105 protein-coding genes and 1 tRNA gene (1 of these 106 cut by a window edge) are annotated in these 110,163 nt (G+C 67.7%); 53 read left to right on the plus strand and 53 right to left on the minus strand.

Annotated features, from left to right (window positions below):
• Nucleotides 1–93: 93 nt before the first annotated feature.
• The 3 genes from AAN986_RS01480 to AAN986_RS01490 are packed head-to-tail and all read right to left on the minus strand — an operon-like array spanning nucleotide 94 to nucleotide 3,234.
• Nucleotides 94–1,476, minus strand: coding sequence for a tripartite tricarboxylate transporter permease (locus AAN986_RS01480; RefSeq protein WP_013800161.1), 1,383 nt, complete (start codon nucleotides 1,474–1,476; stop codon nucleotides 94–96).
• A 1-nt stretch (nucleotide 1,477) separates the two neighbouring features.
• Nucleotides 1,478–1,903: a hypothetical protein gene (locus AAN986_RS01485; protein ID WP_047219376.1), complete on the minus strand. Its 426-nt coding sequence runs from the start codon at nucleotides 1,901–1,903 to the stop codon at nucleotides 1,478–1,480.
• 41 nt (nucleotides 1,904–1,944) lie between these two features.
• The gene (locus tag AAN986_RS01490; protein WP_047219375.1) at nucleotides 1,945–3,234 is read right to left on the minus strand and encodes a hydroxymethylglutaryl-CoA reductase, degradative; all 1,290 of its coding nucleotides are present in this window, start codon (nucleotides 3,232–3,234) and stop codon (nucleotides 1,945–1,947) included.
• Nucleotides 3,235–3,352: 118 nt separating this feature from the next.
• On the opposite strand from AAN986_RS01490, the gene AAN986_RS01495 reads away from it, so the two are divergent.
• Complete coding sequence (locus tag AAN986_RS01495) at nucleotides 3,353–4,759, plus strand: PLP-dependent aminotransferase family protein (RefSeq protein WP_047219374.1); 1,407 nt, start codon at nucleotides 3,353–3,355, stop codon at nucleotides 4,757–4,759.
• Here AAN986_RS01495 and AAN986_RS01500 read toward each other — a convergent pair.
• Complete coding sequence (locus tag AAN986_RS01500) at nucleotides 4,747–5,766, minus strand: LysR family transcriptional regulator (RefSeq protein ID WP_047219373.1); 1,020 nt, start codon at nucleotides 5,764–5,766, stop codon at nucleotides 4,747–4,749. The two genes, AAN986_RS01495 and AAN986_RS01500, sit on opposite strands and share 13 nt — an antisense overlap.
• A 204-nt stretch (nucleotides 5,767–5,970) precedes the next feature.
• On the opposite strand from AAN986_RS01500, the gene AAN986_RS01505 reads away from it, so the two are divergent.
• Genes AAN986_RS01505 through aldA form a run of 4 tightly spaced genes read left to right on the plus strand, consistent with a single transcriptional unit; the run spans nucleotide 5,971 to nucleotide 10,754 of the window.
• Entirely contained in the window at nucleotides 5,971–7,266 is a 1,296-nt protein-coding gene (locus AAN986_RS01505; RefSeq protein ID WP_034368750.1) for an MFS transporter, read from the plus strand.
• Nucleotides 7,267–7,295: 29 nt separating this feature from the next.
• The gene (gene rhmD / locus AAN986_RS01510; RefSeq protein WP_047219372.1) at nucleotides 7,296–8,483 is read left to right on the plus strand and encodes an L-rhamnonate dehydratase; all 1,188 of its coding nucleotides are present in this window, start codon (nucleotides 7,296–7,298) and stop codon (nucleotides 8,481–8,483) included.
• Between the two features lie 11 nt (nucleotides 8,484–8,494).
• Entirely contained in the window at nucleotides 8,495–9,304 is an 810-nt protein-coding gene (locus AAN986_RS01515) for an HpcH/HpaI aldolase/citrate lyase family protein (RefSeq protein ID WP_047219371.1), read from the plus strand.
• Between the two features lie 16 nt (nucleotides 9,305–9,320).
• Entirely contained in the window at nucleotides 9,321–10,754 is a 1,434-nt protein-coding gene (gene aldA, locus AAN986_RS01520) for an aldehyde dehydrogenase (RefSeq protein WP_047219370.1), read from the plus strand.
• Between the two features lie 13 nt (nucleotides 10,755–10,767).
• On the opposite strand, the gene AAN986_RS01525 is transcribed toward aldA, so the two are convergent.
• Together AAN986_RS01525 and AAN986_RS01530 are read right to left on the minus strand one after the other, a co-directional pair.
• On the minus strand, nucleotides 10,768–11,751 hold the full coding sequence (locus tag AAN986_RS01525; RefSeq protein ID WP_034397791.1) for an alpha/beta fold hydrolase: 984 nt from the start codon (nucleotides 11,749–11,751) through the stop codon (nucleotides 10,768–10,770).
• A 58-nt stretch (nucleotides 11,752–11,809) separates the two neighbouring features.
• On the minus strand, nucleotides 11,810–12,325 hold the full coding sequence (locus AAN986_RS01530) for a MarR family transcriptional regulator (RefSeq protein WP_016448606.1): 516 nt from the start codon (nucleotides 12,323–12,325) through the stop codon (nucleotides 11,810–11,812).
• Between the two features lie 102 nt (nucleotides 12,326–12,427).
• Between AAN986_RS01530 and AAN986_RS01535 the strand changes: the two genes are divergently transcribed.
• Together AAN986_RS01535 and AAN986_RS01540 are read left to right on the plus strand one after the other, a co-directional pair.
• Nucleotides 12,428–13,405 (plus strand): tripartite tricarboxylate transporter substrate binding protein, encoded by a 978-nt coding sequence (locus tag AAN986_RS01535; RefSeq protein WP_047219369.1) that lies wholly within the window; start codon nucleotides 12,428–12,430, stop codon nucleotides 13,403–13,405.
• An 85-nt stretch (nucleotides 13,406–13,490) separates the two neighbouring features.
• Nucleotides 13,491–14,819 carry a sulfatase-like hydrolase/transferase gene (locus AAN986_RS01540; RefSeq protein WP_047219368.1) on the plus strand — a complete coding sequence of 443 codons (1,329 nt, stop codon included), beginning with the start codon at nucleotides 13,491–13,493 and terminating at the stop codon, nucleotides 14,817–14,819.
• 68 nt (nucleotides 14,820–14,887) lie between these two features.
• On the opposite strand, the gene AAN986_RS01545 is transcribed toward AAN986_RS01540, so the two are convergent.
• From AAN986_RS01545 to tssI, 5 genes are all read right to left on the minus strand, one after another.
• Entirely contained in the window at nucleotides 14,888–15,751 is an 864-nt protein-coding gene (locus tag AAN986_RS01545; protein WP_047219367.1) for a DUF4034 domain-containing protein, read from the minus strand.
• Nucleotides 15,752–16,425: 674 nt separating this feature from the next.
• Nucleotides 16,426–17,094: an RHS repeat-associated core domain-containing protein gene (locus tag AAN986_RS01550; protein WP_277422872.1), complete on the minus strand. Its 669-nt coding sequence runs from the start codon at nucleotides 17,092–17,094 to the stop codon at nucleotides 16,426–16,428.
• A 133-nt stretch (nucleotides 17,095–17,227) separates the two neighbouring features.
• Complete coding sequence (locus AAN986_RS01555) at nucleotides 17,228–17,581, minus strand: hypothetical protein (protein ID WP_156180013.1); 354 nt, start codon at nucleotides 17,579–17,581, stop codon at nucleotides 17,228–17,230.
• 9 nt (nucleotides 17,582–17,590) lie between these two features.
• Nucleotides 17,591–22,126 (minus strand): RHS repeat-associated core domain-containing protein, encoded by a 4,536-nt coding sequence (locus tag AAN986_RS01560; protein WP_349335553.1) that lies wholly within the window; start codon nucleotides 22,124–22,126, stop codon nucleotides 17,591–17,593.
• An 87-nt stretch (nucleotides 22,127–22,213) separates the two neighbouring features.
• Nucleotides 22,214–24,580: a type VI secretion system tip protein TssI/VgrG gene (gene tssI, locus AAN986_RS01565; protein ID WP_349335554.1), complete on the minus strand. Its 2,367-nt coding sequence runs from the start codon at nucleotides 24,578–24,580 to the stop codon at nucleotides 22,214–22,216.
• Between the two features lie 463 nt (nucleotides 24,581–25,043).
• Here tssI and AAN986_RS01570 point away from each other — a divergent pair, with 463 nt between their 5' ends.
• The 8 genes from AAN986_RS01570 (at nucleotide 25,044) to AAN986_RS01605 (ending at nucleotide 32,781) form a co-directional block, all read left to right on the plus strand.
• Complete coding sequence (locus tag AAN986_RS01570; RefSeq protein ID WP_016448601.1) at nucleotides 25,044–25,775, plus strand: TorF family putative porin; 732 nt, start codon at nucleotides 25,044–25,046, stop codon at nucleotides 25,773–25,775.
• A gap of 23 nt (nucleotides 25,776–25,798) precedes the next feature.
• Nucleotides 25,799–26,137, plus strand: a complete 339-nt coding sequence (locus tag AAN986_RS01575; RefSeq protein ID WP_012202241.1) for a P-II family nitrogen regulator — start codon at nucleotides 25,799–25,801, stop codon at nucleotides 26,135–26,137.
• Nucleotides 26,138–26,168: 31 nt separating this feature from the next.
• On the plus strand, nucleotides 26,169–27,548 hold the full coding sequence (gene amt / locus AAN986_RS01580) for an ammonium transporter (protein WP_189354241.1): 1,380 nt from the start codon (nucleotides 26,169–26,171) through the stop codon (nucleotides 27,546–27,548).
• A gap of 192 nt (nucleotides 27,549–27,740) precedes the next feature.
• A complete protein-coding gene (gene glcE / locus AAN986_RS01585) occupies nucleotides 27,741–28,880 on the plus strand; it encodes a glycolate oxidase subunit GlcE (RefSeq protein WP_047218855.1) in 1,140 nt (379 codons plus the stop codon).
• 25 nt (nucleotides 28,881–28,905) lie between these two features.
• A complete protein-coding gene (locus AAN986_RS01590; RefSeq protein WP_012202244.1) occupies nucleotides 28,906–29,688 on the plus strand; it encodes a YoaK family protein in 783 nt (260 codons plus the stop codon).
• A 61-nt stretch (nucleotides 29,689–29,749) separates the two neighbouring features.
• Nucleotides 29,750–31,000: a glycolate oxidase subunit GlcF gene (gene glcF, locus AAN986_RS01595; RefSeq protein ID WP_047218854.1), complete on the plus strand. Its 1,251-nt coding sequence runs from the start codon at nucleotides 29,750–29,752 to the stop codon at nucleotides 30,998–31,000.
• A gap of 84 nt (nucleotides 31,001–31,084) precedes the next feature.
• Entirely contained in the window at nucleotides 31,085–31,951 is an 867-nt protein-coding gene (locus AAN986_RS01600) for a ProQ/FinO family protein (protein WP_047218853.1), read from the plus strand.
• 311 nt (nucleotides 31,952–32,262) lie between these two features.
• Nucleotides 32,263–32,781 (plus strand): AmiS/UreI family transporter, encoded by a 519-nt coding sequence (locus AAN986_RS01605; protein WP_016448593.1) that lies wholly within the window; start codon nucleotides 32,263–32,265, stop codon nucleotides 32,779–32,781.
• Nucleotides 32,782–32,808: 27 nt separating this feature from the next.
• Here the strand turns inward: AAN986_RS01605 and AAN986_RS01610 are convergent, their stop codons facing one another.
• Together AAN986_RS01610 and lplT are read right to left on the minus strand one after the other, a co-directional pair.
• Nucleotides 32,809–33,708, minus strand: a complete 900-nt coding sequence (locus AAN986_RS01610; protein WP_043792853.1) for a DMT family transporter — start codon at nucleotides 33,706–33,708, stop codon at nucleotides 32,809–32,811.
• A 63-nt stretch (nucleotides 33,709–33,771) separates the two neighbouring features.
• Entirely contained in the window at nucleotides 33,772–35,073 is a 1,302-nt protein-coding gene (lplT, locus tag AAN986_RS01615) for a lysophospholipid transporter LplT (RefSeq protein ID WP_016448591.1), read from the minus strand.
• 134 nt (nucleotides 35,074–35,207) lie between these two features.
• On the opposite strand from lplT, the gene alr reads away from it, so the two are divergent.
• Nucleotides 35,208–36,311 (plus strand): alanine racemase, encoded by a 1,104-nt coding sequence (gene alr / locus AAN986_RS01620; RefSeq protein WP_047218852.1) that lies wholly within the window; start codon nucleotides 35,208–35,210, stop codon nucleotides 36,309–36,311.
• Here alr and AAN986_RS01625 read toward each other — a convergent pair whose 3' ends face one another.
• Entirely contained in the window at nucleotides 36,312–36,752 is a 441-nt protein-coding gene (locus AAN986_RS01625) for a MarR family transcriptional regulator (RefSeq protein WP_016448589.1), read from the minus strand. It abuts the gene before it with no gap.
• Between the two features lie 96 nt (nucleotides 36,753–36,848).
• On the opposite strand from AAN986_RS01625, the gene AAN986_RS01630 reads away from it, so the two are divergent.
• On the plus strand, nucleotides 36,849–37,664 hold the full coding sequence (locus AAN986_RS01630) for a siderophore-interacting protein (RefSeq protein ID WP_047218851.1): 816 nt from the start codon (nucleotides 36,849–36,851) through the stop codon (nucleotides 37,662–37,664).
• A 68-nt stretch (nucleotides 37,665–37,732) separates the two neighbouring features.
• Here AAN986_RS01630 and AAN986_RS01635 read toward each other — a convergent pair.
• A tRNA-Met gene (locus AAN986_RS01635) sits at nucleotides 37,733–37,809 on the minus strand.
• 142 nt (nucleotides 37,810–37,951) lie between these two features.
• On the opposite strand from AAN986_RS01635, the gene radA reads away from it, so the two are divergent.
• From radA to AAN986_RS01655, 4 genes are all read left to right on the plus strand, one after another.
• Complete coding sequence (gene radA / locus AAN986_RS01640) at nucleotides 37,952–39,337, plus strand: DNA repair protein RadA (RefSeq protein WP_016448587.1); 1,386 nt, start codon at nucleotides 37,952–37,954, stop codon at nucleotides 39,335–39,337.
• A gap of 83 nt (nucleotides 39,338–39,420) precedes the next feature.
• Complete coding sequence (locus AAN986_RS01645; protein ID WP_046239701.1) at nucleotides 39,421–39,867, plus strand: hypothetical protein; 447 nt, start codon at nucleotides 39,421–39,423, stop codon at nucleotides 39,865–39,867.
• A 44-nt stretch (nucleotides 39,868–39,911) separates the two neighbouring features.
• A complete protein-coding gene (locus AAN986_RS01650; protein ID WP_016453623.1) occupies nucleotides 39,912–40,850 on the plus strand; it encodes a branched-chain amino acid transaminase in 939 nt (312 codons plus the stop codon).
• A gap of 121 nt (nucleotides 40,851–40,971) precedes the next feature.
• Nucleotides 40,972–41,181: a zinc-finger domain-containing protein gene (locus AAN986_RS01655; RefSeq protein WP_012202256.1), complete on the plus strand. Its 210-nt coding sequence runs from the start codon at nucleotides 40,972–40,974 to the stop codon at nucleotides 41,179–41,181.
• Between the two features lie 31 nt (nucleotides 41,182–41,212).
• Here the strand turns inward: AAN986_RS01655 and AAN986_RS01660 are convergent, their stop codons facing one another.
• Complete coding sequence (locus tag AAN986_RS01660; RefSeq protein WP_047218849.1) at nucleotides 41,213–42,073, minus strand: capsular polysaccharide synthesis protein; 861 nt, start codon at nucleotides 42,071–42,073, stop codon at nucleotides 41,213–41,215.
• Between the two features lie 130 nt (nucleotides 42,074–42,203).
• Here AAN986_RS01660 and AAN986_RS01665 point away from each other — a divergent pair, with 130 nt between their 5' ends.
• From AAN986_RS01665 to AAN986_RS01680, 4 genes are read left to right on the plus strand one after another with little or no spacing between them, the layout of a single operon-like run.
• Entirely contained in the window at nucleotides 42,204–43,472 is a 1,269-nt protein-coding gene (locus AAN986_RS01665; RefSeq protein ID WP_047218848.1) for an O-antigen ligase family protein, read from the plus strand.
• Nucleotides 43,469–44,590, plus strand: a complete 1,122-nt coding sequence (locus AAN986_RS01670) for a glycosyltransferase (protein ID WP_047218847.1) — start codon at nucleotides 43,469–43,471, stop codon at nucleotides 44,588–44,590. The genes AAN986_RS01665 and AAN986_RS01670 overlap by 4 nt, the downstream gene beginning before the upstream one ends.
• Entirely contained in the window at nucleotides 44,587–45,615 is a 1,029-nt protein-coding gene (locus AAN986_RS01675) for a glycosyltransferase family 2 protein (protein ID WP_047218846.1), read from the plus strand. The genes AAN986_RS01670 and AAN986_RS01675 overlap by 4 nt, the downstream gene beginning before the upstream one ends.
• Nucleotides 45,612–46,565 carry a capsular polysaccharide synthesis protein gene (locus AAN986_RS01680; RefSeq protein WP_047218845.1) on the plus strand — a complete coding sequence of 318 codons (954 nt, stop codon included), beginning with the start codon at nucleotides 45,612–45,614 and terminating at the stop codon, nucleotides 46,563–46,565. Before AAN986_RS01675 ends, AAN986_RS01680 begins: the two co-directional genes overlap by 4 nt.
• A 22-nt stretch (nucleotides 46,566–46,587) precedes the next feature.
• On the opposite strand, the gene AAN986_RS01685 is transcribed toward AAN986_RS01680, so the two are convergent.
• Together AAN986_RS01685 and AAN986_RS01690 are read right to left on the minus strand one after the other, a co-directional pair.
• Nucleotides 46,588–47,007 (minus strand): hypothetical protein, encoded by a 420-nt coding sequence (locus AAN986_RS01685; protein ID WP_016448579.1) that lies wholly within the window; start codon nucleotides 47,005–47,007, stop codon nucleotides 46,588–46,590.
• On the minus strand, nucleotides 46,979–48,367 hold the full coding sequence (locus AAN986_RS01690; protein ID WP_047218844.1) for an MFS transporter: 1,389 nt from the start codon (nucleotides 48,365–48,367) through the stop codon (nucleotides 46,979–46,981). Before AAN986_RS01690 ends, AAN986_RS01685 begins: the two co-directional genes overlap by 29 nt.
• A gap of 89 nt (nucleotides 48,368–48,456) precedes the next feature.
• Here AAN986_RS01690 and AAN986_RS01695 point away from each other — a divergent pair, with 89 nt between their 5' ends.
• Both AAN986_RS01695 and AAN986_RS01700 read left to right on the plus strand, forming a co-directional pair.
• The gene (locus AAN986_RS01695) at nucleotides 48,457–49,368 is read left to right on the plus strand and encodes a LysR family transcriptional regulator (protein WP_349335555.1); all 912 of its coding nucleotides are present in this window, start codon (nucleotides 48,457–48,459) and stop codon (nucleotides 49,366–49,368) included.
• Between the two features lie 338 nt (nucleotides 49,369–49,706).
• Nucleotides 49,707–50,144 (plus strand): hypothetical protein, encoded by a 438-nt coding sequence (locus AAN986_RS01700; RefSeq protein WP_012202265.1) that lies wholly within the window; start codon nucleotides 49,707–49,709, stop codon nucleotides 50,142–50,144.
• A 15-nt stretch (nucleotides 50,145–50,159) separates the two neighbouring features.
• Here AAN986_RS01700 and AAN986_RS01705 read toward each other — a convergent pair whose 3' ends face one another.
• From AAN986_RS01705 to AAN986_RS01715, 3 genes are all read right to left on the minus strand, one after another.
• Entirely contained in the window at nucleotides 50,160–51,386 is a 1,227-nt protein-coding gene (locus AAN986_RS01705) for an ATP-binding protein (RefSeq protein WP_016448576.1), read from the minus strand.
• 8 nt (nucleotides 51,387–51,394) lie between these two features.
• Nucleotides 51,395–52,156: a response regulator transcription factor gene (locus tag AAN986_RS01710; RefSeq protein ID WP_016453613.1), complete on the minus strand. Its 762-nt coding sequence runs from the start codon at nucleotides 52,154–52,156 to the stop codon at nucleotides 51,395–51,397.
• Between the two features lie 104 nt (nucleotides 52,157–52,260).
• Nucleotides 52,261–53,697 (minus strand): MFS transporter, encoded by a 1,437-nt coding sequence (locus AAN986_RS01715; RefSeq protein WP_047218840.1) that lies wholly within the window; start codon nucleotides 53,695–53,697, stop codon nucleotides 52,261–52,263.
• Between the two features lie 20 nt (nucleotides 53,698–53,717).
• Here AAN986_RS01715 and AAN986_RS01720 point away from each other — a divergent pair, with 20 nt between their 5' ends.
• The 3 genes from AAN986_RS01720 to AAN986_RS01730 all read left to right on the plus strand — a co-directional run bounded on the left by AAN986_RS01720 (nucleotide 53,718) and on the right by AAN986_RS01730 (nucleotide 56,453).
• Entirely contained in the window at nucleotides 53,718–54,446 is a 729-nt protein-coding gene (locus AAN986_RS01720) for a helix-turn-helix domain-containing protein (RefSeq protein ID WP_047218839.1), read from the plus strand.
• 72 nt (nucleotides 54,447–54,518) lie between these two features.
• On the plus strand, nucleotides 54,519–55,490 hold the full coding sequence (locus AAN986_RS01725) for an EamA family transporter (protein ID WP_047218838.1): 972 nt from the start codon (nucleotides 54,519–54,521) through the stop codon (nucleotides 55,488–55,490).
• A gap of 60 nt (nucleotides 55,491–55,550) precedes the next feature.
• Complete coding sequence (locus AAN986_RS01730; RefSeq protein ID WP_047218837.1) at nucleotides 55,551–56,453, plus strand: M48 family metallopeptidase; 903 nt, start codon at nucleotides 55,551–55,553, stop codon at nucleotides 56,451–56,453.
• A 10-nt stretch (nucleotides 56,454–56,463) separates the two neighbouring features.
• On the opposite strand, the gene AAN986_RS01735 is transcribed toward AAN986_RS01730, so the two are convergent.
• The 5 genes from AAN986_RS01735 to AAN986_RS01755 form a co-directional block, all read right to left on the minus strand.
• Entirely contained in the window at nucleotides 56,464–57,921 is a 1,458-nt protein-coding gene (locus AAN986_RS01735) for an aldehyde dehydrogenase family protein (RefSeq protein WP_349335556.1), read from the minus strand.
• 23 nt (nucleotides 57,922–57,944) lie between these two features.
• Nucleotides 57,945–58,820 (minus strand): TauD/TfdA family dioxygenase, encoded by an 876-nt coding sequence (locus tag AAN986_RS01740; RefSeq protein ID WP_016448570.1) that lies wholly within the window; start codon nucleotides 58,818–58,820, stop codon nucleotides 57,945–57,947.
• A 71-nt stretch (nucleotides 58,821–58,891) separates the two neighbouring features.
• On the minus strand, nucleotides 58,892–59,647 hold the full coding sequence (locus AAN986_RS01745) for an ABC transporter permease (RefSeq protein ID WP_016453606.1): 756 nt from the start codon (nucleotides 59,645–59,647) through the stop codon (nucleotides 58,892–58,894).
• Nucleotides 59,637–60,434, minus strand: coding sequence for an ABC transporter ATP-binding protein (locus AAN986_RS01750; RefSeq protein WP_016448569.1), 798 nt, complete (start codon nucleotides 60,432–60,434; stop codon nucleotides 59,637–59,639). The genes AAN986_RS01745 and AAN986_RS01750 overlap by 11 nt, the downstream gene beginning before the upstream one ends.
• 14 nt (nucleotides 60,435–60,448) lie before the next feature.
• Nucleotides 60,449–61,444 carry an ABC transporter substrate-binding protein gene (locus AAN986_RS01755; RefSeq protein ID WP_016448568.1) on the minus strand — a complete coding sequence of 332 codons (996 nt, stop codon included), beginning with the start codon at nucleotides 61,442–61,444 and terminating at the stop codon, nucleotides 60,449–60,451.
• A gap of 84 nt (nucleotides 61,445–61,528) precedes the next feature.
• Between AAN986_RS01755 and AAN986_RS01760 the strand changes: the two genes are divergently transcribed.
• A complete protein-coding gene (locus tag AAN986_RS01760) occupies nucleotides 61,529–62,215 on the plus strand; it encodes a Crp/Fnr family transcriptional regulator (protein WP_013800207.1) in 687 nt (228 codons plus the stop codon).
• 13 nt (nucleotides 62,216–62,228) lie between these two features.
• Here the strand turns inward: AAN986_RS01760 and AAN986_RS01765 are convergent, their stop codons facing one another.
• Nucleotides 62,229–62,867 carry an MBL fold metallo-hydrolase gene (locus tag AAN986_RS01765; protein WP_349335557.1) on the minus strand — a complete coding sequence of 213 codons (639 nt, stop codon included), beginning with the start codon at nucleotides 62,865–62,867 and terminating at the stop codon, nucleotides 62,229–62,231.
• Between the two features lie 86 nt (nucleotides 62,868–62,953).
• Complete coding sequence (locus tag AAN986_RS01770) at nucleotides 62,954–63,229, minus strand: zinc ribbon domain-containing protein (RefSeq protein ID WP_082145249.1); 276 nt, start codon at nucleotides 63,227–63,229, stop codon at nucleotides 62,954–62,956.
• 325 nt (nucleotides 63,230–63,554) lie between these two features.
• Between AAN986_RS01770 and AAN986_RS01775 the strand changes: the two genes are divergently transcribed.
• The 3 genes from AAN986_RS01775 to AAN986_RS01785 are packed head-to-tail and all read left to right on the plus strand — an operon-like array spanning nucleotide 63,555 to nucleotide 66,446.
• Complete coding sequence (locus AAN986_RS01775) at nucleotides 63,555–64,679, plus strand: Re/Si-specific NAD(P)(+) transhydrogenase subunit alpha (RefSeq protein WP_016453602.1); 1,125 nt, start codon at nucleotides 63,555–63,557, stop codon at nucleotides 64,677–64,679.
• 1 nt (nucleotide 64,680) lies between these two features.
• On the plus strand, nucleotides 64,681–65,025 hold the full coding sequence (locus AAN986_RS01780) for an NAD(P) transhydrogenase subunit alpha (protein WP_012202276.1): 345 nt from the start codon (nucleotides 64,681–64,683) through the stop codon (nucleotides 65,023–65,025).
• Complete coding sequence (locus tag AAN986_RS01785; protein WP_012202277.1) at nucleotides 65,022–66,446, plus strand: NAD(P)(+) transhydrogenase (Re/Si-specific) subunit beta; 1,425 nt, start codon at nucleotides 65,022–65,024, stop codon at nucleotides 66,444–66,446. The genes AAN986_RS01780 and AAN986_RS01785 overlap by 4 nt, the downstream gene beginning before the upstream one ends.
• Before the next feature lie 70 nt (nucleotides 66,447–66,516).
• On the opposite strand, the gene AAN986_RS01790 is transcribed toward AAN986_RS01785, so the two are convergent.
• From AAN986_RS01790 to AAN986_RS01800, 3 genes are all read right to left on the minus strand, one after another.
• Nucleotides 66,517–66,681 carry a CcdB family protein gene (locus tag AAN986_RS01790; protein WP_016453600.1) on the minus strand — a complete coding sequence of 55 codons (165 nt, stop codon included), beginning with the start codon at nucleotides 66,679–66,681 and terminating at the stop codon, nucleotides 66,517–66,519.
• Nucleotides 66,678–66,953, minus strand: coding sequence for a type II toxin-antitoxin system CcdA family antitoxin (locus AAN986_RS01795; RefSeq protein WP_016453599.1), 276 nt, complete (start codon nucleotides 66,951–66,953; stop codon nucleotides 66,678–66,680). The genes AAN986_RS01790 and AAN986_RS01795 overlap by 4 nt, the downstream gene beginning before the upstream one ends.
• 92 nt (nucleotides 66,954–67,045) lie before the next feature.
• The gene (locus AAN986_RS01800) at nucleotides 67,046–67,849 is read right to left on the minus strand and encodes an exodeoxyribonuclease III (RefSeq protein ID WP_016448562.1); all 804 of its coding nucleotides are present in this window, start codon (nucleotides 67,847–67,849) and stop codon (nucleotides 67,046–67,048) included.
• Nucleotides 67,850–67,859: 10 nt separating this feature from the next.
• Between AAN986_RS01800 and pyrE the strand changes: the two genes are divergently transcribed.
• The 3 genes from pyrE (at nucleotide 67,860) to AAN986_RS01815 (ending at nucleotide 72,002) form a co-directional block, all read left to right on the plus strand.
• Nucleotides 67,860–68,561, plus strand: coding sequence for an orotate phosphoribosyltransferase (gene pyrE / locus AAN986_RS01805; protein WP_047218831.1), 702 nt, complete (start codon nucleotides 67,860–67,862; stop codon nucleotides 68,559–68,561).
• Nucleotides 68,562–68,607: 46 nt separating this feature from the next.
• Nucleotides 68,608–69,222, plus strand: coding sequence for a hypothetical protein (locus AAN986_RS01810; RefSeq protein WP_016453597.1), 615 nt, complete (start codon nucleotides 68,608–68,610; stop codon nucleotides 69,220–69,222).
• 170 nt (nucleotides 69,223–69,392) lie between these two features.
• On the plus strand, nucleotides 69,393–72,002 hold the full coding sequence (locus tag AAN986_RS01815) for a membrane-bound PQQ-dependent dehydrogenase, glucose/quinate/shikimate family (RefSeq protein ID WP_349335558.1): 2,610 nt from the start codon (nucleotides 69,393–69,395) through the stop codon (nucleotides 72,000–72,002).
• Nucleotides 72,003–72,032: 30 nt separating this feature from the next.
• Here AAN986_RS01815 and AAN986_RS01820 read toward each other — a convergent pair whose 3' ends face one another.
• The 4 genes from AAN986_RS01820 to AAN986_RS01835 all read right to left on the minus strand — a co-directional run bounded on the left by AAN986_RS01820 (nucleotide 72,033) and on the right by AAN986_RS01835 (nucleotide 74,412).
• Nucleotides 72,033–72,386 carry a hypothetical protein gene (locus tag AAN986_RS01820; RefSeq protein ID WP_349335559.1) on the minus strand — a complete coding sequence of 118 codons (354 nt, stop codon included), beginning with the start codon at nucleotides 72,384–72,386 and terminating at the stop codon, nucleotides 72,033–72,035.
• 76 nt (nucleotides 72,387–72,462) lie between these two features.
• Nucleotides 72,463–72,699 (minus strand): hypothetical protein, encoded by a 237-nt coding sequence (locus AAN986_RS01825; protein WP_016448557.1) that lies wholly within the window; start codon nucleotides 72,697–72,699, stop codon nucleotides 72,463–72,465.
• A gap of 122 nt (nucleotides 72,700–72,821) precedes the next feature.
• Nucleotides 72,822–73,385 carry a nitroreductase family protein gene (locus AAN986_RS01830; protein ID WP_047218857.1) on the minus strand — a complete coding sequence of 188 codons (564 nt, stop codon included), beginning with the start codon at nucleotides 73,383–73,385 and terminating at the stop codon, nucleotides 72,822–72,824.
• A gap of 49 nt (nucleotides 73,386–73,434) precedes the next feature.
• Nucleotides 73,435–74,412: a hypothetical protein gene (locus tag AAN986_RS01835; protein ID WP_047218829.1), complete on the minus strand. Its 978-nt coding sequence runs from the start codon at nucleotides 74,410–74,412 to the stop codon at nucleotides 73,435–73,437.
• A 358-nt stretch (nucleotides 74,413–74,770) separates the two neighbouring features.
• Between AAN986_RS01835 and serA the strand changes: the two genes are divergently transcribed.
• The gene (serA, locus tag AAN986_RS01840) at nucleotides 74,771–76,000 is read left to right on the plus strand and encodes a phosphoglycerate dehydrogenase (RefSeq protein WP_012202286.1); all 1,230 of its coding nucleotides are present in this window, start codon (nucleotides 74,771–74,773) and stop codon (nucleotides 75,998–76,000) included.
• Between the two features lie 64 nt (nucleotides 76,001–76,064).
• Here the strand turns inward: serA and AAN986_RS01845 are convergent, their stop codons facing one another.
• The 5 genes from AAN986_RS01845 to gatC form a co-directional block, all read right to left on the minus strand.
• A complete protein-coding gene (locus AAN986_RS01845) occupies nucleotides 76,065–77,231 on the minus strand; it encodes an HPP family protein (RefSeq protein WP_047218828.1) in 1,167 nt (388 codons plus the stop codon).
• A 133-nt stretch (nucleotides 77,232–77,364) separates the two neighbouring features.
• A complete protein-coding gene (locus tag AAN986_RS01850; RefSeq protein WP_047218827.1) occupies nucleotides 77,365–78,588 on the minus strand; it encodes a serine hydrolase domain-containing protein in 1,224 nt (407 codons plus the stop codon).
• A 157-nt stretch (nucleotides 78,589–78,745) separates the two neighbouring features.
• Nucleotides 78,746–80,191 carry an Asp-tRNA(Asn)/Glu-tRNA(Gln) amidotransferase subunit GatB gene (gene gatB / locus AAN986_RS01855; RefSeq protein WP_047218826.1) on the minus strand — a complete coding sequence of 482 codons (1,446 nt, stop codon included), beginning with the start codon at nucleotides 80,189–80,191 and terminating at the stop codon, nucleotides 78,746–78,748.
• A 6-nt stretch (nucleotides 80,192–80,197) separates the two neighbouring features.
• Entirely contained in the window at nucleotides 80,198–81,694 is a 1,497-nt protein-coding gene (gene gatA, locus AAN986_RS01860; protein ID WP_016448551.1) for an Asp-tRNA(Asn)/Glu-tRNA(Gln) amidotransferase subunit GatA, read from the minus strand.
• Between the two features lie 66 nt (nucleotides 81,695–81,760).
• Nucleotides 81,761–82,060: an Asp-tRNA(Asn)/Glu-tRNA(Gln) amidotransferase subunit GatC gene (gene gatC / locus AAN986_RS01865; protein ID WP_016448550.1), complete on the minus strand. Its 300-nt coding sequence runs from the start codon at nucleotides 82,058–82,060 to the stop codon at nucleotides 81,761–81,763.
• A gap of 212 nt (nucleotides 82,061–82,272) precedes the next feature.
• Here gatC and AAN986_RS01870 point away from each other — a divergent pair, with 212 nt between their 5' ends.
• The 4 genes from AAN986_RS01870 (at nucleotide 82,273) to mrdA (ending at nucleotide 87,147) form a co-directional block, all read left to right on the plus strand.
• A complete protein-coding gene (locus AAN986_RS01870; RefSeq protein ID WP_012202293.1) occupies nucleotides 82,273–83,316 on the plus strand; it encodes a rod shape-determining protein in 1,044 nt (347 codons plus the stop codon).
• A gap of 183 nt (nucleotides 83,317–83,499) precedes the next feature.
• Nucleotides 83,500–84,573, plus strand: coding sequence for a rod shape-determining protein MreC (gene mreC, locus AAN986_RS01875; RefSeq protein ID WP_043791091.1), 1,074 nt, complete (start codon nucleotides 83,500–83,502; stop codon nucleotides 84,571–84,573).
• Entirely contained in the window at nucleotides 84,570–85,088 is a 519-nt protein-coding gene (gene mreD, locus AAN986_RS01880; protein ID WP_016448548.1) for a rod shape-determining protein MreD, read from the plus strand. The genes mreC and mreD overlap by 4 nt, the downstream gene beginning before the upstream one ends.
• 13 nt (nucleotides 85,089–85,101) lie before the next feature.
• Nucleotides 85,102–87,147: a penicillin-binding protein 2 gene (gene mrdA, locus AAN986_RS01885; RefSeq protein WP_046240293.1), complete on the plus strand. Its 2,046-nt coding sequence runs from the start codon at nucleotides 85,102–85,104 to the stop codon at nucleotides 87,145–87,147.
• Between the two features lie 49 nt (nucleotides 87,148–87,196).
• On the opposite strand, the gene AAN986_RS01890 is transcribed toward mrdA, so the two are convergent.
• The 7 genes from AAN986_RS01890 to AAN986_RS01920 all read right to left on the minus strand — a co-directional run bounded on the left by AAN986_RS01890 (nucleotide 87,197) and on the right by AAN986_RS01920 (nucleotide 92,685).
• The gene (locus tag AAN986_RS01890) at nucleotides 87,197–87,616 is read right to left on the minus strand and encodes a type II toxin-antitoxin system VapC family toxin (protein WP_046240292.1); all 420 of its coding nucleotides are present in this window, start codon (nucleotides 87,614–87,616) and stop codon (nucleotides 87,197–87,199) included.
• Nucleotides 87,613–87,861 carry a plasmid stabilization protein gene (locus tag AAN986_RS01895; RefSeq protein WP_046240291.1) on the minus strand — a complete coding sequence of 83 codons (249 nt, stop codon included), beginning with the start codon at nucleotides 87,859–87,861 and terminating at the stop codon, nucleotides 87,613–87,615. Before AAN986_RS01895 ends, AAN986_RS01890 begins: the two co-directional genes overlap by 4 nt.
• 111 nt (nucleotides 87,862–87,972) lie before the next feature.
• On the minus strand, nucleotides 87,973–88,731 hold the full coding sequence (locus AAN986_RS01900) for an amino acid ABC transporter ATP-binding protein (RefSeq protein ID WP_016448544.1): 759 nt from the start codon (nucleotides 88,729–88,731) through the stop codon (nucleotides 87,973–87,975).
• Entirely contained in the window at nucleotides 88,728–89,510 is a 783-nt protein-coding gene (locus AAN986_RS01905; protein ID WP_016448543.1) for an amino acid ABC transporter permease, read from the minus strand. The genes AAN986_RS01900 and AAN986_RS01905 overlap by 4 nt, the downstream gene beginning before the upstream one ends.
• Nucleotides 89,511–89,575: 65 nt before the next feature.
• Complete coding sequence (locus tag AAN986_RS01910) at nucleotides 89,576–90,346, minus strand: ABC transporter substrate-binding protein (RefSeq protein WP_016448542.1); 771 nt, start codon at nucleotides 90,344–90,346, stop codon at nucleotides 89,576–89,578.
• 254 nt (nucleotides 90,347–90,600) lie between these two features.
• Complete coding sequence (locus tag AAN986_RS01915; protein WP_017404917.1) at nucleotides 90,601–91,359, minus strand: TSUP family transporter; 759 nt, start codon at nucleotides 91,357–91,359, stop codon at nucleotides 90,601–90,603.
• Between the two features lie 297 nt (nucleotides 91,360–91,656).
• A complete protein-coding gene (locus tag AAN986_RS01920; protein ID WP_241150397.1) occupies nucleotides 91,657–92,685 on the minus strand; it encodes an NAD(P)-dependent alcohol dehydrogenase in 1,029 nt (342 codons plus the stop codon).
• 99 nt (nucleotides 92,686–92,784) lie between these two features.
• Between AAN986_RS01920 and AAN986_RS01925 the strand changes: the two genes are divergently transcribed.
• A complete protein-coding gene (locus AAN986_RS01925; protein WP_016448539.1) occupies nucleotides 92,785–93,708 on the plus strand; it encodes a LysR family transcriptional regulator in 924 nt (307 codons plus the stop codon).
• Here AAN986_RS01925 and AAN986_RS01930 read toward each other — a convergent pair.
• Entirely contained in the window at nucleotides 93,705–95,432 is a 1,728-nt protein-coding gene (locus AAN986_RS01930; protein ID WP_047218821.1) for a GMC family oxidoreductase N-terminal domain-containing protein, read from the minus strand. The genes AAN986_RS01925 and AAN986_RS01930 overlap by 4 nt on opposite strands.
• 326 nt (nucleotides 95,433–95,758) lie before the next feature.
• Between AAN986_RS01930 and AAN986_RS01935 the strand changes: the two genes are divergently transcribed.
• The 7 genes from AAN986_RS01935 to AAN986_RS01965 all read left to right on the plus strand — a co-directional run bounded on the left by AAN986_RS01935 (nucleotide 95,759) and on the right by AAN986_RS01965 (nucleotide 101,757).
• The gene (locus AAN986_RS01935; protein ID WP_016448537.1) at nucleotides 95,759–96,889 is read left to right on the plus strand and encodes an ABC transporter permease; all 1,131 of its coding nucleotides are present in this window, start codon (nucleotides 95,759–95,761) and stop codon (nucleotides 96,887–96,889) included.
• Entirely contained in the window at nucleotides 96,889–97,692 is an 804-nt protein-coding gene (locus AAN986_RS01940; RefSeq protein WP_016448536.1) for an ATP-binding cassette domain-containing protein, read from the plus strand. Before AAN986_RS01935 ends, AAN986_RS01940 begins: the two co-directional genes overlap by 1 nt.
• A 199-nt stretch (nucleotides 97,693–97,891) precedes the next feature.
• Nucleotides 97,892–98,854, plus strand: a complete 963-nt coding sequence (locus tag AAN986_RS01945) for an MlaD family protein (protein WP_016448535.1) — start codon at nucleotides 97,892–97,894, stop codon at nucleotides 98,852–98,854.
• Nucleotides 98,855–98,867: 13 nt separating this feature from the next.
• Nucleotides 98,868–99,536: an ABC-type transport auxiliary lipoprotein family protein gene (locus tag AAN986_RS01950; RefSeq protein ID WP_016453581.1), complete on the plus strand. Its 669-nt coding sequence runs from the start codon at nucleotides 98,868–98,870 to the stop codon at nucleotides 99,534–99,536.
• Between the two features lie 523 nt (nucleotides 99,537–100,059).
• On the plus strand, nucleotides 100,060–100,278 hold the full coding sequence (locus tag AAN986_RS01955; RefSeq protein ID WP_012202308.1) for a CsbD family protein: 219 nt from the start codon (nucleotides 100,060–100,062) through the stop codon (nucleotides 100,276–100,278).
• A gap of 144 nt (nucleotides 100,279–100,422) precedes the next feature.
• The gene (locus tag AAN986_RS01960) at nucleotides 100,423–101,010 is read left to right on the plus strand and encodes a hypothetical protein (protein WP_016448533.1); all 588 of its coding nucleotides are present in this window, start codon (nucleotides 100,423–100,425) and stop codon (nucleotides 101,008–101,010) included.
• A gap of 246 nt (nucleotides 101,011–101,256) precedes the next feature.
• A complete protein-coding gene (locus AAN986_RS01965) occupies nucleotides 101,257–101,757 on the plus strand; it encodes a hemerythrin domain-containing protein (RefSeq protein WP_016448532.1) in 501 nt (166 codons plus the stop codon).
• 43 nt (nucleotides 101,758–101,800) lie between these two features.
• On the opposite strand, the gene AAN986_RS01970 is transcribed toward AAN986_RS01965, so the two are convergent.
• Both AAN986_RS01970 and AAN986_RS01975 read right to left on the minus strand, forming a co-directional pair.
• A complete protein-coding gene (locus AAN986_RS01970) occupies nucleotides 101,801–102,448 on the minus strand; it encodes a MarC family protein (protein ID WP_016448531.1) in 648 nt (215 codons plus the stop codon).
• Between the two features lie 13 nt (nucleotides 102,449–102,461).
• A complete protein-coding gene (locus tag AAN986_RS01975) occupies nucleotides 102,462–103,214 on the minus strand; it encodes an SDR family oxidoreductase (protein ID WP_017405497.1) in 753 nt (250 codons plus the stop codon).
• Between the two features lie 118 nt (nucleotides 103,215–103,332).
• Between AAN986_RS01975 and AAN986_RS01980 the strand changes: the two genes are divergently transcribed.
• Entirely contained in the window at nucleotides 103,333–104,025 is a 693-nt protein-coding gene (locus AAN986_RS01980; RefSeq protein ID WP_016448529.1) for a dienelactone hydrolase family protein, read from the plus strand.
• On the opposite strand, the gene AAN986_RS01985 is transcribed toward AAN986_RS01980, so the two are convergent.
• From AAN986_RS01985 to AAN986_RS01995, 3 genes are all read right to left on the minus strand, one after another.
• Nucleotides 104,026–104,343, minus strand: a complete 318-nt coding sequence (locus tag AAN986_RS01985) for a hypothetical protein (RefSeq protein WP_047218820.1) — start codon at nucleotides 104,341–104,343, stop codon at nucleotides 104,026–104,028. It lies immediately after the preceding gene.
• Between the two features lie 363 nt (nucleotides 104,344–104,706).
• The gene (locus AAN986_RS01990; RefSeq protein WP_047218819.1) at nucleotides 104,707–105,351 is read right to left on the minus strand and encodes a molybdopterin-dependent oxidoreductase; all 645 of its coding nucleotides are present in this window, start codon (nucleotides 105,349–105,351) and stop codon (nucleotides 104,707–104,709) included.
• Complete coding sequence (locus AAN986_RS01995; RefSeq protein WP_047218818.1) at nucleotides 105,348–107,960, minus strand: choice-of-anchor Q domain-containing protein; 2,613 nt, start codon at nucleotides 107,958–107,960, stop codon at nucleotides 105,348–105,350. Before AAN986_RS01995 ends, AAN986_RS01990 begins: the two co-directional genes overlap by 4 nt.
• A gap of 210 nt (nucleotides 107,961–108,170) precedes the next feature.
• Between AAN986_RS01995 and AAN986_RS02000 the strand changes: the two genes are divergently transcribed.
• A complete protein-coding gene (locus tag AAN986_RS02000) occupies nucleotides 108,171–108,908 on the plus strand; it encodes a response regulator transcription factor (RefSeq protein WP_047218817.1) in 738 nt (245 codons plus the stop codon).
• 49 nt (nucleotides 108,909–108,957) lie between these two features.
• Nucleotides 108,958–110,163, plus strand: partial view of an ATP-binding protein gene (locus tag AAN986_RS02005; RefSeq protein WP_349335560.1) — the 5' portion only. The gene runs 723 nt beyond the window's last position; 1,206 of the gene's 1,929 nt are visible here — the first part of the coding sequence; its start codon is at nucleotides 108,958–108,960; the stop codon falls past the right edge of the window.

A 110,163-nucleotide genomic window follows, 5' to 3' on the forward strand; every position in this document is an offset into this window, starting at 1 on the left:
CCAATATATTCTCAAAATTTCAGGCAAAGAAATAGAGCGCCATCGGCAATCCCCAAGAGATGACAGGGAACACCGAAAGCGCAACCACTGAAATCAGAACAGCTTCACCAGCGCCGGAACGCTCAGCACGGCCGTGTAGTAGCCCATGAACTGCACGCCGGTGTTGAAGCCGAAGCCGCGTGACAGCAGGCCGCCGAGCAGGCCCATGGTCAGGATCACGAGCAGGCCCAGCAACTGGCCTTCCCAGACGCTGATGACGATGATCAGGCCCACGAAGGTGGCGATGATGGCCTCGTGGCTGACCCGGCGGGAGACGAACAGCGCCGCGCTGCGCGCGAAGTTCATGGCGAAGGGGTAGGACACGAGGGCCGCCAGCAGCACGGCCAGCATGCCGTAGCCCAGGAACTCCCAGTGGCTGAGCAGGTTGTGCAGGTTGTTCACCTGGCCCGTGGCGGCATCGACGGTGAAGCGCGGCGGCGCATTGAACAGCGGCGCGGCGGGGCCGGCGGCCACGGGGCTCAGCGGCAGGCCGAAGGCGATCAGCGGGATCAGCGCCTCGGCGATGTAGGTGGCCTCGGTCACGCCGTTGCGCGCGCTCAGCACCGTGGTCAGGCGGTGGTAGGCATGCTTGATGCGCGAGCCCACCAGCTCGCCCAGCACCACGGTCATGGCCACGGGGCTGAAGACGAAGGTGGCGCTGGAGATGGTGGCCGTGGCCAGGGTCCAGCGCGTCTGCACGCGGTCAAGCACCTTGAGCGGGTTGGGGAAGTAGCCCGACCAGCCCTTCACGTCGGGCGCCAGGTTGAACTGGCGCACCTTGTCGCGCAGCATGCGCTGGCGGCCGGCCGGCGAGATCACGGTGAACAGGTCGGCGATCAGCGGCCCGATGGCAATGCCCAGGAAGTAGCTGATGCTGAGCTTGACCTCGTATTTGGCGGTGAGGCTTTGCAGCGCAATGATGACCACCACGAACGGAATCAGCAGCATGACCGAGGCCCAGCGCCCCGCCGAGAAGTAGGCGATGAGGAGGGCTGCGGCCAGGAAGATCCAGGGCGCCGTCTTGGTGATCATGCTGCCGAAGGGCGCCAGCATCACGGCGAACAGCACGGCCAGCGGCACGGCGACAAAGGCCGCGACGATGCCGCCCGAGACCATTTTGCGCAGCGCGATGTGGGGCACGCCCAGCTTGCGCAGCATGTTGGCGTCCTGCAGCAGCGGCGTGGCCAGCGTGTCGCCGGGAATGCCCAGCAGGGCCGTGGGCACGGCATGCGTCATGTGCTTGGCCACGGCGCCGGCCAGGAAGAAGGTGAACACGCCGGCAGGCGGCACGCCCAGCAGCACCACCAGCAGGGTGAGCGGGGCCAGCGTGGTGGTCTCGTCCGTGCCGGAGACCAGGCCGATGGCGGCGAACACCACGGCGCCTATCAGTCCCATCGCGGCCGCGACGGCGATGTCATTGGTCAGCAGGGTTTCCATCTCATGCCCTCCCGGCCTTGTCGGCGAACAGCTCGTAGAGCTTGAGCTCCTTGAGTTCCTGCACCACGGCGGGCGGCAGGTCCTGCACCGTGCCCAGACCGCCGGGCTGGCGGGCCAGTTCCTCCAGCACTTCGCGGCGCCATTCGGGGTCGTTCGAGGTGTCCAGCTCGGTCACTTCGCGCTTGGGCGGAAAGGCGCGTGCGCAGATCACGCCCGCGATCACGCAGCCGGCCAGGCCTGCGAGCATGGCGTAGGCATGGGCCAGCTGGCGCGACTCGACCACCGTGGACAGCCAGCGGCTGGCCAGGTAGAAGCCCAGCACGCTGATGCCGGTGCCGATGGCAATCGCCCAGGCCAGGTGGCGCAGGTCCACGGTGTCGCCCCAGACCTCGGCCAGCCGCCAGTCGGCGGGATCCTTGCTTGTCATGTGTGTCTCCTTGGGTTTTTGTTTGTGTGGCCGCGCGCTGGTCAGGCCCTGGCGCGCAGCGCGGCCAGCATTTCCAGTGCGCGGTCGGTGCGCACGTCGTGCTCGGCGGCCAGCTGGCGCGCCACGGCATCGACCTCGTCGCCCGTGGCGCCGGCCACCAGGGCGATGTTGCGGGCGTGCAGGGCCATGTGGCCGCGTTGAATGCCTTCGGTGGCCAGGGCGCGCAGGGCGCCCAGGTTCTGTGCCAGGCCCACGGCGGCGGCGATCTCGCCCAGCTGCTGGGCGGACTGCAGGTCCATGATCTTCAGCGCCAGGCGTGCCAGCGGATGGGTCTTGGTGGCGCCGCCGACCAGGCCCACCGGCATGGGCAGCTCGATGCTGCCGACCAGGGCGCCGCCGGCATCCTTTTCCCAGCGCGTCAGCGAGGTGTAGCTGCCGCTGCGGCTGGCATAGGCATGGGCGCCGGCCTCGACCGCGCGCCAGTCGTTGCCCGTGGCTACGATGACGGGGTCGATGCCGTTCATGATTCCCTTGTTGTGCGTGGCCGCGCGGTAGGGGTCGATGGCGGCGAAGGTATAGGCGTCCAGCACGCCTTCGATGATCTCCTCGCCGCTGCGCTCCTGCGTGGTCAGGGTCTGCGGCGTGAGCCGCACGCGGGCGCGGGCCAGCCGCAGGTCGGCCAGGTTGGACAGGATGCGCAGCCGCACGCTGCCGCCCGTGATCTGCTCGACCAGGGGTGCCACCGATTCGGCCATGGTGTTGACGGTGTTGGCGCCCATGGCGTCGCGCACGTCCACGATCAGGTGGACCACCAGCATGGGGCCGCGCGGCGTGTCGGGGAAGACATGGACCTCGATGTCCTTGCAGCCGCCGCCCAGGCCGATCAGCACCTTGTCGCGGCTGTTGGCGCGCTCGATGATCTGCGCACGCGCCTGCAGCACGGCCAGGCGCGCGCCGTGCGGATCGGTCACGCCCAGCACCTGGATCTGGGCGCGCATCAGCGGCAGCGTGCTGGAGGTCTGAAAGCCCCCGTCCTCGCGCGCCAACTTGGCCATGTACGAGGCGGCGGCCACCACCGAGGGCTCCTCCACCGCCATGGGCACCAGCACGTCGCGGCCGTTGACGCGGAAGTTGCCGGCCACGCCCAGCGGCAGCTCGAAGCTGCCGAACACGTTCTCGATCATGCCGTCGGCCAGCGCCAGGGGCAGGGCGCCGGGGGCGGCGAGCAGGGCGCGCTCGGCATCGGACAGGCCGCAGGCATCGGCCAGGAAATCCCGGCGCTGGGCCGGTGTGAGGGCACGGAAATTGGGCAGGCGCGAATCGGCAACCATGGAAGACATCTCCTCGAATCAAAACTCTGGTCGCCGGACTGTAGGAAAACTGTACCGCTTTCAAAAGGTACAGTTTCGGGGAACAGTACCATCGCACTGCAACATGAACGGAGGGCGCATGGCAGACACCAGAGGGCGCTCGGCCCCCATTGCCGAGAAGCTGGCGGACCTGATCGGCCAGCAGATCGCCGACGGCGTGTACTGCCCTGGCGACAAGCTGCCCTCGCTGCGCGAGCTGGCGCAGCTGCACCGCTATGCCAAGAACACCGTGGTCTCGGCCTTCGACCTGCTGGTCTCGCGCGGCATCGTCGAGCCGCGCCGGGGCTCGGGCTTTTACGTGCTGGGCACGGGGCGCGGTGCCCAGCGCACCGATGAGGACGCGGGCCAGCTGGGCCGCGCCATGGATATCGTCTGGCTGATGCGCGAGCAGCTCAAGACCCAGCCCGACTGCGTGGGCGTGGGCGACGGCTTTCCGCCCGTGGAATGGCTGGCCGACATGCGGCTGGACCGCTACCACCAGAAGGTGGTGCGCACGGGGCTGGGATCGCTGTTCCGCTACGGCAGCCGCTACGGCTATGCGCCGCTGCGCGACAGCCTGGTGCGCAAGCTGGGTGACTTCGGCCTGCAGGCCACGCCGGGCCAGCTGGTGCTGACCCATGGCGCCAACGAGGCCATGGACCTGGTCATCCGCTACTTCGTGCCGCCGGGGGCCACCGTGCTCGTGGATGAGCCCGGCTACTACCCGCTGTTCGGCAAGCTCAGGCTGGCCGGCGCCCATGTGGTCGGCGTGCCGCGCCTGGCCGACGGGCCCGACGTGGCCGCGCTCGAATCACTGCTGGCCCAGCACCGGCCGCGCCTGTTCTTCACGCAGTCGCTGGCCCACAATCCCACGGGCTCGGACATCTCCGCCGCCAAGGCCTACAAGGTGCTGCAGCTGGCCGAGCGCCACAACCTGCTCATCGTCGAGGACGATCCGCTGGCCGACTTCAAGCCCACCTCGGCCGTGCGCCTGTCCACGCTGGACCAGCTGGAGCGCACCATCTACATCGGCAGCTTCTCCAAGTCCTTCTCGGCCGCGCTGCGCGTGGGCTTCATCGCCTGCAACGACGCGCTGGCCAGCGACCTGGCCGACCTCAAGGCGCTGATCCATGTCAGCGGCTCCGAGTACTGCGAGCGCATGGTGGACGTGATGCTGCGCGAAGGCCACTACGAGCGCCACCTGGTGCGCCTGCGCCACAAGCTGGGCCAGGCCACGGCCCAGGCGCTGGGCTGGCTCGATGCCCATGGCTGCGAAGTCTTTGCGCGCAGCCCGCAAAGCCTGTACCTGTGGGTGGCCTTCCCCGGTGTGCAGGACTCGCTGCGGCTGGCTGAGCAACTGGTGCCGCGCAAGCTCAGCATGGCGCCGGGCCGTGTCTTCCATGTCGATCCCTCGGCCGTATCGCGCTGGTCGCGGTGCAACGTCAGCGCGATGCTGGATCCGAGGTTCCAGGCCGCGATGGGGCAGGTGCTGGCTCAACCCGCCTGAGCCAGCCCCCGGGCCTGCGCACGCAGCAGCGCGATGAAGCGCTGCTGCTCCTGCGTGGGCGCGTCGTCGGTGCGGGTGAGGATGCCGAAGGGCGCCATGGGCACGTCGATGCAGACCGGCAGCGCCCTGACCAGGCCCATGCGCAGATAGTCCTTGAGCGCGGATTCGGACAGCAGCATCACGGCATCGGTCAGCTGCACCAGTTGCTGCATGGAGTACACCGAGCTGCATTCGATGATGTCGGCCGGCGCGGGCAGCTCCAGGCGCTGCAGCAGCTGGTCGAGCGCGATGCGCGCAGGGCTGGTGGCCGGCTGCAGGATCCAGGGCCAGTCGCGCACCAGTTCCTCCCAGTCGAGCTTGCGCCGGCGCGCCAGCGCATGGCCGCTGCGCACGACGAGCAGCAGCCGCTCGTTGCCCAGTTCCTCGAAGCCGTAGCCGCTGCTGTCTGCCGTGGGGCTGCGCCGTGCAATGGCCAGGTCGATGCGCCGCTGGTCCAGCAGGCGCAGGATCTGGTCGCTGGTGTCGCCCATGATGCGCAACCGCAGCTGCGGGCTTTGTGCCTTCATGCGCGCCACGGCCGTCATCACCAGGTCGGGTGCGGCGCCCATGATGGTGCCGATGGACAGGTAGCCGTAGCCGCCCTGGCGGCGCGCGGCCAGGTCCTCGGCGCAGCGGTCCAGGCTGTTGAGCGAAGCCTCGGCAAACCGCACCAGCTGCGCGCCCAGGGCTGTGGGCCGCATGCCGCGCGGCAGGCGCTCGAAGAGCTGGCAGCCGAACATGTCCTCGATCTCGCGCAGCATGCGCGTGGCTGCAGGCTGGGACATGGCCAGGCTCAGCGATGCGCGGTGCAGGTTCAGGCTCGATCCCAGCGCCACCAGCATGTGCAGGTGCTTGTAGCGCAGACGGTTGAGCAGGCTGCGGTGCAGCACGGGCGGGGCGGATTCGGGCGGCTTGTCAGGCATAAGCGCAAGGTATCGGATGTGACCGAAATTCGATTTGTTGAGCATCGATCATGCGCCGTACATTGGCCCTGCGACAAGAAAAAACAGACCCAATCCAGGAGACAAGACATGCACAGCCCATCGCCTGTTTCATGACGCGCCGACGCGGCCGGCACCAACGCCGCGGCCGCGCTCGCACCTTCACAAAGCACGCCTTCAGCGCTCCGGACGACCGGGCGTGACGGCCTCTCATTGCCTGCAAGGAAAGTCATGAAAAAACTCCCCGCTCCCCTGCTCGCCAGGATCTCCTGGCGCCTGCTGCCCTTTTTGCTGCTCATGTACATCATGGCCTTCCTGGACCGGGCCAACGTGGGCTTTGCCAAGGTGGCCTTCCAGGCCGATACCGGCATCAGCGATGCGGCCTTCGCCTTTGGCGCGGGCGTGTTCTTCGCAGGCTATGCGCTGCTGGAAGTGCCCAGCAACCTGATCATGCACCGCGTGGGCGCCCGCATGTGGATGTGCCGGATCATGGTCACCTGGGGCCTGGTGTCGGCGGCCATGATGTTCGCCCACGACCAGACCACGTTCTACGTGCTGCGCTTTTTGCTGGGCGTGGCCGAGGCGGGGTTCTTCCCCGGCGTCATCCTGTACCTGACCTACTGGTTCCCGGCAGCGCACCGCGCGCAGGCCATGGGCTTTTTCTACTTCGGCGCGCCGCTGGCCTTCATCTTCGGCAGCCCGCTGTCGGGCCTGCTGCTGGAGCTGGACGGCATCGGCGGCTGGCACGGCTGGCAGTGGCTGTTCGCGGTGGAGGGGCTGATGGCCGTGGCCGTGGGCATCTGGGCGTATTTCCACCTGGACAACCGCCCCGCCGACGCCACCTGGCTCAGCCGCGAGGACAAGGCGCTGCTGCAGGACATCCTCGACAGCGAAGAGCGCGCCAAGGGCGGCCACGGCCACAGCCTGCTGGCCGCGCTGTGCCAGCCGCGCGTGCTCTACCTGGCGCTGATCTACCTGCTGATCCAGGCCAGCGTCTATGGCGTGGTGTTCTACCTGCCCAGCCAGGTGGCGGGCCTGCTGGGCACCAAGGTGGGCCTGCTGGTGGGCGTGGTCTCGGCCATTCCCTGGCTGTGCGCGCTGCTGGCCGCCTGGTGGATTCCGGGCCATGCCGAGCGGACAGGCCAGCCGCGCGGCATCGCCAGCCTGACGCTGGTGATGGCTGCCGTGGGCATGGCTGCATCGGTGAGTTTCTCCAGCCCCCTGCTGGGTGTGGCCGCGCTGTGCCTGGCGGCGGCCGGTTTCATCGCCGTGCAGCCCGTGTTCTGGACCTTTCCCGCCAACACGCTGGCCGGCGCTGCGGCCGCTGGCGGCATCGCCTTCATCAACTCCCTCGGCGCCGTGGGGGGCTTCATCGCCCCCATCGTCAAGAACTGGGCCGAGGGCTTTTTCCACTCCCCGGCGGCCGGCCTGTACCTGCTGGCCGGCACCACGCTGCTGGCTGCGGCCCTGGTGCTGGGCGTGCGCGCACGCCTGGCGCCGGCCTTGGCCGCACCGTCGGCCGCCTGAACCACTTGCACACGGAGCACAACCATCCCATGACACAGATCCCCACCATCAAGCAGGTGCGCGCCTTCACGCTCAAGGGCGGCGGCGCCGACTACCACGACCAGTCCGACGGCCACTGGATCGACGACCACATCGCCACGCCCATGGCCAAGTACCCCGAGTATCGGCAAAGCCGCCGCAGCTTCGGCATCAACGTGCTGGGCACGCTGGTGGTGGAGATCGAGGACAGCGCCGGACGCGTGGGCTTTGCCGTGACCACGGGCGGCGAGCCTGCGGCCTACATCGTCGAAAAGCACCTGGCGCGTTTCCTCGAAGGCGCCCGGGTGACTGACATCGAGCGCATCTGGGACCAGATGTACCTGTCCACCCTGTACTACGGCCGCAAGGGCATCGTCATCAACACCATCTCGGGCGTGGACCTGGCGCTGTGGGACCTGCTGGGCAAGGTGCGCGGCGAGCCCGTGCACCAGCTGCTGGGCGGCGCCGTGCGCGACGAGCTGCAGTTCTACGCCACGGGCGCGCGGCCCGACCTGGCGCAGAAGATGGGCTTCATCGGCGGCAAGATGCCGCTGCACCACGGCCCGGCCGAAGGGGAGGAGGGCCTGCGCCGCAACCTGCAGGAGCTGGCCACCATGCGCGAGCGCGTGGGCCCGGACTTCTGGCTCATGCTGGACTGCTGGATGAGCCTGGACGTGAACTACGCCACGCGCCTGGCCCAGGGTGCGCAGGCCCATGGCCTCAAGTGGATCGAGGAGGCCCTGCCGCCCGACGACTACTGGGGCTACGCGGCCCTGCGCAAGAACGTGCCCACCGGCATGCTGGTGACCACGGGCGAGCACGAGGCCACGCGCTGGGGCTTTCGCCAGCTGCTGGAGATGGGCTGCTGCGACATCATCCAGCCCGACGTGGGCTGGTGCGGCGGCATCACCGAGCTGCTCAAGATCTCGGCCATGGCCGATGCCCACCAGGCCTTGGTCATTCCGCATGGCTCCAGCGTCTACAGCTACCACTTCGTGGCCACGCGCCACAACAGCCCGTTTGCCGAGTTCCTGATGATGGCCCCCAAGGCCGACGAGGTCGTGCCCATGTTCCATCCGCAGCTGCTGGGCGAGCCCGTGCCCGTCAACGGCCGCATGCGCCTGTCGGCGCTGGACAGGCCTGGCTTCGGCGTGGAGCTCAATCCCGAGTGCGCCCTGCACCGCCCGTACACGCACTGAAGGAGCCCGCCATGCAACTGCCTGCCAACCCCTTCAAGGCCGCGCTGCGGCGCGCCGAGCCGCTGTACGGCATCTGGGCCGGCTTTGCCACGCCCTATGCGGCCGAGATCATCGCCACCACGGGCTACGACTGGATGCTGGTCGATGGCGAGCATGCCCCCAACACCGTGCCCACGCTGCTGGGCCAGCTGCAGGCCGTGGCGCCCTACGGCACGCACCCGGTGGTGCGTGCCGTGCAGGGCGACACCGTGCTCATCAAGCAATTGCTGGACGTGGGCGTGCAGACGCTGATGGTGCCCATGGTGGAGACGGCCGAACAGGCGCGCGAACTGGTGCGCGCCATGCGCTACCCGCCCCGCGGCGTGCGCGGGGTGGGCGGCGGCCTGACGCGGGCCACGCGCTGGGATGCCGTGCCCGACTACATCCGCACGGCGCATGAACAGCTGTGCCTGATCGTGCAGATCGAATCGCCCCGGGGCGTGGCCAACGCCGCCGAGATTGCGGCCGTCGAGGGTGTGGACGCCGTCTTCATCGGCCCCGCCGACCTGTCCACGGGCATGGGCCATGCAGGCGATGCCGGCCAGGGCGAGGTGCAGGACGCCATACGCCGCACCGTCCAGGCCACGCTGGCTGCCGGCAAGGCCTGCGGCATCCTCGCGCCGCGCGAGGAAGATGCGCGCCGCTATGCGGACTGGGGCTGCCGCTTCATCGCCGTGGGCATAGACATCAGCCTGCTGCGCCAGGCCGCGCTGGCCAATCTGGGGCGCTATCGCGCCACGCAAGCCACGGACCAGGCGGCCCCTGCATCCCGCACCTACTGAACCCAAGGAGAACTCCATGGCATCCCTTCCCGTGCTGCGCAATTTCATCGCCGGCAGCTTCACCGACAGCGCCGAACTGCATGAGGTGACCAACCCCGCCACGGGCGCGGTGCTGGCGCGCTCGCCCCTGTCCAGCCAGGCCGATGTGGACCGCGCCATCGCCGCCGCGCGCGGCGCCCACAAGGCCTGGGCGCGCCGCCCGGCCGTGGAGCGCGCACAGTACCTGCGCCGCGTGGCGGCCCGCATCCGCGACAACGCCGCGCGCATTGCGCGCACCATCACCGAGGAGCAGGGCAAGGTCCTGGGCCTGGCAGAGGTCGAGGTGAACTTCACCGCCGACTATCTGGACTACATGGCCGAATGGGCGCGCCGCATCGAGGGCGAGGTCATCACCAGCGACCGGGCCAACGAGCAGATCTTTTTGCTGCGCAAGCCGCTGGGCGTGGTCGCGGGCATCCTGCCCTGGAACTTCCCCTTCTTCCTGATCGCCCGCAAGATGGCGCCGGCCCTGCTCACGGGCAACACCATCGTCATCAAGCCCAGCGAGGAAACGCCCATCAACTGCCACGCCTTCACCGAGCTGCTGGCCCAGTGCGAGCTGCCGGCCGGCGTGTTCAACGTGGTCTATGGCCAGGGCGGCACGGGCGCTGCGCTGGCCGGCCATGCGGGCGTGGACATGGTCAGCTTCACGGGCAGCGTGGCCACGGGCGAGCGCATCGCCGCAGCCTCCGCGCCCCACATCACCAAGCTCAACCTGGAGCTGGGCGGCAAGGCCCCGGCCATCGTGCTGGCCGATGCCGACCTGGACCTGGCCGTGCGCGCCATCCGCGACTCGCGCATCATCAACACCGGCCAGGTCTGCAACTGCGCCGAACGCGTCTACGTGCAGCGCCAGGTGGCCGACGAGTTCACGGCCCGCATCGCCCAGGCCATGGCCGCCACGCGCTACGGCGACCCGATTGCGCGGCCCGACGTGGAAATGGGCCCGCTGATCAACCAAAAGGGCCTGGACAGCGTACAGGCCAAGGTGCGCCAGGCCATCGCCGACGGCGCGCAACTGGTCACGGGCGGGCAGGCCGCAGACCTGGGCGCGGGCTTTCACTTCCAGCCCACGGTGCTGGCCGGCTGCCATGCCGGCATGGAGATCATGCGCAAGGAAATCTTCGGCCCCGTGCTGCCCATCCAGGTGGTGGAGGACCTGGACGAGGCCATCGCCCTGGCCAATGATTGCGAGTACGGCCTGACCTCGTCGCTGTACACGCGCGACCTGTCCAAGGCCATGCAGGCCATGCGCGAGATCGACTTCGGCGAGACCTACATCAACCGCGAGAACTTCGAGGCCATGCAGGGCTTCCATGCGGGCGTGCGCAAGTCCGGCGTGGGCGGGGCTGATGGCAAGCACGGCCTGTACGAGTACACGCACACGCATGTGGTGTACCTGCAGGGTTGAGCCAACGGTTCGCCTATCGCTTCACGGTGGCTGACGTTATGAACCGGGCAATGGTGCTGGAAACCCCGGGCACTAGCGGCAGCCCCTCCTTGTCATAGGTTGCAAGATTGGCAGCGCGATCGTTGGTCTCCACCTTCTTGAGCACATGGTTGGTGGCGGGCAACAGCACAAGCTTGGCGTTCGGTGCAGCCTTGGCCAGACGCTGAGCATCCTTTGGCTTGATCTGCAGGTCGCGCTCACCTTGAATGATGAGCACGGGTTTGGAATAGCCCGCTATCAGGCGAGCGGGGTCCAGCGCGAAGGTGTTGATGAGAAAGCCTTGTACGCTGGCATGGAACATGGTGTTGAGCGGCCTGTCCATCTGGCGGGTATCCACGCGCCTGCCTGCTTCCAGAGCATCGATGACCGGTAACGCCTGGTCCAGGATCGGTGCATTGGCGGGGTCTTCCTTGAGCTGTTCCCGAAGCGTCTGCCCCATTGGGCGACCAGGAGCTGCTACCAATATCAGTCCGCAGATATCAGAGCGGCCCTGGCCAGCCTCCAGAGCGACCAGTCCACCTTCACTGTGTCCCAGCACCCAGACGCATTGGGCACCGGTCTCGCTGCGGATGGCGTCCACCCAGTGGTGCACATCTTCGGCATAGGCCTGGATGGTCACGGCATTGGGGTCCTCCACGGCCTTGTAGCTTTCGAACATGCCACGTTTGTCGATGCGTACGGTGGCAATGCCCTGGGTGGCCAGTTCCTGTGCGAGCAGTTGGTAGGTCGAGGCTTTGAGGCCGAACGGGCTGTTGCCGTTGCGGTCGGTGGGGCCTGAGCCGGGGACGATCAGTACGACCGGCGGCGCGCTTTGGCTCGGCGTCAGCAGAACTCCCCGCAGTGGGTCAAGTGGCCCCGTTGCCTGCAGCGGCTTTTCGCCAAGGACGGCCGTGGCCGGTGCGGCCATGGTGGTGCTTGCGCAGATGGCGGCCGCCAGGCCGAGGAGTAGAGCTTTCATGGGAAAGGCCGCAGAGTTGATCTGCGTGCCATTGGAGCATGCTTGTCTGTCGGCCCTGTCAGGTCGAGGCCGCGCGCTTGCGGTTGCGCGGCGCCTTGGGCGGCGGGCTGCTGGCCTCCAGCTCCCGCGCCCGGGCGCGGATGCGCGCAAAGGCGCTGGCCATGGCCTGCAGCTCGGGCTCGGGCACGGCGTCCATGAGCTCGCGGTTGATGGCCTGCACCTGCGGGAACAGCTCGGCATGCAGGGCGCGGCCCGTGTCGCTCAGGCGCAGCAGTGCGCGGCGCGCATCGCCCACCTGGCTCTCTTTCCACACCAGGCCCTTGGCCAGCAGCGCCGTGACCGCGCGCGAGGTGCGCGTGCGGTCCAGCTGCGCCTGCTCGGCCAGCTGCGAGGGCTGCAGCTGCCCGGCCTCGGCCAGCAGGCAGAGCATGCGCCATTCGCGCCGCGTGATGCCGTAGCGGCCCTCGCACAGGCGCACCACGCGGCTGCCAGCGGCCGCCTGCAGCCGCGCCAGGTGGTAGAGGAACATGTCGTCGAGCACGGCGGGGTGGCGCCAGCGGTGGAGGTCGGTCATGGACTCGCGGGCCGGTTTCGGGTTTACGCTAGGGATGATGGATTAGATGCATTGTCGGCGGCCTGCGTACATTGGCCGCAAGACAACGACAAGGAGACAAGTATGCCCAGCCCCCTCGCAGCCCTGGCGCCTGCCGCCCTGGCTTTGGTCGCCGCCGGCCTGTGCGCGGCGCCCGCCCTGGCCCAGGAATGGCCCAAGGCCAAGCCCATCCGCATCGTCGTGCCCAATCCGCCGGCCGGCCCGTCCGACATCTCGCTGCGCCCCGTGGCCGCCGCCATGCAGGCGGCGCTGGGCCAGGCCGTGGTCGTGGACAACAAGCCGGGCGCCAACGGCAACATCGGCGCGGCCGAGGTCGCGCGCTCCGCGCCCGATGGCTACACCTGGCTGTGGGCCATGGACCCCGTGCTCACCGTCAACCCCCATGTCTACAAGAACATGGGCTACAAGGCCGACGCGCTGGAAACCCTGGTCGTGGCCGCGCGCTTCTCGCAGACCCTGGTCTGCGGCCCGGGCACGGGCTTCAAGTCCGTCAAGGACATGGTGGCCGCCAGCAAGACGCGCGAGCTGACCTATGCCTCGGGCGGCGCGGGCTCGCCGGGCCACTTGGTCATGGAATCGCTGCTGGCCACCTCGGGCGCCAAGATGGTCCATGTGCCCTACAAGGGCCCCGCGCCGGCCATGCAGGACCTGCTGGGCGGTCAGGTGGACTGCGGCTTCCTGGCCGGCCCCACGGTCTTGCCCCAGGTCCAGAGCGGCAAGCTGATCGCCCTGGCCACCTCGGGCAAGACGCGCTCGGCGCTGGCGCCCGAGCTGCCGACCATTGCCGAGTCGGGCTTTCCCGAGTTCGACGGCACCTTCTGGATTCTGCTGGCCGCACCCAAGGGCGTGCCGCCCGCCGTGCAAAAGCGCTTTGTCGACGCCATGAACGAGGCCATCCGCGCACCCGAGCAAAAGGAACGCGCCAAGGCCCTGGACATCGAGATGGTCGGCTCCACCGTGGCCGAGGCCCAGGCGCGTGCCAAGGGACAGTCCGCGCAGTGGGCCGCCCTGGTCAAGCGCATCCACCTGACCAACGACTGAAGCCGCCACCAGGGCCTGTGGCCCTGAGGCACCGCCGTTTTGGCGATACTCCCTTTCCCAACGCATCCACTGTCTCCTGGCTCCCATGGCAACCCAGCGCCCCAATCTGATCTTCATCCTGGCCGATGACCTCGGCTATGCCGACCTCGGCTGCACGGGCGCGCGCGATGCGCACAGCCGCGCCACCGATGTCTCGCCCCGCCTGGACGCCATGGCCGCGCAGGGCATGCGCTTCACGCGCGGCTATTCCAACTCGGCCGTGTGCTCGCCCACACGCTTTGCCCTGGCCACGGCCCGCTGGCAGTACCGCCTGCGCGGCGCAGCCGAGGAGCCGATCGCCAGCGTCCACGGCGACAAGGTGCTGGGCCTGCCGCCCGACCATCCCACCGTGGCCTCGCTGCTGCGCGACGCCGGCTACGCCACCGCCCTGGTCGGCAAATGGCACCTGGGCTACCCGCCGCATTTCGGCCCGCGCATGTCGGGCTACGAGGAGTTCTACGGCTTTCACGCAGGCGGCGCCGACTACTTCGCCCACTGCGACCCGCGCGGCCGCCCCGACTTCTGGATCAACGAGGAGCCGCACGAGGAAGAGGGCTACCTCACCGACCTGCTTAGCCGCCGCGCCGTGGACTTCGTCGAGCGCCAGACGGCCGACAAGCCCTTCTACCTGTCCCTGCACTACAGCGCCCCGCACTGGCCCTGGCTCACGCGCGACGACCTGGAGGAATCGCGGCGCATCGGCGGCTTCGGCAAGCACACCGACGGCGGCACCATCGAGACCTACCAGCGCATGATCCACCACATGGACGAAGGCATTGGCTGGGTGCTGGATGCGCTCGAGAAAAAGGGCATGGCCGAGAACACGCTCATCGTCTTCACCAGCGACAACGGCGGCGAACGTTTCTCCAACAACTGGCCCTTCATCGGCCAGAAGATGGACCTGCTCGAAGGCGGCATCCGCGTGCCCCTGGTGGCGCGCTGGCCTGACCGCATGCCGGCAGGCGCCGTCAGCGACACGCCCAACCTGACCATGGACTGGTCGGCCACCTTCCTGGCCGCCGCGGGCGTGGACGGCCACGCCGACTACCCGCTGGACGGCGTCAGCCTGCTGCCCCTGATGGAAGACGGTACCTGGAACCCCGAGCGCGACCTGTGCTGGCGCATGAAGCACCGCGCCCAGCGCGCCCTGGTGCGCGGCGACTGGAAATACCTGCAGATCGAAGGCGTGGAATACCTGTTCAACGTGGCCCAGGACCCGCGCGAACGCGCCAACCTGCGCGACCGCGAGCCCCAGCGCCTGGCCGAGCTACGCGCAGCCTGGCAGCAATGGGATGCTTCACTGCCGCCCATTCCGGAAGAAGCCAAGGTGTCGCTGGTGTTCAGTCGGCAGGATCTGCCTTCGGCGACGTTTTGAGGGTGTGTGTGCCCGCAGGCTGTGGGCGATAAAACAAGGCAGGCCTTTGGGCCTGCCTTGTTTCCTGATTACTGGTACGTCCTGACCATGCCCGCCCGTGCGGCCTCCGAGTTGTCGCACATGTCCTTGGCCTGTTTGTAGAGGGCCTGGGCCTTGCTCTTGTCCTTCTCCATGACTTCGTAATGGCTGGCCTTGGCAAGCACCAGGTTGTATTGGAGATAGCTGGCGCTGGCCGAAGGCAGCGACTTCACGGCCTGTGACACCATTTGGTCCAGGCCCTCCAAGGACCCGCCCCAGCGCGGGCTCAGGTAATTGAGGGCATTGACGCGGGCCGCCAGGTTCTTGGGATCGGCCTGATCGGCCGCCTGCAGCCACTGCGCCGCAGTACGTCCACCCACCTGGTTTTCCATCGCGGCCAATCCAATCAGCATCGTCTGCGGCAAGGCCGAGCGGGCATCCAGCGCCATGGCCTTTTGCAGATACGGCTGGGCCTTCGCGCTGAGCTGCTTGACAGTGTTCCACTGGCTGCCCGTCACCCTGGAGGCTGGCGCCTCGCCACGGGCGCCAAATGCCTTGTTGCCGTAATAGAGGCCCGCATTGAGCTGGGCAAAGAACGACTTGGGCTGCTGATCCGCCCACATGCGCATCACGTTCTCTTCCTGCAGGCTCAATTGCTGCAGTCCCAGCAGATCCCGCATGGTCAACAAGTCCCCGCCCGAGGAAGAAAGATTCTTCTTGTGCCTGCGGGCCAGTTCCTTGTCCAGCGCCTCGAACTTGAACTCGCTGAGCAGTGCAGCTCTCTCGGACTCTTCCAGAGTGGCATTGCCATCGGGAATCAGCGGGCACTGCGCGGCGTAGGTGGCAGTGGCTGCGGAGAGAGACAGGGTGGCGAGCAGGATGCGGATCAGGGTTTGGGTGGTTTTTGCGGTCATGTGTCCCTCTTGGAAATTGAATGTGTTATTCAGAATTGCCAGAATAAATTGACAAATATATTTGATTATTTCCAGAAAACTCCTTTCAATAAAAGTTCATCATTAAATAGTAAATGTTGAAATCCATAAAAAATCTTTATAATAACGCTGCAATGAGATTATTTGGGAAATTTATTGAGCATTATTCTGATAATAAATTTTCTCAAAGCAACTGTATGACTGCGATTCATCCGGAGTTTGCATGGTCATCCTGCCATGCGTGGGCATGTTCGAAAAAAGAACATCTTTCCCCTGCTCGCTCCTGGAGTAAAGGGCTTTTTACTCAGTAGCAGATGAATCTGGGTATTTTTCAAATCCTCGGAAATTTTTCTTCTAACTGACTTGTCTTTGCTGTTGATGTAAATAATGCCACTGCCTCTTATTTCATCCAACAAAGCCTGAAGTAAAATTGCTTGCCCCTTTTTTTTGCATATTCATTTCTATGTCCTAGGGGAAATGCAAATTTTTCCAGTAGGCATGCCCTATTTTTATAGGAAAACGTAATTTATTTTGTTCCATCTGCAATATCATTGATCACGAAGTTTATTTATATTCCACGGCTAAAATCTCCAAGTATCAATAATAATAATATACACAATGCTAGAGCTATATATATTATTACTCTAATAATCAATTTATTTTTCACCATTTATAATGCTTTTGTATTTATTTATGGTGGATTGATACATAATATCTGCATTATGATCAATAATATCTTCGATGCTAGAAAATTTTGGCGAAATTCTGTTCAGTAGCTGACCCGTACTTAATCCAATTCTATCAAAAACACTCTCGTTTAAATGCTGCATTTCATGCGCCATTGTTTGAAGAAAATCATCTAATTTACTATCACACATGGAAACGCCGTCTTCGCCATAAATATCTGCGTTGTATTGAATATTCCCACTAAGATCTGTTCTGCCGGCAAGAACTTGCCCAAGCGTTCCAGATAAACCTACAACGCCAGTAACTGATTTCGGTGTTTTTAGTATTTCGGGGAATTGCCCCTTCAGCACGTTAACCGCTGTATCAACTTGCTCCTTTGTGGCGAGTCCGACTGGATCGAAATAATTCAAGGGAGAGCCTTCTGAATATCCAGATAAGTTCCATCCACCCATCAAACCAATCGGATCCTGATTGACATAACTCCCCAGCACCGGATCGTAATACCGATACCGGTTGTAATACAGCCCCGTTTCCCTGTCATGGTGCTGCCCCGGCAGCCGGATCGCCTGGTGGATGCCCTGCGGGTTGTACTCCTGCAGCACATTGCCCCAGGGGTCCAGCTTGGCGGCCCAGGCCACCTGGCCCCTCTGTTTTTGGGGGCGCTTTGTTGGTAGTGGATAGGGATGATCTGCTTGTTATTTGTATTGTGCTTACAGTTAGGATTGCATGCTGCTCGCTAATATAGTATTGAATTTGATGGTATTTTGGTAATTAGTTATCTTCGCAGGTTTCATTTTTAAATTCAGATATTATTCCATCGATTTTTGAAAAAAACCCACCCTCAACCTCTTTTGAACAAGATTTATCAGATTTGCAATCCATCCAATCTTCTGAAAGACGAGAAACTTCCTTTTTCATTTCGCAAAGTAAAAGATTTTTATTCATAATATGGTTTTTCATATTTGATATGCCATGAATTCCATTGGCTGCTCTTATTGCAATATACTGACTATTTAAGAAATTCATATACTCCATAGTGTATTGATTGTTTTTATAGATACCCAGCCAATATCCTGCATAAACTGATATAGCAATGACTGTTGCTTTATATATATATTTTCTCATACAAATATTTTATTGACCAGGCGCTGACAAACCTGGGAGTGGCCCTGACTGCATGACTCTTAGCCTTTGGCTAATGCATTTTTCCCCAACTCCGATTTCGGATGGAGATGGAGGCCTTATCACTCCAACACCTCTAGAGTCCGGGGTAATGATGTCTGAGGGAATTGAAACTTCTTTGGTTTCTTTATTCTCCTGTTTCGTGCAAACAATTGCTTCGTCAGTCCTCTTCTGCATATCATCCTTGCCTGAGAGTTTGTTCATCAATTCTGCAAATGAATCCGTCACATCGGAAACTTTCTGTTTCGTCTGATTCCAGCCTTCAGCAATTTTCCCCGTTGATGTTGGATCTGGCTTTACCGGAGGTTTAGGCTTTTGCCCATAAAAACCACTTTTACCTCTCCCCATCTTATTTAATCCCAGTGGGTCAATCCAATCCACAGGATTTGTTGGGTAGCTGCTCATATTTGCACCTCCAGTCAACCCAATCGGATCCTGATTCACATAACTCCCCACCACCGGATCGTAATACCGATGCCGGTTGTAATACAGCCCCGTTTCCCTGTCATGGTGCTGCCCTGGCAGCCGGATCGCCTGGAGGATGCCTTGCGGGTTGTACTCCTGCAGCACATTGCCCCAGGGGTCCAGCTTCGCGGCCCAGGCCACCTGGCCGGTCTGGTCCGTCAGCGCCATGGGCGTGCCCAGGTGGTCGCAGTGGTAGTGGTGGATGGCGATGCGGGCGTGCTGTTCTTTTTCCTGTTCCTGCAGCTTTGCCTGCATGCCGCTGAGCAGGCGCGTGGTGCTGTCTGCCTGTTCGCCCAGTATGGCCTGGGCGCCGGGCGGCAGGCCGTGGTCCAGGGTGTGGCGCAGGTGGCGGGCCGCGTCTTGCTGCATGTCGCGCGGCATGGCGTCGAGCATGGTTTGCATCAGGGCCAGGGCCGGCGTGTGGTTGGGGTCGTCCGGGTCGGGCAGGCCTGCGGTGATGGCTTGCACCAGCAGGTGGGGCTCGTCTTGGGGGTCGCCGCTGGCCGTGGTGCTCAGGCGCACCAGGGGGGTGAAGCTGCCGGGCTCGTAGATGGTGTGTTCTATGTGGCGCGTGTCATCGCCATGCTGCAGGCGCTCGGTGTGGATGAGGCGGTCGCCGTCCCAGCCGTAGTAGTGGGTGCGGGTGGGCAGTTCCGTGTCTGCGCTTTGCACTTGCTGCTTGAGCCTGCGGCCCAGGGCGTCATAGGTGTAACGGCTGTGGTGGCGCAACTGCTCGGCGTTGCCCTGGATCTGGCTGCTGCACACGGCAATGAGCTGGTGCGCTCCGTCGTAGTGCAGTTGCTGCTGGCTGTGGTCTGCATGCATTTGCGCGATGCGGTTGCCGCAGGGGTCGTAGCGCCAGACGCGGTCTTCGGTGAAGCCGATGCGGTTGTCTTCCCAGCGCTGCACGGGGCCTTGCCGCTGGCCTGCAAGGTGGCCCAGGCCCATGAGGTTGAAGTCGGTGTGCCGCCAGTGGGCGTGGACCTGGGCGGCCCAGCTGTCCTGAGGGCTGGCTTGACCCGGTGCGCCCGGTGCTGGCAGGCGGTTGCCGGCAGGGTCGATCTGCCAGCGGGCGGTGGTCTGGGGGTCCTGGCTGTCGGTGGCCGCTCTGAGGCGCCCGGCGCTGTCGTAGCCGTAGCGCAGCAGTTGTGCGGCCTGGCCCGGGGCGCCGGCCTGTTCGATGGCAACGAGCTGGCCCAGGCTGTCGTAGTGGTAGCGGCGGCCGAGGATCTGGCCGATGAGGGGCTGGACGAGGTGATCTCTGCCTTCCGTGCTTTGCAGGCCTGTGGTGCCCAGGGCCGTGAGGCGGCCCATGCTGTCCCATTGGCGTTGCACCTGCAGGGGGTGGTGTGCGTCTGCGTCTGCGTCTGCGTCTGCATCTGCTGCGGGAGTGGGTGGGTGCAGGCTGCGGCGGACTTCGCGGTGCAGGGCGTCGCGTTCGAAGTCGATGAGGCCGGCGCCGTTGAGCTGCAGTCCGTGCACATGGCCTGAGCCGTAGGTGAGCCAGGCGATCTCTCCCAGGCCTTGCAGCTGGCTGTGCTGGCGTGCGCCCAGCGCATCCAGGCTGTGGGCGATGCGGTGTTCGTATTCGATCTGGTCTGCGCCGCCGCCCCCGTTGCTGTGCTTGCCGGGCCGGTACAGCTGCTGCACTTCTGCGGTGATGCGGCCCAGGGCATCGCGTTCCAGTGCTATGCGGCTTTGCAGTTGGATGGTGTTCTCTGCGGTGTGCTGCCAGACGCTGGCGGCCATGAGGCGTCCGGCCGCATCCCATTCGTAGCGGTGGGTCTGGGCCGGCGCATGGGCCGTGGCGGGCAGCTGACGTTCGACCAATCTGCCGCCTTCGTCCCAGCGGTAGTGGCTGCTGCTTTGCCGTGCGGCGTTGCCGTCCGTGGCTTCCATGAGCTGGCCTGCCGCATCCCAGCGGTAGCGCTGCAGCCGCTGGTCGAACCCTTCTTCCTGCACGAGCCGGTCCAGCGCGTCCCAGGCAAAGCGGCTTTGGGCTCCGTTTTCGTTGACGAGACGCGTGAGGCGGCCAGCGCTGTCGTATTCGAAGCCCAGGGTGAGGCCGCCATGTGTTCGCTGGACCAGCCTGCCCCAGAGGTCGTAGCGCAGGTGGATGCTGGGGTCGGCGGCCGGTGCAGCAGGGCTTTGTGCCCCCATGAGAGGGGTGAGCGGGGGTTGGGCCGGTTCGATGCGCGTGAGGTGGCCTGCGCTGTCGTAGTGGTAGCGCTCGATCTGGCCGTTGGGCAGTTCGCTGGCCACGATGCGGCCCTGGCCGTCGCGCTGGTGGCGTTGGCGCTGGCCCAGGGCGTTGCCCACTTCGATGAGCGCACCCCAGCGGTCGTAGTGGTAGTGCGTGCTGTGGCCCGAGCAGTCGGTGTAGCTGAGCAGTTGGCCCGCGTCGCTCCAGGCCAGCTGTTTGCTGCCGCCCTGGGCGTCTTCGATGCGCCAGGGGCTGTCGCAGGTGAGCGGCGCTTCCTGGGGGTCGGGGTAGTGGTAGCGCTCGGTGCTGCCGTCGGCCTGGGTGATCTGGGTGAGGCGGCCCCAGGCGTCGTATTGGTAGCCGGTGGTGGCCCCTGCCGGGTCGGTGGAGGCGAGCAGGCGGCCCGTGGCTTCGTCGTGTTCCTGCTGGGTGCTGCGCCCGTCGGGCAGTTGCACGCCGATGAGCCGACCCTGGCCGTCGCGCCTGAGGTGGACGCTGCGGCCCAGCGGGTCGGTGCGAGAGGCCAGGCGGCCGAAGCTGTCGTAGGCCTGCAGCCAGCGGCTGCCGTCGGCCTTGTGGTGGGCGATGAGGCGCGACAGGCCCGCCGCACCTTCGAAGTAGTAGGTCTCGATGCGATCCAGGCTGTCGCTGACGCGGGTGGCCGCGCGCGGCTGGCCGTCCGGGCCCGGCGGTTGGCTGAGGTAGTCGAAGCGGTAGGACAGCCCTTCCTGGTTGCTGTGTTCGATGACGCGGGCGCCGGGCTGGGCGCTCTCGTAGCGGTAGCGGTGCCAGGGTCCGCTGGCATGGCGGTGGGCGCTGATGCGGTGGTGGTCCCATTCGAATTCGCGCACGAGCTGGCCTGCGCGGTCGTGGACGGTGATGAGATCGCCTGCACTGCTGTAGCCGTAGCGCACGAGCGTGATGGGGGTGGACAGGGGATGCAACGGGTCCTGCGTGAGGTCGACCCCGATGAGGCGCCAGCCATCGTCGGCGCCCCACAGTCCGTTCAGGCCCTGCGCGTCCTTGCCGCCGTGGATGCGCTGGTGCAGCAGGCGGTAGCGCCGGCCTGTGCCGTCGCTCAGCGAGACCAGGCGGCCTGCGGGCAGCGGTTCCGGACTGCCGTTGACGTCCGGGGCCGTGGTCTTGCCGTCGCTGTAGTGGTAGAGCTGGCGGCGTCCGAAGCGGTCGATCTGGGCCATGAGGCGCCAGGGGCCATCGACCGACTCACCGGGCGGGGGGCCAAAGCCCCAGAGGGTGTCGCCATCGCCGCTGAAGGCCAGGATGGCCTCGGGATTGCACGCCAGCGCCGCCTCCACATGCGACCAGCGCGGGTTCGCAGCCCAGGGCGCTGTGCCGCCGTCCGGCTCCGGGCTGCCGCCGCGCAGCAGCCAGATGTCTTCGCTGGCACTGTGCAGCTGGCCGCCCGGGGCCAGAGGCTGGTCGAAGGTGATGACGCGGCCGCTGGCGTCCAGCAGCAAGGTGGCCTCTTCCTGCAGGCGGATGCTGAGCTCCTGCAGCAGGTGCCAGCCATGGCCCAGCAGGCCGCAGGCCGCGCCGTGCTCGGGGTTGACGTAGCTGCTGTACTGGCGCTGCCAGGCCACGGGCAGCGCAGCCGATGGCAGGGCGAAGTCCAGGTCTTGTGCGCCCAGCAGGACCTTGGCGCCGAGCTGGGGGTTGACGGGGGAGCTGACGGTGATGCCGCCCGGGCAGACGGAGCAGGCAAGGCCCCCCTGGCTGCCGATGAGCACGGTGCGCGAGCCGGTGACGATCTTGCCCTTGACGACGCTGTCGGTGATGCGGGCTGCGGGTTGGCCACTCATGCGAGGCTGCTCCTGGAGAGGTGAGAGAGAACGGGACGGCGGATGCGGAAGATGCGGGGAATGCAGGGGCTGCAGGACATGCGGGCCTCAGCAGTTGAGCCGGTCCATGGGCGAGAGGATCTGGATGTCGCCGGGCGTGATGCGGATGGTGCTTTCGCCGCAGGTCAGCAGGATTTCCTGCTGGGCTTCGAGCCGGATCTTGGCGGCATTGAGCTGGATGCTTTGTCCATCCATGGTGAGCTGCGAGGCCTTGCCACCTCCGCCTGCGCCCCCACCGCCGCCGCCATCGCCCCCACCGGGCGCCGTGATGTTCATGGCCATGCCGCCACCGGCGCCACCTCCCGCGCCACCACCGCTGCCGCCACCACCCCCGCCACCACCGCCCACGGTCAGCGAGTACTGCGAGCCCACTTCGGTGCTTTGCTTGCTGCCGACCTTGACCTGGCGCTCCTGCCCCACGGTGAGGCTCTGGTTCATGCCCACATGGGTCTGCATGGCCACGCCGATGTTTTCCATGTAGTTGATGCCGATGTTCATCATCTTCAGCCCACCCACGTTCTGCATGTAGGCCATGCCTATGGTCTGGGTCTTGAGCAGGCCGACCGTGACGTGCCAGTTCTGGCCTATCTTGTCGGTCTCGGTCTTGCCGATGGTCTTGCTGCGGTTCTTGCCGATGGAGATGTTCTCGTCGATGCCGACATCCTCGTTGCGGTTGTCCCCGATGCTGATCTTCTCGTCGTGGTCCACCCGCTCCGTGCGGTTGTTGTGCACGGTGATGGTCTCGTCACGGTCCACGGTCTCGGTGCGGTCGCGGTGGATGACGCTGGTCTCGTCCCGGTCGATGGTCTTGCGCCGGTCGTTGCCCACCCATTTGTCCTCGTCGTTCTCGACCTCGGTGAGCTGGTCCTTTTGCGCATGCAGCCACAGCTGTTCGGCGCCCGCCTTGTCCTCGAAGCGGATGGCGTTGGCGTCGCCCGGGCCGTTCTTCATGCCCGCGCCTGCGGCACCGCCCTTGCTCGATCGGGTCTTGATGCCCGATTGCGTGGCGTTGGCCGGCAGCGCCCAGGGCGGCATGTTGGCCGCGTTGTAGACGCAGCCCGTGACGATGGGATAGTCCGGGTCGCCGTTGAGGAAGTCCACCACCACCTCGTGCCCTATGCGCGGGATGGAGATGGCGCCAAAGCCTGGTCCTGCCCAGTTGGTGGCCACGCGGATCCAGCAGCTGGAGTTCTGGTCCTTGCTGCCCAGCCGGTCCCAGTGGAACTGCACCTTGATGCGGCCGTATTCGTCGGTCCAGATTTCCTCTCCGGCCGGACCCACGACGACGGCAGTCTGCGGGCCCGTGGTGCGCGGCTTGGGCGTGGTGCGCGGCGGCGTGAAGGCCAGGCTGGTGGGCTGGGCCTGCAGTTCGTAGCGCTGGAAGGAGCCGTCTTCGGCGGCGCTGCCCTTGGCGCCCGGGGCGACGGCACTGACGCGGGGATTCTCCTTGAGGTGGTAGCTCAGGCCCGTGATCAGGTACTGCCGGTTCTGGTCGCCGCGCGGGTAGTTGTAGAGGCTGAAGGTGTAGCCCGTGGCCAGCGCCCGGTGGCAGGACTGGCCCCGCACCCGGCTGTGGCCCGTGAGGCCTTGCTTCAGGCGCACGCGGATGTAGGCATCTCCATCGCCGTACTCCGTGTAGCCGCCCGGCCATTCGTAGGTTTCATGGCCATCGTGCGCATGGCCCGGTGGATCGCGGCGCATGTGGGACAGTTCGGCCCGGGGCTTTTTGAAGTCGTAGTCGTCGATGTAATGGCGGCCTGGCTTGATTTCCTGCTCCAGCTGCCAGGCGTGGATGTTTTCCTGATCGCCTGCGGCGGCTTTTTCCGGGGGATAGAAGGGAATGGATTCGCCGCCGGGCAATGCGCCATGCGAGGCAATGATGTCGTCGCACAGCACCAGGGTGTGCTGGCCCGATGCGTGCTCGAAGAAATAGTAGATGCCTTCGTGCTCCATCAATCGCGAGACGAAGTCGCAATCGCTTTCGTTGTATTGCACGCAGTAATCCCAACTGCGATAGGCGCGCGTGAGTTTCCTTTGCATTGGATGGCCATAGACGCCCAATACCTGCTCGATGATGTCGGGCACGTTGAGGTTCTGGAAGATGCGAAAGTCGCTCTTGCGCGTGGCCAGCCACAGCCAGGGGCTCAGGCGCGCCTTGTAGGCGTAGTGGCGGTGATCCTGGCCCTGCATGCCAAAGCGGGTGACGATGCCGTCGATGAAGCGCCTGCCGCCGCCCTGGGTTTCTATTTCTATGGTGGCGTTTTTGCCCAATAGGGCCTTGGGATCGATGCTTTCGTTTTCGCTGAGCATTTCCACATCGAGGCTGAAGAGCTGGCTGATGTTTTCCTGGCCGCGCAATTCACGGAAATGCAGTTCATCGCCCAATGGCGTATGGATGGTGACTCGGCGTGTCATTGTATGAACCGCCCTGGGGGCGGCCTCCCGTCTCTTGGTGAGCGGGGATCATAGACAAGCCGATGGCCATAGGGCAATCAAATGCAGGGTCAGATACATCCTGTAAATGTAAGCAATTTCCCATCTTGGATACAGGCATGTATTTGAATGGCAGGCTATCCAATCAGGCATGTTCCAAAATCAGGTAATCCAGACTTGGCTGATCATGTGCTGTGGCAGGCGACCTGGGAATGTGCTGTACTGGGCATGAAAGCATTTGCACTTTTTTGGTGCATTTTTGGTGAGATACCATGTGAGCGACCGCTATCACCGTAACGGTGCAGAACTTCTGCACAAAGCCGGTGCATGGGAGGATGCTGCGGTGCTGCATTGGTAGGTCGGAAGGCGCCCCACCCGGCAGAAAAGACTGGCACGGTCCGTGCTTAACCCGGTTGTCACGAAATTTTTCAAACCGGAGGATCCCATGTCCCGTGCCAGCCTCAAGTCGCTCGCCATCGCCTGTGTCGCCATCGCTCCGCTCTGGGCCCATGCCCAGCTCACGGCCAATGTGTCCCTGACGACGAACTACAAGTTCCGCGGACAGGACCAGGACACGGGACGCAACAAGGCCGTCAAGCCTGCCCTGCAAGGCGGTTTCGACTACACCTTCGGCGACAGCGGCTGGTACATCGGCAACTGGAACTCCAGCGTGGACTGGCTGCCGGGCAACTCCCTGGAAACCGACTTCTACGGTGGCTACAAGTTCAAGGCCGGCGAGGTGGACCTGGACTTCGGGGCCCTGCAATACCTGTACTCGGGCAACTCCAGCGGCAACACCACCGAGCTGTATGGCGCGGCCACGTACGGCCCGTTCACGGCCAAGTATTCGCACACCGTGTCCAAGGACTACTTCGGCTGGGCGGGCGAGAAAGCCGGCTCGGGCCTGTCGGGCCGCAATACCGGCTACCTGTGGCTGGGCTTCAGCAAGGAAGTCATGCCCAAGGTGACCGTGAAGGCCTCGCTGGGCTTCACGCGCTTTGCCAGCGACATCAAGGGCCTGGGCGTGCCCAACTATATGGACTACAGCGTGGGCGGTGCCTACGATTTCGGCGACGGCGTGTCGCTGGGCGCGGCCGTCACGGGTGCGAACAAGAAGTCTTACTTTGGTGACGTCAACAAAGCCCGCCTGATCGTGACGCTGACCAAGACCCTGTAACCGGACCTGAGGAGCTAAGCATCATGAAACTGGTGACCGCCATCATCAAGCCCTTCAAGCTGGACGAGGTGCGCGAGGCGCTCTCCGACATCGGCGTGCAGGGCATCACCGTGACCGAAGTCAAGGGCTTCGGCCGCCAAAAGGGCCATACCGAGCTGTACCGCGGCGCGGAATACGTGGTCGATTTCCTGCCCAAGCTGCGCCTGGAGGCCGCCGTGCCCGACGCGCTGGTGGACCAGGTGATCGATGCCATCGAGGCCGCTGCGCGCACCGGCAAGATCGGTGACGGCAAGATCTTCGTGCTGCCCATCGAGCAGGCCGTCCGCATCCGTACCGGCGAGACCGGCGACAGCGCACTGTGAGTTTCAACCCCACGTTTCCCGAAAGACTGCCATGACCAAACGACTTCTTTCCATGGGCCTGGGGCTGGGCCTGCTGGCCGCAGGCGCCGCTGCCCTGGCACAGGAGCCCGCCGCCGCTGCAGCCGTTGCCGATGCGGCCGCTGCGGCAGCCCCCGCCGCCGCCGCCGCGGCCGCAGCCGAGGCGCCGGCCCCCGCGCTCAGCGCCGGTGACACGGCCTGGATGCTGACCTCGACCATGCTGGTGATCCTGATGGTGATCCCGGGCCTGGCACTGTTCTACGGCGGCCTGGTGCGCACCAAGAACATGCTGTCCGTGCTGTGCCAGGTGTTCGTGATCTTCTCGCTGATCACGCTGCTGTGGGCCGTCTACGGCTACTCGCTGACCTTTGCGGGCGAAGGCAACTTCTTCGGCGGCTTCGGCAAGATCTTCCTCAAGGGCATTGCGCCCGACACGCTGGCCGGCGCACTGCCGACCATTCCCGAGTACGTGTTCGTGGCCTTCCAGTCCACGTTCGCCGCCATCACCGTGGCCCTGATCGTCGGCGCCTTCGCCGAGCGCATCAAGTTCTCTGCCGTGATCCTGTTCTCGGTGCTGTGGTTCACCTTCAGCTACATCCCCATGGCCCACATGGTCTGGGGCGGCGGCCTGCTGGGCAAGGACGGCGCGCTGGACTTCGCAGGCGGCACCGTGGTGCACATCAACGCCGGTATCGCCGGACTGGTGGGTTCCTACATGCTGGGCAAGCGCATCGGCTTCGGCCGTGAGGCCCTGCCTCCGCACAGCCTGACGCTGACCATGGTCGGTGCCTCGCTGCTGTGGGTGGGCTGGTTCGGCTTCAACGCCGGCTCGGCAGGTGCTGCCAACGGCATCGCCGGCCTGGCCTTCATCAACACCATCGTCGCCACGGGCGCCGCCACCATCTCCTGGCTGGCCGCTGAAGCCCTGCACAAGGGCAAGGCCTCGATGCTGGGCGCCGCCTCGGGCGCCGTGGGCGGCCTGGTGGTCATCACCCCGGCGGCCGGCCTCGTGGGCCCCATGGGCGCCATCGTCATGGGTCTGATTGCCGGTCCCGTCTGCCTGTGGGGTGTGTCCGGCCTGAAGAAGCTGCTCAAGGTCGATGACGTCTGCGACGTGTTCGGCGTGCACGGCGTGGGCGGCATCCTGGGCGCCATCCTGACCGGCGTGTTCTGCGCCTCCAGCCTGGGCGGCATCGAGCCGGCAAACTTCAACATGGGCCATCAAGTGTGGGTGCAGGTCAAGAGCGTGCTGCTGACCATCGTCTGGTCCGGCGTGGTGGCTGGCATCTCCTACAAGATCTGCGATCTGGTCGTCGGCCTGCGCGTCAGCGAAGAGTCCGAGCGCCAGGGCCTGGACATCACCACGCACGGCGAGGTGGCGTACTACCGCTGATCGGTTTCCAGGGAGTTCATTGCGGATTGGCCTCGGTGCTTGCACCGGGGCCTTTTTTGCTTTGGAGCCGCTGCAGAGATGGCGTCTTTGCCTTTTCGTCCCGGCTGTTTTGCGCCGCCCGCAGAACTTCAAGCGCGCCGTTCAAAAAATTCACGGGCCCGCACCGAGGCGCAAAAGGGCCCAGCCGCTACCATGCAGGCCATGGATTCAGCCCAAAGCCAACTCATCCAGATCGCCGAGCGCGTGCGCGCCGCGGCGGCCGACGCCACGCCGCTGCGCATACGCGGCGGCGGCACCAAGGATTTCCACGGACTGGCCCTGCAGGGCGAACTGCTGGACACGCGGACGCTGGCCGGCGTGGTCAGCTATGAGCCCAGCGAGCTGGTGGTGACCGTGCGCGCCGGCACGCCGCTGGCCGAGGTCGAGGCCCTGCTGGCCGCACAGGGCCAGTGCCTGGCCTTCGAGCCTCCGCATTTCGAGGGAGCGGATGGCCGCGCCACCGTGGGCGGCATGGTGGCCTCCGGCTTGTCGGGCCCCTCACGCGCCAGCGTGGGCGCCGTGCGCGACTTCATGCTGGGGCTGGAGATGATCAACGGCCAGGGCGAGCTGCTGCGCTATGGCGGCCAAGTCATGAAGAACGTGGCGGGCTACGACGTCTCGCGGCTGATGGCGGGCTCCTGGGGCACGCTGGGCCTGATCACCGAGGTCAGCCTCAAGGTGCTGCCCGTGGCGCCTGCCGAGGCCACGCTGCGCTTCGAATGCACGCAGCAGCAGGCGCTGGACTGGCTCAATGCCTGGGGCGGACAGCCGCTGCCGCTCAATGCCAGCTGCTGGCTGCAGGAAGACAGCGCGGCCCAGGGCGTGCTGTACCTGCGCCTGCGCGGTGCGCGTGCCGCCGTGCAGGCGGCCTGCGGGCGCCTGGGGGGCGAGCGCATGCACAGCGCTGCGGCCGACTGGCAGGCCTGCCGGGAGCACCAGCTGCCCTGGTTCACCGCACGCGCACCGGGCCATGCGCTGTGGCGCCTGTCCGTGCCGCAGACAGCGCCGGTGCTTGCGCTGCCTGACGGATGCACGGGGCCCCTGATCGAATGGCACGGCGCACTGCGCTGGGTACAGGCGCCGCGTGCGCTGGGCCATGCGCTTCGCGCGCTGGCAAAAGCAGCGGACGGATCGGCCACCTTGTTCCGCTCCGAGGCAACGGGGCAGCCCGGCGCCGAGCCCGATTTCGACGCCCAGGCGGCCGATGCCACGGCCGCGCTGCATGCACGGCTCAAGCAGGCCTTCGATCCTGCGGGCATCTTCAACCGCGGCCGGCTGGCCGCCGCCTGGTAGGCCGGGCCAACGCCTGGCTCCGCCCATGCGCATGCGCCACCACCTGCACCTGCTCACGGACCGGCACCGCACGGTGGCCAGCAACCGCACGCTGGGCCTGCTGCTGGCCTTCAACGCGGGTGCGGTGAATGCGGGCGGCTTTTTGCTGGTGCACTCCTATACCTCGCACATGACGGGCTTTGTCTCGCTGCTGGCCGACAACCTCGTGCTGGGCAATACGGCGCTGGTGCTCAGTGCCTGCGGCGCGCTGCTGGCCTTTCTGTGCGGCGCGGCCGCGACGTCGCTGCTGGTCAACTGGGCGCGCCACCACCGGCTGCGCAGCAGCTATGCGCTGCCGCTGCTGCTGGAAGCCGCGCTGATGCTGCTCTTCGGCGTGCTGGGCGCGGCCATGCTGGCCTGGCCCACGCCGTTCGCCGTGCCGCTGGCCGTGCTGCTGCTGTCCTTCATCATGGGATTGCAGAACGCCACGGTGACCAAGATGTCGTCCTCGCAGATCCGCACCACGCACATGACGGGCGTGATCACCGACCTGGGCATGGAGCTGGGCCGAGCCCTCTACTGGAACCGCCATGGCAGCCCGCCCGAGCACCGGGTCCACGCCAACCATGTGCGGCTGCGGCTGTTCGCAGGGCTGCTGTCCATGTTCCTGCTGGGCGGCATTGCGGGCGCGCTGGGTTTCAGGCACCTGGGCTTCGTCTTCGTCGTGCCGCTGGCCGTGGTGCTGTGCCTGCTGTCCCTGCCGCCGCTGTGGGCCGACCGTGCGCGGTTGCCCCTGCTGCTGGGCCGGCGGGCCGCGCCTCGTGCATGACCGCCGTGTCCGGCTGCCGTGCCTGACCGTTCCCCGATACCCGTACAACAAGAGCCCCACCATGCAGACTCAACTCGCACCCCAGTACCGCGCCACGCCCGAGGGCCAGGAGGCCGAAGCCATTTTGCGCAAGTGCGTGCACTGCGGCTTTTGCACGGCCACCTGCCCGACCTACCAATTGCTGGGCGACGAGCTGGACGGGCCGCGTGGCCGCATCTACCTGATCAAGCAGGTGCTGGAGGGCGGGACGCCCACGCGCGCCACCCAGCAGCACCTGGACCGCTGCCTGACCTGCCGCAACTGCGAAAGCACCTGCCCCAGCGGCGTGCAGTACGGCCACCTGGTGGACATAGGCCGCAAGATCGTCGAGGAGCAGGTGCCGCGCCCCTTCAGCGAGCGCGCCAGGCGCTGGGCGCTCAAGGAGGGACTGAACTCGCCGCTGTTCGCCCCGGCCCTGAAGCTGGGACAGGCCGTGCGCGGCCTGCTGCCCGAAGTCCTGGCCGAGAAAGTGCCCCAGCCGCAGGACGCGGGCCGCTGGCCCGTGCGCGAGCATGCGCGCAAGGTGCTGCTGCTGGCCGGCTGCGTGCAGCCCGCGATGATGCCGCGCATCAACTACGCCACGGCGCGCGTGCTGGATGCGGCCGGCATACAGACCGTGATCGCTCCCAACGCCGGCTGCTGCGGTGCCGTGAAATTCCACCTCAACGACCAGGAAGGCGGCAAGGCGCAGATGCGCGCCAACATCGACGCCTGGTGGCCCCAGGTGGACAGCGGCGCGGTGGAGGCCATTGTCATGAATGCCTCGGGCTGCGGCGTCACCGTCAAGGAATACGGCCACCTGCTCAAGGACGATGCGCAGTACGCGGACAAGGCAGCCCGCATCAGCGCCCTCACGCGCGACCTGAGCGAGCTGCTGCCTGAGCTCCTGCCCGAGCTGGCCGAGCGCCTGCAGGGCAGGGTGCGCGCACCGGCCGCGCCCATGGCCTACCACCCGCCCTGCACGCTGCAGCACGGGCAAAAGCTGCGCGGCGGCGTGGAAACCCATCTGGCCAGGCTGGGCTTCGAGCTGCGCGTGGCGCGCACCGAGTCGCACCTGTGCTGCGGCTCGGCGGGAACCTACTCGGTGCTGCAGCCCGAACTCTCGCACCAGCTGCGCGACCGCAAGATCGGCGCACTGACCGAAGGCTTCGATGCCCGGCGGCCTGCAGCCATCCTCTCGGCCAACATGGGCTGCATCGTCCACCTGCAAAACGGAACGGACGTGCCGGTGCGCCACTGGATCGAGGTGCTGGACGAGGCCCTGCCGGCCTGATGCCACCCGGGCAACACCCGCGCATCTGTGCCGCATGCGCGACGCCGTGGGGACTATGCCCGCGCAAGCCTTTGCAATGCTGGCATGATGCGGGGTTTCGTTTTCTCCAAGCCCATGTGCTCCGCCATGACTGAATCCGTGTCTGAACCGCAAGAACAGAACGCCGCGCTGCCGGCGGACGCCGCTGCCGGCACCGTGCCGCAGGCTGCCGCCAGCGCCGATGGCCAGGGCCGCAAGCGCTCGCGCCGCGGCGGACGTGGCCGCAACAAGGGCAAGGCCTCCGAGCCCGTCGCCGACGCCGCAACCGGCGCGGCCGGCAGTGCCGAGGCTCCCGCATCCAGGCCTGTGCGCACCCAGCACCCGCTGCTGGCGCAACTGGCCCAATGGCATCCGAACCTGTTCGGCGAGCAGCCCCTGCCGCTCAAGCGCGGCATTTTCGAGGACCTGCTGGCCGCCCATCCCGAAGCCATCGACCGCGACCAGCTCAAGCTGGCCCTGTCCCAGCACACACGTTCCAGCCGCTACCTCACCGTGGTGGCCAGCGGCCAGGCGCGCCATGACCTGCAGGGCCAATCGGTCGAGCCCATGGCGCCCGAGCATGTGCACCATGCGCTGATCGAGGTCTTTCGCCGCCGCCAGCACCGCTCGCCCGAGGACCTGGCGCCCAAGCTGCGCAACCGCATCATCGCCGCCTACGAGGCCTCGGGCCTGTCCCGCGACGACTATGCGGCGCGCGTGCAGGGCCGTGACGAGGCCACCAACGCCCTGGTGGCCGAGGCCCTGGCCGAAGCCGATGCGCGTTCTGCACGAGACGAAGCTCTGCTGCGCGCCTTCGAGGCCAGCGGCCAGACCTCCGAAGCCGGCTTTGCCGACATGTACGGCATGAACCCGCGCCAGGTGGCGCAGCAGCTGGAACGCGCCCGCCGTCGCCTGCAGACGCAGGCGGCCTGAGGTACCAAGGACCGGCGCCAAGGACCGACGCCAAAGACCGGTAGCACCGTCTGCCGGCACACTCCACCGCCGCATGCTTGGCAAGGGCCGCGCCGGTGAACCCGCCCTGGATCACAGGCGGCATCTCTGCAGCGGACCCTTCCGCCAGCACGCAGATGCCCACCAGGGGCGGGCCCGGGGATGAACTGTTTCACGGACGCCGCTGCACCCGGCCACGGGTGCGGCGGCGCCTTGCCGTGCGCGCTCGTTCCCGTGGTCTGGCAAGGGCGCGCAAGGCACTTCAAAAGCAAAAAAGCAAAAGGAGACTTGCGATGTGGCTGGGTTTGTCGTTGTTCTACGTGGGCGCCGTGCTGTGCCTGAATGGCCTGTGGATGCTGGGGCGCATTGCCGACCGGGAGATCTGGGTCATCAACGTGTTCGCGGGCCTGGTCTCGCTGATCATCGGCCTGGCCTCGGCCTTCGGGCCCGAGCCTGATGCGGCCTCTGTCAAGACCGGCGCGCTCACCCTGCTGTTCGCCTTCACCTACCTGTGGGTGGCCATCAACCGCTTCACGGGGGCCGATGGCCGGGGCCTGGGCTGGTTCAGCCTCTTCGTGGCGATCACGGCCGTGCCGGTGGCCATCGATTCGCTGATCGGCGCCCGCACTGCCATCGACTGGTGGATGGCCGCCAACTGGGCGGCCTGGGCCGTGCTGTGGGCCATGTTCTTCATGCTGCTGGCCCTGGGCCGCAACATCGGCCGCATGACGGGCACGCTGTGCATTGCGCAGGGCGTGCTCACAGGCTGGCTGCCGGGCTACCTGCTGCTGGCCGGGCAGCTCACGGGCTGATTGCGCAGCGTTGGTGCGGGCAGGGCGTCAAGCCCCACGCCGTCGTGCATGCGCCAGCGCAGACAGCAGCGCGGCCGCGATGATGCAGGCGCCGCCGAGCAGCGTGCGAGGCGTCAGCACCTCGCCTGCAATCAGCACCGAGGAGACGCTGGCGAACACCACTTCGGCCAGCATGACCACGGCCGTCACGCCGGCCGGCAGGCGCGCGGCGCCGAACTGCAGCGCCCAGTTGCCCAGCATCAGCAGCATGGCCAGGCCGGCGGCGATCAGCATCCAGCCGGCCTGCGGAGCCGGCAGCGGCGGCACCAGGCCCACGCTGCTGCCTGCAAAGGCGCTGAACAGGCCCATCGCCATGCAGCCGCTGAACATGGCCAGCATGCGCGCCTGCGCCGGCACGGCCTGCAGGCGGCGCAGCAGCACATTGGTCAGCGCGAAGGTGAAGCCGCCGAACAGTGCCAGGCCGTCGGCCAGCGACAGGCCGCGCAGCAGCCCGGGCGAGCCGCCGCTGAATGTGCCCTCGGGCACCAGCACCAGCGCCACCCCGCCGAAGGCCAGCAGCAGCCGCGTCAGCGCAGCGGGCGTGGGCCGCTCGCCCAGGAGCCTCCAGGCCAACAGCACCGACCATGCGGGCATCAGATAGAACAGCAGCACCACGCGCACCACGTCGCCAATGGTCACGGCCCAGTTGAAGGCGATGTTGTTGCTGCCCGCGCAGGCGCCCAGCAGGATCAGGGCCGGGTACTGCAGCGCCTGGCGCAGGCTGGCCGGGCGCAGCGCGACCAGCCCCGCCAGCACCAGGGCATACATCAGCGCCGTGGCCCACAGCGGATGCAGGCCGGCCTCGTGCATGGCGCGGAACGGCCACCAGGCCAGGCCCCAGACCAGGGTGTTGAACAGCAGGGCGAGAACGGGCAGCGGGCTATGCATGGGGCAATGAAAAACGCCCGGGCAGGCAAGGCCTGCTCCGGACGCCGTGGGGACAAGGGCAGGCTAGTGGCAATCCTTGCGGGCAATCGCCAGCAGGCGCTCGACTTCCTCGGGATGCTGGCGCAGGTTGTTCCTGTGCCAGCGTCCGATCAGCCACATGATGCCGGCCACCACCAGGCCGAACACCGTGATGGCACCAAAGGCCGACAGCCCGAACTTGGTGGACAGCGCATAGAAGGCGCCCAGCGCCAGGATGCAGGCCTGCTCGTTGAAGTTCTGCACGGCAATCGAGCGGCCCGCGCCCATGAGGTTGTGGCCGCGGTGCTGCAGCAGCGCATTCATGGGCACGACCAGGAAGCCGCCCAGGCCGCCCAGCAGGATCAGGAAGGGAATGGCCACCCACACGCTGTGGATGAAGATCATGGCGATCACCAGCAGGCCCATGGTGATGCCCAGCGGAATGACGCGCGTGGCATTGTCCAGCCGCATGCGCATGGATGCGAGGATGGCGCCTGCCGCCGTGCCGATGGCCACCACGCCCACCAGGGCCGATGCCTGGGAGGTACCGTAGCCCAGGGCCGCCGCGCCCCAGGCCAGCACGATGTAGCGCAGATTGCCCGACACGCCCCAGAACAGCGTGGTCGTGGACAGCGAGATCTGGCCCAGCTTGTCCCCCCACAGCCGCTGGCTGCAGGTCCAGAAGTCGGGCAGCAGGGCCAGGGTGTTGGCCAGCAGGCTCTTGCTGGGGTCCTGGCGCAGCGGGCGCAGGATGGTGTCGGTCAGCGGAATGCGCAGGTTGAACCAGGCGGCCAGCGCATAGACGCCGACCAGCACGGCAATCGCCGCTTCGGCCGCAGTGTCCACGCCCGTGTCCAGCAGCGGCAGGTCGAAGTCCAGCAGATGGGTCGAGATGCCCGGGCTCAGCAACTGCCCGCCCACGAGCACGCCCAGGATGATGGAGGTGATGGTCAGCCCCTCGATCCAGCCATTGGCCTTGACCAGCTGGGAGGCGGGCAGCAGCTCGGTGAGGATGCCGTACTTGGCGGGCGAGTAGGCCGCTGCGCCCAGGCCGACCACGGCGTAGGCGATCAGCGGATGGTTGCCGAACAGCATCATCAGGCAGCCCACGATCTTGATCGCATTGCTGATGAACATCACCCGCCCCTTGGGCAGGGCGTCGGCAAAGGCGCCGACGAAGGGGGCCAGGATCACGTAGAACAGCGCGAACATGGGCACCAGGGCGGCGCGCTGCCACTCGGGGGCGCCATTGGTGCGCAGCAGTTCCACGGCGGTCACGAACAGGGCGTTGTCTGCCAGCGAGCTGAAGAACTGCGCTGACATGATGGTGTAGAAACCGCGCTTCATGGATAGGCAGATGGGGTCAGCCGCAGGGCTGCTGACCGGTTAAATAAGGGCCCCGTGGCAAGTGACTGGCGGTTATATCACGCGGCCTTTGGCCGGCAGTGCCAGAATCCCAAGCTTCTGACTGAGTGAAAACCATGCCGCGTCCCATTCTTGCCACCATCCATTCCGCCGCGCTTCGCCACAATCTGGAGCGGGTGCGGCAAGCGGTCCCCGATGCCAAATTGTGGGCCGTGGTCAAAGCCAACGCCTATGGCCACGGTATCGAAAACGTGTTCGAGGCCCTGCGCGGCGCCGACGGCTTCGCCATGCTGGACCTGGCCGAGGCCGAGCGCGTGCGCCAGCTGGGCTGGCGCGGCCCCATCCTGCTGCTGGAGGGCGTGTTCGAGCCGCGCGACCTGGAGCTTTGCTCGCGCCTGTCCATCTGGCATGCCGTGCATTGCGACGCCCAGATCGACTGGCTGGCCGCGCACAAGACGCAGAACGGCCACCGCGTCTTCCTCAAGATGAACTCCGGCATGAACCGCCTGGGCTTCACGCCCGAGCGCTTTCGCGCGGCCTGGGCCCGGCTCAATGCCTTGCCCCAGGTGGAGGAAATCTCGTTCATGACCCACTTCAGCGATGCCGACGCAGGCGCTGGCCAGTCGGGCATCTCCGCGCAGCTGCAGCGCTTTCACGACGCCACGTGCGACCTGCCCGGCGAGCGCAGCGTGGGCAACAGTGCCGCCACGCTGCGCCATGGCGACGATGCCCAGGTGCGCTGCGACTGGGTGCGGCCCGGCATCGTGCTGTACGGCAGCTCGCCCGACTATCCGCAGCACACGGCGGCCCATTGGGGCCTGCAGCCCACGCAGACCCTGAGCTCGCGCATCATCGGCGTGCAGCAGCTGGCTGCGGGGCAGAGCGTGGGCTATGGATCGCGCTTCACGGCCGAAGCTCCCGTGCGCCTGGGCACCGTGGCCTGCGGCTATGCCGACGGCTATCCGCGCCACTGCGGCACCGGCACGCCCGTGCTGGTCGACGGCGTGCGCACCCGCACCCTGGGCCGCGTGAGCATGGACATGCTGGCCGTGGACCTGACGCCCGTGCCCGATGCCGGCATGGGCAGCGAAGTCACGCTGTGGGGCCGCGCCGGCAACGGCGCCGTGCTGCCCATCGACGAGGTGGCCGAGGCGGCCGGCACGCTGGGCTATGAACTCATGTGCGCCGTCGCGCCGCGCGTGAACAAGGCCGTCGATTGATCAGGGCGCGGCCTGGACGCTGTCCCTGGCCCGTTCCAGCAGCGCCATCATCTGCTGTTGCGCGGCAGGCTCCCAATCCTTGAGCAGCCGCGCCGCCAGCGCCTGGCGCGACTGGCGCAGCCGGTCGAACAGGGCCTGGCCCTGGGGGCTGAGGCTCAGGCAGCGCACGCGGCGGTCGCGGGCGTCCGGTTCGCGGTCCAGCCATCCCTGCTCCTGCAGCTGCGCCAGCATGCGCGCGAGCTGGGCCTTGTCCATGTGGCTGTGGTCGACCAGATCCCTTTGCGTGCGGCCCGGGTGCCGGCCCACGTACATCAGCACGCGCACCTCGTTGGGCGTCAGCCCGGGCTCCATGGACTCCATGTCCTCGCGCATGCGCGAGCGGAACAGGTGCAGCAGCTCGTGCATGGCCTCGAAGATATCGGCGGGCAGGGAGGCATTCATGGCAGGGTCTTGTGGGAATATGTTGACAAAGTCAACGGATGACAGAGAATTGGTGGACTAAATCAACATTCTAGGCCGTCACAGGCCGTTTCGCCAATGAACTTGCCCAATCCAGCCAACTCTGCCGTGGCGCCTGCCCCCGTCGTCCACCGTGTCCGCCATCCCTTCCGCGCCCGCCATGTGCAATTGCTCTCGCGCGAGCAGCCCAGCCCCGGCTTTGTGCGCCTGACCCTGGGCGGACCCGAGCTGGAGGACTTCGTCAGCGCGGGCTTTGACGACCACGTCAAGCTCATCCTGCCGCAGGCCGGGCGCGAACTGCCCGCGCTTCCCGTGCTGCTCGATGGCCGCCCCACCTTCGTGGAGGACGAGCGCCCCACCTTGCGCGACTACACGCCGCTGCGCTACGACGCTGCGCGCCAGAACCTCATCATGGATTTCGCACTGCACGATGCCGGCCCCGCCACTGAATGGGCGCTGACCGCGCCCCTGGGCCAGTGGGTGGGCCTGGCCGGGCCGCGCGGCAGCCTGGTGATCTCGGCCAACCTGCCGTGGCATTGGCTGTTCGGCGACGAGACCGCCATGCCCGCCATCGAGCGGCGCCTGGCCGAGCTGCCCGCCGGCAGCCGCGCCGTGGTGCGCGTGCAGCTGCGCAACCCTGCCGACCGCCGCCAGTGGAAGAGCACGGCCCAGCTGGACTGTGCCTGGGTCGAATCGCTGGCCGACGCCGTGCAGGCGCTGGAGTTTCCCCAGGACGACGACGGATATATCTGGGCGGCGGGCGAGCACAGCGCCATGGCCGAGCTGCGGCGCCTGCTGCTGGCCAAGGGCGCCGCGCCCAAGCGCATGCGCGTGGCCTCGTACTGGAAGCAGGGCCAGGCAGACCACCATGAAGACCTGAACGATCCCAGCTGACCTGCGTGGAGAAAAGCAAGAAAGGCACAGACGAAAAAAAGCCCACCGAAGTGGGCTTTTTTTCGTGGTGGTTGCGCGAGAAGGATTTGAACCTCCGACCTTTGGGTTATGAGCCCAACGAGCTACCAGACTGCTCCATCGCGCGGTAATTCCGCAGTAATTTCGTTTCACCGCATTTTGTGCAGCGAAGAAGGCAACTATAACCGATATCTCTTTGTCACGCAACTGCGTTAGACAACAGGCAGGCGGGCGGGGCGGCAGCCACCGCTCGGTATAGTGCCCAACCCATGGCCAAAGACAAAACCACGTTCATCTGCAATGCCTGCGGCGGCTCCAGCCCGCGCTGGCTGGGCAAGTGCCCGGCCTGCGGGGCCTGGAATTCGCTGATCGAGGCCGTTGCCGAGCCTGCGGGCGCGGGCAAGAACCGGCTCAGCCAGCCGCAGGGCTATGCGGGCCTGGCCAATGCCCAGGCCGTGATGCCGCTGTCGGCCATCGAGGCCCAGGACGTGGCGCGCACGCCCAGCGGCATCGAGGAGCTGGACCGCGTGCTGGGCGGCGGCATTGTCGAAGGCGGCGTGGTGCTGATTGGTGGCGACCCCGGCATCGGCAAGTCCACCCTGCTGCTGCAGGCCATGGATGCGCTGCACCGCGTGGGCCTGCCCACGCTGTATGTGACCGGCGAGGAAAGCGGTGCCCAGGTCGCGCTGCGTTCGCGCCGCCTGGGGCTGGAGGCCAGCCAGGTCAATGTGCTGGCCGAGATCCAGCTGGAGAAGATCCTCGCCACCATGGAGGCCACGCAGCCGGCCGTGGTCGTCATCGACTCCATTCAGACCGTGTACTCGGACCAGCTGTCCTCGGCGCCGGGCTCGGTGGCCCAGGTGCGCGAATGCGCGGCCCACCTCACGCGCGCGGCCAAGACCACGGGCATCACCGTGATCCTGGTCGGCCATGTGACCAAGGAAGGCGCCCTGGCCGGCCCGCGCGTGCTGGAGCACATGGTGGACACCGTGCTCTACTTCGAGGGCGACACGCACAGCAACTTCCGCCTGGTGCGCGCCATCAAGAACCGCTTTGGTGCCGTCAACGAGATCGGCGTCTTCGCCATGACGGAGAAGGGCCTCAAGGGCGTCACCAACCCCAGCGCCATCTTCCTGTCCCAGCACAGCGAGCCGGTGCCGGGCTCCTGCGTGCTGGTCACGCTGGAGGGCACGCGGCCCATGCTGGTGGAAATACAGGCCCTGGTCGACCAGGGCGGCCCCGCGCCCCGGCGCCTGTCCGTGGGCCTGGACCGGGACCGGCTGGCCATGCTGCTGGCCGTGCTCAGCCGCCATGCGGGCGTGGCCTGCGCGGACCAGGATGTCTTCGTCAATGCCGTGGGCGGCGTGCGCATCAGCGAGCCTGCGGCCGACCTGGCCGTGATGCTGTCCATCACCTCCAGCCTGCGCGGCCGCGCCCTGCCCAAGGGATTCCTGGCCTTTGGCGAAGTGGGCCTGGCCGGCGAAGTGCGCCCCGCGCCGCGAGGCCAGGAGCGCCTGAAGGAAGCCGCCAAGCTCGGCTTCACCATGGCCGTGGTGCCCAAGGCCAATGCGCCCAAGAAGGCCATCCCCGGCCTGACCGTGCATGCCGTGGAGCGCGTGGACGAAGCCATGAACATCGTCCGAGGGATGGGCTGAGGCACTGCCTTGCCGAGCGCATTGCGGGGGCATACGCACTGTCCGCAGCGGTCCTGCGGCGCCTCCATAAGACAATCGGCGCCATGAATTTGCGCAATATCCTGATTCCCCTGGGTCTGCTCGTACTGCTGGTGGCTGCGCACCAGTCCTATGGCTGGATGGGCGTGGTTGCCGTGGGCGGCGGCATCATGATGTGGCTGCTGCTGCATTTCACGCGGCTGATGTCCATCATGAAGAAGGCCTCGGACCGTCCCATGGGCTATGTGGGCAGCGCCGTGATGCTCAACGTCAAGCTCAAGCCCAAGGTCTCGCTGATGCACGTGGTGGCCATGACGCGCTCCCTGGGCGAGCGCCTGTCCGAAGACGGCCAGCATCCCGAGATCTACCGCTGGACCGACGGCACGCAATCCCATGTGACCTGCGAGTTCATGCATGGCCGGCTCGTGAAGTGGACCCTGGTGCGCCCCACGCCCGAACCCGAACCGCAACCCGAGACGGCGGCGGCCCCCGAGGCAGCCCCCGCGCCCTAAAATAGCGGGTTGGTGTTCTGTTCAATACCCCCAAGGATGTTTCTATGAGCCCCGTTGTTCCCTCGATGGCCGATCGTGACGGCAAGATCTGGATGGATGGACAGCTGGTGGACTGGCGCGATGCCAAGATCCACGTGCTGACCCACACGCTGCACTACGGCTGCGGCGCATTCGAGGGCGTTCGGGCCTACAAGACCGAACAGGGGCCGGCCATCTTCCGCCTGGAAGACCACACCAAGCGACTGTTCAACAGCGCCAAGATCCTGCGCATGCAGATCCCGTTCACTCAGGAAGCGGTGAACCAGGCCCAGGTAGAGGTCGTGCGTGCCAACAAGCTGGAATCGTGCTACCTGCGCCCGCTGACCTGGATCGGCGACCGCAAGCTGGGCGTCTCGCCCAAGGGCAACACCATCCACCTGATGGTGGCTGCCTGGGCCTGGGGCGCCTACCTGGGCGAGGAAGGCATGCAGCGCGGCATCCGCGTCAAGATCTCCAGCTTCACGCGCCACCATGTGAACATCACCATGAGCCAGGCCAAGGCGGTGAGCAACTACACCAACTCCATCCTGGCCAACACCGAGGCGCTGGACGACGGCTACGACGAGGCCATCCTGCTGGACGCCTCGGGCTTCGTCTCCGAAGGCTCGGGCGAGAACATCTTCGTCATCAAGGACGGCGTGGTCTACACGCCCGACCTGTCGGCCGGCGCGCTCAACGGCATCACGCGCAATACCGTGATGCACATCTGCAAGGACCTCGGCCTGGAGGTGGTGCAAAAGCGCATCACGCGCGACGAGCTGTACATCGCCGATGAAGTCTTCTTCACCGGCACGGCCGCCGAAGTCACGCCCATCCGCGAGGTGGACCGCATCGAGATCGGCGCGGGCAGCCGCGGCCCCCTGACCGAAAAGATCCAGCAGGCCTTCTTTGACATCGTCAACGGCCGCAACCCCAAGTACGCCCATTGGCTGACTCGGGTCTGAGAAAAATGACCCCCACGCTACCCTTGCTTTGCAAGGTCCACTGCCCCCCGAGGGGGTGCTTTTCATCTTGGGGCGGCCCGGCGATGAAAATGACAGATACCCACGAAAGAGATAAGCAAGCATGACAACGAATGCCACCGTCGAACTGGCGGCCAAGGACCTCAACGCCCAGGGCGGCGTGTTCTGCCCCAGCCCCAAGGCCGACATGAAGCTGTGGAACAGCCATCCCAAGGTCTACCTGGACGTGGCCCACACCGGCGAGGCCAAGTGCCCCTACTGCGGCACGCTGTACCGCTTGAAGGCCGGCGAAGTCTTCGCAGGCGGGCATTGAGCAAAGCGGGCCTCGGCCCGCTTTGCGTGTCTCAGCGCGCCGAAAGCGCGCGGCTCCAGATGCTGTCTGGCGCAGCACCTCCGTGCAAGGCCAGCATGTCCGTGAAATGGCGCCGTTCCCCGCCGCGCAGCTTGACGATGGGCGCCGCCACCTGCGGCGCCTTCGCCAGGCACAGCTGGGGGTAGAGCAGGTACCACTTCCAGCGCAGGGCGCGGTGGTAGAAGAAGGCGGTGTCCTCGGCCTTGAACAGCGTGAACCGGGCATCGGGCAGCCGGCGCATCACCTGCTGGGCCGTCACATGGATCAGAAGGTAATTTGGATCGGGAATGCCCTGCAGCACCTCGGCGGCGTCGGGCCGCGACTGCAGGCGCTGCAGGTAGGCCGCAGGGCCCTCCACGATCAGCGCCTGGTGAAACTCCTTTTGCCATTCCGATACAAAGCGCGAGCCGGCCGGAGCGCAGAATGACCAGCTTTCGATCACGGGGTAGCGCCTGTCCCTGGTGAAGCCCTCAAGGTAGAAGCCGGCCAGCTCGGCGGCGCCTGCGCTGGCGCCCATCCAGTCCAGCGGCGCGGTCAGCAGCGTGGTGGCATCGAACCAGTAGCCGCCGTGGTGCGCCACCAGATACAGGCGCAGCCAGTCCGATTGCTTGGTGGGGTGGAGTTCGGCAAACGCCGCAGGAAGGTCGCCGCAGGCCACGTACTGGCCCAGGCTCTCTGGTGTCACGACGATGACCTGGTGATCCGGGCATTGCCGCCGCCAGCTGTCCACGCACTGCTGGACGAAAGGGTCCAGGCCGGACTGGTTCCAGTACGTCCAGATCGTCTTCGGGATGTCCGCTGCAAGACCATCGGCTGCCGGGGGCGATGGGGGCAGCTGCAAGGGCGCGGGCATGGTGTAATCTGCGCCGATTTTGGAAGGGGCTGCCCAGCGATGGAGCAGCCTGAATAAGACCGCAGGAATTTTTTTCATAGCGGATGGAAAGCGGAATGCCCGCATTTTGGGGCAGAAAGTCGCGGTCTTGATGAGATTTGACAAGTCGAAGCTGCCAGGGCTCCTCACGACCCTGGCCGCTGTTCTGGTGCCCGGACTGGCCTTGTGGCTGCGTTCGGGCTATTCCTATGGCGCGGGCCTCATGGCCCTGGGCGCCCTGTGTTTTCTGCCCCGCTGGGTCCGGTACAGGCAGTCGCCTGGCACCTGGCTGCTGGTGGCACTGTTCATGGGCATGGCGGTGATGTGGTACCACCTGTCCGTGCTGGACGGGGGCACCGGTCAGTTCGACCGCCCCGTGAAATTCATCCTGGGCGCGGTCAGCCTGCTGTTCGCCATGTGCTACCCGCCCACGGCGCGGATCTTCCTGTGGGGCATACCGCTGGGCAGCGCAGGCGCGGGCTTCATGGCCCTGTGGCAGGTCTGCGTGCTGGGCATGGAGCGGGCCACGGGCTACACCAATGCCATCCAGTGGGGCAACATGGCCTTGCTGCTGGGCTGCTTCTCGTGCATCTATGCCATGTCCTTCTGGCACCAGCGCTCCCTGCTGTGGCGCCTGCTGGTGCTGGCGGCCGCTGCAATGGGTGCGCTGGCTTCGCTGCTGTCGGGCTCGCGGGGGGGCTGGCTGGCGCTGCTGCCGATGTTCCTCATGCTGATGGTGCTGGTGCGCATGTACCGCCCGCAGTACTTCGGGCGCCTGTTGCTGGGCTGCGCTGCAATCGTGGTGGCGCTGGCCACCGTGATGGCCTTCATACCCCGCGTCAGCGAGCGCGTCGACGAGGTCTACCTGGATGTGAGCAACTACCTGCATTCCGGCAACTCCAACACCTCGCTGGGCACCCGGCTGGAGCAGTACCGGCTGGCCGTGCAGATGATCGGCGAGAAGCCCCTGCTGGGCTGGGGCATGCAGGGCTATGTGGACGAGATGCACCGGCGCGTGGACGCCGGCAGCTATGGCCAGTCCATCCGCGAATACAACTTCATCCACAACGACTTCCTGGACATCTGGGTCAAGCTCGGTGTGCCGGGCGTTCTGCTGCAGGCAGCGCTGTTCATCTCGCTGCTGTGGCTGTTCTGGCCCTCGCGGCGGCGCATGGCGCTGTGGCCTGCGGACAGCACCCCCTGGCGCGAGGCCCTGCTGCTGCGTATCCTGGGCAGCCTGATGCCAGCCATGTACCTGGCCTTCGGCATGTCACAGCAATTTTTCGTGCACAACAGCGGCATCGTCTTCTTCGTCTTCCTCGTGGTGGCCCTGTGGTCATCGCTGCATGGCCTGGAAAGGGCCAGCGGAGCCGTGCGGTGACGGAGCGCGCCACCACCGCCCGGCCCCGGGTGCTGCACTTCGTGACGGGCGGCTTCTCGGGTGCCACCCAGGTGGCGGTGGATCTGGTGTCGGCGCACCGCGCATCGGGCCGCTTCGACGCCCGGCTGGTGCTGCGGCGCAAACGCAATACCTCCGATGAACGCGTGCAAAAGCTGCGCGACGGCGGCATCGATGTCGATGTGGTGGCGGGCTGGTCCCATGCCGCCACCGTCTGGCAGCTGCGCCGCATCTGCCTGGATTTTCGGCCAGACATCGTGGTCGCCCATGGGTTCAGCGACCACCTCTGGGGCCGCTTTGCCGCGCTGTGGGCCGGCGTGCCCTGCCTGGTGCATGTGGAACACAACTCGCGCGAGCGCTACACGCGCTGGCGGCTGGCGCAGGCCCTGTGGCTGACCGAGCGTACGGCCGCCATCGTCGGCTGCTCCGAAGGCGTGCGCCAGAGCCTGCAGGACCGCGGCTTTCCTGCAGCCAAGCTCATGGCCATCAGCAACGGCATCCGGCCCGAGCCCTATCTGCAGGAGCCGCCCCCCTTGCTGCAGCGCCGGCCGGACATCGTCATGGCCGCGCGCTTTGCGCGGCAAAAGGACCATGCCACCTTGCTGCGCGCACTGGCCGTGCTGCGACAGCGCGGCCTCAAGCCCACGCTGACCCTGGCCGGCGGCGGCAAGGCGCGCGCCCAGCAGGCGGCGCAGCGGCTCAGCGCCGAACTGGGTCTGCAGGACCAGGTGCAATTCATCGGCATGTGCAACGACGTGCCCGGCCTGCTGCGCGCGCACCGCGTCTGCGTGCTGTCCACGCACTACGAAGGCATGCCCCTGTCCCTGCTGGAAGGCATGGCGGCGGGCTGCGTGGTGGTGGGCAGCCGCGTGGTGGGCGTGCAGGAAGTGGTGCGGCCCGGCGACAACGGCCTGCTGGCCGCGCACGCCGCCCCTGAATCGCTGGCCGACGCCCTGCAGCAGGCGCTGCAGGATGACGAGGCCGCCGTGCGCATGGCCGCCACCGCGCGGCAGGAAGCCCTGTCGCACTACAGCCTGCAGCGCATGACCGGCCAGTACGAAGACCTGTTCGCCCGCCTGCTGCAGGGGGAGCGTCCGTGACCTGGCTCAGCATCCTGGTGCCCGTCTACAACGTGCTGCCCTACCTGGAGGAATGCCTGCAGTCCGTCATGGACCAGGCCGATGCCGGCGTTCAGGTGCTGGTGCTCGACGACTGCTCCACCGATGGCTCCTGGGCCCTGATGCAGCAACTGGACCAGCGCTGGCCCGGCCGCCTGCAGCTCATGCAGCACGAGCGCAACGCCGGCCTGAGCGCGGCGCGCAACACCATGATCGATGCGGCCACGGGCGACTACCTGTGGTTCCTGGACTCCGACGACAAGCTGCTGCCCGGCGCGATTGCCGGGCTGTCGGCCATCGTGAAACAACATGTGCCCGATGCCGTGCTCTGCGACTTCTCCGTCTGGCGCGAGGCCCCGCGCCTCAAGCACCGCCTGCGCGGCGAGGCGCACCGGCACAGCTTCCAGGGCCCCACGCTGCAATGTTCACAAGACCGGGGCGCCCTGCTGGCCGGCCTGCTGCGCACGGGGCAGCTGCATGCCTGGTCCAAGATCTCGCGCCGCAGCCTGTGGGATGCCGGCCTGCGCTTTCCTGCAGGCCGCTATTTCGAAGACATGATGACCATGCCGCAGATGGCGCTGCGCTGCGCCAGCTTCTACTACTGCCCCCAGCCCTGGGTGGCCTACCGGCAGCGTGCCAACTCCATCCTCGCGTCCATGACGCCGGCCAAGGCGGCAGACCAGTCCGCCGCCCTGTGGCCGCTGGCCCAGGCCGTGCAAGCCCTGCAGGACGATGCGCTGCGCAACGACGGGCGCCTGCAGTTCGCCTGGGCGCACCAGGCTGCGCGCAACCTCATCGGCGCCCTGCGCTTTCTCGACCGGCAGCGGGACATGCCGCCCGCGCAGCGGCAGGCGCTGGCGCAGCAGTTCCTGGCGGACTTCGGCCGCATCTCCCCGCTGTCCCTGCCGGCCCTGCGCCAGGCCTATCTGCGGCGCGGCTGGGTGCTGCGCGCCTGGAAGCTGCGCCGCTGGGAGCAGTGGGCACGCCAGCAAGGAGCCCACGCATGAGCGGCCTGAAACTGAAAACCCGGGGCGAGCTGTGGTTGGCGGCCGGCATGCGCCGCTTCTACGCCACCTTCGCACGCCGCCTGGAGAAGGGCCCGGCGCCCGACTTCCGCAGCCACGACATCGGGCCTGCGGCGCCCGTGCCCGTCTCCACGCCCATTCCCCGCATCATCTGGGCCTACTGGAATGGCGACTCGGTGCCGCTGCTCATACAGCGCTGCTTTGACAACTGGGCCCGCCTGAACCCCGGCTACAGCCTGCGCATCCTCAACGACGCGCAACTGCCGCAATACGTGCCGCAACTGCCCGGCAACCTGCAGCAGCTGCCCGTGGCCAAGCGCTCGGACTGGCTGCGCCTGGAATTGCTGCACCGCCACGGCGGCATCTGGCTGGACGCCAGCACCATCCTCACCGAGCCGCTGGACTGGCTGCTGGAGCAGCAGCAGCGCAGCGGCGCCGACCTCGTCGCCTACTACCTGGAGCGCTACACCCGCGACCCGCAGGTGCCCGTGGTCGAGAACTGGCTCATGGCCGCGCCTCCGGGCAGCGCCTTCATCGCGGCCCTGCACAAGGAATACGTGGAGCAGGTCCTGCCGCAGACGGGCGAGGCCTATATCGCCCAGCTCCAGCAGGCCGGCGAATACGAGCAACTGCGCCAGGGCATCGACATGCCCGCCTACCTGAGCATGCACCTGGCCATGCAGCGCGTGCTGCGCGCCGGCGGCAGCTACCGGCTGCGGCTGGCCAAGGCCGAGGACGGACCCTTCTTCCTGCACGTGCAGGGTAACTGGGGCCGCACCCCGCTCAAGATCCGCCTGATGTTCTCGCGCGCCGAACAGGCGCCCGTGCCGCTGATCAAGCTGCGCGCCCCCGACCGCAAGAAGCTGGACTTCTATCTGGAGCGCGGCCTCTACGTGCCCGGCAGCATCGCCGACCGATACCTGCGGGGCTGAGCGGCGAGCGCGCGCTGGACCATCAGCCCATTGCCGTCTCATGCAGGTAGTGCCACAGCACCCCTTGGCCCGCACGTTTGAGGATCACGACTGATCGGCGCGAAGTCTCCACGCCGTCCAGGCGATGGGTTTCCAGGTAGCGCATGGCCAGGCCGGCCGTGTCCCGCCATACGGGCTGCATGTCGCAGACGCATATCTCCAGCCCTGGCCGCTGGCCGGCCGCGCGCCGGAACATCTGTTCCACATCGTCCAGGCCGACGAGTCTGCCCGTGGTGGTCACCATGCTGAACTCCGGGCTGAACTGCGGCATCAGCGCCTGCAGCGCGGCCTGTGCGCCCGCTGGTTGGGTGAAGACGGTGTGGATCAGCTCGTGCACCTGGTGGATGCTGCGTTCGGCGATGCCGATGTCAATGTCACGGTCGATGGGCTTGTTGTCTTGCATGGTGGTCCTCGGGGGTGTGCAGCGATCGCAGGTGCAGCAGGGGCACAAGCCCTGCCAGCGATGCGATCAGAAACGTCATGTGATAGGCCCGGCCTGCGTCCAGGCGGGTGGCGAGCGTGTTGAAAACCATCAGGAAAAACGCAGCGCCCACGCTGAAGGCCATCTGCCGGTTGAGGTTCCAGATCACGCTGGCCTGCTGCGTCTGCCGGCCATCGAAGTCCAGCAGCGCCGTCGTCTGCGCGGTATTGGCTCCCAGGCCGCCGCCCAGGCCCATCAGCCCGTAGGCGGCCGCCAGCAGCCAGGGGTCGGCAGGGGCTGCCACGGCGGCCAGCGCCGCAATGCCCAGGCTGTGCAGCACCATGCTGGCGATGAACAGGGGCCGTGCGCCCGCGCGGTTGTACAGCCGGCCGCCCACCAGCATGGACACCAGGGCGCCGCCGGCGTAGACCATCATGAATCGGCCTGTGGCCTGCGCGCTCAGGTGCAGCATGTCCTGCAGGTAGAAGATGTTGAGCAGGTTCACGCCCGTGAACACGCCGGGAATGGCGTGGTAGACGGCCACCGACATGCGCAGGCGCGGGCTTTTGAGCAGTTGCAGTTCCACAATGGGGTGGGCCGTCTTGCGGGCATGGATGGCATACAGCACCGTGAAGGCCAGGCCCGCCGCCATGCCCAGCCAGGCCAGCGCCAGGCCCTGGCCCGAGCCTTGGCCTGCGCCATAGAGCGACATGCCCAGCAGCCAGGCGGCCAGCGCGGCGCTGACCAGCACCAGGCCTTTGAGGTCGGGCCGCTGCCGGGCCGTGGCCGGTGCATCGCGCACCCACAGCCAGGCCAGGCCTGCGGCGGCCAGGGCCAGCGCAATATTGGAATGGAACACCCAGCGCCAGGAGCCGTGGTCCACGATCAGCCCGCCCAGCCAGGGCGAGAGGGCCGGTGCAATCAGCGCCACGGCCATGACCAGCGTGGAGACACGCGCGCGCTCCGGTCCCTGGAACCGGTTGAAGGCCAGGGCCTGGCCCACGGGAATCACCAGCCCGCCCGCCATGCCCTGGATGAAGCGCCAGCCCACCAGCTGGCCGAAGCTGCCCGCCTCGCCGCAGGCCCAGGCGGCCAGGGCGAAGGCCAGCATGGAGCCCGCCATCAGCCCGCGCGCGCCCCAGCGGTCGGCCAGCCAGGGGGCGAGGGGAATGGCCAGCGTCAATCCCAGCATGTAGGCATTGGCCACCCAGGCCCCGGCCGAGATGCCCACATGGAATTCGGCCGCAATCGTGGGCAGCGCGACGGCGGGCATGAAGATGTTGATGCAGTCGACGAAGAAGCCCATCAGGAAAACGGTGGCCAGGCGGTATCGGTATGTCATCTTGCGCTTTCAGGAGGGGCAAGACTAAAGAGCGCGGGCGGCCACGTCGATGGGGCTATGCTGGACTCTTTGTTTGACTGGATTGAACAATGACCCCCACAAGCACGGCCATGCACACGCTGCTGCACCGCGCTCAGACCTTTCTGGCCGTGGTGGATTTCGGCTCGTACACCAGGGCGGCGGACTTCCTGGGCATCAGCAAGGCCATGGCCAGCCTGCACGTGAAATCGCTGGAAGAGGCGCTGTCGGTGGCCCTGCTGGTGCGCAACACCCGCAGCATCGCCCTGACGGAAACCGGGCGGGAGTTCTACGACGAGTTCAAGGGCATCGTCCGCGACGTGGGCAGCGCCTTCGACAACGCCATGCACAGCGGCAATCGCATCGCGGGCCGGCTGCGCATCAGCACCACCAGCGAATACGGGGAGAAGTACATTCTTCCGCTGATCCCGGCCTTCCTGGAGCGCTACCCGGGCATCTCGGTGGCCTATGACGTCAACTCTTCACTGAGCGACCTGGTGGCCGAAAAGCTGGACCTGGTCGTGCGCCTGGGCCACCTGGCGGACTCCAGCTTCAAAAGCCGCAGGCTGGCCGGCTACGACATCGTGCTGGTGGCCTCGGCCGCCTTCCTGCGCAGCCATCCCGTGCGCCGGCCCGAAGACCTGGCGGACCTGCCCTGGATTGCCAACAGCAACCTCACCCACCCCACGGCCTGGACGCTGCGCACTGCCGGTGGCCAGGGCGTGGACGTGGTGGGCCGGGCGGCCCACCAATCCAACTCCTCCACCGCCATCCGCGCCCTGGCCCGGTCCTCGCTGGGCGTGGCCGTGCTGCCTGCGTGGTTTGTGGAGGACGACCTGGCCGGCGGCGTGCTGCAGCGCGTGCTGCCCGACCACGCCCTGCCGCCCCAGCCCATCAGCGTGGTCTTTCCCGACAGCAGCCACCTGCCGCGCAAGACCCGCGTGTTCATCGACTTCCTGTGCGAGCACCTGGGCCGGGATTGAGGGCTCGGCTGGCCGGCCGGCCCTGGCCCCGTTAAACTGCCCGCAAGCCGAAAGGCCCGGTGCGTAGAAACACCTTTGAACCAGCGTGCAGCCCCCACCGTAAAGCGGGGCTTTGTCATACCCAATTTCAGGATGTGCGCTTGCGCACGTCCGCAAGTTATGGGGTGTGGTGGGGGCTACCCGTAAGGATGTCCGCATGGCTGGTTCCATGTTTCTAACCGCCACACTCCACCCGTTGTGCGTAGAAACGCAGCGCGTGGTTCTTCAGTCTCAACCAGGAGCTGCAGCCATGAACGTACTCACCTTGTCCGGCCTTTTCCGACAGGAGGGCTGACCCCATGACATCCCGCAAAAACACTGCCGGCGCGGCAGTGCAGGCGCAGCCTTTGCCCAAGCGGTCGCAAGCCGCAAGGCCTTCCGACTGGCCCAGCGCGTGGCAGGCCATGCATGTCTGTCTGGTCGTCATCGAGGGGCGGCTGGTCACCCTGGCCGAGGTCTGTGGCAAAAAGCCCGACCGCAAGGCCCGCCAGTTCGACGTGGAATGCGCGGTGGAGCTGGCGCTGGCGCACATACGCCGCATGCGCGCCGACCCGCCGGACAGCCACCAGGCGTTCGAGCAGCAGTGGCACCTGGCGTCCTGCGCCATCGAACTGGCCGATGGCGCCTACCGCTTCCCCCGCTCGCGCTACGGCCGCCTGCTCAAGCGCACCCGCTGGCATTTCGACCTGCTCAGGGACCTGGTGGAACGTGTGGAGTGGCAGCACCGGCGCGGCTGAGCCGCAGGCGGCAGCTCAGGCCAGCGGCAGCCGCAGCACGAAGCAGGCGCCCGGCTGGCCGTCGGCGCGGCCTTCGCAGTGCACGCTGCCGCCGTGGCGCTGGGCGATGGAGCGCACCAGGGCCAGGCCCAGGCCCACGCCGCCCGAGCGCTCGCTGGCGCCGGGCAGGCGGAAGAACTTCTCGAAGATGCGCTCGCGGTGGGCCGGCGCCACGCCGGGGCCATGGTCGCAGACGCGGATCTCGGCCATGGCGTCCTGGCGCGCAAGCTCCAGCGTGATGGCGCCCTGGCTGTAGCGGCGCGCGTTCTCCAGCAGGTTGCGCACGGCACGGCGCAGCAGCTTGGAGATGCCGGGCACTTCCAGCGCGTCGGTGGACTGCAGGTCCAGGTCGGCATCCACGCGCGCGCATTCCTCGGCGGCCAGGCCGATCAGGTCCACGGGCTCGATCGTGCCCACGTCACCCTCATAGGTCTCCAGCCGGCTGGCCAGCAGGATCTCGTCCACCAACTGGTCCAGCTCGCTGATGTTGCGCTGGATCTCGGCGCGCGCGCGGGCGCTGGCCGGGTCGTCGCCCATGAATTCCAGGCCCATGCGGATGCGCGTCAGCGGCGAGCGCAGCTCGTGCGAGGCATTGGCCAGCAGCGATTTGTGCGAGGTCACCAGGGTCTCTATGCGCGCGGCGGCGGCGTTGAACTGGTGGGCCAGGTCGGCCACCTCGTCGCTGCCGTGCTCGGGCACGCGCACCGACAGGTCGCCCTCGCCAAAGCGCTTGACGCCGCGCTGCAGGTTCTCCAGCCGCTTGAGCAGGCGGCGGATGATGGGGAACACGCCCACGGCCACGGCCACGCCCACCAGGCCCAGCAGCCAAAGGAAGCCGAAGGGCGGGCGCAGCCAGAAGGCGGCTGCGCCGTCGTGCGGCGGGCGGTCGCCGCGCGGCGGGCGCGGCGCCATGTGCAGCATGTAGGTCTGGCCGTCCGTGCCTTCGATCTCGAAGCGCAGGCCCTCCTCGGGCGGGCCGGGCAGGCGCCGCGCACGGCCCTGGGCGATCACGTTGCCCTGGCCGTCGCGCATGGCCACGTCGCGCGAGGGCGGCGAGCTGGCGCTTTGCACGTTCTGCGCGTTCTGCTCGGCCGCGATCTGCCATGCCCAGGCCACCGTCAGCGTGAGCACGGCCACGCCACCGACCACGGCCAGCCAGATGCGCAGGTACAGGCGCTGGGAGAAGAGGGACAGCAGCTTCATTCGCTTGGCTAGTCTTGTTGCTTGGCGAAGACGTAGCCCACGCCGCGCACGGTCAGGATGCGCTTGGGCGCCTTGGGGTCGGCCTCGATGGCGGCGCGGATGCGGCCCATGTGCACGTCGATGGAGCGGTCGAAGGCCTCCAGTTCGCGGCCTCGCACGGCCTCCATGATCTGGTCGCGCGTGAGCACGCGGCCCGCGCGCTCGGCCAGCGTGACCAGCAGGTCGAACTGGTAGGAGGTCAGCTCGCAGGGCTGGCCCGCCACGGTGACGCTGCGCGCGTCGCGGTCGATCTCCAGGCTGCCGAAGCGCAGCGCCGTGGCCGGCTGGCCTGCGGCCGAGCCCTCGCCGCCGCCGCCGCGCCGGCGCAGGATGGCGCGGATGCGTGCCAGCAGCTCGCGCGGCTCGAAGGGCTTGGGCAGGTAGTCGTCGGCGCCGATCTCCAGGCCGATGATGCGGTCCATGGGGTCGCCCTTGGCCGTGAGCATCAGCACCGGCACCTGCGCTGCGGGGCCGGGCAGGGCGCGGATGCGCCGGCAGACCTCCAGGCCGTCCATGTCGGGCAGCATGAGGTCGAGGATGACGAGGTCGGGCAGGTCGGCGCCGGCCACGCCGTCGGCGGGCTGCAGCTGCTCCAGGCCGCTGCGGGCATCGCCCATGTGGGTGACCTGCAGGCCGTTGTTGCCCAGGTAGTCACCCACCATCTGCGCGAGGCGGGTGTCGTCTTCGATCATCAGAAGATGGTGCGTACTCATGGAGGGCAGTGTATTCATGCTGGGGCCTGGCGTCGTATTGCGACGATGCTCGCAGCGCCCCGTCAGCCGCGCTTGTCGCTTGCGTAAAGTTCGGTAAAACAGCGCAGCCTGCGGCCAGCCGCTCAACTGCCGCGTTGCGCGGGCCGCACCGCATGCACGCGCGAGGCCAGCGCGATCAGCACCAGCACGGGCAGGCCCAGCAGGGCCGTGGCCTGGAAGAAGCTCACGTAGCCATGCGCATCGACAAAGGCGCCCGAGAAGCCGGCCAGCCATTTGGGCGCCAGCAGCATCATGGAGCTGAACAGCGCGTACTGCGTGGCCGAGTACTGCACATTGGTCAGCCCCGACAGGTAGGCGATGAAGGCCGCCGAGGCGATGCCGCCGGCCAGGTTGTCCGCGCTCACCACCCAGACCAGCGCATTCACGTCATGGCCGCGCGTGGCCAGCCAGGCGAACAGCAGGTTGGTGGCGGCCGACAGCGCGGCGCCCAGCATCAGCACGCGCATCACGCCCCAGCGCATGGCCAGCGCCCCGCCCAGGAAGGCGCCCGCCAGCGTCATGATCACGCCGTACACCTTGGTCACGGCGGCCACTTCGTCCTTGGTGAAGCCCATGTCCACGTAGAAGGGGTTGGCCATGATGCCCATGACCACGTCGCTGATGCGGTAGATGGCGATCAGGCCCAGCACCAGCAGCGCCTGCCAGCGGTAGCGGCCCAGGAAGTCGGCAAAGGGCTCGACCAGCGCGCTGTGCAGCCACTCGGCCGCATTGCGGGCAGGCGCCAGCGGGCGCGGCACCGGTTCCGGCGAGAGCAGCACGGTCAGCATGCCCACGGCCATGGAGGCGGCCATGGCCAGGTAGGCCACCTGCCAGGCACCGCTCTGGTAGCCCGCCGTGCCCGCCACCTCGGCGCGGGCGGCCAGCCACAGCACGCCGGCGCCGGCCCATATCATGGCCAGCCGGTAGCCGGTCTGGTAGGTGGCGGCCAGCGCGGCCTGGCGCTCGGTGTCGGCCGATTCGATGCGGTAGGCATCCAGCGCAATGTCCTGCGTGGCCGAGCCGAAGGCCACGGCCAGCGCGCACCACACCAGCGGCGTGAGCGAGACGCGCGGATCGTTGAATGCCATGCCGCACAGCCCGGCGACGATGAGCATCTGCGCGAACAGCAGCCAGCCGCGCCGCCGCCCCAGCCAGCGCGTGAGCAGCGGCAGCGGCATGCGGTCCACCAGCGGCGACCAGACCCACTTGAAGGCATAGGCCAGGCCCACCCAGCTCAGGTAGCCGATGGTGGTGCGGTCCACGCCGGCCTCGCGCAGCCAGAACGACAGCGTGCCCAGCACCAGCAGCAGCGGCAGGCCTGCCGAAAAACCCAGGGCCAGCATGCGCAGGCTGGCCGGCTCGGCATAGACGCGCAGGGTCTGGGCCCAGCTGCGGCGGGGCGCTTCAGTGGGGGTGGAAGGGGCGGAGGAGGTGGTGGTGGACGGCTCGGTCATGTTGGGCTGCGGCAGGCTGCGGCCATTATCGGGCCCATGGTGGCGCGGACTGGCGCGCGCTACCATCGCGGGCACAGGATGCCGCCATGGCCTACACCCTCTCTTCCCTCCACAGCGATGCCGCCGCGCAAGACGGCGCGGCCGATGCCACCGATACCGCCTTCGCGCCGCACAGCTCGGTGCGCCGCTACAGCGGCGAGCACCAGGCCCATGCCCACGGCCATGCGCAAATCCTCTATGCGCTGCAGGGCCGCATGGAGCTGGAGGTGGGCGGGCGCAGCGCCTTTGTGGACGCCGTCAGCGGCATGCTCATCCCGGCCGGCGTGGACCACGGCTACCTGGCGGCGCCGCGCTCGCGCGTGTTCGTCATCGATGCGCCCAGCGGCCCGGGGCTGGACCGGATGCGGCGCTTTTCCGTGCCGCCCGCTCTGCGCGGCCGGGAGTCGGAAGGCCCGGCCACAGAGCAGCTGGCCCAGGTGCTGCAGGCGCCCGGCCTGCTGGCGCGCCGGGGGCTGGACCTGCAGCAACTGACCACGAGCGTACAGGCCGCATTGCACGAGGACTGGCCCACGGCCCGGCTGGCCGCCCTGTGCCATATGAGCGCCCAGCGCTTTCACGCGCGCTTCGTGGAGCTGGCGGGCCAGCCGCCCCAGGCCTGGCTGCGCGGCCTGCGCCTGGATGCGGCCGAGCGCGGGCTGGCGCGGGGCCTGCCCCTGGAGGCCACGGCGCTGCGCTGCGGCTATGCCTCGGCCAGCGCGCTGGCCTATGCGCTGCGGCGCGACCGGGGCGTGACGGCGCGGCAGCTGCGGGGCTAGCCCGTTCACAGTCTTGCGGACTACGAGCGTTTCTCGACAAGTGCCCGGCCGCGCCAGGCGCAACATGGCGCCATGGTTCGCAACTCTTCCGCTTCTTCCTCCGCCGTCGGCATCGCCTTCGTTTCAGTGGCCGCCGTGCTCTGGGGCACGACGGGCACGGCGCAAAGCCTGGGCGCAGGCGGGCTGTCGCCGTTCTGGGTGGGCGCCGCGCAGCTGGCCGTCTCCAGCCTGTTTCTGGGCGCGCTGCTGGCGGTTTCCCATTGGAGGCTGCGCGGGCGGGCCGGGCAGGGCGTGGCACCCGTCCAGCCTCTGCTGCCCAACCCGGTGCACCTGGGACTGCGCCCGGCCTGGTTCCTGCTGGCATCCATGGGAATCGGCGGCTACAGCATCTTTTTCTACGAGGGCGTGACGCTCACGGGCGTGGCCGTGGGCACGGCCGTGGCCATTGGCAGCGGCCCCATCTGGGCCGGGCTGATGCAGGCGCTGGTGCTGCGCGCGCCCCTGTCGGCCCTGTGGTGGGCCGGCACGCTGGTGAGCGTGGCGGGAGGCGCGGCCATGGTGATGGCCCGGGGCGGCGCCACGCTGTCCTGGAGCGGCCTGGCTCTGTGCCTGCTGGCGGGGCTGTCGTACGCGGGCTATGCGCTGATCAACAAGCGCCTGGTCACCCACATGTCGCCGCGCGTGGTGAATTTCTATGTGTTCACCGGGGCAGCCTGCATGGCGGTGCCGATTGCGCTGGTGCAAAGCGGCCTGCCGCAGTGGAGCCTGGCGGCCGTGCTGGTGGTGGTCTACCTGGGCGTGGTGGTGTCGGGCCTGGCGCACATGCTGTTTTCCATCGGGCTGCGCAGCATCTCCGGCCCCACGGGCGTGACGCTGAGCCTGATCGAGCCCGTGGCGGCCTTCGTGCTGGCGGTGTGGGTCGTGGGCGAGCGGCAGCCGCTGCAATCGTGGCTGGGGCTGCTGGCCGTGCTGGCGGGGCTGATGCTGGTGATCGGCGCCGAGATGCGCTCGCAGCGGGCCGTGATGGCCGCGCAGATGGCGTGACTCTTTGTAGGTCGGCGCCGCTCTTCACGATGCGCTGTTCTCCGCATGTTGCAGGCATGCATGGCCGCTAGACTTGGCGGCATGCAGCAGCCATCCCATCTCTCCTCCGAATCCTGTGCCCCGTCCGCCTGGGGCTGTGCCTGCGCGCCCTGGCGCGCGCGTCGCGGTTTCTTGCTGGCCGGCAGCGCGGCGGCCCTGGGCCTGGCCACGGCGCCGGTGGCGGCCCAGGTGCAGGTGGGCGGTGCCTCGGGCCTGCGCAAGCTGGTGCCGGCCGAGACGCTGGAAGGCGCCGCCACCGACCAGTACCAGCAACTGCTGGCCAAGGCCCGCGCCCAGGGCGCGCTGGCAGGCGACAGCAACCCGCAGCTGCTGCGGCTGCGCGCCATCGCCCGGCGGCTGATTCCCTACACCGCGCAATGGAATCCGCGCGCCAATGCCTGGCGCTGGGAGGTGAACCTGATCGGCAGCAAGGAGATCAATGCCTTTTGCATGCCGGGCGGCAAGATCGCCTTCTACACCGGCATCATCGACCAGCTGCAGCTGACCGACGACGAGATCGCCATGATCATGGGCCACGAAATGGCCCATGCGCTGCGCGAGCACTCGCGCGAGCAGCTGGCCAAGAACCAGGCCACCAGCATCGGCATCTCGCTGGGCGCCCAATTGCTGGGCCTGGGCGACCTGGGCAATGCGGCGGCCCGCCTGGGCGGCCAGTTGCTGTCGCTGAAATTCAGCCGGGGCGATGAGAGCGAGGCCGACCTCGTGGGCCTGGAGCTGGCCGCGCGCGCCGGCTACAACCCCCAGGCCTCGGTCTCGCTGTGGCGCAAGATGGGCCAGGCCACGGGCGACCGCGGCGGCCTGGAATTCCTGTCCACCCACCCCGCAGGCCCCGAGCGCATCCGCGAGCTGGAGCGCAACATCCCGCGCGTGGAAGGCCTCTACGAGGCCGCACGGCGCGGGTAGGCAGCCGCCTTCAGGCGGCGGCTTTTTGCTTGGGTTGATAGCCCATCACGGCTTTCACTTCAAGGTACTCCTTGAAGCCGTGCTCGCCCCATTCCCGGCCCGTGCCCGACTGCTTGTAGCCACCGAACGGCGCGCCGAAGTCCGGTCCTGCACCGTTGAGGTGGACCATGCCGGTGCGCAGGCGCGAGGCCACGCGGCGTGCGCGCTCCAGGCTGCCGGACTGCACATAGCCCGACAGGCCGTAGGGCGTGTCGTTGGCCTGGGCGATGGCCTCCTCCTCCGTGTCGTAGGGCAGGATGACCAGCACGGGGCCGAAGATCTCCTCGCGCGCAATGGTCATGTCGTTGCGCACGTCGGCAAACACCGTGGGCCGCACGAAGTAGCCGCGCGCAAGGCCCTCGGGGCGGCCCGTGCCGCCGGCCACCAGGGTGGCGCCTTCGGCGATGCCGGCCTCGATCAGGCCCTGGATCTTGCGGAACTGCGCCTCGCTGACCACGGGGCCCATGTGCATGGTGCCGGTGTCGGCCAGTGCATCGCCCACCTTCATGCCCTCGGCAGCGGCCTTGGCCGCGGCCACGGCGCGCGCATGCAGGGCGCGCGGCACGAACATGCGCGTGGGCGCGTTGCAGCTCTGGCCCGAATTGGTGAAGCAGGCGTTCACGCCCTGGGTCACAGCCTTTTCGATGTCGGCATCGTCCAGCACGATGTTGGCCGACTTGCCGCCCAGCTCCTGCGTCACGCGCTTGACGGTATCGGCCGAGGCCTTGGCCACGGCAATGCCCGCGCGCGTGGAGCCGGTGAAGGTCATCATGTCGATGCCGGGGTGCACGGACATGGCCTCGCCCACCGAGGGGCCGTCGCCGTTGACCAGGTTGAACACGCCGGCCGGCACGCCCGCTTCGTGCAGGATCTCGGCCACCAGGATGGCATTGAGCGGCGCGATCTCCGAGGGCTTGAGCACCATGGTGCAGCCCGCCGCCAGGGCCGGTGCCACCTTGCACATGATCTGGTTGATGGGCCAGTTCCAGGGCGTGATCATGCCCACCACGCCCACGGGCTCATGCACGATGCCGGTGGTGCCGCGCACGCTCTCGAACTCGAATTCCCTGAGCACCTGCAGGGTCTGCTTCAGGTGCCCCGCGCCCACCGTGGCCTGGGCCGCGCGTGACAGCCACAGCGGCGCGCCCATCTCCAGCGAGATGGTCTGCGCCACCTCGTCGATGCGGCGCATGTAGACCGCCAGCACCTTGTCCAGCAGGGCCAGCCGCTCGTCGCGCGTGGTTTGCGAGAAGCCGTCGAACGCGCGGCGTGCGGCGGCCACGGCTGCATCGACATCGGCGGCCGAGCCCATGCTGATGCGGGCCGCCACCTCCTCGGTGGACGGATTGATCACATCCAGCGTGCGCGGCACGGCCGGGGGAACCCATTGGCCGTCGATATAGAACTGCAGGTGCTCTTGCGTGCTCATGAAGCTGTCTCCGTGTCTCGTTGTCATTGGGTGGAAGGGGTGTCGAAGGTGACGCGCTGGTTCACGCGGTAGTGGGGCCAGTAGTCGGCCACAGCATAGTGCTGCGTGCTGCGGTTGTCCCAGATGGCGATGCCGCCCGCGTCCCATTGATGATGCACCATGAACTCCGGCTTCTTCAGCCAGTCCAGCAGGAAGGCGAGCACGCCGCGCGCCTCGTGCCGGTCCACGCCCGTGATGTGGCGCGTGAAATCGGCATTGACGAAGATGCACTTGCGGCCTGAATCGGGGTTGGTGCGCACCACGGGATGCGTCACCGGCTTGAACTGGCGCAGCGCCTCGAACAGCGCCTCCTCGCCCTTGCGGCCCAGGTATTCCCGGAAGCCCGATTCCTCCCAGGTATGGACTGCCTGCAGGCCTTCCAGGTACTGCTGCATGCCGGGCGAGAGCCAGTCATAGGCCTTGCTGGTGCTGGTCCAGCAGGTGTTGCCGCCGGCCGGCGGCGTGGTCACGATCTGGATCACGGTGCCCAGCGGCGGCTGCTGCTTCCAGCTGATGTCGGTGTGCCAGTTGTCTATGGCGGGCGGGCGGTCCTTGTCGGAGATGATCATCTCCACGTCGGGCATGCCGCTCTTGCGCTCGAAGTACGAGCCCTTGGACAGCGGGCCGAACACCTGCGCCAGCGCCACATGCTGCTCGGCCGTGATGGCCTGGGGCCGGAAGAAGATGACCTCGAAGTCGTACAGGGCCTGTCGCAGTTCCGCCTGCACCTCGGGGGACAGGGGCCGGGTCAGGTCCACGCCCTCGATCCAGGCCGCGAAGTTGGGCATGCGCGGCACGGGGCGGATGTGGTGGTAGCGGGCGTCGATGTCGATCAGCTGCATGGGGGCGGCATTGGCCATGGGGTACTCCTTGGAGGAACGGATGGAAGGGGAGGAAGAGGAAGGAAGGTGGGGAGAGAGGGCTGGCGGGCTCACTGCCAGTGCAGCAGCCGCCTCTCGGCCCAGGACATGAAGCGCACCATGCCCACGCCCAGCAGGGCCAGCACCAGCAGCAGCGCCATGACGCCATTGATGTCGAAGGTGGAGCCCAGGTAGGCCAGGGTCTGGCCCAGGCCCTTTTCGCTGGCGATGATCTCGGTGCCCACCACGCCCAGCAGGGCATAGATCAATCCCAGGCGCAGGCCCGAGAAGATCACCGGGACGGCGCCGGGCAGCGTGACCTCGAAGAAGGTGGTGGCGGCGCTGGCGCCCAGGGTGCGGCACAGCGTGACGTGGTCCTGGCTGACGCCCCGCATGCCTGCCACCGTGGCCGACAGCACGATGAAGAAGGTCAGCGAGCAGCCCACGGCGATCTTGCTGCCCAGCCCCAGCCCGAACCACAGGATGAACAGCGGCGCCAGCGCGATGCGCGGCATCACGTTCAGCGCGTTGAAGTAGGGCTCCGCAAAGCGCTCGACGGCCGGCCAGCGCACGAAGACCAGTCCGGTGGCGAAGGCGGCCACGCTGCCCAGCACGAAGGAGCAGCCCACGGCGGCCAGCGTCCAGCCCAGGTCGGACCAGAACCGGGCCGTGCCCGCATGGTTCCAGAGATAGGCGGCCACGCCGCTGGGCTGGCCGAAGAAGGTGGGGTCCAGCCAGCGGCGCGCGGCGGCCCATTCGGCCAGTCCCAGCACGAGACAGATGAACAGCGCATGCAGCGCCAGCCATTGCAGACGGTCAGCCTTCATGGTGCACCCATCCCGATTCAAGCTGCGACCACAGGGCCGCATAGAGTTCATGGAAGCGCGGCGACTTCTGCAGGTCGCGGATGGAGCGCGGGCGCGGCAAGTCTATGGGCAGGTCGGCGATGATGCGGCCCGGGCGCGAGGACATCACCACCACGCGGTCGGAGACGGCCACGGCCTCGGCCAGGTCGTGGGTCACGAACAGCACGCTGTGGCGGTGCTGCTGGCACAGGCGCAGCAGCAGGTCCTGCAGCTGCAGCTTGGTCTGCGCGTCCAGGGCGCCGAAGGGCTCGTCCATCAGCAGCAGCTGCGCGTCCAGCGCAAAGGTGCGCGCCAGTGCCGTGCGCTGGCGCATGCCGTGGGACAAGGCCTTGGGCAGGGCCTGCGCATGGTCGGCCAGGCCCACCTCCTGCAGCATGCGCAGTGCGCGCTCCGTGCTGTCGGCCGTGCCGACGCCGCGCACGCGCGCGCCGAAGGCGGCGTTCTCCAGCGCCGTGCACCAGGGCAGCAGGCTGTCGCGCGCCAGCATGTAGCCCACGCGGGAACTGCCCAGGCGCGGTGCCTCGCCCAGCACGCGCAGCGTGCCGGCGCCGGTGTGGGCCACCAGGCCCGCGCAGAGGTTGAGCAGGCTGGTCTTGCCGCAGCCGCTGGGCCCGACCAGCGAGACGAATTCGCCCTCGGCCACCTGCAGCGCAATGTTGTCCAGCACCTGCGTGCGGCCGTCGAAGCTCAGGTGCAGGCCGTCGGCGGCAATGGCCTGCGGCGGCAGTTGCGATCCATTGGAAGTCATGGCGCGCGCCCCCTTCACTGCGCCAGCAGGGGCGCGGTGTCGATCAGCCGGCTGATCTGCCCCGTGCGCTGCAGGTAGCGCGCGGCATGCTGCAGGGCCTTGGGGTCCACCGCAAACTGCATGGAAGGAATGGCGTTGCGCAGCGCCACTTCCAGGATCCGTTCGCCGCCGGTCGTGTTGATGCGGAAGCTGTCCTGCGCGACTTTGAGCAATGCATCGAAATGGGCCGGTTCGCGGGCATAGTCGGCCGCCTCGTTCATGGCGCGGCGCAAGCCCTCCACGGCCTGGGCGTTCTTGCGCAGGAAGTCGGCGCGCACCACCTGCAGCACGCCGGCGCCGTTGGTGTCCACCACATCGGCCGGACCCTGGCCCCTGCGCGGATCGACGACGATGCGGCAGGCCTGGCTGACCTCGCAAAAGCCGTCCATGGGCGAGAACAGCATCAGGCCATCGACCTGCCTTTGCGCAATCGCTGGAAAGGCGGTGTTGGGCGAGCCCACGGCGACGATGGTGACGTCGTCCGCCTTCATGCCGGCGCCCTGCAGCAGGCTCACGAGCTGGAACTCGGCCGCGCTGCCGCGCGCCGTCACGCCGATGCGCCGGCCCTTGAAGTCCTGCATCACGGCGGGATAGCCCTGGCCGGCATGCGCCATGGGCAGGGCCGCCGAGGCCATGAGGAAGAACGTCGGCGCGCTGGCGCCGCTGCCGATCACCTTGAGGTCGGCGCCCTTGTTGACCGCCTGGAGCAGCACCTCTGGCGGCGTAAACGCCACTTCGAGGTCACCGGCCAGCAAGGTCTGCAGCGCCAGCGGCGCTTGCGGGATGGGGCGCAGTTCGCAGCGTATGCCGTGCTTCTCGCACAGTCCCCGCGCGTTGGCCACGCGCACCAGGAAATTGCCGATGCCGGGGTAGTCCTGGATGCGCAGCGTGGGCGTCTGTGCAAGGGCTGCCTGGGTCGAGAGCAGGGCGAACACGAAGGCGGATACCAGGGCGAGCGTGGTGCGGATCATGGGGCGGGCTCCATACGTGTGGGTATGGGGCCGATTACAAGGACGGTGCTATGCGCCAATTGCCGCGAAAGGGACAATGGGCGGGTGAACACCAAGCTCGGTTCCCCCAACACCTCTTTGGCGCAGGCGCGCAGCGAGCGCTATCGCGTGGACCTGCTGGCCGAATTGCCGGCCGCATCGGCACGCGGGCTGCGGGCCATAGGCTCCAGGCGCCGCTACCGCGATGGACAGTTCGTGCAAAAGCGCGGCGATGCGGCCGACCATGCGCTGGTGCTGCTGTCAGGGCGCTTTCGTGTCGTGGCCTTCACCGTGGGCGGCACCGAGCGCATGACGCGCTGGCTGGAGGCCGGGGAGATCACCGGCATCAGCTCGGTGCTGGGCAATGCGCCCGTGCCCGTGGACCTGGTGGCCGATGGAGATGTCGAGGTGCTGGTTCTGCCGCGCCAGCCGCTGCTGGACTTCCTGGAGCGCGATGCGCCCGCATGCCTGGCTGTGGCGCGTCTGCTGAGCCTGCGCGTGAACGGGCTGCTGGACACCATCTTCATCAGTTCGGAGGACACGCTGCATGCCCGGGTCTGGGCCACCTTGCAGGTTCTGGCGGCAGAGAACGGCCAGCCCCTGCCCGGTGGCCGCACCCTGCTGCGCATATCGCAGGGCGATCTGTCGCATGTGGTGGGCGCCTCGCGCCAGCGCGTGAACGAGGAGCTGCGCAAGCTGCAGGCGGGCGGCAGCGTGCGTCTGGGCTATCGGTGGATCGAGGTGCTGGGCTGAGGCAGCTGCAGGCTCAGGTCCCGCCCACGTAGGGGTTGCTCTTGCGCTCGCGGCCGAAGCTGCTTTCGGGGCCGTGGCCCGGGATGAACACGGTCTGGTCGCCCATGGGCCACAGGCGCTGGACGATGCTGTCGATCAGCTGCTGGTGGTTGCCCTGGGGAAAGTCGGTGCGGCCGATGCTGCCCGCGAACAGCACATCGCCCACGAAGGCGCGGTCGATCTGTGGCGCATGGAACACCACGTGGCCGGGTGTATGGCCGGGGCAGTGGCGCACCTGCAGCGTTTCCTGGCCGATGCTCACCGTGTCGCCATCGTGCAGCCAGCGCGTGGGCGTGAAGGGGGCCGAATGCGGGAAGCCGAACATGGCGCCCTGCTGGGGCAGGGCATCGATCCAGAACTGGTCTCCGGGATGGGGGCCGATGATGGGCAGCTGCTGTGCATCGGCCAGCTCGCGCGTGCCGCCCGCGTGGTCTATGTGGGCGTGCGTGAGCCAGATGGCCTTGAGCGCCAGGCCCAGGCGATCTATCTCCCAGCCGATCTGCTCCAGGTCGCCGCCCGGGTCGATGACGGCGGCTTCCATGGTCTGGTCGCACCAGACCAGCGAGCAGTTCTGCTGGAAGGCGGTGACGGGGATGGTGTGGTACTGGAGCATGGGCGGCGTGGGTGCTTCTGGCGAAAGCGCCCATTATTCCCGCTCCTTCCCCTGATGGCAGCGCAGGGCCGCCTCCGCTTGCGCCGTCAGGTGGTCGGCTGGCCGCATTGCCCGCAGAACCGCGCGCCGGCCGGATGGCTGGCGTTGCAGCTCCTGCAGGCCTGCGGCAGCACCGCGCCGCCGCACTGCGGGCAAAAGCGCGAGCTGGAGGCAATCGATGCATGGCAGCCGGGGCAGACCGCCGCCACGGCCGCAGGCGGGTATGCGCCGCCGGCGTGATGCCCGCCGATATGGACGCCGATATTGCCGCCGTGATGGCCGCCGCGCGCGTGTTGTCCGAACAGTCTTTGCAAGAGTCCCATGGTGCCTTCCTTCGCACTGCGCGGCTGCGCCGCTGCAGTCGCTCAAAGGTGCATTGGGACACGGCAGCGGTGCGCCGGGTCGTGGATGGCGATCATTTAATGTGGCTGTCATTTCGCGGCAATCCGGCGTCTTGTGACGGACAGGCGACATCCTCGCGGGCAGACCCCGTGGCTGTCGCCACGCGGCCGTGATACAAGCTAGCCGTGCCGCCAAGCCAGCCTGCCGTCATGCAGGCGCGCAAGGATTTTTTCGAGGATGGGCCGGGCCGCCGCCTGCGCAATGCAGCGCAGGGCGGGTACCGGCATCACGCGAGGGAGAACCGGTATGTTGATTGGCGTGCCTGCCGAGACCATGGCAGGAGAAACCCGGGTGGCCGCGACCCCCGAGACCGTCAAGAAGCTGCGTGCGCAAGGCCATGTGCTGCGCGTGCAGTCGGGAGCGGGAGTGGCGGCCAGCGTGCCCGATGCCTTGTTCGAGGCAGCGGGCGCCGAGATCGTCGATGCGGCAGGCGCCCTGGGCGCCGATCTTGTGCTCAAGGTGCGCATTCCTTCGGAGGATGAGCTGCCCCTGGTCCGCAAGGGCGCAACGCTGGTCGGCATGCTGGACCCCTTCCAGCCCGCAGGCCTGCAGCGCCTGGCCGATGCGGGCATCACGGCCTATGCGCTGGAGGCGGCTCCGCGCACCACGCGTGCGCAGAGCATGGACGTGCTGTCCAGCCAGGCCAATATCGCCGGCTACAAGGCCGTGATGATCGCGGCCAACCAGTACCAGCGCTTCTTTCCCATGCTGATGACGGCGGCGGGCACGGTGAAGGCCGCGCGCGTCGTGGTGCTGGGCGTGGGCGTGGCCGGCCTGCAGGCGATTGCCACGGCCAAGCGCCTGGGCGCCGTGATCGAGGCCAGCGATGTGCGGCCCAGCGTGCGCGAGCAGGTCGAGTCGCTGGGCGCGAAGTTCATCGACGTGCCCTACGAGACGGCCGAGGAAAAGGAGGCCGCCGAAGGCGTGGGCGGCTACGCCCGCCCCATGCCGCAAAGCTGGCTGGACCGGCAAAAGGCCGAGGTCGCCAAGCGCGTGGCCCAGGCCGACGTGGTCATCACCACGGCGCTGATCCCGGGCCGGCCCGCGCCCGTGCTGGTCACGGCCGAGATGGTGCAGGCCATGAAGCCAGGCGCCGTCATCGTGGACCTGGCGGCCGAGCGCGGCGGCAACTGCCCGCTGACCCAGGCCGGCATGACCGTGGTCACGCATGGCGTGACCATCGTGGGCCTGACCAACCTGGCGGCGCTGGTGGCGGCCGATGCCTCGGCCCTGTATGCACGCAATGTGCTCGATTTTCTCAAGCTCATCATCAACAAGGATGGCGCCCTGCATGTGGACATGGAGGACGACATCGTGGCCGCGTGCCTGATGGCCCATGAAGGCCAACTCGCAGCACAGCGGAGGAAATGACATGGAAGCCGTATCCCCCACCATCATCCATCTCATCATCTTCGTGCTGGCCATCTACGTGGGCTACCACGTGGTGTGGACCGTCACCCCCGCGCTGCACACGCCGCTGATGGCGGTGACCAATGCCATCTCGGCCATCGTCATCGTCGGCGCCATGCTGGCGGCGGCGCTCACGGAAACGGGCCTGGGCAAGACCATGGGCGTGCTGGCCGTGGCGCTGGCCGCGGTCAACGTGTTCGGCGGCTTCCTGGTCACGCGGCGCATGCTGGAGATGTTCCGCAAGAAAGAGCGCAAGAGCGCTCCGGCCAAGGACGGCAAGGATGCCAAGGCGGAGGGCCAGTCATGAGCATGAACCTCGTCACGTTGCTCTACCTGGTGGCCAGCGTCTGCTTCATCCAGGCGCTCAAGGGGCTGTCGCATCCCACCACGTCCATACGGGGCAACCTGTTCGGCATGGCCGGCATGGTGATCGCCGTGCTGACCACGGCGGCGCTCATCGTGCAGCTGGCCGGCGGCAATGCATTGGGGCTGGGCTGGGTGCTGCTGGGCCTGCTGGTCGGCGGCACGGCCGGTGCGGTCATGGCCCAGCGCGTGGAGATGACCAAGATGCCCGAGCTGGTGGCCTTCATGCACAGCATGATCGGCCTGGCGGCGGTGTTCATCGCCGTGGCCGCCGTGGCCGAGCCCTGGGCCTTTGCCATCACGGCCAAGGGCGGCGCCATCCCGGGCGGCAACCGCGTGGAGCTGGCGCTGGGCGCCTTCATCGGCGCCGTGACCTTCACGGGCTCGGTGATCGCCTTCGGCAAGCTCAGCGGCAAGTACAAGTTCCGCCTGTTCCAGGGCGCGCCCGTGCAGTTCAAGGGCCAGCATGCGCTCAACGCCGTGCTGGGGCTGGCTGCGGCCTTCTTCGTCTTCGGCTTCTGGCACAGCCAAAGCTGGATGGACATCGTGCTGGTCATCGCCCTGGGACTGCTGCTGGGCGTGCTGCTGATCATTCCCATCGGCGGCGCGGACATGCCGGTGGTCGTGTCCATGCTCAACAGCTACTCGGGCTGGGCGGCGGCGGGCATCGGCTTCTCGCTGAACAACAGCATGCTGATCATTGCGGGTTCGCTGGTGGGCAGCTCGGGCGCCATCCTGAGCTACATCATGTGCAAGGCCATGAACCGCTCGTTCTTCAGCGTGATCCTGGGCGGCTTCGGCGGCGAGGCCACCAGCGCGGCGGCAGGCTCCCAGCAGCAGCGCAACGTGAAAAGCGGCAGCGCCGACGATGCGGCCTTCGTCCTGGGCAATGCCGAGACCGTGGTCATCGTGCCCGGCTACGGCCTGGCCGTGGCGCGTGCCCAGCACGCGGTCAAGGAGCTGGCCGACAAGCTCACCGAGCGCGGCGTGACGGTGAAGTACGCCATCCACCCGGTGGCCGGCCGCATGCCCGGCCACATGAACGTGCTGCTGGCCGAGGCCGAGGTCCCCTACGACCAGGTCTTCGAGATGGAGGACATCAACAGCGAGTTCGGCCAGGCCGACGTGGCCATCATCCTGGGCGCCAACGACGTGGTGAACCCCGCCGCGCACGTCAAGGGCAGCCCCATCTACGGCATGCCCATCCTGGAGGCCTACAAGGCCAAGACGGTGATCGTGAACAAGCGCTCCATGGCGGCCGGCTATGCGGGCCTGGACAATGAGCTTTTCTACATGGACAAGACCATGATGGTCTTCGGCGACGCCAAGAAGGTGGTGGAGGACATGGGCAAGGCGCTGGAGTGAGGCGTGCGCCCGGGCTGAAGTCCGAGGAGGGCAGGGCCCAAGCCCTGGCCTCCTTGAAAACGATCTTGGGTCAGCCCCCGGACCGGGTCAGCAATTCGTCCAGCGCATCGGCGATGGCTTGGCCTTCATGCTCCAGTGAGGCCACCACTTCACCCAATTGATCCAGGGCGACTGAAACCATGTCCTGGGCATGCAGGACGACCGGCACGCCTTCAATGACAAACACGGGATTCATCCTCGCACCCACGGTTGGAGTGCCGCGCGGCAGCAGAGCTCGTCTGCGAACGAACCCACCGAGATGTTGACCGCGTTCCAGTCGCTGGCGCAGGCGTCGGCAAGCCGTTGGCGCTCACGCTGTGCGCCCTCCTGCCTGGCAACGTATTCGGCCAGCAGGGATTCCATGGTGGCCGAGAGATTGTCGGTATAGGCCTTGGCCTGCGTCACCAGATCTGCATTGATCGTGAGATGGATTGGCCGCTTGGCGCTGGAGACAGCAATGGATTTCATCTCGGAACCCTCAGATAAAGATCATGCGCACAGTGTCTGTATGAGAGCGCGACGAGTCAAACCGCCGCGACCCAAGGCCCTGCTTGAACGTCTCACAGCTTCATGTCGTAGCCGATGGTCACCGGCGCATGGTCCGAGAACTTCACATCCTTGTAGATGTTCTCGGTGCGGGCCAGCGCGGCGGTAGCGGGGGTGGCCAGGTGGTAGTCCAGGCGCCATCCCACGTTGTTGGCGTAGGCCTGGCCGCGGTTGCTCCACCATGTGTAGCAGGTGTCGGTGGTGTCGGGCTGGAGCAGGCGATAAACGTCCACCAGGCCGCCAGTCGGCTCAGTTTTGTTCAACAATTTTGTCATCCACTCGCGTTCCTCGGGCGTGAAACCGCTGTTTTTCTGGTTGCTGCGCCAGTTCTTGAGGTCGATCTGCTGGTGGGCGATGTTGATGTCGCCGCAGAGGATGAACTCGCGTTCGCCCTTCATGCGCATCAGGTGGGCGTGCATTTCGGCCAGGAAGCGGAACTTGGCCGTCTGGCGCAGTTCGCCGGAGCTGCCGCTGGGAAAGTAGGCGCTGATGATGGACAGCTTGCGCGATGGCGTGTCGAAGCGCGCCTCCACGTAGCGGCCTTCGGCGTCGAATTCGTGCGAGCCGAAGCCGACCACGACGTCGCTGGGCTCGTGGCGGCTGTAGACGCCCACGCCCGAGTAGCCCTTTTTCTCGGCGTAGTGGAAGTGGCCGCGCAGGCCGGCCAGCAGCTCGAAGCGTCCGGTCATGTCGGCGGCCTGGGCCTTGATTTCCTGCACGCAAATACAATCCGGCGCAGTGGCCTCGATCCAGGCTTCGACGCCCTTGGTCGAGGCCGAGCGGATGCCGTTGAGGTTGAGGCTGGTCAATTTGAACAAGGATGAATCCATGGTGGTGAGTAATCTGCAGGCCGAGGACGCAGGCCGTCTGGCGCAGGAATTTGTGCAATTCGCCGTTGACGCAGGGGTGCTGCGTTTCGGCGAGTTCAAGACCAAGGCCGGGCGCATGAGCCCGTACTTCTTCAATGCCGGCCTGTTCGATGACGGCGGCAAGATGGGCCGTCTCGCCGAATTCTATGCAAAAGCCATCGCGGCCAGCGGCATCGAGTTCGACATGATCTTCGGCCCGGCCTACAAGGGCATCCCGCTGGCGGCCACCGTGGCGGTGGAGCTGGCCCGCATGGGCATCAACAAGCCCTTTGCGTACAACCGCAAGGAAGCCAAGGACCACGGCGAGGGCGGCACCCTGGTGGGCGCGCCCCTCAAGGGCCGCGTGCTGATCGTGGACGACGTGATGAGCGCCGGCACGGCCGCGCGCGAGTCCATCGCCATCATCCGCGCCGCCGGTGCCACGCCGCATGCCGTGGCCATCGCGCTGGACCGCCAGGAAATGGCCACGGAAAATGGCCAGGACGTGCCCCACAGCGCCGTGCAGTACGTGCGCAACCAGCTGGGCATGCAGGTCTGCACTATTGCAAAACTGGCAGACTTATTGCTTTATCTTGAGAGTCAAGGTGGCAGCGCAGGCAGCGGCCACCATGAGCGCGTGCTGGCCTACCGCCAGCGTTATGGAGTCAACGACAAGGGGTGAGCGGTTGATGAAGCGGGCGATGCATGCACGATCCTTGCTGTGTGCCATGGGCTTGGCCACGCTGGGCTGCGCCGTGCTCGCCCAGGATGTGCCCCTGGGGCCGGGCATCTATTCATGCACCGACGCCCGTGGCCGCCGCCTGACGGCCGACCGCCCGATTGCCGAATGCGTGGACCGCGACCAGCGCGTGCTGGGCAACTCCGGCGTGGAGTTGCGCCGCGTGGGCCCCACGCTGACCGACAACGAACGCGCCGAACTGGACGCCCAGCGCCGCCGCGACCAGGCAGAGCAGCGCCGCATGCGCGAGGAGCGCTCGCGCGACAAGGCGTTGATCACGCGCTACCCCAACCAGGCCGCCCACGATGCCGAGCGTGCCGAGGCCATCTCCCAGGTCGATCAGGTCATCTCCGTGGCGCGCCAGCGCCAGCAGGAACTGCAGACGCGGCGCACGGCCCTGAATGCCGAGATGGAGTTCTACAGGAAAGACCCCGCCAAGGCGCCGGCATCGCTGCGCCGCCAGCTCGACGAGAACACGGCCTCGCAGGAGGAGCAGCAGCGCTTCGTCCAGCAGCAGGACCAGGAAAAGCGCCGCATCCAGGAGCGCTTCGATGCCGAGCTGCAGCAGCTGCGCCAGCTGTGGGCTGCGAGCGCACGCCGCTGAGGCAGGCCCAACGCCGCGCCCGCCGCCGCGTTCTTTCTTCTTCCTGCCCCTCCTTTCCTTCCTCCTTCTCGTTGCACGCTTGCTGAGTCGAATTCGTCCTGCATGCGGCGCCCGCATGCAGGGCTAGGCTTTGCGCATCGAGTCTGCGGGCTGACATCAAGGGAGGCAGCATGACGGTGTGGCGTTGGTTGATGGCCTTGCTGCTGTGGGCAGCCGGGGCCTGGCTGTCCTGGGGCGGCGCCCAGCTCCTGCTGGCCGGCGGCAGCGGCTACTACGTGATCGCCGGCCTGCTGCTGCTGGTGGTGGGGTGGGGCATGGCGCGCCGTTCGGCCATGGCGCTGTGGCTGTTTGCGCTGTGGCTGCTGGGCACCGCGCTGTGGGCGGTCTGGGAGATAGGGCTGGACTGGTGGCCGCTGGCGGGGCGCCTGGGGGTGCCCTGGTTGATGGGCCTGCTGCTGGTGCTGCCCTGGTCCGTGCGTGCGCTGCGCCATGAGCCCGACATGGGCCAGAACCGGGGCCTGGCACCGGCCCATGCGGCGCTGGCGCTGGTGGTGCTGGGCACGGCCATTCTTGCGGGCCTGTCCTTCGGGCGCCAGCGCGATGCCCATGAAACCCAGGGCCAGTTTGCGGGGGCGGCCGCCGCTGCGTCGGACCTGCCTGCCGACGGCCAGGTCACGGCCGTGCAGAACATGTCCATGGTGGCCTCCGAGGCCGGCGGCCTGCGCAGCCCGCCGGTGCTGCAGGGCGATGCCACCGATGCCGTGCCCGATGGCGAATGGCATGCCTACGGCCGCACCGGAGCGGGCCAGCGCTATTCGCCGCTGCGCCAGATCGGCCCGCACAACGTGCGGCTGCTGCAATTGGCCTGGGAGTTCCGCACGGGCGATGTGCGCGGCAAGCCCGGCGATCCCGAAGAAACCACGTTCGAGGTCACGCCGCTGAAGATCGGCGAGCGCCTGTTCCTGTGCACGCCCCACCAGTCGGTGATTGCGCTCGATGCCACCACGGGCAAGCAGCTGTGGCGGCGCGACCTGCCCATGCCCAAGGGGCTGGCGCTGCAGCACCTGACCTGCCGGGGCCTGTCCTACCAGTCGGCGCAGGCGGCCGCGCAGTTCGATGCGGCGGCAGGGCAGACGCATTCGGCGGTGGCGCCGGCTGCACGGAAGGCCGGCGCACAGGCGGTACAGGCGGCACAGGCTGATCCGGCTTCCTCGGTCTCCCCGGCCCCTTCCTCCGATGATGGCCGCTGTACCGCCAAGCTGTTCATGGCCACGGCCGACGGCAAGGTGGTCGCCCTCAATCCCGCCGACGGCCAGACCTGCGGCAACGTGGCGGGCGGCCAGGGCCATATCGACCTCTGGCAGGGCATGCCCGAGCGCAAGCCGGGCTCGTACTACTCGACCTCGCCGGTGGTGGTGGCGCGCGACCGCATCATCGTGGGCGGCACCGTGCTGGACAACCATTCCACGCGCGAGCCCTCGGGCGTGATCCGTGCCTTCGACATCCGCTCGGGCGCGCTGCTGTGGGCCTGGGACCCGGGCCGGCCAGCGACCAGCACGCCGCTGCCCGAAGGGCAGACCTATGTGCCCAGCTCGCCCAACAGCTGGTCCATCTCCAGCGTGGACGAGACGCTGGGCCTCGTCTTCGTGCCCATGGGCAATGCGCCGCCCGACCAATGGGGCGGGAGACGCAGCGCCGAGGCCGAGCGGTATTCGTCCTCCGTGGTAGCGCTGGACATCGCCACGGGCGCCGTGCGCTGGGTGTTCCAGACCGTGCACCACGATCTCTGGGACTACGACGTGCCCTCGCAGCCCAGCCTGATCGACCTGGAGATCGGCGGCCACAGCGTGCCCGCCCTGGTGCAGCCCACCAAGCAGGGCGAGCTGTTCGTGCTGGACCGGCGCACGGGCCAGCCGCTGCTGCCCGTTACCGAGGTGGCTGCGCCGCAGGGCGCGGCACGCGGCGACCGCACGGCGCCCACGCAGCCGCATTCGCAGCTGAGCTTCAATCCCCCGGCCCTGACCGAACGCGACATGTGGGGTGCCACGCCCTTCGAGCAGCTGTGGTGCCGGCTGGCCTTCCACCGGCTGCGCTACGAGGGGCGCTTCACGCCGCCCTCGGAGCAGGGCTCGCTGATCTATCCGGGCAACTTCGGCGTCTTCAACTGGGGCGGCGTGGCCGTGGATCCGCGCCGGCAGGTGGTGTTTGCCACGCCCACGCGGCTGGCCTTCGTCTCCACCCTGGTGCCGCGTGCGGACGATACCTCGCTGCTGGTGCAGGATGGCGGCCCGCCCAAGGACGGCCTGCCCGCGCTCAACGAAAATTTCGGCGCACCGTTTGCGGTGCGGCTCAAGCCCTTTGTCTCGCCGCTGGGCATTCCCTGCCAGGCGCCGCCCTGGGGCTTTGTGGCGGGCGCCGACCTGCGCACGGGCCAGATCGTCTGGCAGCGCCGCAACGGCACGCCGCGCGACCTGAGCCCGCTGCCGCTGGGCTTTCGCATGGGCGTGCCCGGCATTGGCGGCCCGGTGGTGACCGCGGGCGACGTGGCCTTCTACTCGGGGGCTCTGGACAACTATGTACGCGCCTACGACGTGGACAGCGGCCGCCAGCTCTGGCAGGACCGCCTGCCCGCAGGCGGCCAGGCCACGCCCATGACCTACCTGGGCACGGACCAGCGCCAGTACCTGGTGGTGGTGGCGGGTGGTCATGGTTCGACCGGCACCAAGGCTGGCGACAGCGTGCGTGCCTATGTGCTGCCCAAGGAGGTGGCGGCGCCCTGAGCGCTCAGCGCCGTGGGGGTCTGCGCCGGCTCATGCCGATCCGGCCCGGCCCAGCATGCGCAGCACGCGCGTGACCAGCAGCGCGGCCACCCAGGCCAGTCCGCCGATCAGCAGCGGCAGGCGCAGCAGCGCGCCTTGCTGGGCGAACAGCATCAGCGCGTCTGCCTTCCACAGCGCGGCATAGCCCGTGTACAGGCAGTAGGCCAGCCAGGCCAGGGCGCCCAGGGCGAACAGGGCCGCCATGCGCCGGGCGCTGCGGCCATCGCGCGAATCCGCGGGCAGGGCGCGCGTGCCGTGCCAGACCCAGCCGATGGAGGCGAGCACCAGCAAGGCACTGGCTGCCACGGACAGCTGCAGCCAGGTATGGGGGGAGAGTGAGGACATCAAAAGGAAACCGCGCGCCGGCAAAGTGCCGGCCGCAGCGAGTGTAGCGGCGCAGTGCCCTGCGTGGTTTCGGTGCTCAGGCCGGTTGCCAGACGGTGGCGCCGTGGCCCTGGCCGCCGCTGCCGGGGACGGAATGGATGCCCAGCACGGCTGCATGGCGCTGCAGCAGGGCGTCGAACTGCTCGATGCTTTCCGCCGTGGCCGGGGCGTCGTCGTATTCGCTGGCCACCTGGTCCGTGGTGAAGGAGCTGGCGCCGAACTTCTGGACGATGTTGCGCAGCTTGTCGAGGTTGGGGCTGGAGGATGGTGTCATGGCAACTCCTTGGGGTCATGGACGCCTGCTGCGCCGCAGGCCTGTGGGCCAGTGTAGCCCCGGGGCCTGGAGCGGCCATCCGGGGCATCCCCGCAAAGCGGCGTAGGACTTGGAACCCGCCGTCAGCCGCCCGTGGCCACGGGGCCGGCGCTCAGCACTTCGGCCAGCGGCTTGCGCGGCGTGGGCACCTCGCGCTCGCGCAGATCGTCGGGCAGGGTGGCCGCATCGCCGCGCCAGCCCACGGCGATCACCACCTCGGGCTCCAGGTGCTCGGGCAGGCGCAGCACCTCGCGTGCGGCGTCGGCCGAGAAGCCGCCCATGGCGTGCGTGGCCAGGCCCATGGCGTGGGCTTCCAGCGCCAGGTAGCCCCAGGCGCAGCCTGCGTCGAAGCTGTGCTTGCCGGGCGAGGCCTGGCGGTCGGACATCAGCACGATCAGCGCGCCCGCCTCCAGGCACCAGCGGCGGTTGAACTCGTTGGGAATGGTGCTGAAGGCCTGCCAGTTCGCATCGCCGCGCAGCGCATAGGCAAAGTGCCAGGGCTGCTTGTTGCTGGCCGAAGGCGCCCAGCGCGCGGCGTCGGCCAGCTGCTCGACCTGGGCCTGGCTCAGTGCCTCGGGCCTGAAGGCGCGCGGCGACATGCGGCCCAGGAACTGCGGATGGATGGGGGTGGTGGTGTTGCGTGTCATGCGGATAGGCGGCAAGCAGAAAGGAAAGCGGCAACGATAGCGCAAGGCCTCAGGGCTGGCGCGGTGCCTGGCCATGCTGCTGGCTGATCACGCGCAGGTGGCGCTCCATGCGGATGAAGACCAGCACCATCACCACCAGCACGAGGAATGACATCAGCATGCTCCAGAAGGCCGTCTCCACGGCGCCGAAGCGTTCCTTCCAGGAGCTGCTGCCGTGGCTGTCCTCGCCGCGCAGCGCGCGCGCCGCATTGTCCAGGGACAGCGTGTAGTTCAGCAGCACCGTGGACAGGATCTGCTGGGCCGTCTGCGCCTGCAGCCGCGGCTCCAGCGCGGCATTGCCGAAGACCTGCTCCAGCGCGGCGGGCAGGCCCTGCACATAGGCCGCATAGGCGCCCTTGCCGTGTTCCAGCTCGGCGGCCTGGGCACGCTCATGGATGGCGGCGGCGGTATCCACGGGATCGACCATCCAGCTGTCTTCCTCGTCGGCGGAGGCGGCTGCGGCAGCCGCTGCATCGGCCGCCGCTGCGTCGGCCGCCGCATCCACGGCACCGGCATCGCCTTCGCGCTGGCCGCGCTCCTGGATGTGGCGCTGCACATCGGCCTCGGACGGCAGGGCGTCGCCTTGCAGCAGCGGGTGCAGCGGTGCCAGGCCCCGGGCCTGGTGGTCCCGCTCTGTGCGCTCGCGCCGCGCAGGATCCTTGTTCACGAAGGCGCGCACCAGGGCGTCGGCCTTCTGGAAGGCGGGGCGCAGCGCCGGATCGGCCAGGCGCTTTTCCATGGCGGGTTCGCCGCCGCCCGCGCCCAGATCGCGGCTGGTTTCGTCCACGACGAACTGCAGGTCGGGCCTGGCGTCCTTCCAGTTCAATTCCTGGGCCACGGCCTGGGGCGCCTCGGCCTTGCCGGGCCTGAAGCTCTCCCAGGTCCACAGTGCCATGCCCACCAGCACGAGCAGGGAGAACACCAGCAGCACCACGCGCACCACCTGCACCAGCAGGTCCTCGATCCTGCGCAGCATGTTTGTAATCATCGGATTCCTCGGTTGGTTCGTAAAACAAGGGCGCGTCCGGCCCGCCTGCAGGCCTGTTCTGTTGCTATTGATTTGAAAGCACCGGACGCAGACGCGCGAATTCTAGGAAGGCTGCCGCGCACGCGCGCACCGGTTCTCAATGTTTTACATTTCGCGCCAAACTCGAAGTGTGCATGTGCTCCCGTGGCATGCGCCGTCCTGCAATGGGTGTCTGCCGGATGGCGGGATGTTCATGGCCGCAGGGCGCATGGTTCTCCCGCTTGCGGGCGCGCTGGCTTTGGGCCTACCGGCTGTAGCGGCTTCCCGAATCCGCTGTAATGCTCGCTTTGATTTCTGACTGACTAGAGAGGGCTCGCCCATGACCAAAACGTCGCTGGATAAATCGAAGATCAAGTTCCTGCTGCTCGAAGGCATCCATCCTTCCGCACTCGAAGTGCTGCGCAACGCGGGCTACACCAATGTGGAGACCGTGACGGGCGCGCTGGAAGGCGAGGAGCTCAAGCGCAAGATCGCCGACGTGCACTTCGTCGGCATCCGTTCGCGCACGCAGCTGACGGCCGACGTGTTCGCCGCCGCGCAAAAGCTCGTGGCCGTGGGCTGCTTTTGCATCGGCACCAACCAGGTGGACCTGGACGCGGCGCGCGAGCGTGGCGTGGTGGTCTTCAACGCGCCTTACTCCAACACGCGCTCGGTGGCCGAGCTGGTGCTGGCCGAGGCCATTCTGCTGCTGCGCGGCGTGCCCGCCAAGAACGCCTCCGCCCACCGCGGCGGCTGGCTCAAGAGCGCCGAGAATTCCTACGAAATCCGCGGCAAGACGCTGGGCATCGTGGGCTACGGCTCCATCGGCACCCAGCTGTCGGTGATGGCCGAGTCGGTGGGCATGCAGGTGCTGTTCCATGACGTGTCCACCAAGCTGCCGCTGGGCAATGCGCGCCAGGCCGCATCGCTGGCCGATCTGCTGGCCGGCAGCGACATCGTCACCCTGCACGTGCCCGAGCTGCCCTCCACCCAGTGGATGATCGGCGCCAAGGAAATCGCGGCCATGAAGCCCGGCGCCATCCTGATCAATGCCTCGCGCGGCACCGTGGTGGAAATCGAGCCGCTGGCCGAGGCCCTGAAGGCCGGCAAGCTGCTGGGCGCCGCCATCGACGTGTTCCCCACCGAGCCGCGCAGCAACAAGGATGAATTCGTCTCGCCCCTGCGCGGCCTGGACAACGTCATCCTGACCCCGCACGTGGGCGGCTCCACCATGGAGGCCCAGGCCAACATCGGCCTGGAAGTGGCCGAGAAGCTGGTCAAGTACAGCGACAACGGCACCACCACCTCGGCGGTGAACTTCCCCGAAGTGGCCCTGCCCGCCCACCCCGGCCAGAACCGCATCCTGCACGTGCACCACAACCAGCCCGGCGTGCTGTCGGCCATCAACCAGGTGTTTGCCGAGAACGGCATCAACATCGCCGGCCAGTACCTGCGCACCGACGAGAAGGTGGGCTATGTGGTGATCGACCTGGCGGCCCAGTCCTCGGGCCTGGCGGTCGAGAAACTGACCCAGGTTCCCGGCACCATCCGCTGCCGCGTGCTGTTCTGATGGCCAGGTTTCAGGATGCTGCGCTTGGGCGCACTTCCTGAAACTGGCGCATTGCCGGCTCGCCCTATCTGCCCGGCTGCAGCAGCAGCCGCATCAGGTCCGTGCGCGTGATCAGGCCGGTCAGCCGGCCTTCGCGCATCACGGGAATGCAGGGCACGCTGTGCCGGGCCAGGGCGTTGAGCAACTGGCCCACGGGCGTGTCTTCGTCCACGCTGAGTTCAGGCGCATGAACCAGCTGGGGCAGCTCCGACAGGCGGGGCACGGCCCGGCTCTTGCCGGGCAGGCGCTGGCCCAGCCAGTTCAGCAAAGAAGGTTTTGCCGCAGATTCGGCCGGGCGCACGGGGCTCATCCACAGCCACTCGTACAGCTCGGCACGGGAGACCGTGCCGGCCAGGCCGCCATCGGCGTCCAGCACCGGCAGGCTCTTGGCCGGGTGCGCGCGAAAGCGTGCGGCCACGGCGTGCACGTCGTCGTCCAAGGAGCAGCTCACGGGATCGCGCGTCATCAGCTGGGCGCAGCGCACGCCGCCCAGGCGGTGCTCGATGGCGGTTTCCTCGGCGGCGGCCAGCAGCTCGGCCAGGTCATCGGCTTCCAGGTTGTTTTCCTGGCCGAAGCGCAGCAGCAGCCCCTCCAGATCGGCATGGGACAGGCCCAGGCGCGAGGCATGGCGGTGGGCCGCATCGGCGGGCGCGGCCTTGGGCGCCGTGTCGGCATGGTGGGGATAGCGCCGGCCCGTGGCGCGGTGGAGCGCCGTGGCCGCCAGGACCAGCGCCAGCGTCAGCGCGCCCACGGGCACGAAGGGCAGCATCCAGCCGGCGGCCAGCGAGGCCTTGGCGTTGAGCACCGTCAGCAGGGCCATGGCGCCACCCGGCGGGTGCAGCGAGCGCGTCAGCAGCATGCAGCCTATGGCGCCACCCACGGCCAGCGCAGGGGCCAGCTGGGGAGGGCTCCACTGCAGTACGAACAGGGCCCAGAGCGCAGACACCGTATTGCCCACCACGCAGGACCAGGGCTGGGCCAGCGGGCTGGTGGGCACGGCGAACAGCAGCACGGCCGTGGCGCCCAGCGGCGCGAACAGGCGCAGGGGAAGATCCCAGGTGCCCGCATGCGCCAGCCAGACCAGGGCCGTGGCCAGCCCCATGCCCACGATGGAGCCCATGGCCACGCGCCACATGTCCGCAGGCGCGGGGCGCGGCACCACCGGCCCCCATGCTTTTCTGTTCCAGCCCATGGCCTTGTTGTCTTGTTGTCTTTGCCTGCGCGGCCCTGGGGCAGGGCTGCAAAAGCGCGTCATTTTAGGAAGGGACGCCGCTCTTGCTGGCAGCATGGGCTTTGCACCCTTTCGGTGCAGCGCGCCTGCCGGCTCAGTCCACCACGGACTGGTACACGCCCTCGCGCATCACCCAGCGGTAGGGAATGCGCTGAGCCATGGACTGCATCATGAGGATGGCGAACAGGTCCTCCTGCGGATCGATCCAGAAGAAGGTGCCGTAGATGCCGCTCCATGAAAAGTCGCCCACGCTGCCCGGCAGCGGGTTGAGGCCCGGCGCCGTGCGCACCGCAAAGCCCAGGCCGAAGCCCTGGCCCACGTCGGGCGAGGGCAGCTGGGCGCCGAAATACGCCATGTCCGGTCCCATGCGCACGCTGGCGGGCAGGTGGTTGGAGGTCATCAGCTCCACGGTCTTGCGCGAGACCAGGCGCACGCCGTCCAGCGTGCCGCCGTTGCGCCAGAACAGGCACAGCCGCGCGTAGTCGGCCATGGTCGAGACCATGCCACCGCCGCCCGACTCGAACACCATGGCGCGCGTGACCGGGGGGATGGGCGGCATCTGTTTCTGCGGCCCTTCGGGCTGGGGCCGCGCGGCGCGTGCGATCTCGCTGTCGGGCGCATGAAAGCCCGTGTCGGCCATGCCCAGCGGCCCGGTGATGTGCTCGCGCACGAAGGCGGCCAGCGTCTGGCCGCTGACCACCTCGACCACGCGGCCCAGCACGTCGGTGGACATGCCGTATTCCCAGGTCTCGCCGGGCTGGGCCACCAGCGGCAGCTGCGCGAGCCTGGTGATGAACTGCGCATTGGTGAACTTGCCGCTGAACAGGCCCGCATCCAGGTACATCTTCTTGACGGGGTGCTCGGTGCCGGCGAATCCATAGGGAATGCCGGAGGTGTGGCGCAGCAGGTCCTGCAGCGTGATGGGCCGCGCCAGCGGCGCGCGCTCCAGGCCCACGCGCAGCGCGGCCAGCTCGGGCAGGTACTGCTCCACAGGCTCGATGATGGACAGCCGCCCCTGCTCGGCCAGCATCATGATGGCCAGCGAGGTGATGGGCTTGCTCATGGAGGCGATGCGGAAGATGGCATCGGGCCGCATGGCCGTGCCGGCCTCGGGGTCCAGCAGGCCGAAGCTCTCCAGGTAGGCCAGCTTGCCGCGCCGTGCCACCAGGGCCACGGCGCCCGGGATCTCGCCGGTGTCCACGCCGCGCTGCAGCCGGGCCGACAGGCGCGCCAGGCGCGCGCTGCCCAGGCCCACGGTTTCAGGGGAGTCAGCCCAGGGCAGGCCGGGGATGTGCAGGCGGTCGGTGCTGGTGGTCATGCTGTCTCCTCAGGTGCGATGGCAGGGATTCTGGAGACATGCAGGCGCAGGCGCTGTTCGGTGCGGGACAGCCGGCGCGGAGCGTGCACACGAAAAAAAGCCCGCCACGGTGGGCGGGCCTGGTGGGCTTGGTGGGCCGGGTGGACCGGGCGTGTGGTCAGACCAGCTTGGCCTTGAGCAGCTCGTTGACCTGCGCCGGGTTGGCCTTGCCCTTGGAAGCCTTCATGACCTGGCCGACCAGGGCGTTGAAGGCCTTGTCCTTGCCTGCGCGGTACTGCTCCACGTTGGCCGGATTGGCGGCGATCACCTCGTCGATGATCTTCTCCAGCGCGCCCGTGTCGTTCATCTGCTTGAGGCCCTTGGCCTCGATGATGGCGTCCACGTCCTGGCCCTCACCTGTCCACAGCGCCTCGAACACCTGCTTGGCGGCGTTGTTGGAGATGGTGCCGTCGCCGATGCGCGCGATCAGCGCGGCCAGCTGGGCGCTGGAGACCTTGGCGGCCTCCATGCCGATTTCCTCGGTGTTCAGGCGGCGCGAGATCTCGCCCATGATCCAGTTGCTGGCCAGCTTGGGCGCATTGCAGGCCCGGGCCGTGTCCTCGAAGTAGGCGGCCATGGCCTGGCTTTGCGTCAGCGTGGTGGCGTCGTACTCGGGCAGGCCGTATTGCTCGACAAAGCGCGCGGCCATGGCGCGCGGCAGCTCGGGCATGTCGGCCCTGACCTGTTCCACCCACTCGGGCGCGACCACCAGCGGCGGCAGGTCGGGGTCGGGGAAGTAGCGGTAGTCGGCCGCGTCTTCCTTGGTGCGCATGGAGCGCGTCTCGCCCGTGTCGGGGTCGAACAGCACGGTGGCCTGCTGGATGCGGCGGCCGTCCTCGATTTCCTCGATCTGCCAGCGGATCTCGTAGTCGATGGCCAGCTGCATGTTCTTGAAGCTGTTGAGGTTCTTGATCTCGCGGCGCGTGCCCAGCGGCTGGCCGGGCTTGCGCACGGAGACGTTGGCGTCGCAGCGAAAGCTCCCTTCCTGCATGTTGCCGTCGCAGATGCCGATCCAGGTCACGATCTGGTGCAGCGTCTTGGCGTAGGCCACGGCTTCTTCCGTGCTGCGGATGTCGGGCTCGGTCACGATCTCCAGCAGCGGCGTGCCGGCGCGGTTCAGATCGATGCCCGACTGGCCGATGAAGTCCTCGTGCAGCGACTTGCCGGCGTCTTCCTCCAGGTGGGCGCGCACCAGGCGGATGGTCTTCTTCTCGTCGCCGAGGAAGAAGGACACCTCGCCGCCCTGGACCACGGGAATCTCGAACTGCGAGATCTGGTAGCCCTTGGGCAGGTCGGGGTAGAAGTAGTTCTTGCGCGCGAAGATGCTGCGCGGCGCAATGTGCGAGCCCAGCGCCAGGCCGAGGCGGATGGCGCACTCGACGGCCTTTTTGTTCATCACCGGCAGCGTGCCGGGCAGCGCCATGTCCACGGCGCAGGCCTGGGTGTTGGGCTCGGCGCCGAAGGCGGTGCTGGCGCGGCTGAAGATCTTGGACTGGGTGGCCAGCTGGGCGTGGGTCTCGAAGCCGATGACGACTTCATAGCCCTGGATGAGTTTCGCGGTCATGGGGTCTCAGATGCCCTTCGGAGCTTGAAGGTGGAAATCGGTGGCCTGCTGGAAGCGGTGGGCGGCGTTGAGCAACTGGCCTTCCTTGAAGTAGTTGCCGATCAGCTGCAGGCCCACGGGCATGCCGGCCTCGCCAAAGCCTGCGGGCACGCTCATGCCGGGCAGGCCGGCCAGCGATGCGGGCAGCGTGAAGATATCGGCCAGGTAGTTGGCCAGCGGGTCGCTCTTTCCGCCCAGCTGCCAGGCCACGGTGGGCGCGGCGGGGCCGGCGATCACGTCGCACTGCTGGAAGGCGGCCTGGAAGTCGTCGGCGATCATGCGGCGGATCTTCTGCGCCTGCAGGTAGTAGGCGTCGTAGTAGCCCTCGGACAGCACGTAGGCGCCGATCATGATGCGGCGCTTGACCTCGTCGCCGAAGCCTTCGGCGCGGGTCTTCTTGTACATGTCCACCAGGTCCGTGTAGTCCTTGGCGCGGTGGCCGAACTTCACGCCGTCGAAGCGCGAGAGGTTGGACGATGCCTCGGCCGGGGCCAGGATGTAGTACACGGGAATCGACAGCTCGGTGCGCGGCAGCGAGATAGGCACCAGGCGGGCGCCCAGCTTCTCGTATTCCTTGAGCGCGCCATCCACGGCGGCGCGCACGTCGGCCGACAGGCCTTCGCCGAAGAACTCGGCGGGGATGCCGATGCGCAGGCCTTCGATGCCGTCGTTCAGGCGGGCCGTGAAGTCCTCGGCGGGCACGTCCAGGCTGGTGGAGTCGCGGTCCAGGTCGGGGCCGCACATCTCGGACAGCAGCAGGGCGCAGTCCTCGGCGCTCTTGCCCATGGGACCGGCCTGGTCCAGGCTGGAGGCGAAGGCGATCATGCCGTAGCGGCTGGCGCGGCCATAGGTGGGCTTGATGCCCGTGATGCCGCAAAACGATGCGGGCTGGCGGATGGAGCCGCCCGTGTCGGTGCCGGTGACGGCGGGCGCCAGGCCGGCGGCCACGGCCACGGCCGAGCCGCCCGAGGAGCCGCCGGGCACGCGGTCCAGGTTCCAGGGATTGCGCACGGGCGCGGGTGCGTCGAAGCCCACGGGCGCGACGGCCGAGTTCTCGTTGGCCGAGCCCATGGCGAATTCGTCGCAGTTGAGCTTGCCCAGCGTCACGGCGCCGGCCTCGGCCAGGCGGGTGACCACGGTGGCGTCGAAGGGCGAGCGATAGCCGGCCAGCATCTTGCTGGAGGCTGTGGTCGGGAAGTCGCGCGTGACGAAGATGTCCTTGTGCGCAATGGGCACGCCAGCCAGGCGACCGCCCTTGCCTTGGGCAATAAGGGCGTCGGCAGCGCGGGCCTGGGCCAGGGTGGCCTCTTCGTCGATGCTGACGAAGGCGCCCAGGTTCTGGTGCGCCTGGGCGCGGGCCAGGAAATGCTGGGCGGCTTCGACGGCGCCGAGCTTGCGCTCGCGCAGCAGGGCCGACAGGGCCGACACGCCGAGCGTGTGCAGATCAGTGGTTTGCTGGGTCATGTATGGGATGCGGAAAACGGGGACGGATGCCAGGGGACAGGAAGCAGGGCGAGCGACGCCCGGCGCTCACTCGATCACCTTGGGGACCAGGAACAGGCCGCGCTCGACGGCCGGGGCGCTGCGCTGATTGGCGTCGCGCTGGTCGGGCTCGCTGGCAATGTCCTCGCGCAGGCGCAGGGCAATGTCCTGGATGGCGGCGACCGGATGTGACAGCGGGCTGACGCCCGAAGTATCCACAGCCTGCATCTTCTCCACGATGCCGAAAAAATCATTGAGCTGGCCTAGCATGCGCTCACTCTCTGCGGAAGAGAGCTCGAGCCGTGCGAGGTTCGCGATGCGTGCGATGTCTTGTGCGTTCAGTGCCATAGGAATTTTGAAGGGGGCAACGGGATGTAAACCCGCATTTCAAGCCCCGGCAGTACAAGTTATTCACAGGGGATACGGTATTATCTCGGCTTTGCCGCAAGACCCTCTCCGAGCTGGTCATTGTGCGAAAAGCCAACCCCATCCAGACTCCCTAACTTTCATCCCGGCGATGGCAGGCCGACGAGCATGCCGTGCCTGAGAGGACTCTCGTAATGTTCGGAGCTTTCCGTCGGTATTTCTCCACCGACCTTGCCATTGATCTTGGCACAGCCAACACCCTGATTTTCGCCCGCGACAAGGGCATTGTTCTGGACGAACCCTCCGTTGTCGCCATCCGCCACGAAGGCGGCCCGCATGGCAAGAAGGTGATCCAGGCGGTGGGCCGTGAAGCCAAGGCCATGCTGGGCAAGGTGCCCGGCAATATCGAGGCCATCCGCCCGATGAAGGATGGCGTGATTGCCGACTTCGTCATCACCGAGCAGATGATCAAGCAGTTCATCAAGATGGTGCATCCGCGCTCGGTGCTCACGCCCAGCCCGCGCATCATCATCTGCGTGCCCTGCGGCTCCACCCAGGTCGAGCGCCGCGCCATCAAGGACGCGGCCGAGGCGGCAGGCGCCACCTCCGTCTACCTGATCGAGGAACCCATGGCCGCCGGCATCGGTGCCGGCCTGCCGGTGTCCGAGGCCTCGGGCTCCATGGTGGTGGACATCGGTGGCGGTACCACCGAAGTCGGCGTGATCTCGCTGGGCGGCATGGTCTACAAGGGCTCCGTGCGCGTGGGCGGCGACAAGTTCGACGAAGCCATCATCAGCTACATCCGCCGCAACTACGGCATGCTGATCGGCGAGCCCACGGCCGAATCCATCAAGAAGAACATCGGCTCGGCCTTCCCCGGCTCCGAAGTCAAGGAGATGGAAGTCAAGGGCCGCAACCTCTCCGAAGGCGTGCCGCGCAGCTTCACCATCTCGTCCAACGAGGTGCTCGAAGCCCTGACCGACCCGCTCAACCAGATCGTCAGCGCCGTCAAGAACGCGCTGGAGCAGACCCCGCCCGAGCTGGGCGCCGACATTGCCGAGCGCGGCATGATGCTGACCGGCGGCGGCGCGCTGCTGCGCGACCTGGACCGCCTGCTGGCTGAAGAGACGGGCCTGCCCGTGCTCGTGGCCGAGGAGCCGCTGACCTGTGTGGTGCGCGGCTGCGGCATGGCGCTGGAGACCATGGACCGCCAGGGCAGCATCTTCACCAGCGACTGACGCGGCGCAGGCCGGGGCCCGTTGTCGCGGGCCCGGGCGGCAGCCGACCGACTGCAACGTTTTTCTTCTCCCTTCCGTGGTGACCTGCATGCTTGCCCTGCCTTCCTTCGCACCGGGCCCGGCCCGTGCTTTCCAGGCCGCAGCAAGTGCGGCAGGGCAGGCCCTGCCGCGCGGGAGGGGCGCATGAATCCCAACACCCTGGACCACTCGGCGCCCTCGCTGTTCAAGCGGCGGCCCTCGCGCGTCTCCCAACTGGCCATCTACAGCGCATTGGCGCTGTTTCTGATGGTGGCCGACGCGCGTTTCAGGATCACCGACCCCGTGCGCGTGGCCGTGTCCACCGTGCTGTACCCCGTGCAGTGGGTGATGCTCAAGCCGGTGGAGGCCGTGCACGACGCCAGCCGCTACCTGGGCTCGCTGGACGAGGCCCAGGCCCGGGAGCAGGGCGCGCGCAAGGAACTGGTGGCCATGGCCCAGCGTGCCTCGCTGGCCGACGAACTGATCCAGGAAAACGACCATCTGCGCGAGCTGCTGCAGCTGCGCGACCGCCTGACCACGCCCGGCACGGCGGCCGAAGTGGTCTACGACAGCCCCGACCTCTATACCCGCCGTGTGGTCATTGACCGAGGCCAGGTGGACGGCATCGCCCAGGGCTCGCCCGTGCTCGATGAAAAGGGCGTGGTCGGCCAGGTCACGCGCGTGTATCCGCTGCGTTCCGAGGTCACCCTGCTCATCGACCGCGACCAGGCCATTCCCGTCTTCAACCCGCGCACCGGTGCACGCAGCGTGGCCTATGGCGACCCGTCGCCGCTGCGCACCGGCGGCATCGAGCTGCGCTTCATGCCCAGCAATGCCGATGTGCAGGAAGGCGACCTGCTGACCACCAGCGGCGTCGACGGCCTGTACCCGCCGGGCCTGCCCGTGGCCAAGGTGGTCTCGGTGGAGCGCCGCGCGGACTCGGCCTTCTCCCGCATCTACTGCGAACCCGTGGGCCGCGTGCAGGGCGTGCGCCACGTGGTGGTGCTCAAGCCGCTGGACCGCGCCACGCATCCCGAGGCGGAAGGCGCTGCTGAACCCCTGCGCGCCGGCAAGGGCAAGGAAAAAGACAAGGGCAAGGAAAAAGACAAGCCCAAGGATGGCAAGGGCAAGGAAGCCTCCAAGGACGGTGGCAAGGCCGGCAAGACAGATGCGCCGGCCACGCCTGCAGCACCCGCTGCTCCCGCCGCACCCGCCTCCGCCAGGAAGGAGCCCGCATGATCATGCCGCGCGGCCAGCAGCTGCTGCTGCCGGTCAACCCCCTGTTCATCGTCGTCAGCCTGCTGGCGGCGCTGGCACTCAACATGCTGCCGCTGGGCCGCCAGGCCTGGCAACCCGACCTGCTCATGGTGCTGCTGGCCTTCTGGGCATTGAACCAGCCCCAGCGCGTGGGCATGGGCGTGGCCTTCCTGCTGGGCCTGTGCATGGACGTGGACCGCTCCTCCCTGCTGGGCCAGCATGCGCTGGCCTATGCGCTGCTGGTGTTCGCGGCCGGCGCCATGGGCCGGCGCCTGTCGTGGTTCTCCACGCCCGTGCAGGCGCTGCACCTGCTGCCGCTGTTTGCCGTGGTGCACGGCCTGCAGGTGCTGCTGCGCATGGTGGCCGGTGGCATCATGCCCGGCCCGCTGGTGGTCGTCGCGCCTTTGATCGAGGCCCTGCTGTGGCCCCTGGTCAGCGGCCTGCTGCTGGCGCCTCAGCGCCGCCCGCCGGACAGTGACGAGAACCGTCCCCTGTGAGGCTTGACGCGTGATGGAAATCCGCAATACAGAAGCCGAGCTGCAGCGATTCAGGTTGCGCGCATGGGTGATGAGCGTGGTGGTGCTGCTGGCCTTCGGGCTGGTGGTGGCGCGCTTGCTGGTGCTGCAGGTGCAGCGCCATGAGGAGCTGTCCGAGCGCGCCGAAAGCAACCGCACGGCCGTGGTGCCCATCGTGCCCAACCGGGGCCAGATCCTGGACCGCAACGGCGTGGTGCTGGCCACCAACTACTCGGCCTACACGCTGGAGATCATGCCCTCGCGCGCGGGCAACCTTGAAGAGACCATCGACAGCCTGGCCGAGATCGTCGAGATCACGCCGCGCGACCGGCGCAAGTTCAAGCGCCTGGTGGACGACTCCCGCAGCTTCGACTCCCTGCCCATCCGCACGCGCCTGACCGATGACGAGGTCGCGCGCTTTGCCGCGCAGCGCTACCGCTTCCCGGGCGTGGACATCAAGGCGCGGCTGTTCCGCACCTATCCCATGCAGGACACGGCCAGCCATGTCATCGGCTACATAGGCCGCATCAACCAGCGCGAGAAAGAGGCGCTGGAAGACTCCGACGACGCCGCCAACTACCGTGGCACCGACGTCATCGGCAAGCTGGGCGTGGAGCAGAGCTACGAAACCGACCTCCACGGCCAGACCGGCTGGGAGGAAATGGAAACCTCGGCCGGCGGACATGCCGTGCGCAAGCTCGGCAGCCGCCCCGCCACGCCCGGAGACAGCCTGGTGCTGTCGCTGGACATCAAGCTGCAGCGCATGGTGGAGGAGCTGTACGGCGACCGCCGCGGCGCCCTGGTGGCCATCGATCCGCGCAGCGGCGAAGTGCTGGCCATGGTCAGCCGTCCCACCTTCGACCTGAACCTCTTCGTCGATGGCATCGACCAGGAGAGCTGGACCACGCTCAACGAATCCATCAACCGCCCGCTGCTCAACCGCGCGCTGCGGGGCACCTATCCGCCGGGCTCCACCTACAAGCCCTTCATGGCGATTGCCGCGCTGGAGTCGGGCAAGCGCCGCCCCGACACCACCATCATGGACAACGGCAGCTGGACCTTCGGCGGCCACACCTTCCGCTCGGGCCACCCCAACGGGCCGACCAACCTGCGCCGCTCCATCATCAAGTCGTCCAACGTGTACTACTACATGCTGGCCAACGACATGGGCGTGGACATGATCCACGACTACATGAAGCCGCTGGGCTTCGGCCAGCTCACCGGCATCGATGTGCGCGGCGAGGCGCGCGGCGTGCTGCCCAGCACCGAGTGGAAGCGCAACACCTACAAGCGGCCCGAGCAGAAGAAGTGGTACGCGGGCGAGACCATCTCGCTGGGCATCGGCCAGGGCTACAACAACTTCACCATCCTGCAGCTGGCCAATGCCATGTCCACGCTGGCGGCCAAGGGCGTCAAGCACCGCCCCCACCTGGCCGTGGGCCGTGTCGATGCCGTCACGCAGCAGTTCTCGGCCATCAACAAGGATCCAGGCACCAGCATGGGCTACAAGCCCGAGAACGTGGAGGCCGTGCGCGCCGCCGTGGCCGCCGTGACGGTGGAGGGCACCTCGCGCGGCATCTTCGGCAACGCGCCCTACACCTCCACCGGCAAGACCGGCACGGCCCAGGCCGTGGGCGTGCGCCAGAACGAGAAGTACAACGCGGCACGCCTGTCCGAGTTCCAGCGCGACCACTCGCTGTACATCGCCTACGCGCCGGCCGACAACCCCACCATTGCCGTCGCTGCCATCGTGGAGAACGCCGGCTTCGGTGCCGCTGCCGCCGCACCGCTGGCGCGCCGCGTGTTCGACTACTGGCTGCTGGGCCGCTACCCCAGCCTGGAAGACATGGCCGCCATGCGCAAGGGCCAGGCCGGCGTGCCCATAGGCACCCCGCGCCGCGTCTCCGAAATCACGCTGGATGCGGAAACCGTGAACCTGCCCGGCCTGCCGCGCTATGAGCCGCCCGAGGCGCCGGTCCCCGTGCCCGCAGGCCGCCCGGCGGTGCTGCCGCCGCCTTCGGCTGCCGAGCTGGAGGATTGAGGCACGCTTGTGTGCCGCTGCAAGCGGGTCTGAGCCCTGCGCGGCAGATTCAGCGCTGCCAGGGATCGATGACCATGACCCCGCAGTCCGCAAAGTCCCGCACATTGCGGGTGGCAAGGCTGGCTCCCCTTGAGCGGGCGATGGCCGCAATCATGGCGTCGAACTGGCTGATGGGTCTGCCGGACTGCCTTCGGGCCGCAGCGATTTGCGCATAAGCGTCAGCGGCACCGTTGTCGAACTCCAGGACGCGGCCTGCCATATCGATGTCCAAGATGGCCTGCACTGCAGCCAGCAACTCATGCTTGCGCTGTCCCTGCGGCAACAGCAGGACGCCGTACAGCAATTCGCCGCGCGTGATGGCTGTGGTGAGCAAACTGGAGCGGGGCTGGCTGGCCAGCCATTCCATGGCGCGCCTGTCGGGATCGGGGCGCAGAGCCTCGGACAGGACGTTGGTGTCGAGAATGATCACCGGCTGGCACCCAGCGGATTGCGAATGGGCTCGCGCTGCGCAAGCACCAGTTCAACGCCGCCCAGGGGCTCGACCCGGGCCCGGATGGAGTCGAACAGTGAATGCCCCTCCGCCGCATTGGCTGCGAGTGCCGCGCGCAAGATGTTGAGGGCCTCTTCTTCCATGGAGTGGCCGTGCAGGTCCGCCTGCAGACGCAGCCGGGCCTGCAGGTCTTCATCCAGATCGTGGATCGTCATGGTAGTCATGGCCAGGCTCCTTTCGGGTCAATGACGCATGGTAGTCATGGACACGCAAGGCGACAACGGCATGCCCCCTGCGCATGAGGGCACGCAAGGCGACGAATCAGGGCTTCGGCCTCAATGCCCCATGCGCCCGATGAACGCCGCGATCCGCTCGCTGGCCGGGTTGCCGAAGAATTCGGCCGGTGGCGCCTCGTGGGCGATGCAGCCCTGGTCGAAGAACATCACGCGGTCGGCGACCTCGCGGGCGAAGCCCATTTCGTGGGTGACCACGATCATGGTCATGCCGCCGCGTGCCAGCTCGCGCATCACGTCCAGCACCTCCTGCACCATCTCCGGGTCCAGCGCGCTGGTGGGCTCGTCGAACAGCATCACCTGCGGCTCCATGGCCAGGGCACGGGCAATGGCCACGCGCTGCTGCTGGCCGCCCGACAGCTGCCAGGGGTACTTGTGGGCGTGGGCCTGCATGCCCACGCGCTCCAGCAGGGCCATGGCCTTGGCATTGGCCTGGGCGCGCGGCGTTTTGTGGATGCGGCGCGGCGCCAGGGTCACGTTGTCCAGCACCGTCATGTGGCCGAACAGGTTGAACTGCTGGAACACCATGCCCACTTCGCAGCGCTGCTTTTGCAGCGTGGCTTCGTTGTCGGTGACTTCGACGCCGTCGATGGTGATGCGCCCGCCATCATGCGGCTCCAGCCGGTTGATGGCGCGCAGCAGCGTGGACTTGCCCGAGCCCGAGGCGCCGATGATCACCGTCACTTCGCCCGTGCAGAACTGCGTGGAAACGCCCTTGAGCACCTGGTGGCTGCCGAAGGACTTGGTGACCTTGTCGGCCACGATGTAGGGCATGCCCCGTGCCAGCTTGTCGGCGCTCATTTGTGGCGGCCCTCCACGTCGAAGCGGTACTCCACGGCAGCCGTGACCTGGGTCACCAGCGTGGTCAGCACCAGGTAGGTCACGCCCACGGTGACCAGGGTCTCCACGGGCTGGAAGGTGGCCGACTGGATGCGGTTGCCCACATTGGTCAGCTCCACCACGCCGATGGCGTACGCCAGCGACGAATCCTTGAGCAGGGCCACGAAGTTGCTCACCAGCGGCGGCAGCGAGATCTTGAAGGCCTGCGGGAACACCACGTCCATGAAGACGCGGCTGCGCGGCAGGCCCAGCGCGCGTGCGGCCTCGGCCTGGCCGCGCGGCACGGCCTGCAGGCCGGCACGCACGGCTTCGGCGTTGTAGGCGCCCACGTTCAGCGCCAGCGCAATGCAGGCGGCGGCGAAGTCAGGCAGGTTCAGGCCCGGGATCAGCACCGGCAGCGCGAAGTAGATGAACAGGATCTGCACCAGCAGCGGCGTGCCGCGGATCGCCCAGACGTAAAAGCCTGCAGCCCAGCGCAGGGCGGCCGTGCGCGAGGTGCGCGCCAGCGCGGCGGCGATGCCCAGCACCAGGCCGGCGGCGCCGCTGGCCAGCGTCAGGTACAGCGTGGTGCGCGCGCCATCGGCGAAGGTGTCGGCATTGGAGCCTATGGGCTCGGGCAGCAGGGACAGCAACTGCCCCAGCAGCGAAACCACGAGCACCATCAGCAGCAGGGCCGTGACCAGGGTGGCGTTGCTGCGCTGCGAGCGGCTCCAGTGGGCGGGCCAGAGGACGGTAAGCATAGGTGGGCTAGAAACAAAAAGGCGCCCTGCAAGTGGGCGCCGGTCGGGCAGATCTGCCCGGGGCCTCAGTCAGGGCAGCGGATGTCTTCGTGGAAATATTTCTGCGACAGCTTGGCGTAGCTGCCGTCGGCCAGGGCTTCCTTGAAGGCCTTGTTCCAGGCGTCGGCCAGCGACTTGTTGTCCTTGGCCACGGCGGCGGCGATGCGCTCGACCAGCAGCATCTCGCCCTGCTTGAGCTGGGCATTGGGGTTCTTCTGCTGCAGTTCCTTGGCAATGAAGCGCTCGGTCACCCAGGCGTCCACCCGCTTGGACAGCAGCGCATTGCGCGCGGCCTCGTTCGTGGGGAAGTTGACCAGGCGCTTGATGCCGGTCACGTTCTTCTCCATGTACTGCAGATAGGTGGAGCCGGTCTGCACCGACACCGTCTTGCCCGCCAGGTCCTTGGCCGAACGGATGGCCGGGTCCAGCGACATCACGATGCCGCCCGAGCAGTAGTGGGGCTGGGTGAAGGTCACGGCCTTCTCGCGCTCGGGCGTGATGCCGTGCGAGGAAATCACCAGATCCCAGCGGTCCTGCTGCAGGCCGGTCAGCAGGGCGTCGAAGCTGATGGTCTTCCACTCGTACTTCACGCCCATCTTGCCGGCCAGCATCTGTGCCAGCTCGACCTCGAACCCGGTCAGCTGCTTGCCCTCGAAATGGGCAAAGGGCGCGTAATAGCCTTCGGTGGCCAGGCGCAACGTGCCTTCCTTCTGGATGGCGTCGAAGGGGCGGGCCTGAACGCCTGCGGCGGTCCACAGGGCCAGCGCGGCGGCGGCGATGACGGTAATGCGTTTCATGGAAGCTCCAGGAGGGCTGTCGCTCAGGACCTGACCCCGGCGCCGCAAGATGGGGAAAGCGCCAACGCACGGATCGGTGCATGGCCATGGACGGCGGGGCCGATTGCGTGGCTGCGCGGCGGGTCGGGTGCAGCCGCTGGCAGGGGTGCGACATGCACCTGCCACCGCAGCTCAAGGCGAAAAGTCGGCAATTATAGAAGGTTGCCGTCGCCGATGCCGATGGCAGGTGTTGTGGATGCCGCTGGCCTGCGTGCTCAGGCGATGAAGGCGTCGTAGCCGGTCTTGAGGATCAGCAGGCTCACCACGCCGATGAAGATGCCCCGCACGAAGCCCGTTCCATGGCGCAGGGCCATGTGCGTGCCCAGCATGGCGCCCAGCACATTGGCCACTGCCATGGGGACGGCCAGGTGCCACCAGATATGGCCCTTGAGCGTGAACAGCGCCAGCGCCGCCAGGTTGGTGGCCATGTTCAGCAGCTTGGCCGAGGCCGATGCGTTCAGGAAGTCATAGCCCATCAGCCGCACGAACAGGAACACGAAGAAGCTGCCCGTGCCGGGGCCGAAGAACCCGTCGTAGAAGCCGATGGCCAGGCCGATGGCGCAGGCGATCAGCGTCTCGGCGCGGCCCGAATAGCGCGGCGTGTGGTTGCGGCCCATGTCCTTGCGCACCAGCGTATAGACCAGCACGCCCAGCAGCACCAGCGGCAGCAACTGGCGCAGGAAGTCGGGGGAGATCTGCGTGACGGCCCAGGCCCCCGCAAAGGAGCCCGCCATGCCCACGCAGGCGGCCGGCATCATCGCGCGCCAGGGCAATTGCACCTTGCGGCCGTACTGCCAGGTGGACATGGCCGTGCCCCAGACGGAGGCGCTCTTGTTGGTGCCCAGCAGGGTGGCCGGTGGTGCGGTGGGGAAGGTGGCGAACAGCGCGGGCAGCAGGATGAGGCCTCCGCCGCCCACGATGGCGTCCACGAAGCCGGCCAGCATCGAGGCCAGCGAGACGATGATCCATTCCATAGGGCGGCGATTGTCGCACCGCCACGGTGCCGCATCAGGCTGGCCGCAGGCATAAAAAAAGCGCCGGACTTGCCGGCGCTCTGGGAAATGCATCTTGGGATGCTATTTATGAATGTTGATCTGGTTGTGTACGAGTTGTCTCCTCGGCCCCTCTTGTGCAGCACTGTGGTACCGCGAGAGTGGATGGACTTTAATGGCCGCACCTGGGTGGTGCATCGGGGATTTCCCGCAGTTGCCGCGAAAGTGCGGGATTGCACCAGCAAGGGGCTGGGACGACGATTGCCGGTTGCCGGACGTTCAGCGCATGCGCAGCACCAGCTTGCCGAAAGCACCCCGCTCCAGATGCTCCAGGGCTGCCGGCAGATCGGCCAGCGCGTATTCGCTGTCGATCACAGGTTGCAGCTTCAGCCAGTCCACGGCACGCACCAGATCCTGCAGCGCACGCCGGTGTGCCACGCCGATGCCCTGAACGGTGGCGCGCCCCAGCAGCAGCGGATAGACCGAGCCGCGCAGCTCGTCGCCCTGCAGATTGCCGATCACCGACACGCGGCCTCCCTGTGCCAGGGCCGATAGCGAGCGGCCGAAGTTATCCCCCCCGGCCAGTTCCAGCACATGGTCGGCGCCGCGTCCTCCCGTGAGGGCGCGCACCTCGGCGGCCCAGTCCGGCGTGCGGTGGCGGTGGATGCCGTGGTCTGCACCCAGCTGCGCAGCCCGCGCCAGCTTGTCGTCGCTGCCCGAAACCACCACCACGCGCGCACCCTGGGCATGGGCGATCTGCATGGCGAACAGCGCCACGCCGCCCGTGCCCATGATGACCACGGTGTCCCCGGGCCGCGTGGGCGCGGACTCGGCCAGCGCGAACCAGGCGGTTGCGCCCGCGCACGTCAGGGTGCTGGCCTGCGCAAAGTCCAGCTGACGGGGCGCGGCGACCAGGTTGTCTTCGCCCAGCACCACGTATTCCGACAGCATGCCCGGCCCGGGCGAGCCCAGCGGCAGGCTGGTGCGCGGCTGCACGCCGTCCTGCCAGCCGCAGAAGAAGGTGCTGATCACGGCGTCGCCAACCGCGAACTCCGCGACGCCCGGGCCGATGGCGACCACCTCGCCAGCCATGTCCGAGCCGGGCACCAGGGGCAGGGCCGGCCCCATGCCCATGCCGTCGCGCAGGACCAGCAGATCGCGGTAGTTCAGCGATGCCGCATGCACGCGCACCAGTACCTGGCCCTGCCCGGGCTCGGGAATGGGAACTTGCACCAGCTGCAGGTTTTCATGGCCCAGGGCGGGCAGTTGCCATTGCTGCATGAATGGGGAAGACGCAGGCACGGTCATGGAAGGCGGTCCTTTCGAGGCAGATATCAAACAGGACTTCAGTCTATTGATTCCTCCATAATTGCATTGATTCAATTGAGGCTATGGTTTGTAGAATTTATGGAACCAATTGCAAATGACAGGCTGGCAGGCGTCAGCGCTTTCGTCGCCTCGGCCGAGGCTGGCAGCTTCGCCCAGGCGGCCGAGCGCCTGGGCCTTACGCGCTCGGCTGTTGGCAAGGCCGTGGCGCGGCTGGAAGAGCGCCTGGGCGCGCGGCTGTTCGTGCGCACCACGCGCAGCCTGGGGCTGACCGAGGACGGCCAGATGTTCTACGAGCGCTGCGCGCAGGCGCTGGAGGACCTGGATGCCGCCCGGCACATGCTGGAAGCCGGGCGGCGGGAAGTGGTGGGCCGGCTGCGCATCAGCGCACCCGTGGTCTTCGGCCGCCACCACGTGGCTCCCTTGCTGCTGGAGCTGGCGCAGCTGCATCCGCGCCTGCGCATCGAGGCCAGCTTCACCGACCGCCAGCTGGACTTCGCCGATGACGGCATCGACCTGGCCATACGCAGCGGGGAACTGTCTGACAGCGACTGGCTGGTTGCGCGGCGCCTTGGCATGCAAACCATGGTGCTGTGCGCATCACCCGCCTATCTGCAGGTCCATGGCGCGCCGCGCAGCGTGGCCGACCTGGCCGGGCATCGCTGTATTGCCTATATGCGCAGCGGCCGCGCCGCCCCCTGGGGGCTGGCCGGTGAGGATGGATCGCTGGCCGCGCCCGTGCTGGAACCGGCGCTGGGCTTTGACGACATAGAAACCATCGCCACGGCCACGCTGCAGGGCGCGGGCCTGGCCCACATGCCGCTGTGGCGGGTGCGCAGTGCGCTGGACAGCGGGGCGCTGGTGCGCCTGCTGCCCGACGTGCCGGCCGCGCGCATTCCCCTGCATGTGCTGTGGCCGCGCACGCGCTTTCTGCCCTACCGGCTGCGCGTGACCATCGATGCGCTGCTGGCGGCGATTCCGCCGCTGCTGCAGGAGCAGTCCTAGGCGGCCAGCGCAACGGCCGGTTCCGTGCTCTGCCGTGCCGGCTCCTGGCCCCGGCCCTGCCTGTCCGCAAGAATCCAGCCGGCGGCCTTCTCCGCCATCATCAGCGTCGGGCTGTTGGTGTTGCCGCTGGTGATGCGCGGCATGGCGCCTGCATCGATCACGCGCAGGCCCTGTACGCCGCGCACGCGCAGGCGGCTGTCGAGCACGGCCATGGGGTCGTCGGCACGGCCCATTCGCGTGGTTCCCACGGGGTGGAAGATGGTGGTGGCAATGTCGCCGGCCAGGCGGGCCAGGTCCTCGTCGCTCTGGTATTGCACGCCGGGCTTCCATTCCTCGGGGGCAAAGCGCGCCAGCGCGCTCTGGCTGACGATGCGCCGCGTCACGCGCAGGCTGTCGGCGGCCACCTGCCGGTCCTCGGGCGTGGACAGGTAGTGCGGCGCAATGGCAGGCGCCTGGCGGAAGTCCCCGCTGCGGATGCGTACCGTGCCCCGGCTGGTGGGGTTGAGGTTGCAGACGCTGGCCGTGAAGGCTGGAAAACCGTGCAGCGGCTCGCCGAAGGCGTCCAGCGACAGCGGCTGCACGTGGTACTGGATATTGGGGTGCGCCTGCTGCGGGCTGCTGCGCGTGAAGGCGCCCAGCTGCGAGGGCGCCATGCTCATGGGGCCGCTGCGGCGCAGCAGGTACTCCAGGCCGATGCCGGCCTTGCCCCACAGCGAATTGGCCATGGTGTTGAGCGTGCGCGCCCCCTTGATCTTGTAGACCGAGCGGATCTGCAGATGGTCCTGCAGGTTCTCGCCCACGCCGGGCAGGTCGTGGCGCACGGCGATGCCGTGGCCTTGCAGCAGCGCCCCCGGGCCTATGCCCGACAGCTGCAGGATCTGCGGGGAGTTGACGGCGCCCGCGCACAGCAGGACCTCCTGGCTGGCCTGCACATCGACCATTTCCGAGCCGGTCCAGACCTGGGCGCCGCTGCAGCGCAGGCCGCCGGCGGGCAACGGCTCGAACAGCAGCCGGCTGACCTGGGCATGGGTCCACAGCTCGAAGTTGGGGCGGCCATAGCAGGTGGGCCGCAGGAAGGCCTTGGCGGTGTTCCAGCGCAGGCCGCCCTTTTGGTTGACCTCGAAGTAGCCCACCCCCTCGTTGCTGCCGCCGTTGAAGTCCTCGGTGGCCGGAATGCCGGCCTGCTGGGCGGCTTCGGCAAAGGCGTCCAGGATGTCCCAGCGCAGGCGCTGCCGCTCCACGCGCCATTCGCCGCTGCCGCCTGTGCCCGTGCCGCCGTGCAGGGCGCGAAAGCGCGAATCGGCGTTGCCCCCGGCGTCCAGCCGCCAATGGCTTTCATGCTGGCGAAAGGCCGGCAGCACCTGGTCCCAGCGCCAGGCGTCGTCGCCGGTCAGCTCGGCCCAGCCGTCGTAGTCGCGGGCCTGGCCGCGCATGTAGATCATGCCGTTGATGCTGGAGCAGCCGCCCAGCGTCTTGCCGCGCGGATAGCGCAGGCTGCGGCCGTTGAGCCCTTCGTCGGGTTCGGTCTGGTACAGCCAGTCGGTGCGCGGATTGCCGATGCAGTACAGGTAGCCCACGGGGATGTGGATCCAGTGGTAGTCGTCCTTGGCGCCCGCCTCGATCAGCAGCACGCGGCTGCGGCCGTCGCGCGAGAGCCTGTTGGCCAGGAGGGCGCCTGCCGTGCCGGCGCCGATGACGATGTAGTCGAAGGTGGTATTGCTCATGGAGATGGGCGGGCGTCCGCTGCGGGCCGGAACGTCCTTGGGAGCCGGGGTTGGTGCTTCGGCCCATTGTGCGGACGGCATGCGCACTGTCGAGAGGGAAAGCGCGCTGGACTCCTTTTTTCGCAGCAGCGCATGCAGCAGCGATGGCGGTCCCGCTGGTTTTTTGATAAAAATTGCACGCGTAGGGCAAAGCCGTCGCGCACACGGCGTTGCGGGGCAATCTGCGGGCCGCGCCGCTCGGTTATCCTGCGGTCTTGGCGGGCGTGTCACCGTGCCTGCCCACGCGCCTCGGCCTCGCCTTCGCAACCCCCAAGGACTTCCTGCACTTGTCTGCCCTCAACAATCCCCCCCAATGCAGCCTGCGCCGTGACAACGACGGCCAATGGGCGTTGCTGACCGGCTCCTGGGGCGCGGCCGAGCTGGGCCGGCGGGCGCAATGGCGCAGGCTGCGTGCACAGCTGGCCGACGCCAAGGGCGATGACCTGGGCTGGAACCTGCAAGGGCTGGACTGGCTGGACCACGTGGGCGCGCAACTGCTGTGGAACCACTGGGGCCGTCGCCTGCCCGCGCGCCTGGCGGCCAGCGACGCGCAGCGCGCCATGCTCGACCGCGTGGCCCGTTTTTCCAAGGAGCCTGCACCGCCGGCCCCGCGCCTGAGCCTGCTGGAGCACATCGACAGCCTGGGCTGCCTGGTCATCAACGCCTGTGGCCATTTCGCACAGCTGACGCGGCTCATCGGCCAGTTGCTGATCGACCTGGTGCGCTTTGCGCGTGCCCCGCACCGGGGGCCCTGGCGCGACATTTCCGGCCACCTCTACTCCATGGGCGCCACGGCCCTGCCCATCACGGCCCTGGTGGGCTTTCTGATCGGCGTGGTGCTGGCCTACCTGATGGCGCTGCAGCTGCGCCAGTTCGGGGCGGAATCCTTCATCGTCAACATCCTGGGCATCTCGCTGATCCGCGAGCTGGGCCCGCTGCTGGCGGCCATCTTGGTGGCGGGCCGCACGGGCTCGGCCATCACCGCCCAGATCGGCGTGATGCGCGTCACCGAAGAGCTGGACGCCATGCAGGTCATGGGCATACCGCACGGCTTTCGCCTGGTGCTGCCGCGTGCGCTGGCGCTGGCCATTGCCATGCCGCTGGTCTCGCTGTGGACCACGCTGGCCGCGCTGGCCGGCGGCATGCTGGCCGCCGACCTGACCATGGGCGTCACGGGCGCCTACTTTGCCGAGGCGCTGCCTGCCGCCGTGAAGATCGGCAACCTCTGGATCGCCATGGGCAAGTCCGTGGTCTTCGGCGCCCTCATCGCCCTGATCGGCTGCCACTGGGGCCTGCGCGTGGAGCCCAATACGCAGAGCCTGGGCAAGGGCACGACGGCCTCGGTGGTGTCGGCCATCACCATGGTCATCGTGGTGGATGCGATCTTCGCAATCCTTTTCAAAGATGTCGGAATCTGATGGCCATGGACACCGAAACCTCCTCCACGCCCGCAGCCGACGAGCCCATCGTGCGCATCGCCGGGCTGTGGAGCGTGTTCGGCGAAGGCGAGAACGCCTTTGCCGTGCACCAGGACCTGGACCTGGATGTGCAGCGCGGCGAGATGCTGTCCATCGTCGGCGGCTCGGGCACGGGCAAGACCGTGCTGCTGCGCCAGATGCTGGGGCTGCTGGAGCCCACCAAGGGCCGTGTCGAAGTGCTGGGCCGCCCGGCCAGCGAAATGGGCCGCGAGGGCGCTGCCAGCCGCGTGGGCATGCTGTTCCAGCACGGGGCGCTGTACTCGGCCTTCAGCGTGCTGGACAACGTGGCCTTCGCGCTGCGCGAGCAGGGCACGCTGCCCGACGAACTGGTGCGCGACGCGGCCCTGGTCAAGCTGCAGATGGTGGGCCTCAAGCCCGAGCATGCCTCGCGCATGCCGGCCGATCTCTCGGGCGGCATGATCAAGCGCGTGGCGCTGGCGCGGGCGCTGATCATGGACCCGCCCCTGCTGCTGCTCGACGAGCCCACGGCCGGCCTGGACCCCACCAGCTCCGACGAATTCTGCGAACTGCTGCGCGAGCTGCGTGCCGAGCTGGGCCTGACCGTCATCATGGTCACGCACGATCTGGACACGCTGTTCGCACTGTCCTCGCGCGTGGCCGTGCTGGCCGAGAAGAAGGTGCTGGTCAGCGGCCCGCCGCGCGAGGTGGCCGAGTTCAAGCATCCGTTCATCGAGCATTTCTTCCAGGGCGAGCGCGGCAGGCGCGCGATGAGCACGGTATGAGAAGCCCCCCTGAGTCGCTTCGCGCCTTCCCCCCTCTCGCTTTGCGGGGGGGGACGACACCCTCGCGGCGGGGCGGCCCTTGCCCGGTGTCCCTCGCCTTCGGGCACGCCGGTTTTGAAGGCCTCGCCCTGAGTTGTGAATTGTCTGGGGGCCGCGGCCCCATGCCTTGTTTGCTGGGCTAACGTTATGGACCATTGATATGGAAAACAAATCACATGCCATGGCGGCCGGCATTTTCGTGCTGGTCGTGGCGGCCCTGCTGGCGGGGCTGGCGATCTGGCTGACGCGCGATACGCGGCAGTACAACGAGTACGAGCTGTCCACCAAGGATGGCATCAGCGGCCTGCAGGCCCAGGCGGCCGTGCGCTACAAGGGCGTGGCCGTGGGCAAGGTCACGCGGATCGGGTTCGATCCGCAGACCAATGGCAATGTGCTGATCCGCATCGCCATCGGTGTGAACACGCCCATCACGCCCACCACGTTCGCCGTGCTGGGCTACCAGGGCGTCACGGGCCTGGCCCATGTGCAGCTCGATGATGCGGACCAGCCCCAGCCCCAACTGCCCCCGGGCCCCAGCGGCCTGCCGCGCCTGCCGCTGCGCTCTTCGCCGTTGAGCATGCTGGCCGACCAGGGGCAGGTGCTGCTGGAGCGCGCCGATGAAATCTCGCGCCGCCTCAGCGACATGCTGGACACCGACAACCAAAAGCGCGTGAGCCAGGCGCTGGAGAACATTGCGGCCGCTGCCGCAGGCGTGCAGCAGCTCACGCAGAACCTGGACCGCACGCTGTCCACCCAGGTGCCGCAGCTCGCCGCCGACGCCCACAACACCCTGCAGTCGCTGGAGAAGGCCAGCAACGGAGCCGCCGCCGTGGCGTCCGAGCTGCAGCAGACCGTGCGCCGCGTGAACGCGCAGGACGGGCCGCTGGAGCAGATCGCCCAGAGCACGCGCGCACTGACCCGCATGGCCGATTCGCTGGGCCGCAGCACGGTGCCGCACGCCAACCGAGCGGCCGATGATGTCTCGCGCGCCGCGCGCCAGATGGGCACGGCGGCCAGCCGCTTCAGCGACAACCCGCAGGCCGTGATCTACGGGCCGGGCCAGGCCCGTCCGGGGCCGGGCGAGCCCGGCTTCGTCGCCCCGTCTGCAGCCACCCAGCCCTGACCGAGGAACCCGCATGTCCCCATCTCGCAAGACCGCCGTGGCCAGCGCTGGACTGGCCGCCGCCCTGATCCTGCTGGCCGGCTGCTCGGCCCTGCCGCAGCCCCCCGCCCAGCCCGCGCGCTATGACTTCGGCCTGGCGCCGCTGTCCACGCCCGCGCAGTCCGCCACATCCGCAGCCCCGCAGGCACGCACGCCGCTGGCGCTGGCCGATGTGGAGGCCCCCGCCCTGTCCGACGGCAGCACGGCCATGTTCTACCGCCTGGCCTATGCCAACGGCCAGGAACTGCGCCCCTACCAGCTGGCGCGCTGGAGCCAGCCTCCTGCACTGCTGCTGCAGCAGCGCCTGCGCAGCCAGCTGGGCCTGCAGCGCCCCGTGCTGGCCAGCAGCGAAAGCGTGGCCCAGCCGCGCCTGCAAGGCGCCGTGCCCACGCTGCTGCGCGTGGACATCGAAGAGTTCAGCCAGGTCTTTGACGCGCCCGGCTCCAGTGCCGGCGTGGTGCGCCTGCGCGCCACCCTGGTCGAGCAAAGCGGTGCCGTGGACCGCCTGCTCGGACAGAAGGTGTTCGAGGTGCGCAGTCCTGCAGCTTCGGGCGATGCGGCGGGCGGCGCCCAGGCCCTGGCCAAGGCCACGGATGCGGCCATTGCGCAGATCGATGCGTGGCTGGGGCAGCAGGGGCACTGAGCTGCTGCTGGATTTCCAGCCCATCCATTCTCTTGAGAACGGCTGGTGGGTGCATTGCATCCGCTGGCCGTTTTTTGTTTTCGGCAACTGGCTCTGCAAGCAAGTGGACTTTTTCTGCCCCTGCCGGATGGTTGCTTTTCGAGGCCGGGTCTCGGCCCGGCAGCCGACTGCCCTTTTCTTGATTCGCCAAGAAAGGTCAGATCACGAAGCAAGCCTGTCCTTCGGCAGGCTTGCAACCCCGCAACCGCCACGGCGCAGGTGCGGACATACGGGGAAAAGGCTGGGTACTCAGGGCAGGGGCGGGCCGCGCCTGACCCAGCGCTTCCCGCGCGTCCGTCAGGGGCTGTAGTCCCGATCCCACCGTCTCGGCTGCCCCTGGGACGACCGTCAACACTAGGTCCAGACTACGGCGCGCGGCGCGCAGGTTTTTTACAGTGAAACCGTCGCTGATGCAGATCGCGGCTTTGAAAAAACAAGGCCTGATTGCACGGCACGACTTCAACATCACTGAAAGGAACAAGCCATGAATGAAGACCGCATCAAGGGCAACTGGAAGCAATTCACCGGCAAGATCCGTGAGCAATGGGGCAAGCTCACCGATGACGATCTGGACGTGATCGCCGGCAAGCGCGAGCAATTCCTGGGCAAGCTGCAGGAGCGCCAGGGCCTGGCCCGCGACGCTGCCGAAAAGCAGCTGACCGACTGGCAAAAGCGCAACCCCGACTTCCGCTTCGAAGACTGACGAGGGTGGACCCCGCGGGTGGCGGATGCCCTGGCCGGCGCCACCACCCGCTCCCCGACAGCCAGCGTGCCTGAGGGCACGCACCAATGGCCCGCCGCCGCAGGCACCAAGGGCCGGTTCAGTACAAATACAAGGAGTTCCATCATGCAAACACCGCAACGCTTTCGCCACATGCTGTCCGCCGTCGCCCTGGGCCTGATGGCCTCCGGCGCCATGGCCATGACCAATGCCGAGCACACGGCCGCCAAGAACCAGATCGAGGCCGACTACAAGGCTGCCAAGGAACAGTGCAAGCCGCTCAAGGACAACGCCAAGGACGTCTGCGAGAAGCAGGCCAAGGGCCAGGAAAACGTCGCCAAGGCTGAACTGGAATCGCGCCGCAATCCTTCGCCCAAGAACAGCGAAAAGGCACTCAAGGCCAAGGCTGATGCGGACTACGACATCGCCAAGGAAAAGTGCGATGACCTCAAGGGCGACGCCAAGGACGTCTGCGTGAAGGATGCCAAGGCTGCCCATGTGCGTGCCGTCGAAGCCGCCAAGGTGAACAAGGCCCAGGCCGAACCTGCCGCCAACTCTGCCGCCAAGGCCGCTAACGTGGCCGAGACCCGCAAGGACGCTGCCGAGGAAACCCGCGAAGCCGACTACAAGGCTGCCAAGGCCCGTTGCGACACCATGAGCGGTGACGCCAAGGATGCCTGCGTGGCGGATGCCAAGCGTAAATATGGACAGTAAGCTCCCCCTGAGCGGCTGACGCCGCTTCCCCCTCTCTACCCGCTTCGCGGGGGAGGGGTACGACGCCCTCGCCGCGAGGCGGCTCTTGCTTGGCGTCCCTGATGTTGGGGCGCGCCAGTTTTATCCGCCTTGACCAAGCCCCGCTCGCGGGGCTTTGCTGTTTTCGGGTTGGCTGATGTGGGTCAAACGGGTTGGGCGGTGCTGTTCCTAAGCTGCAGTCTTTCATGATGAAGGCAGGAGAAGCATATGGCCGTGCTGGAATGGAGCGGAGCGCTGGCATTGGAATTGCCGGCCATGGACGAGGTGCACCAGGAGTTCGTGCTGCTGCTGGCCGAGGTGGAGGCGGCCGATGATGCGCAGCTGTGCGTGCGCTGGGATGAGTTGATCGCGCATACGCAAGTGCACTTCGACCAGGAAGACCGCTGGATGCAGTCCACGCGGTTCACCAGCACCAACTGCCACAGCCTGCAGCACAAGGTGGTGCTGCAGGTGATGCGCGAGGGGGCGGCCAAGGCGGCAGCGGGGGATCTGGCCGTGATCCGCAGCATGGCGGGCGAGCTGGCGGCCTGGTTCGTGCACCATGCGCAGACCATGGATGCGGCGCTGGCCCTGCATCTGCGCAGCGCGGGCTTCGATCCCGCCACGGGCTCCCTGGCGCACCCTGAGGCCTTGCCCGAGCAGCCCATCACGGGCTGCGGCGGTGCCTGCGACGGCAGCGCCGACCGCGCGCGGGCCGTGCCGGCCTGAACCGATCTGCGCCGGCAGTAAGGCCACCAGTCAGCCAGCCCGCTCAGGGCACGATCGCGGGCGATGCCAGGATGGGGAAGATCTTCACCAGCCCGCCCGCCATCACCTCCACGGCCAGGGCCGCGAGGATCAGGCCCATGAGGCGCGTCATCACGTTGATGCCGGTCTTGCCCAGCACGCGCGCAATCGGGTCGGCCAGCGAAAAGCAGACCATCACTACCAGGGCCACCACCACGCCATAGCCCACCAGCGCCAGGTGCTGCCAGATGGTGCGTGCCTGGTCGGCATAGATCACCACGGTGGACATGGAGGCCGGCCCTGTCAGCAGCGGAATCGTCAGCGGCACCACGGCAATGCTGTTGCCCATGGCGGCCTTTTCCGCGCCTGCCGCCAGCGTGGGCGCGTTGGGCCGTTCCTCGGCCGGGCGGGCGTTGAGCATGTTCATCGCGCTGATCAGCAGCAGCAGGCCGCCGCCCACCTGGAAGCTCTGCAGCGAGATGTTGAAGAAGTCCAGCACCTGCAGCCCGATGATGGCGCAGGCCGCGATCACGCAGAACGAGGCCAGCGCCGCCGTGCGAATGGTCTGCTGGCGCTGCTGGGCGCTGAATCCCTCGGTGTAGTGGATGAAGAAGGGGACGATGGCCAGCGGGTTGATGATGGCCACCAAAGTGATCAGCGGTTTGAGGTCCATGGTTGCCTTGGAGCTAGAGGTTGCCGCCCGAGATATCGACCAGGCTGCCCGTGGTGTAGTGCGAGCCGTCGGACATCAGCCAGAGGATGGCGTCGGCCACCTCCTCGGCCCTGCCGCCGCGCTGCATGGGCACGTTGGGCGCCAGGCGCTCGACGCGGTCGGGCTGTCCGCCGCTGGCGTGGATGTCGGTCTCTATCAAGCCGGGCCGCACGGCGTTCACGCGTATGCCCTGGGCGGCGACTTCCTTGGACAGGCCCAGCGTCATCACGTCCAACGCGCCCTTGGCGGCCGCATAGTCCACGTACTGGCCCGGTGCGCCCAGCCGCGAAGCGATGCTGGAGACGTTCACGATGGCGCCACCCCGTCCGCCGTGGCGGGTGCTCATGCGCCGCACGGCCTCGCGCGCGCAGATGAAGCTGCCGATGGTATTGACGCGGAACATGCGCTCCAGCCGCTGCACGCTCATCTCGGCCACGGTCTGCGCGCGGTCCACCACACCGGCGTTGTTGACCAGGGCATCCAGCCGGCCGAACTGCGCATCCACCGCACCGAACAGGGCCAGCACCTCGGCTTCGTCGCCCACATCGGCCTGCACGGCCAGCGCGCGGGTGCCGGCCAGTTGCACGTCGGCCACCACGGCCTCGGCCGCATCGCGCTGGTGCTGGTAGCTGATCACCACGTCCCAGCCCCGGTGCGCTGCCATGCGTGCCGTTGCGGCGCCTATGCCGCGGCTGCCGCCGGTGATGAGCACGACTTTTCGTTCCATCGAATGTCTCCTGTGAAAGAATTGCCGCACGGGCCGGCCCGCCGCCATTACAGCATTGCGGGGCGCGTCCGCCCACCGGGAAATCACAACAGGTTCTCAGACAGAAAGGAACGCGGACATGGGCAGTTTTGTGCAGTTGACTTCATTGGATGGCACGTCTTCGCCGGCCTGGGTGGCCCGCCCCGACGTGCCCGCGCGCGGTGCCATCGTCGTGCTGCAGGAGATCTTCGGCGTCAACGCCCATATCCGCGCCGTGACCGACCGGCTTGCGGCGCGGGGCTATGTGGCCGTGGCGCCGTCACTGTTCACGCGTGTGGAGCCGGGTGTGGACCTGGGCTACGGCGACGCCGACCGTGCCAAGGGCATGGCGCTGAAATCCGCCGCCGAGGCGCTGCCCCAGCCCGGCGTGCTGCCCGAGATCGAGGCCGCCATCGCCCATGCCGCCACGCTGGTGCCCGGCGGCAAGGTGGGCATCGTGGGCTTTTGCTGGGGCGGCCTGTGGGCCTGGCGCGCGGCCTGCAACCTGCCCAGCCTGTCGGCTGCGGCCTGCTACTACGGCGGCGGCATGACCACGCCGCTGGAGATGGGCCGCGAGCCGCTGTGCCCCGTGATTGCCCACTTCGGCCGGCGCGATGCGCACATTCCCGTGGACGCCGTGCAGGCCTTCGCCCAGGCGCAAAAGCATGTGCAGGTGCACCTGTACGACGCAGACCACGGCTTCAACTGCGACCAGCGCAGCGCCTACGACGAGGCCAGCGCCCTGCAGGCGCGCGACCGCACGCTGGCCTTCTTCGACCAGCACCTGGCTTGATCAACCCCCGGGGTCCGGATCACATGCCGGCCCCGGCGTCGCCTTGCGCGCCTGCACGGTTTGCAGCGTGCCCCGCAGCGCGCGCTGCTGCGCGGTCAGGAAGCTCATCAGCCCGCCCAGGTCGTTCAGTTGTTGGTCTGGGCCGGCCATGCAGCACAGGTCGATCACCAGGCCCATCTGGTGCATGCAGTCCTTGAGGCGATAGACCTCGTATTCGGAAATGGGGTAGTACAGGCTGATCTCTTCCCTCGGCACTTGCGGGGAAGAGAAGAAAGGCGGGGAGGCGTGTGCTCCGCTGAGTGCATCGAGGTCAGACATGGCGGCTCCTTTGGCATGAACTGGCACCCCCTAGCGGAGGTCCCGCACAGCCCCGCCAAAAACGGAACCGTGCCCGGCGCAGCACCGGGAAGATGAAAAAGCCGCTGCCTCGTGAAAAAGGCGTGCGGCTGCTGCGCCTACGTTGTTCCGGGCCGCCAAGCCCGTATCCCCGAAGGGATCGCGAAATGGTACTCCAAATGCGCGCCGCAGGCCGGGTTGCAATGTGGTCAACGCTATGCTGAGCTTGCCGCCGCCAACGGGTGGCAGGGCTGTGCAGGTTGGCGGGCCGGGCAAAGGAGCCGGCACCCCCTTGCGGAGGTCCTGCACAGCCCCGCCGAAACGGAACCATGCGCAGCCTTGGGGTCAGCCCTGCGGCTGCTGCGCGTGCAGCCCCATGTGGTACAGCCCCCAGGGCGCCTGCGCAAAGCGTTCCTTCAGGGGCTTGCCGGCCAGATCGGCAATGCGGTCGGCGTCGTACATGGCCCATTGCGGGCCCAGGCCGCCCAGGCCCAGGCGCCGGCCGTCCATGTGCGTGGCCAGCAGCATGCTCCATTGCAGGGCCTGGGCCAGCGGCAGCTGGGCGCGGTAGCCGTCGATGGCCTGCAGGGTGATCCATTGGCCCTTGGCCGCTGCGGCGGCGCTGTCCACTCCGGCCGCCTGCAGCACGGTGGCCAGCAGAGGGCCGCGCAGCCGGTGGGGCTGGCCGTCGTATTCGATATGGGGTGTGATCTCCACCGTGGGCAGGCGCTCCAGCGCACCGGCCCCTGTGGTCCAGGCCGAGTCGAAGGCCAGGCCATGGTTTTTCAGCAGCAGGTCGGCCACCGGGTCCAGCGGCCCCCGGTTGCCGCGCACGCCGGGGCCGCTGATGGTGAGCACGGCGGCTTCGGTGCTTTTTCCGGGGGCGGCGGGGGCGGCCAGGGCGCTTTCGCACAGGGCCAGGCCGGTGGCTGCGCTGGCGGCCAGCAGGCTGCGGCGTGAAAGCGGGCTCCGGCTTGCGGATGCGGTCATGGGGAACTCCTGGGGGTGCGTGGCGATGTGCCAGCGCCGATTTTCCGTGAAGTGCCCATCCTGCGCGACAACGCCGCGCCCGCTGCGGTCAGCAGGCCCAGCAGCGCAAGCCCCCCGGCGCCCAGCGCTGGAATGGGCGCCGCAGCGGCTGTCGTGACGGTCACGGTGTTGCTGTCCGAGCCGGAGGTATTGCCATCACCGGGCACATAGCGCGCCTGCACCGTGGCCGTGCCCGGTGGTAGCCGGGGCACGCTGCAGCTGGCCTGCCCGCCAGTCACCGCAACTCTGGCGCACAGCACCTGCGTTCCGTTCAAGAAATCCACCGTGCCGCTGGCGCCGGCAGGCAGCGTGACCTGGGCGCTGAAAGTCACGCTCTGGCCAGGGCCTGGCGCAGCGGGGGAGGCCGACAGGTGGGCGCTGGTGGCCGCCGGGCCGATCACCACGGTCACGGCTGCGGGTTCGGTGGTGGCGCCGTTGGCATCGGTGGCAGTCAGCGTGAAGCTGTAGCTGCCTGCCGCCTGCGTGGCTGGGGCCGAGAGGGTGCCGGCGGCCTGGCTGAAGCCTGCGGGCAAACCGCTCACGCTGTAGCTGAACGGCCCCACGCCGCCGCTGGGCACGGGCGCCAGCGGCTGGCTGTAGGCCGTGCCGTAGGTGCCGGAGGGCAGGCTTGCCGTGACGCTGAAGGCCGTGAAGCTGGCCTGCACGCTCCTGGCTGCATCGATGGTGACGCTGCAGGTGGGCGTGCTTCCACTGCAGGCGCCGCTCCAGGCGGCAAAGGCATGGCCAGCGTCGGGCGTGGCGGCCAGGGTCACCAGGGTGGGCGCGCCTTCGAAGTAGCCATAGCCGGCCTGGCACAGGCCGCCTGGGCGGCCGCAGTCCTGTACGGCACCCGTGGCCGCAGGCGGGGAGGCCTGCGCCGATACGCCGCCCGCGCCGCTGGCCAGCACGGTCAATGCCGCCTGGAAGACGTTCGCCTCCACGGCGCCGATGTCGCACCGTGCACCCTGGGGCCTGACCACCCCGCGCTGGTCCGTGCCAGGTGCGGCCGTGCAGGCCACCCCGTCCAGTGCCGGGCTGCCGGTGCTGTTCAACATGGTCTGGGTGGGGCCGCCGTGGCTGGCCAGGGGGCCGAGCTGCGGGTTGCCCGTGGTGAAGGCCAGGGCGCTGATGTCGGCATTGTTCAGGGCCTGCGCCAGGCCCAGCAGATTGTTGCTGCCGCTGGCATCGCTGGTGCCGCCATTGCGCAGGTCCAGCACCACGTCCCTGCCAGCGGGCTGTTTGGTGGGCGGCTCGAACACGCTGTCCTGGGCAATGCTGGCCTGCATTTCCAGCGAGGCGCCGCTGCGGGTGCAGCTGATGTTGCCACCCGCACTGCAGGCGGCCTGGGAATCGCCCAGGCTGTAGATGGCGCCGCCTTGCGCGGCCGGGTTGTCGTCGCCATTGGCCTGCACGGTATTGCCGGCCAGGGTGGAGAAACGGATGGTGAGCACGCCGTTGTAGTTGAAAACGGCGCCACCCAGGCCGGCGCCGCCGCCGCTGCTGTTGCCCAGCCCGCCGTGTGCACCGTTGCCAGCCAGGGTGACCTGGTTCAGCGTCAAGGTGCCTGCGTTGTTGAAAATGGCCCCGCCCATGCCGCCTGCGCCACCGCCAGCGTCGAAGGGGCCGCCCCCACCGTTGCCGGCGCCGAAGCCGCCACCGCTGCCACGACGGCCACCACCACCGCCAAAGCCGCCACCGCCGGAGCCGCCGCCGCCACCACCGAAGCCGCCGTTCTTGCCGCTGGCGCTGCCACTGCCACCGCCCAGGCCGCCATCGTCCGGGCCGCCAGCGTTCGGCCCTCCCCCCGGGGACAAAGTCCCATCCTCGCCCACGCCGGCACCTGCAAAGGAGTTCAAGGAAAGCCTGCCTCCTTGCCCCCCTTGTGCGTGATTGCGCGTGAGCGTGCTGCGTTCGATGGTGAGCTGGCCCCGATTGAAGATGGCACCGCCCGCACCCAGCGCGCCGCCGCCAAAGCGGCTGGAGCCGCCTGTGGCCTGCCCCCCGGCCAGGGTCAGGCCGCGCATGACCAGGCCACCCTGCGCATCGATGTCGAACAGCCGGAAACCGGGTGCGGTACCGAGGCGCTGCACGCTCACGCCCTGGGGCGTCAGGCCATTGGCGGTGGCATCGATGGTGATGTGCTTGCCGCTGATGAAGAAGGCGCTGGGGCCGAACTGCGAGACGTAGCCGGGCCAGCTGGCCAGCGGCAGGCAGGTGGCGCCGGCGGCCTGCCCGGTGTCCAGGCAGTTGGTAAAGCGGGTCAGCGAGATGGTTTGTCCATCCAGGGCCGCGCCGAAGACGATGGTGTCGCCATCGGCGGCATGGTTGATGGCGTCGCGCAGGGTGTCGCAGTTGCGGTCGCCTGCGGCAGGCGAGCATTGGGCACGAGACAGCGGCTCGGTGTCTGCAATCTCGCCGGCGGTGGTGACGGTGAGTGTGGCGGCCTGGGCCGCGGCGCCGACAAGGGCCAGTACCAACCCGACCGTCAGGCCCGGCAATGTCCGGACCCAGGGGCTTGGCGTGGGCATGGGTGGTACGTCGGCTGCAGCAGACGGGTGGATGATGGACATGGCGGACCCCCTCGGTAGGCACAGCATCTCGGTGATGTGCTGAAGAGGGCAAATCTATGGGGTGTCCGGCTTTCTGTATGTCCCCCGTTCGGGCTACATGGCCGATGAGAGGGGGTGGGGCCGCCATGCCGCCCATGTCACCTATCCGGGCGACATGACAGCGGTCTTGTTCCATGTGAACATGCGGCCCTCGCCACGCACTCCACCTCCATGGACACGCACACAGACCCTTCCTCTGCCGCCGCGACGGGTGGCTCCACACCCATCCGCGTGGCCGTGGTGGAGGACGACGCCGCCTGCCGCCACGCCCTGGTGGGCGTGATCAATGCTGCGAAGGACATGGTCCTGTGCTGGGCGGCAGCCAGCCGCGCGGAGGCCCTGCACCAGCTCGGCCGCACCGATGGGGCCGGTGCCATGGACGTGATGCTGGTGGACCTGGGCCTGCCCGACGGCAGCGGCCTGGAGGTGATTGCTGCCGTGCGCGCCCGCCACCCCGGGGCGGCGGTGATGGTCAGCACCATCTTTGGCGACGAGCAGCATGTGCTGGCCGCCATCGAGGCCGGCGCCATGGGCTATCTGCTCAAGGACCTGGCCGCCGACGCGGTGCTGGAGGAAGTGCGCAGCCTGCACGCGGGCGGCAGCCCCATCAATCCCATGGTGGCGCGCAAGCTGCTGCTGCGCCAGCAGCGGGCCGGGGCGGTGGCCGGGCTGCAGCCGCCTGCCGAGCCCCAGGCCGCCGCGCAGGCGCTGTCTGCGCGCGAGCTGGAGGTGCTGCGCCTGGTGGCGCGCGGCCATACGCTGGACGAGGTGGCGCGCCAGCTGGGCGTGTCGCGCCACACGGTGCGCACCTTCGTGCGGCGCATCTACGGCAAGCTGCAGGTGTCCAGCCGCACGCAGATGATGCATGTGGCCTTGCAGCGCGGCTGGCTGGCCGAGGGGCGGCAATGAGCGCCGCCACGGTGGGCAGATGACGCAGCCGCTGCTGCAGGGGAGGGTCTTGCTGGTTTCGGCGGGACTGGTGGCGCTGGCGATGCTGCTGGCGGGGGCGTTCGGGCTGCGTGGCCCCGTCGCAGGTGAAGCGGTGCAACTGCGCCAGGCGCAGCTGTGGCGGTCGGACAGCCCGCACTGGGCGCCGCCTGCGGCGCTTGCGTCGGCCGACGACGCGGTGCTGGATGCATCGACGCCGTGGAGCGATGTGGACCTGCCCTATGGGGGCGACAGGGCCGTGTCGGGCAGCGGCGACCTGGCAGCGGCGCCGCCCGAGGTGCGCTGGTTCCGCGCCGTGGTGCCGCCTGAAGCCCTGGTGCCTACGCCGCAGGGCGCCCGCCTGTACATCCCGCGCTGGCAGACGGTGGGCACGGTGGCGGTGTATGTGGACGGGGCGCTGGCCTGGCAGACGCGCGGCAGCCGGGTATGGAACAGTTTCAACCGGCCGGTGTGGCTGGACCTGGGCGGGCTGGCGCAGCCGGGCAGGCCGCTGCAGGTGCATGTGCGCATGGCCAGCCAGCAGGGCGTGGGCGGGGCGCTGTCCAGTCTGTGGGCGGGGCCGGCCGAGTCGCTGCGCCTGTCCTGGCGGCTGCGCAGCCTGCTCCAGGCCGATCTGGTGGTCTACACGGCGGGCTCCTACCTGGTGCTGGGCCTGTTCGCGCTGGCGCTGTGGACGCTGCAGCGGCGGCGCGGGGATGTGGTGTTCCTGCTGTTCTTCCTGATGTCGCTGTGCCAGTTGCTGGGCTCGCTGCAGTTCATGGTGGACGGCGAGGGGCTGGCCCTGTCGGACGGCTGGTTCTCCTGGCTGACGCTGGCCGGCCTCATGGGCGCCACGGTGGCGGCCTTCCATTTCCTGTGCCTGATGCAGCGCAGGCGCCGGCCCTGGCTGGGCCGGGTGCTGCAGGGCTATGTGGGCACGGTGCTGCTGGTGGCGGTGCCGCTGTGGGGCCCGGCGCACGAGACCATCCTGCCGCTGCTGCGGCTGCTGATGGTGCCGCCGGAGATCCTGGTGCTGTGCATGGCCGTGGCGGGCGCCTGGCGCATGCGCGATGGCGGCAGCACCATGCTGGCCGTGTGGATGCTGCTGTCGTTTCCCATCGGCTTCCATGACCTGGCGCTGCAGAGCTACCTGATCAGCATAGAGAGCATCTACCTCACGCCCTATGTGTACCTGGGGCTGTTCACGCTGTTCCTGCTGGTGGCCTACCGGCGCTAC

It is taken from the genome of Delftia sp. DS1230, assembly GCF_040112715.1.
Taxonomy (GTDB): domain Bacteria; phylum Pseudomonadota; class Gammaproteobacteria; order Burkholderiales; family Burkholderiaceae_C; genus Comamonas; species Comamonas tsuruhatensis.

Excerpts from the sequence above, each read along its gene's own strand:
- AAN986_RS01910 (WP_016448542.1), bottom strand. The coding sequence starts at position 90,346 with ATGAAACGCATTACCGTCATCGCCGCCGCCGCGCTGGCCCTGTGGACC.
- AAN986_RS01835 (WP_047218829.1), bottom strand. The coding sequence starts at position 74,412 with ATGATTACAAACATGCTGCGCAGGATCGAGGACCTGCTGGTGCAGGTG.
- AAN986_RS01720 (WP_047218839.1), top strand. The coding sequence starts at position 53,718 with ATGGCCTACACCCTCTCTTCCCTCCACAGCGATGCCGCCGCGCAAGAC.
- gatB (WP_047218826.1), bottom strand. The coding sequence starts at position 80,191 with ATGACCGCGAAACTCATCCAGGGCTATGAAGTCGTCATCGGCTTCGAG.
- AAN986_RS01650 (WP_016453623.1), top strand. The coding sequence starts at position 39,912 with ATGAGCCCCGTTGTTCCCTCGATGGCCGATCGTGACGGCAAGATCTGG.
- AAN986_RS01955 (WP_012202308.1), top strand. The coding sequence starts at position 100,060 with ATGAATGAAGACCGCATCAAGGGCAACTGGAAGCAATTCACCGGCAAG.
- AAN986_RS01625 (WP_016448589.1), bottom strand. The coding sequence starts at position 36,752 with ATGAATGCCTCCCTGCCCGCCGATATCTTCGAGGCCATGCACGAGCTG.
- mreD (WP_016448548.1), top strand. The coding sequence starts at position 84,570 with ATGATCATGCCGCGCGGCCAGCAGCTGCTGCTGCCGGTCAACCCCCTG.
- AAN986_RS01590 (WP_012202244.1), top strand. The coding sequence starts at position 28,906 with ATGCGCATGCGCCACCACCTGCACCTGCTCACGGACCGGCACCGCACG.
- AAN986_RS01685 (WP_016448579.1), bottom strand. The coding sequence starts at position 47,007 with ATGCAAGACAACAAGCCCATCGACCGTGACATTGACATCGGCATCGCC.
- AAN986_RS01680 (WP_047218845.1), top strand. The coding sequence starts at position 45,612 with ATGAGCGGCCTGAAACTGAAAACCCGGGGCGAGCTGTGGTTGGCGGCC.
- radA (WP_016448587.1), top strand. The coding sequence starts at position 37,952 with ATGGCCAAAGACAAAACCACGTTCATCTGCAATGCCTGCGGCGGCTCC.
- AAN986_RS01940 (WP_016448536.1), top strand. The coding sequence starts at position 96,889 with ATGGCCATGGACACCGAAACCTCCTCCACGCCCGCAGCCGACGAGCCC.
- AAN986_RS01480 (WP_013800161.1), bottom strand. The coding sequence starts at position 1,476 with ATGGAAACCCTGCTGACCAATGACATCGCCGTCGCGGCCGCGATGGGA.
- AAN986_RS01765 (WP_349335557.1), bottom strand. The coding sequence starts at position 62,867 with ATGCTCCAGTACCACACCATCCCCGTCACCGCCTTCCAGCAGAACTGC.
- AAN986_RS01710 (WP_016453613.1), bottom strand. The coding sequence starts at position 52,156 with ATGAATACACTGCCCTCCATGAGTACGCACCATCTTCTGATGATCGAA.
- AAN986_RS01900 (WP_016448544.1), bottom strand. The coding sequence starts at position 88,731 with ATGAGCGCCGACAAGCTGGCACGGGGCATGCCCTACATCGTGGCCGAC.
- AAN986_RS01925 (WP_016448539.1), top strand. The coding sequence starts at position 92,785 with ATGGAACCAATTGCAAATGACAGGCTGGCAGGCGTCAGCGCTTTCGTC.
- AAN986_RS01830 (WP_047218857.1), bottom strand. The coding sequence starts at position 73,385 with ATGACACGCAACACCACCACCCCCATCCATCCGCAGTTCCTGGGCCGC.
- AAN986_RS01735 (WP_349335556.1), bottom strand. The coding sequence starts at position 57,921 with ATGAGCACGCAAGAGCACCTGCAGTTCTATATCGACGGCCAATGGGTT.
- AAN986_RS01690 (WP_047218844.1), bottom strand. The coding sequence starts at position 48,367 with ATGACATACCGATACCGCCTGGCCACCGTTTTCCTGATGGGCTTCTTC.
- AAN986_RS01810 (WP_016453597.1), top strand. The coding sequence starts at position 68,608 with ATGGGCTTGGCCACGCTGGGCTGCGCCGTGCTCGCCCAGGATGTGCCC.
- AAN986_RS01915 (WP_017404917.1), bottom strand. The coding sequence starts at position 91,359 with ATGGAATGGATCATCGTCTCGCTGGCCTCGATGCTGGCCGGCTTCGTG.
- AAN986_RS01780 (WP_012202276.1), top strand. The coding sequence starts at position 64,681 with ATGGAAGCCGTATCCCCCACCATCATCCATCTCATCATCTTCGTGCTG.
- AAN986_RS01770 (WP_082145249.1), bottom strand. The coding sequence starts at position 63,229 with ATGGGACTCTTGCAAAGACTGTTCGGACAACACGCGCGCGGCGGCCAT.
- mreC (WP_043791091.1), top strand. The coding sequence starts at position 83,500 with ATGAATCCCAACACCCTGGACCACTCGGCGCCCTCGCTGTTCAAGCGG.
- AAN986_RS01700 (WP_012202265.1), top strand. The coding sequence starts at position 49,707 with ATGACATCCCGCAAAAACACTGCCGGCGCGGCAGTGCAGGCGCAGCCT.
- AAN986_RS01945 (WP_016448535.1), top strand. The coding sequence starts at position 97,892 with ATGGAAAACAAATCACATGCCATGGCGGCCGGCATTTTCGTGCTGGTC.
- AAN986_RS01530 (WP_016448606.1), bottom strand. The coding sequence starts at position 12,325 with ATGACCGACCTCCACCGCTGGCGCCACCCCGCCGTGCTCGACGACATG.
- AAN986_RS01660 (WP_047218849.1), bottom strand. The coding sequence starts at position 42,073 with ATGCCCGCGCCCTTGCAGCTGCCCCCATCGCCCCCGGCAGCCGATGGT.
- AAN986_RS01850 (WP_047218827.1), bottom strand. The coding sequence starts at position 78,588 with ATGACCACCAGCACCGACCGCCTGCACATCCCCGGCCTGCCCTGGGCT.
- AAN986_RS01845 (WP_047218828.1), bottom strand. The coding sequence starts at position 77,231 with ATGGGCTGGAACAGAAAAGCATGGGGGCCGGTGGTGCCGCGCCCCGCG.
- AAN986_RS01555 (WP_156180013.1), bottom strand. The coding sequence starts at position 17,581 with ATGAGAAAATATATATATAAAGCAACAGTCATTGCTATATCAGTTTAT.
- AAN986_RS01920 (WP_241150397.1), bottom strand. The coding sequence starts at position 92,685 with ATGACCGTGCCTGCGTCTTCCCCATTCATGCAGCAATGGCAACTGCCC.
- AAN986_RS01645 (WP_046239701.1), top strand. The coding sequence starts at position 39,421 with ATGAATTTGCGCAATATCCTGATTCCCCTGGGTCTGCTCGTACTGCTG.
- AAN986_RS01600 (WP_047218853.1), top strand. The coding sequence starts at position 31,085 with ATGATGCGGGGTTTCGTTTTCTCCAAGCCCATGTGCTCCGCCATGACT.
- AAN986_RS01495 (WP_047219374.1), top strand. The coding sequence starts at position 3,353 with ATGGCAGACACCAGAGGGCGCTCGGCCCCCATTGCCGAGAAGCTGGCG.
- AAN986_RS01575 (WP_012202241.1), top strand. The coding sequence starts at position 25,799 with ATGAAACTGGTGACCGCCATCATCAAGCCCTTCAAGCTGGACGAGGTG.
- serA (WP_012202286.1), top strand. The coding sequence starts at position 74,771 with ATGACCAAAACGTCGCTGGATAAATCGAAGATCAAGTTCCTGCTGCTC.
- AAN986_RS01895 (WP_046240291.1), bottom strand. The coding sequence starts at position 87,861 with ATGACTACCATGACGATCCACGATCTGGATGAAGACCTGCAGGCCCGG.
- AAN986_RS01505 (WP_034368750.1), top strand. The coding sequence starts at position 5,971 with ATGAAAAAACTCCCCGCTCCCCTGCTCGCCAGGATCTCCTGGCGCCTG.
- pyrE (WP_047218831.1), top strand. The coding sequence starts at position 67,860 with ATGGTGGTGAGTAATCTGCAGGCCGAGGACGCAGGCCGTCTGGCGCAG.
- AAN986_RS01485 (WP_047219376.1), bottom strand. The coding sequence starts at position 1,903 with ATGACAAGCAAGGATCCCGCCGACTGGCGGCTGGCCGAGGTCTGGGGC.
- AAN986_RS01630 (WP_047218851.1), top strand. The coding sequence starts at position 36,849 with ATGAACTTGCCCAATCCAGCCAACTCTGCCGTGGCGCCTGCCCCCGTC.
- lplT (WP_016448591.1), bottom strand. The coding sequence starts at position 35,073 with ATGAAGCGCGGTTTCTACACCATCATGTCAGCGCAGTTCTTCAGCTCG.
- AAN986_RS01950 (WP_016453581.1), top strand. The coding sequence starts at position 98,868 with ATGTCCCCATCTCGCAAGACCGCCGTGGCCAGCGCTGGACTGGCCGCC.
- AAN986_RS01960 (WP_016448533.1), top strand. The coding sequence starts at position 100,423 with ATGCAAACACCGCAACGCTTTCGCCACATGCTGTCCGCCGTCGCCCTG.
- AAN986_RS01795 (WP_016453599.1), bottom strand. The coding sequence starts at position 66,953 with ATGAAATCCATTGCTGTCTCCAGCGCCAAGCGGCCAATCCATCTCACG.
- mrdA (WP_046240293.1), top strand. The coding sequence starts at position 85,102 with ATGGAAATCCGCAATACAGAAGCCGAGCTGCAGCGATTCAGGTTGCGC.
- AAN986_RS01570 (WP_016448601.1), top strand. The coding sequence starts at position 25,044 with ATGTCCCGTGCCAGCCTCAAGTCGCTCGCCATCGCCTGTGTCGCCATC.
- glcE (WP_047218855.1), top strand. The coding sequence starts at position 27,741 with ATGCAGGCCATGGATTCAGCCCAAAGCCAACTCATCCAGATCGCCGAG.
- AAN986_RS01985 (WP_047218820.1), bottom strand. The coding sequence starts at position 104,343 with ATGTCTGACCTCGATGCACTCAGCGGAGCACACGCCTCCCCGCCTTTC.
- tssI (WP_349335554.1), bottom strand. The coding sequence starts at position 24,580 with ATGACACGCCGAGTCACCATCCATACGCCATTGGGCGATGAACTGCAT.
- AAN986_RS01730 (WP_047218837.1), top strand. The coding sequence starts at position 55,551 with ATGGCCGCTAGACTTGGCGGCATGCAGCAGCCATCCCATCTCTCCTCC.
- aldA (WP_047219370.1), top strand. The coding sequence starts at position 9,321 with ATGGCATCCCTTCCCGTGCTGCGCAATTTCATCGCCGGCAGCTTCACC.
- AAN986_RS01490 (WP_047219375.1), bottom strand. The coding sequence starts at position 3,234 with ATGGTTGCCGATTCGCGCCTGCCCAATTTCCGTGCCCTCACACCGGCC.
- AAN986_RS01705 (WP_016448576.1), bottom strand. The coding sequence starts at position 51,386 with ATGAAGCTGCTGTCCCTCTTCTCCCAGCGCCTGTACCTGCGCATCTGG.
- AAN986_RS01870 (WP_012202293.1), top strand. The coding sequence starts at position 82,273 with ATGTTCGGAGCTTTCCGTCGGTATTTCTCCACCGACCTTGCCATTGAT.
- AAN986_RS01745 (WP_016453606.1), bottom strand. The coding sequence starts at position 59,647 with ATGAAGGCTGACCGTCTGCAATGGCTGGCGCTGCATGCGCTGTTCATC.
- AAN986_RS01515 (WP_047219371.1), top strand. The coding sequence starts at position 8,495 with ATGCAACTGCCTGCCAACCCCTTCAAGGCCGCGCTGCGGCGCGCCGAG.
- AAN986_RS01930 (WP_047218821.1), bottom strand. The coding sequence starts at position 95,432 with ATGAGCAATACCACCTTCGACTACATCGTCATCGGCGCCGGCACGGCA.
- AAN986_RS01525 (WP_034397791.1), bottom strand. The coding sequence starts at position 11,751 with ATGAAAGCTCTACTCCTCGGCCTGGCGGCCGCCATCTGCGCAAGCACC.
- AAN986_RS01535 (WP_047219369.1), top strand. The coding sequence starts at position 12,428 with ATGCCCAGCCCCCTCGCAGCCCTGGCGCCTGCCGCCCTGGCTTTGGTC.
- AAN986_RS01740 (WP_016448570.1), bottom strand. The coding sequence starts at position 58,820 with ATGGCCAATGCCGCCCCCATGCAGCTGATCGACATCGACGCCCGCTAC.
- AAN986_RS01545 (WP_047219367.1), bottom strand. The coding sequence starts at position 15,751 with ATGACCGCAAAAACCACCCAAACCCTGATCCGCATCCTGCTCGCCACC.
- AAN986_RS01815 (WP_349335558.1), top strand. The coding sequence starts at position 69,393 with ATGACGGTGTGGCGTTGGTTGATGGCCTTGCTGCTGTGGGCAGCCGGG.
- AAN986_RS01605 (WP_016448593.1), top strand. The coding sequence starts at position 32,263 with ATGTGGCTGGGTTTGTCGTTGTTCTACGTGGGCGCCGTGCTGTGCCTG.
- AAN986_RS01790 (WP_016453600.1), bottom strand. The coding sequence starts at position 66,681 with ATGAATCCCGTGTTTGTCATTGAAGGCGTGCCGGTCGTCCTGCATGCC.
- AAN986_RS01500 (WP_047219373.1), bottom strand. The coding sequence starts at position 5,766 with ATGCTCAACAAATCGAATTTCGGTCACATCCGATACCTTGCGCTTATG.
- AAN986_RS01665 (WP_047218848.1), top strand. The coding sequence starts at position 42,204 with ATGAGATTTGACAAGTCGAAGCTGCCAGGGCTCCTCACGACCCTGGCC.
- gatA (WP_016448551.1), bottom strand. The coding sequence starts at position 81,694 with ATGACCCAGCAAACCACTGATCTGCACACGCTCGGCGTGTCGGCCCTG.
- AAN986_RS01970 (WP_016448531.1), bottom strand. The coding sequence starts at position 102,448 with ATGGACCTCAAACCGCTGATCACTTTGGTGGCCATCATCAACCCGCTG.
- AAN986_RS01725 (WP_047218838.1), top strand. The coding sequence starts at position 54,519 with ATGGTTCGCAACTCTTCCGCTTCTTCCTCCGCCGTCGGCATCGCCTTC.
- gatC (WP_016448550.1), bottom strand. The coding sequence starts at position 82,060 with ATGGCACTGAACGCACAAGACATCGCACGCATCGCGAACCTCGCACGG.
- AAN986_RS01715 (WP_047218840.1), bottom strand. The coding sequence starts at position 53,697 with ATGGTAGCGCGCGCCAGTCCGCGCCACCATGGGCCCGATAATGGCCGC.
- AAN986_RS01980 (WP_016448529.1), top strand. The coding sequence starts at position 103,333 with ATGGGCAGTTTTGTGCAGTTGACTTCATTGGATGGCACGTCTTCGCCG.
- AAN986_RS01540 (WP_047219368.1), top strand. The coding sequence starts at position 13,491 with ATGGCAACCCAGCGCCCCAATCTGATCTTCATCCTGGCCGATGACCTC.
- alr (WP_047218852.1), top strand. The coding sequence starts at position 35,208 with ATGCCGCGTCCCATTCTTGCCACCATCCATTCCGCCGCGCTTCGCCAC.
- AAN986_RS01755 (WP_016448568.1), bottom strand. The coding sequence starts at position 61,444 with ATGATCCGCACCACGCTCGCCCTGGTATCCGCCTTCGTGTTCGCCCTG.
- AAN986_RS02000 (WP_047218817.1), top strand. The coding sequence starts at position 108,171 with ATGGACACGCACACAGACCCTTCCTCTGCCGCCGCGACGGGTGGCTCC.
- AAN986_RS01785 (WP_012202277.1), top strand. The coding sequence starts at position 65,022 with ATGAGCATGAACCTCGTCACGTTGCTCTACCTGGTGGCCAGCGTCTGC.
- rhmD (WP_047219372.1), top strand. The coding sequence starts at position 7,296 with ATGACACAGATCCCCACCATCAAGCAGGTGCGCGCCTTCACGCTCAAG.
- AAN986_RS01750 (WP_016448569.1), bottom strand. The coding sequence starts at position 60,434 with ATGACTTCCAATGGATCGCAACTGCCGCCGCAGGCCATTGCCGCCGAC.
- AAN986_RS01825 (WP_016448557.1), bottom strand. The coding sequence starts at position 72,699 with ATGACACCATCCTCCAGCCCCAACCTCGACAAGCTGCGCAACATCGTC.
- AAN986_RS01975 (WP_017405497.1), bottom strand. The coding sequence starts at position 103,214 with ATGGAACGAAAAGTCGTGCTCATCACCGGCGGCAGCCGCGGCATAGGC.
- AAN986_RS01610 (WP_043792853.1), bottom strand. The coding sequence starts at position 33,708 with ATGCATAGCCCGCTGCCCGTTCTCGCCCTGCTGTTCAACACCCTGGTC.
- AAN986_RS01905 (WP_016448543.1), bottom strand. The coding sequence starts at position 89,510 with ATGCTTACCGTCCTCTGGCCCGCCCACTGGAGCCGCTCGCAGCGCAGC.
- AAN986_RS01820 (WP_349335559.1), bottom strand. The coding sequence starts at position 72,386 with ATGTCCTCACTCTCCCCCCATACCTGGCTGCAGCTGTCCGTGGCAGCC.
- AAN986_RS01560 (WP_349335553.1), bottom strand. The coding sequence starts at position 22,126 with ATGAGTGGCCAACCCGCAGCCCGCATCACCGACAGCGTCGTCAAGGGC.
- AAN986_RS01695 (WP_349335555.1), top strand. The coding sequence starts at position 48,457 with ATGACCCCCACAAGCACGGCCATGCACACGCTGCTGCACCGCGCTCAG.
- AAN986_RS01655 (WP_012202256.1), top strand. The coding sequence starts at position 40,972 with ATGACAACGAATGCCACCGTCGAACTGGCGGCCAAGGACCTCAACGCC.
- AAN986_RS01965 (WP_016448532.1), top strand. The coding sequence starts at position 101,257 with ATGGCCGTGCTGGAATGGAGCGGAGCGCTGGCATTGGAATTGCCGGCC.
- AAN986_RS01775 (WP_016453602.1), top strand. The coding sequence starts at position 63,555 with ATGTTGATTGGCGTGCCTGCCGAGACCATGGCAGGAGAAACCCGGGTG.
- glcF (WP_047218854.1), top strand. The coding sequence starts at position 29,750 with ATGCAGACTCAACTCGCACCCCAGTACCGCGCCACGCCCGAGGGCCAG.
- AAN986_RS01990 (WP_047218819.1), bottom strand. The coding sequence starts at position 105,351 with ATGACCGCATCCGCAAGCCGGAGCCCGCTTTCACGCCGCAGCCTGCTG.
- amt (WP_189354241.1), top strand. The coding sequence starts at position 26,169 with ATGACCAAACGACTTCTTTCCATGGGCCTGGGGCTGGGCCTGCTGGCC.
- AAN986_RS01995 (WP_047218818.1), bottom strand. The coding sequence starts at position 107,960 with ATGTCCATCATCCACCCGTCTGCTGCAGCCGACGTACCACCCATGCCC.